The following is a 114271-nucleotide window of genomic DNA, read 5'->3' as shown; positions in this document are numbered from 1 at the left end:
CCGCGCCACCGATCTCGATGACCAGGCCCTTAGTGTGGGCGGTCTTCTCGGCCGCGTACTCCCACCGCTCCGTGTAGCTGCCGCTGGGGATGTCGCCCCTAACGATGACGCCATCGGCCCAGTCGCCATCGCGAGTGATGGCTTCCTCGAGGTCGATGATGATCGGGTCTACATCGACGGGAAGTGTCTCGTCTGCAAAGGAGGCGAGCTTGGCGGTCGCCTGAGCGCCCGGGAAGGTCGGCGGGTGGTCGCGGTCGGCGACGTACCATCCGAGCCCCCAGAGGTCCAGGAGGCGCACGCCGTGCGACGACATGTCCGACTCGGTCAACCGGAAGTAGTTGTCGCCACTGGCGAGCTCGACGCGGTCTGGCTTGCGCGCAAGATAGGCCGTAGCGGCTGCATCGGCTGCGGTCACCGTGCCGTTCCCGAAGACTTCGTCGAGGGTCCAGTTCGCAAGGTCGGCACCCGTGTAGACGGGATGCGCGGCGATCGTCTTCGAGGTCAGGTTGATGCGGTCGAGGATCATCGTCTCGCCGCCTTCTACATCGACGGTGACCGATTCGAGGCGGCGACGGATGCCACGGACGAACATGCGGGCATAGGCTCCGGGGAGCGTGCCGGTGCGAGGTAGCCAGCCGATCGTGTTGCCAGCAAGGTCGAGTTGGGTGATCCGCCAACGGACCTGCCCGCCCGTCGCCGGGTCGACGGTGCGCGGGTCGAGTGCGGCGAGCACGGTCGCTGAGACCGACGAGAGCGTGAGCGTCGCCGCCGTGTAGGCGCGCCGGTCCTTGTCGGACGATGGCGAGATGTCCGTGACGGGCAACGGCTTCCAGCCGCCTGCAGTCCAGTAGTCGGCGACGAACTGGTACTTGACGGAGGTGGGCGACGGGGCAGTCATTCGATCACCTCGCGGTAGGGGATCTCGACGTCCCACGAGCTGTCGGCGTTCTCCCGGATCGACAGCTCCCCGCCTGAGACCGCGAACAGGGTCTGCGCGGCCGTGGCGCCCGCCTTCGTGAAGAGGTACAGGTACGGGCCGGTGAACCACTCCAGCGCGGCGGATGCCGCTGCTGATGTCGTGAAGACGGCGACGAATGTCCCAGCTCGGCCGCGTACGGGCAGGTGCGTGACGCGGGTGACATCCGACTGGAGCAACTCGTGCACGATAGTGCGCGTTGACCGGGACGCGAAGTACGGACCTTTGACGAGTGTGGGCGTGAGATAGTCGATGACGGTGGTGTCGCCATCGGGCTCGGTGAACAGTCGAGTGAACATCAGGGGATCTGCCCTCCACCGCTCACCGTCACGCGCCCGTTCAGGCGGAACGATTTGCCGTCGTTGTGCGAGATGAAGTTGTCGACGGCCCTCTGTGCCTCGTACACCGACGCGCGGGTCTGCAGGACGATGTCGCGGCCATTGAGGTGGTCGATGACGCCGTCCGTGTCGCCCTTGAATCGGGACACGTCAGCGGTCGCCTGGCCGGTCTTCGCGTCGATGAATATCTCGGTGCCGTCCGGGAGGGCGACGACCTTGTTCCCAAGCTCATCGACCGCAACGCCAAGCTCCTTCTCGCGGTCGATGAGCGAGAGAAGAGAGTTGCTCGCGTCGTTGGCCTGCTGTGCGCCAGTCGCCATCGCATCGGTGTGGCGCCTCCAGGCCTCCTCAGCCTTGGTCAGCTCGACCTCTTGCGGGGTGAGCGCGAGCAGCGCGGACCCGTTCGCCTCCGCGGCCTCCTGTGCCGCCTGAGCATCCTTCTCGGTAGCCTCGCGCTTGCGATTCAGCGCGTCCTCTACGACCTGGATTGCACCCGCGTTTCCGGCCATCGCGAGCATCGCATCCGAAACCGTCGTGCCCCAGAGCTCTGCGTTCTCGGTAGCTTCCTTGTACTTGTCCGCGTCGGTGGCGATATCAACGATCGCGGCGGACTGCTGGGCGGCAGTGGCCACGCGCTGACCGGACTCGACGAATCGGTCAGCCCACTCGGATGCGAGCTCAGCGGCCTTCTCTTCCGCCTCGTGAACACTCTCGAATCCGGCAGCGGCGAGTCCGATGCCGGCCGCAGCGGCGATGCCGGCTACAGCCCCGGCAGGACCAAACCCGGCGAACGCGTTCGCCGCAACCTCTTGGAAGGCATCAGCGATCGACTCCGCCGAGCCGTCGAAGGATGCGGCGGCTTCTCGCGCCGTGCTGTTCGCCTCGTCGCGGAACTCGTCAACGCCGTCCTTCGCCTTGTCGAACGCGCGCCGACCCTTGTCGCCGACGTCGTCCATCGAGTCAGCCGTACGATCACTGGCACGCTGCGCATCGCGTAGGGCATCCTCGAGCTTGTCGAGATCGCGAGCGGCGTCGGTGCCCGCGTCAGTGTCGCCGAGCTTCTTCAGCGCCTTCTCTGCGTCTTCCGTGGGCTTGATCAGACCACTCTTGATCTGGTCCTCGAAGCCTCGAGTATCGGCACCGACACCGATCTCATGCACCTTCGCCATCAGCGCTTCCCATCGAGTGCGTCGAACAGGGCTCGACGGGCGGACTGAATCGCAACCGACGTGAGCCGGGGGATTGCCTCACGGGCTGCGCGGTAGACGACGTTGCCGCCACGGCGAGGTGCGCCGAAGACGTTGCCGAGACGACGCTTGTACGTCTTGCCCTTGCGAGAACGCTGGGTGACGACCTTGCCCGGGTTGGCTCCGAACTCCGCACCGAACGCGACCGTCGACACAGCCGCACCGCTAGACATCTTCCCCACGCCGCCCGACCGCAGATAGATGTTCCGGGTGGCGACGCCGACGCGGGCGGTGTTCACTAGGGCACGCTGTTGGATGCGACTGTTCGCGCGACCCCGAGTCTCTTCGAACCAGATCGGTTCCGCGTTCGACCGCATGAACGCGGTGACGTGCTTGCGCGCCTCTGCGGGAACAGCCCGCAATGCAACGAGCACGTCCCGCAGAGGCGAATCGATCAGAAGACTGATCCGCCCCGAAGCCACGGTCAGGCTCCGGCTGGAGCGAACGTCGGCTGACCGTTGATCGGCAGGTTCACCGTTGCCTGGTGGATCGCTGAGGCCGCTCCACCGAACTGACCGGCGAGGACGCGAGCAGTGAAGCTCGCCACCTGTCCGCCGTCGTCCGGCGTGTAGGTGAACGTCTTCGTCTGACCGTGCCACTCGATGAGCTTCTGCGAGAGGCTGGCCGGCGTCTTCCAGTCCTGGTTGTAGCCGACCTGGGCGACCCACGTGTTCGCCCCCGCGAACTGCGTGACGCCGCCACCGATGTCGGTCACGGCTGCGGTGGGTGCAGTGGGGACGAGCGCGCACGAGGTGACTGCAGCGGTGTAGTCGTCACCGTTGACGGTGAGAGAACCGGCTGTTCCGAAGTACGCGGCGTTGGCAATGGTGGGCATGATTACTCCTTGGAGCTGGTGAGGACGATGGTGTGAATGCGCCAGACCCACTGACCGGACTCGAGGCGCTGCTTCTCGGCCGAATCCCAGAAGATGTCGGACTGTGCGTCGAGAACCCGAATGAGCGAGAGCACCAGCACATCGACATCGTCCTCACCCTTGTCTTCTGCTGACATGGGCGAACCGAGCACGATATCGATCGCGGCGGCGACCTGACCCGGGCCGAGAGCCTGGCCGTTCGCGGAGGACTCAAACCGGGTGAACTCGAAGATGATGAGTGGCGACCGATACTCCACGGGCGGCTGCTTGATGAACGCGGAGATATCCCACTCGGATGGCACCTCAGGTGCGAGCCGGGTCTTGAGCTCCGCCCTGACGCTGGCAAGGTCAGAAAACACGAGCGACTCCCGACTGTGGGCGGATGATCTTCTGGATCTCCCGCGAGAGCGGCCGCGGTACGAACGCAAAGCCGTCCGGGCCACTAGAGTCACCGATGATCCGGCCAGCGTTGAACAGGTTCTTGGCCTGCTGGAGCTGGGCGAAGACGTACCGGGAGGGGATTGCCGGGGCGACTTCGCCCAGCGCGGCCACGACGAGGGAGATCGTGGCCGCGGGGTAACCGAGGACGTTGAGGAGCTGCGAGACCTGCTCGGCGGGCGTCTCCGCTTTGGCGTACGCGAGCACGTCACCGCGGGAGACATCGAGGAGCATCTCTAGAACCTCGGGGTCGATGGTGCGCGCGTCGGACCAAGCATCCTCGATGCGAAGGTCCGACGCGCTGTACCACTCCATGATCAGGCTGCCGCAGTACCGATGAAGACCGTGGCCTCGGGGCGGACGACGAAAGTCTCCAGGAAGCCGACCGTCGCTCGGTCGACACCGAACTTCGCGACGTTGAGTGCGTCGATCTGGATGGGCGTGGTGCCCAGTTCGCGGAACTCGATGGCGTTCTTGGAGCCCGCGATGACCTGCGGGTCGGTCGCCTTGGTGCCGATGAAGGCAGACTGCGGAGCCTTGCGGACGGTGATCTTGCCGTCCACGTTGGCCTCGCCCGTGCCGACGCCGACTGCGAGCGAGACGAACTCAGGCAGGAGATCCTTGGGGGTGAAGATGAGCTGCTGCCACAGGACCGGGTTGACGACTGCCCAGGCCGGGTCGTCGTCCGCATCCGAGATCGCCTCGATGGCCTGGATGAGCTGAACCACGCCGGGGTAGTAGGCGGAGTTGGCCGGGGTGCCTGCGGGCAGCGAGCCCGGAGCGACACGACGGGAGAGTGCGGCGCCGTCGTCGCGCGATGCGACGCGGAACATCGTGGCCAGGGCCTCTTCGTCGGTCACCTTCGCATAGGAGTTGGCCACGCCCTTCCAGAAGGACTCGAGGATCTCGGCACCACCAGAGAGGTAGGTCCACTCCGCTGCGACGTCAGCCGCGTATCCGAAGCTGTCGCGGGTGCTCTCACGCTTGGAGGTGGAGGCGGAACCAGTCGGCAGCTCCGTCTTCTCCTGGCCGCGCTTCTGGACCAGGGCGGTGCCCTGGTCCATGCGGAAGCCGGCGCGGCCACCGATCTCGATGGGACCAAAGGTGTGGTTGTTGAGCGGCAGGTACTTGCGGACGTAGTCCTTGCCCTGCCACAGCTTGCCGACCCAGGCGGGCTGAACGACGCCCTCTGCGGGAAGCGCACCCGTTCCGGTCGTCTTGATGTCAGCGAGGGCGAAGAGTGCGCCTTCGTTGTCCTCCACCTGAACGCCCGCCTTCACAGCGGCCATGGCGGAGAAGACGGCGTGAAGGTCCACATCGTCGGTCTTGGTCGCGACGCCAGGCGTCACGAGGGGTGCGGGGGTCTGGCCCGCGGCGGATGCAGTCATGGTCTCCTCCTCGGAGTCCTCAGGGTTGTCCTCGTCCGCGGGCGCGGATTCGGAGTCGGTGATCTTGGTGACGGTGGTCTCTCGCTTCGAGGTCTCGACGCGACGCCACTTGACACCCTCGTCGTCGGTGAACTCGGTGGTGTACTCGGAGCTGCTGGAGGACTCCGGAGCGGAGTATTCGTCGGAGGACGGCACCTCCTCCGCGAACTCGGCATTCACACCAGGAGCAAGCGAGAAGAGGGCTGCGGACTCGAAGGCGCCTTCGGTGCAGACGGCAGCTCCGGTGAGGCGGGAGCGGACGGCCTTGGCTCCGGCGCGCATGAGCGACCCCAGTTCGGCTGACAGCTTCCGCTTCGTCGGGTTGGCCAGGTATGCGTCGCCCTCGTCGGTGTTGAAGATCGCGAACTCCGCGACGACTCCGGCATCAGTGACCTCGAGCGAGGTGGCGCGGCCGATGGGGTTGAAGCGGTCGTGTTCGTCATTGAGGGTCACGGCGCTGGGGTCGCGGGGGACCGATACGGACGCAGCGGAGAACATCACTGGTTCCGTCTTCGAGAGGTTGGGGCGGCTCAGCTCGCCGAACGGGAGCAGAAGACCGCGAACGGTGCGGGTGTCAGGAACGCGGGAGAATAGTCCCGCTTCGGTGGTGGTCATGGCTTTACCTCCGTGGAGGCAGCGGAGTCGCCCGCCTCCGGGTCGATGGACAGCGGGGCGGGTACTGCGAAGGCGGAGGCGTCAGCGCGGACCTCTGCGCCCTCGCCCACCACGTCGTCGGCCGACAGTGCGGCGGCGATCGCGACCGCGTACTCGGCAGAGCCGAAGGTCCACAGCTCTGAGGCCTCGCCGTTGACGTTCTGATACTGAACGTTGCCGCCGCCACCGCCCTCCTTCGTGGCTCCAACAAAGTTGAGCGGGACGCCTGTGTGCATGGCGAGGTCGATGCGGACGGAGTTCTTGGCCTCTTCGAACAGGTCAAGCGAGCCGGATATCCCGCGTTCCTTCACGTCGATGTATGACGGCGTGACGGAGATCGACGAGTTCTTCCGACCCTCTCTGTAGTTCTGGATTAGGGCGCGCGTCTCCTCAAGCTCCATGCCGTCGTAGGAGCTGTCCGTGACGTGCAGCTCTGTGGCGGCGGGCGGACTGTCCAATCGGGCCTGTCGGGCGAGCTCGATCTTCCGGGCCTGCCGGATGGAATCGATGCCGTCGACCAAGAGTCCGGAACTACCCAGCGGCACGACGACCGCCCGCATCCGGTACTGAGCCGGGACCGACTCGTCGATGCTGATGGCCTGGGTGGCACGGTCGATGGACCACAGGTTCCGCGGAATCGTGATCCAGTCGTAGACCAGATCCTCGGTATCCAGCCAGCACCCGAGCACGCCGAAGCCTTCGAAGTACAGCTCCTCGACAAGCTGCTTCACGGCGAGCCACCGAGACATGCCCGGGTAGGAACACGAGCTGACCCAGTAGGGCTGCGTCTCGATGCGAGCTGCGGGGGTGCCCGCTGCGTACTTCTCAAAGCGCAGCTTGGTGACCAATGCCTGATGTGCAGCCAGTGCGCGCCTCACCTCGGGCACCCGACGAGCGACTGGACGATCGACAGCTTCGCCAGGGAGCTGTCCGAAGTAGTCGGACACGATGGCCTGCGCGAGGTGATCACCGGAGTACGGGGACGCGAGCATCGGGGCTGCGGACTGAGTGAGTCGCACACCCCCGGTGAGGAACGAGAAAACTCCCAAAGGCTGATCCAATCTAGGAGAAGCTAGACTGATCTTACCATTCTGCGCAGTCTTACGGGGGTAGGCTGCGCAGAATGCTCAGCCGTAGCGGATTGCACTCGCCAGGTTGGCACCCTCGCGTTCGTCGGAAAGCTTGTACGCCGCCAGGGCGATCGCCTCCAAGCCGGAGATATCCAAATCCTCCTGCCCCTTCGGTCGACCCAGGGACCAACCGGAGCCGTAGTTCCATCCGCGCTTCACCGCCACCTCAGCGGCAGAGGTGAGTTCGGGCTGGTCGAAGTGGCGAAGCTTGCCCTCGTTGAGAATCTTCGTCAGGTTGATCGCCGCGCGCGCGACGTCGGCGGACAGGACCGGGCGCTCGGCCGGCGCGCGGCGAGCCTCGCGGACGCGGCGTACCTCCACCTCCGTGGCGGCGGTCTTCGAGTCGTACACGATGTCGCGCTTGTGCTTGCGTGCGAGGTCGAGGAGCTTCTGCGCGAAGCCCTCCGTGCCCTTCTGATGGTGCAGGAGACCGACGTGCACGGTGTCGCCCGGGCCTGCCCATGCCGCACCGATCGAGGCATAGGTACCGTCCGGGTGCACGAAGGGGACCATGCAGAAGCGCGCTGGTGGCGTCGTGCCTGCCGAGCTGAGCGGCAGCGTCGAGGCCTGCCACTTCGGTTGCGAGAGGAGAGCGGTGTTCGATCCCTCCAAGGCGAAGACGGAGAGGATCTCGGCTGGGAACTTCTTGCGCATGGCCGGAGTGTCCCAGTCCTCACGGATGACCTCGAGCGGCGTCGTCCACCCGATGCCCGGATGCACCCGCTGCACATGCTCGCGAACCTTCGCTCGCGGGTGATCCTCGGACGGCTCCCAATCCTCCAGCTCCTCGGGGTCCACGTCGTCGGGGAGACCGTGCCGAAGGATCGCCGCCCTCGGGTCCGTGAGCGCATCCCACAGGAGCTGACCCGAGCGGAAGGCGCCCGCGGTGCCAGAGAGCACGAACTGCGCCTGGTGGCGCGTGTGCAGCGTCGGGCGGATAGCGGCGACCAGATCCTCACCCAACTCCAACTCCGCCTCACCCGCCTCATCGACCCACGCGACATCGAACGCGTTCGATCGGAAGCCATCACCAGACGGGGCGTACACGTCGAAGCTGGACCCGTTGCGGAACAACAGGCCCTCCGACCCCTTCGACAGGCTGATCTTCACGAACTCCTCGCGGCTCTTGACGTCCGGATACAGACGCTGCAACGGTGCCGCCACGTCCTTCTTGAACCGCTCACCCGCCTTCGCACCGGTCGTCGCCAGCGTCCAGCCCACCAGGTAGTCCTCCCGGAGAGAGCACCGACCGAGAAGCGTGGCCTGCACGGCGGTCGTCTTCGTCGTACGCCGCGGCTCCAAGATGCCGTTGACCTTTCGGCCGACGTTGAGCGTGTCCGCGATCGCGAGCTGGATCGGAGTCGGCCCCACGATCTCCCCGGCATAGTTCCTCCGCTGATCGAGTCGCAGCATCCGAGCGCCCTCGAGGAACTCACGCCGAGACTCCTCGGTCGTGACCATCCCCGTGGAGTGCAGCGGCTCCGGGATCAGCGAGCGACGCTCCAGCCACGTGGCTTCGTTCTGGAGGTCAGCGAGCGTCGGGTGCTTCATGGTCTCTCATCTCGGGGGAAGGGGCGTGAGGTTAGCCGGAGGCGGGGGTTGTGGCGATCTGTGCTAAAAAAACTCAGGCCCACGGGATCGGCTTGAACGTCGCATTCGTGTTGCGCTTGGCGTTGGTGATCGCGGCGCCGAGCTTGCCACCATGTGCACGGTTGCCGACGCACTGGCCCGTCTTGCTGCGGTGCTCGGGTGCAGCGTTGTCGATACCCTCGCCGCCGTTGGGGTCGAGGTGCCCGACGTCGAACACCACCTGGTTCTCCGAGTTGATGGGGAGTAGTCCACCGCACCGCCAGCACCCCACGCTGTCACCGCGTGCGTGGGCTGCTCTGACCTGAGATCGGATCGTGCGCGTGGTGCGGGACCACTCAGGGCTCCTGTGCTTCTGGGTCATGTCATCTCCGATCTGTCGCCCCGCACGAGTGCGCACTCGACGCAGCATCCGATCGCGAGAGACGAGGTCACGTGTTGCGCGAGGTCGGGGTGAGTGCGGGCTAGGACAGGTGCACCGCAGTGGCACTGGTACCGACTGGGCCGTTCGTTGGCTGTCGAGGGATTGTTGGTCATGCTGCTCTGCTCGAATCGTCTGAGTTATCCACAGGGGCTAGTGAGGTGGTTCCGTTGGGCCGTTCTAATTCCTCTTGTCCCTCCTGTGTCTCCTGTACTCCTAGGGGGGACTGTGAACGTCCCCCTACTGGAAGCTCACAGTCCCCCAACCGGGACGCTCGGCGTACCCCTGCGGGAGACGCTCGGCGTCCTCCAACTTTCCGGCGTCGGTACTCGACTGTCCGCACCGACGCCGTCGCATCGAGTACCAATCCGTAGACTGCTCGGCGCCCGTTGCCACCCACGCGTAGCCGTTCGATCGCTCCAAGCTTGACTAGACCGTTCAGCGCAACCTTGACGGCCTTGAACGCCGCGTCTCGCTCAAGCTCGGCGCCCTCGTCCTCCGACGTGTAGTCGGGCACGCGACGTCCGAGGATGAGAGCTGACGCTTCTCTGGAGTCGTAGTAGCGAGGGGGTCGATCTGCGTCGAGGGCGGTGAGGCACATGCCGACCAGCAGCCGGAACTCATTGGGGTTCAAGTGGATGTCGGCGCCGTACGCCAACGCTCGACCGACTAGACCGGCGCCCATCTCATCACCTCCTCGCTTGCTGTCTCTGGACGACGACTCTGGATCAGGTCACTCACCAGCCGCCTCGAGCGGCAGATAAGCGTCTGCCCGCGGGGGTGAGTGCAGCCAGCAGCAGCGGTGTGCGCCGCGGTGTCCACGGTCGAGCCCGCATCGGTTGCCATTGCGCAGTAGTTCGCGGCAGATCAACTCATGGCCTCACTCTCGCTAAGGTTCGCTTCGGTGAGGTTGAGGATGTCGGCGCCCCACCTCGTCGCCATGTAGAGCGCGAGGACGGCCATGACCTCCTCGACCATCTCGGCATCGTCCATCCGGTCTTCGCATCGCAGCAGAGTCATGTCGGTCATCCCTGCGAGGCCGCTGACGTACTGCAGGCTCAGGCCGAGACCTTCGCGGATCTTGCGTAGGTCGACGTTTGGCCGAAGTGTCCATCCGCTGCGGTTGAGTGCGTCTTCGATGCGGTTCGCATCGGAGTAGTCGCGTGCACGTGTCGGCCGAGGCATCCCGCCCCAGAACGGGTTCGATTTCATCCGTCTATCTCCCTCAGGTGATCATCGGTACCGACCGGGCGGCGAAGGGTCCGCTCCTTCGCATTGGTGGTGGCGCACTCGATGCCCATCCACTGGAGATCGTTGGCGAAGGTGGCCACCTGCTCGGGCGTGAGCTCGGTGAGATCCGGCCCGGTCCAGACATTCAAGACCCACCCGAGTTCCGGGTACTTGATGTCCTTGCAGATCTCGATCTCATAGCCGCCGCGCTCGGTCAGCTGGTTCTCCAGCACCTCGAGGGAGTGGTTGACGGCATCGTGTTCGTGGTATTCCTCTCGGCACCGAGGCTCTTCGCACGGGTATCCCCACTCGGAGCCGAACCCGACGAGCATCGCCGCTTCGGACTCCTCCTCGACGATCACGCACGCAGGCTTGACCTCCTTGATGTGATCGATCTGGTAGTTGGGGTATTCGTAGGCCCAGCCCTCATCGCCATCCTTGAAGGTGTGCCGCACCCACCCATCCATGCGGCCGGACATAGCGTCGGCCACGACCCTGTCGAAGTAGCGGAAGTCGTGCTGGACTGAGCCCTCGTTCATGTAGGCAGTGAACCGACGAACGCCGTCGCGACACGTGCGGATGTAGAGGTCACCGGCGCTGCGGAAGGTGTCGCCGTCTGGCGTAACGAAGTCCTCGTCGCGAGGCTTCTTCGAGAGGATGTACCGCACCTCCAGTCGCGAGATGCCTTCCTGCTTAGCGAAGGCGGTTTCCTCGGCGGTGAACGGCGCCCGATTGCGACCGAGGGTTTGGCGATCCTTGACCGGCAGAGCGTCGGGGGTGTGTGTTAAGGTGTTCACGAGTTGATTTCCTTTCGAGGGATCAGAGACCTCGACGCCCTGGCCGGCGTTGGGGTCTTTTTCTTTTGTGGTGGGCATCAGGACGCCTCCGTGAACGCAGCTTCGATGAACTCGTTCAGGTCCGATTCGCGGACCATCCGGCGCCCGCCGACGCGCCCTGACTTGAGCTGAGCGCTCGCGATGAGGTGGCGTACAGCCGTGGGTGATCGATGCAGGCGTTCGGCGACCTCATCGACGGTGAGCAGGCTGATGATGACGGCCTGGGTTGCGATGGTTGACATCAGTGTCCAATCTCTAACAACAGGACGAATGGTCACGTCCCTAATGAATGAGTGTACGACGTTTCTCGCAACCTGACAACAACCCGAGAGCATGTGCGCCAAACGTCCCGTTGTCCTAGGCTGAGCTTCATGCATTGGGAAGATGGATTCCGCGCGAACATGAAGTCGGCCCGTGAGGCGATCGGCATGACTCAGACCGACTTGGCGCATCGGCTGAAAGACATGGGGCTGCCCTTCCATCAGCAGACCGTCCAGCGGGTTGAGACCGGCTTGCGTCCGGTTCGTCTCGACGAAGCGTTCGCAATCGCGATGGTGCTCGGCGTCATCGACATGAAGGACATGGTCGATACGGAGACCTCGGTGACGCTCGAAGCTGTGCGTGGGCACATGCGGCGCCACCGTCGCGACCTCGAGTCCGCTATTCAGGAGTACGAACAGGCAAGGGCATCGTTCGCCGCGCTCATGGATCAGATCCCAGAATCGGAACAGAAGCCGTGGGATGCAGAGATCGCCGAGTCCACGCTAGCCATGACAGCCGAGACCATCGCGCAGGATTGGCGCGAGCGCAATCCTGACTTCGCCGCTGAGGTATTCGAGCGAGCCGAGGGGCGCTGGCAGCAGCTCTACCGCGGTAAATGAGCTGATGGCATCGATCAAGCAGAGGCCCAACGGGGTCTGGCGTGCCCGCTACCGAGATCAGAACGGCAAGGAGCACACCAAGCACGAGAGGACGAAGCGTGCGGCCCAGCGGTGGTTGGACGAGCAGACAGCGGCGATCGTCACCGGTCAGTGGGCAGACCCCGGGGCCGGCCGAGCAACCTGGGATGAGTGGGTAGCTCGCTGGATCGGGATGCAGGTGTGGGCAGACGGCACGGCGACATCCGCGAGGACCGCCGTAGAGTCCGTCCCGTGGCGCCTCAAGGCCATCCGCGACGTGAAGCACGGCGATGTGCAGACGTGGGTGACGAAGGAGTCTGAGCGCGGTCTGGCGGCGTCGACGATCCGTACTCGCCTGAACTACGTGCAGATGGCGTTCCGTGCCGCTGTAGACAACCAGGTGATCTCTCGCAACCCGGCGTCGCGAGTGAAGACGCCGCGCATCCGCAAGCGCGAAGCGACGATGAAGATCCTCACCGCCGAGCAGGTGAACGCAGCCCTCGACGCTGCGGGTGACTTCCGGCCGTTCGTCGCTGCGTGCGTCTTCGCTGGGCTACGGCTCGGTGAAGCCGCTGGGCTGCAGGTCGGTGACGTGAACCGAGAGGTCAACACGATCTCCGTGCGGCGGCAGGTGCAGGGAACGTCGATCCCTACGACGACGATCACCCCGCCGAAGGCAGGCTCCGAGCGCGAAGTCTTCGTGCCGGTCGAGCTCGTCGACATGCTCAATCCCGGACCCGTTCCGTTCCCGGGAACGGAACGGGAAGATGGTTCCGGTTCCCGGGAACCGGAACCATTCCTGTTCCGCACGCCGCTGGGCCACCTATACAACCGCAACAGTGCGGGCGAGGAGTGGCGGCGTATCCGCCGAAAGCTCGGGCTGTCGGAGGACGTGACTATCCACACGCTGCGCCACACGTTCGCATCGAACCTGATCGCCTCGGGCTGCGATGTCGTCACCGTGCAGCGTGCCCTCGGCCACTCTCAGCCGTCGATCACGCTAAACGTCTACAGCCACCTGTGGCCGTCAGCGGAGGACAAGACGCGCTCCGCGACGGCCACATTCATGGGGCTAGTTCTGGGTACTGCGGACTCCTCGCGGACGCCCACCTAGAAACGCCTGATCAGACGGGGTGCTTACCGGTAGTTGATGAACTGCAGGTCGAGATCGAGGTCCGAGCCCTTGAGGAGGGAGATCACGGACTGCAGGTCGTCGCGGCTCTTGGACTGCACGCGCAGCTCGTCGCCCTGGATCTGACTCTTGACTCCCTTGGGGCCCTCATCGCGGATGATCTTGTTGATCTTCTTCGCGTTCTCCGACGAGATGCCGTCCTTGAGCGTCGAGACGATGCGGAACTCCTTGCCGCTTGCGAAGGGGTCGCCCGACTCGAGGCTCTTGAGCGAGATGCCTCGCTTGATGAGCTTGGACTGGAAGACGTCGAGAACGGCCTTCGCGCGCTCCTCGGTGCCGGCGATGATCAGGATCTGCTCACCGCTCCAGGCGATGGAGGAGCCGGTGCCCTTGAAGTCGTAGCGCTGCTCGATCTCCTTGCGCGCCTGGTTCAGAGCGTTCTCGGCCTCCTGGTGATCCACTTTCGAGACGATGTCAAAGGAACTGTCAGCCATGAGGAAAGTGTATCGACACCGCCGTTTTCATGCTTGCTTGGAAGCGCTTCCACCACACCTCACCCGACATTCCGCGATCACAGCTTGATATCGAAGGCAAGTTGCATTGCGATTCCCGTTGATCTCGTTGCATACTGTAAGCGCTTGCAGTCCTGCAGGCCACCAGCACTTCAGAGAGGCACACACCAATGAAGGTGAACAAGAGGGGCATCGTCGCCGCCGGCGTCATCGCGATCGTTTCGACTCTTACGCTTGCCGGTTGCTCGACCGCGACCGATGGCGGCGACTCGGCCGAGGGCGAGAGCAGCGGAACGCTGACCGTCTGGGTCGACGCCGAGCGCGTGGACGCGCTCCAGAGCGCCGCTGACTCCTACGAGGAGAAGACCGGAGTCAAGGTCGAACTCGTGGGCAAGTCCGTCGACGACATGAAGGACGACTTCATCCAGCAGGTGCCGACCGGCAAGGGCCCCGACGTCGTCATGGGCGCGCACGACTGGCTCGGCGAGCTGTCGACCAACGGCGTCGTCGCACCGCTCGAGCTCGGCGACTCATCGGCCGACTACCTGCCTGTCGCACTCCAGGCCGCGACCTACGACGGCACCGTCTACATGCTTCCCTACGCGGTCGAGAACATCGCCGTGCTGCGCAACGCCGACCTGGTCCCCGCTGCGGCGACGAGCTTCGACGACATGGTCTCGAAGGGCACCTTCGTCGTCGAACAGGGCACCGAGGGCAACCCGTACCACCTGTACCCCTTCCAGACGGCGTTCGGTGCTCCGGTCTTCGGCACAGACGACTCGGGCAGCTACGACTCGACCGACCTGCAGCTCGGCAGCGAGGGCGGCTTCGCCTTCGCCGACTGGCTCGCCGCTCAGGGCGCAGCGGGCACGCTGAACACCGACATCGACGGCGAGATCGCCAAGCAGCAGTTCCTCGACGGCACCGCGGCCTTCTGGCTGACCGGCCCGTGGAACGTCGGAGCCGCGACCGAAGCGGGCATCAACGTCGCGATCGACCCGATCCCGAGCCCCACGGGCGAGACCGCGTCGCCGTTCGCCGGCGTCAAGGGCTTCTTCGTGAGCTCCGAGTCGAAGAACAAGGTCGCCGCGAACGACTTCCTCGTGAACTACATCGGCACCGAAGAGGTGCAGCTCGAGCTGTTCAAGGCGGGCAACGTCCTCCCCGCGCTGACGGCCGCTGCCGACTCCGCAGCCTCCGACCCCATCATCGCCGGCTTCCAGGCCGTCGGTGCGGACGCCGTCCCGATGCCCGCGATCCCCGCGATGGGCTCGGTCTGGGAGTTCTGGGGTGTGGCTGAGGCCGCGATCATCAACGGCTCCGACCCGACGACGACGTGGCAGAAGCTCGTCGACGACGTGACCGCAGCAATCAAGTAAAGGCACCCAGCACCATCCCTGCCGGGGCGGACCTCGTCCGCCCCGGCAGCTCGACGACGGGGACGAGATGACAGAACTCGCTGAGCCCACGGCTCCACTGAACAAGCGCCAGCGCCAGGCGGCGAAGATCGCCGAAGCCGCGTCAGGCCCCATCGGCTGGATGCTGCTGAAGATCCTGCTGCTGGCGATCGTCGACGCCATCGCGCTGTACGCGGCGTTCGTCCTCTTCGGCCAGCAGGAGTGGCTGGTGCTCGGCCTGGTCGTGGCCGTCACCGTCCTGGTCAACTACATCTACTTCTCGCGCAAGCGAATTCCCGCGAAGTACCTGACCCCCGGGATCATCTTCCTGATCATCTTCCAGGTGTTCACGCTGCTCTACACGGGGTACATCGGCTTCACCAACTACGGCACCGGGCACAACGGCACCAAGGATCAGGCGATCTCGTCGCTCCTCGCGTCCGCGCAGGAGCGCGTCGAGGACTCGGCGACCTATCCGGTCACGGTCGTCGAGCAGTTCGGCACCTACGGCCTGCTCGTGACCGACCCCGAGTCGGGTGACGCGCTGCTCGGCACCGCTGAGCAGCCCCTGCAAGAGGTCGACGCCGAGTTCGAAGGCGATCAGGCCGTGGCCGTCGAGGGCTGGACCACGCTCCCGCTCGCCAAGGTGTTCACCCTGTCGGAGGAGCTCGAGAAGCTCTCGGTGCCGTTCAGTGAAGACCCCAACGACGGCAGCCTCCGCGCTCCCGACGGACAGAAGGGCTACCTCTACGTCTCGACGCTCGAGTACGACGCCGAGGCCGACACCATCACCGACACGACGTCGGGCGCGGTGTACTCCGACACCGGACAGGGGTCGTTCATCGCCGAGGACGGCGCCGAGCTGCTGCCCGGCTGGCAGACCACAGTCGGGTTCGACAACTTCGTCCGAGCGGTGACCGATGAGAACATCCGCGGTCCGCTCATCTCGGTGACCATCTGGACCTTCGTGTTCGCCCTGCTCTCCGTCGCGACCACGTTCTTCCTCGGACTGCTGCTCGCGCTGGTCTTCAACAACACGCGGATGCGGTTCCGCAACGGCTACCGGATCATCCTGATCCTTCCCTACGCGTTCCCGGCGTTCCTGTCGGCCCTCGTCTGGGCGGGCATGATGAACGAGAGCTTCGGATTCATCAACCAGGTGATCTTCGGGGGAGCGGACATCCCCTGGCTCACCGACCCGAACCTCGCGAAGGTGTCGGTGCTCCTGGTCAACCTGTGGCTGGGCTTCCCCTACATGTTCCTCGTCTGCATGGGGGCCCTTCAGGGCATCCCGGAGGACGTCAACGAGGCGGCGGTGATGGACGGCGCGAACCCGTGGCAGGTCTTCCGCCGCATCAAGCTGCCGCTGCTGCTGGTGACGGTCGCGCCGCTGCTGATCTCGTCCTTCGCGTTCAACTTCAACAACTTCAACCTGATCTACATGCTGACCAAGGGCGGACCGCGATTCGAGGACGTCAGCATCCCCGTCGGGCACACCGACATCCTGATCTCGATGGTCTACAAGGTGGCGTTCACAGGTCAGTCCCGCGACTACGGCCTCGCCTCCGCGTTCACGATCCTGATCTTCATCGTGGTCGCGACGATCTCGATCATCAGCTTCCGCAAGACCAAGGCCCTCGAGGAGCTGAACTGACATGAGCACCACGGATACCGGCACCGCCCGCCCCGTCGCCGTCGCGCAGGACCTCGCGCCTCGTCGCCGCAGCTTCGGCGCGTGGTTCGCAGACACCGGATGGCGCCATGTGGTCGCCATCGTCGTGAGCGCCTTCGCGCTCTTCCCGCTGCTGTACGTCGTCTCGGCGTCGCTCAACCCGAAAGGCACGCTGACCGGCTCGAACCAGCTGTTCTCCGCGTTCGGCTTCGACAGCTACGTGCGCATCCTCAGCGATCCGCAGAACCCCTATGGACTGTGGTTCCTGAACACGCTGGTCATCGCGGTGGTCACCGGTGCGGTCACCGTCTTCATCGGCGCCCTGGCGGCATATGCCTTCTCGCGCATGCGTTTCGCGGGTCGTCGCATCGGCCTCGTCACGATCGTGGTCGTGCAGATGTTCCCGCAGCTGCTCGCCGTGGTGGCGATCTTCCTGCTGATGTCGACGCTGGGGGACTGGTTCCCCGCCATCGGTCTGAACACGCACACGGGTCTGATCCTCGTGTACCTCGGGGGCGCGCTGGGCGTGAACACCTACCTGATGTACGGGTTCTTCAACACCCTCCCGATGGAGCTCGACGAGGCGGCCCGCATCGACGGGGCGGGTCATGCCCGCATCTTCTTCACGATGATCCTGCCTCTGGTCGCGCCGATCCTCGCGGTGGTCGCGCTGCTGTCGTTCATCGGCACGGTCAACGAATACGTGATCGCGAGCGTCATGCTCGTCGACGTCGACCAGCAGACCCTGGTCGTCGGGCTGACGAAGCTCGTCGCGAACCCCCGCTACGCCGACTGGTCGGCGTTCTCGGCCGGCGCCGTGATGGCTGCGATCCCGGTGATGATCCTCTTCCTGTTCCTCCAGCGGTACATCGTCGGCGGGCTGACGGCCGGCGCGACGAAGGGCTGATCGTCCGTCATGGTCGCGTCGTTCCCGGCGTTGCGATCACCGGCGATCCGCCGGCGGGTCGTAGCGTGATGGCATGACGCGTGTCGGAGGGCGGAACGTGGTGATCAGCTGGATCGCCGCAGTGCTGTGCATCGGCGTGGTGGGCGCTCTGATCTGGTTCTCGATGCCGATAGTGCCGGTCGTGGCCTCGTTCGTCGGCGACACCCTCCGCTCCACCCTTCCGTAGCGGTGCCGTCGGGCCCCGTCCGGCGGCCGAGGCGCGCGATCACGGGCTCGGCGACACGTCGGCACGCCTCCGCCGAGGCGCGGGCGGGCGGCGGTAATCTCGCAGAGCACACATCCGATGAGAGGCGCACCCATGAGTGACCCCGAGGTTCCCCAGCCCGAGCGGCCGAAAGACGTCAACGACGTCGTCGACAGCGCGAACGCTGGACTCGACGACGCCGCCGCAGCGAGTGCAGGCGTGCACGGCACGCCCGCGGACCCCACGCACGAGACGTCGGCTCCGGCACCGACCCAGCCCGTCGTCGACCCCGATGTCGCAGCCTTCGAGGCTGCCGAGAACGACCACCCCGGCACCTTCTCCACGCCGGAGCTCAACGACCCGAAGTACCTCGACGACGCAGACGACACGACGAAGTCGTGGAACACGGATGTCGACGCAACCGCCGCGTACACGCCGCCTGCGGCGCACGAGCAGTCGGCACTGGCCGGAGCCGCCTACGCGTCGGCCGACCACACCGAGACCCGGATCGTCCCCTCGGAGCCCGCAGCCGCCGAGCCGGTCGTCGTGCCGGTCCAGCAGCAGCCGATCTTCGTCCAGGCTCCTGAGCCGCCCCGCGAACGCGGCAACCGCGGCACCGCAGGCGCGATCGGTCTGCTGGCGACCATCGCCTTCGCGATCCTCTACCTGGGCGCGACGCTCGGCCTCCGCGCCGTCGCAGGCGACATCACCGGCGAGAACATCGGCGAAGCCGCCCTCGCTCCTCTGACGACCTGGGGCTTCTGGGTTCCTGTGGTGGTGTTCTTCCTCGGATTCTGGCTGCTGGGTGCGTTCATCAACCGCGGGCGCTGGGGACTCTGGGTGGTCTTCGGCATCATCGTCGGTCTCATCGCCTATGGCGGCCACATCCTCGGCGCTCTCTTCGAGGCGCCCTTCTGGCTGCTCACTGCTCGGGAGGGCAGCGAGCTCATCGGCGCGCAGCTCTTCCACCCGCTCGCCATCGCGGCATTCGTGTTCGCCCGTGAGCTGACCATCTGGTTCGGCGCGTGGGTCGCCCGCAGCGGGGCGCGCAAGACCGAGCTCAACGCCGAAGCGCAGCGCGAGTACGAGCGCACGCTCGAGGCCGGCCCGACGCTGGCGAGGTAGTCACGAACATGTCATCACCGAACCCCCGTGGACCCGAGTCCCCGGGGGTTTCGGTCATTCTGGCGCTGGTGCTCGCCACGATCAGCTTCTTCGCCCTCGCCGTGTTCGGTCTCGGCGCGGTGAGCATCGCGACCGACAGCGACATCATCGCGGTGCCTGGCCTCGGTCCGCTGCCCGGTGCGATCGCGATGCTGGGGGCGGTGGTGGCGTTCGCACTGTCGCTCTGGTCTTCGCTGCGGCGGACGCGACCGTCGTTCGTATCGGCACCGGGGGTCGCACTGGCCGCAGCGCTCGCGCACCTCGTCGTCGTGTGGATCGGCGTCGCCGCCGCCAGTGGCGACCTCGTCGTAGCGACGGCCGTCGCGGGCGACCTGGTCCGCGGGGGTGCGAGCGCAGTTCTCCTCGCCGCCGCCGCGATCGCGGCCTGGGGTGGCATCGCCTTGCGCCGCACGCGCGCACAGCATCCGCAGTGGCCCTGGGAGCACGACGAGGACGAGTGACGCCCCGCCGTGATGCGGGAAATCTCCGCGTCCGCCGCGCCCGCGCCGTACGCTCTACGTGTGGAGCGCTCATTGGAGACGCAGGTCGACCAGGCCGTAGAAGCCTGGTTGCGCTGGGTGCCGCGCTGGGAGCCGGCGACCCATCGCGGTCGGGTCGCGCCCTGTCGACGTTGCCTGGGGTCTCCGATCCTGTCTGCGGCGGGTATCGGCGCGAACACGCCGCACGGTGTGCAGCACGGCCTGTCCACGCGGATCAAGACGATCGTCGATCACGCGGTGGCCGAGTACACCGCCAGGAACCTGCCGATGCTGCAGCGCGAGCTCGACCAGCAGGCGGCGCGCAATCGGGCGCGCAGCTACCGTCCGGCTGACGGCCTTGATCCCGAGTTCGACGGGCTGCCGCTCGACCCGGAGCCGGTTCCGGGCGCGCCGTTCCTCTTCACGATCGCCGGGATGGCCGACGAGGCCGTGGCGGATCTGCCGCCGCTGCCCCCGTTGAGCGACGAGGCGAAGGTCGCTCTGCGGCAGGAGGTCGCCCTCGCCGACGAGTACGCGAACATGGTGGGCCGTGAGATCTGCGGCATCCTGCTGCGTCACCGCCTCTACATCCAGGCGGCGATCTCGCAGCACGTCGAGCCCCAGATCGAGGCGCTGCTGGCCGAACTCACCGACTCTCTCGACTCGCCGTTCGACGCAGATCAGTCGTAGCGCCCGCATGCGCCGCGCCCCCGTGCGTCAGGGGCGCTGCCTGCGGATCCGCTGAGAGCCGTGCTTGTCGCTGGCGCTGTCGCGCGTCCGCTGGGTATCGTTTTTCGATAGATACCCATTGGCGATCGATAGGGCAACCCATGCATCCTCGTGTCACTCGCGTTCTCAAGGCGCTGATCATCGTTCTTCTCGCACTCCTGCTGGCGAGCCAGACCCTGGTCATCCCCGAGGTGGCCCGGATCACGGCCCAGCGCAATCCGGACGTCGCGTGGCTCGAGGTCCCCGGCGTCATCGGTGCCGTGCTCTTCCTCGCCCTGATCCAGGTGACGCTCGTATGCATCTGGTTCCTGCTCTCGCTGGTGCAGGACGATCGCATCTTCCGTGTCGAGGCGTTCCGCTACGTCGACATCATCCTCGGCGCTCTCATCGCGGCCGGAGCCGTCATCCTCGCGTCATATCTGGTCATCGTCGCCAGCCGTGCCGTGTCGCTGTCGCTGACACTGCTCGCGGTGCTGGGCATCGTGGTGAGTGCGGCGCTCGCGCTGCTGGTCGTCGTGCTGCGAGGTCTGCTCCGCAAGGCTCTCGAACTCGAGCAGGACATGTCGGAGGTCGTCTGATGCCGATCGTCATCGACCTCGACGTCCAGCTCGCGATCAAGAAGATGAGCGTGCAGGACTTCGCCGATGCGATCGGCATCACCCCGGCCAACGTCGCCGTGCTCAAGAACGGTCGAGCCAAGGCCGTGCGCTTCACGACCCTCGAGGCGATCTGCCGCGTGCTCGAATGCCAGCCCGGGGACATTCTGCGCTGGGTTCCCGATTCCGAGGAGCAGTGATGACCACCATGTCGGCCCCGGGCGCAGAGGCGCCGTCGATCACCTGGGGTGAAGCGGTCGCCCGGCATCTGCTCGACGGGGGGACCTGTCCGGTGTGCCAGTGGACGCTGGACGGCGGATGCTGTGCGCGATGCGGTTCCGACCTTCGTGGCCCGATCGGCATCGAGATCTGGAAGGCGTCGCTCGCGGCTGCCGTCGCGATCCGCGCTCGGGACGAGACCCTCCGTCGCGTCCCTGTCGTTCAGACGGCCATCGCCACGACGCGGGTGACCGTCCCCATGGCAGAGGCGCCGACTCCCGCGACGGCCAAGGCGGCCGGGCCGCCACCGCCCCCGCCTGGCAGAGACGCGCGGAGCGCAGAGGCATCCCCGCAGAGCAGCGCGACTCTGCAGTCCGTCCTGGCGACGGCCGGGGCCGGGCTGTTCGCCGTCGCAGCGATCGTCTTCACCTATTTCAACCCCGATCTCGCGGATCGCGCTCTGCGCAGCGTGATCGTGGGGTTGATCACTCTGCTGTTCCTCGGCGGTGCCTGGCTGCTGTCCCGCCGCGGCCTGCGCTTCTCCGCCGAAGCGGTCGGCGGCCTCGGCCTCGTGTTCGCCGGCCTCGACGTGCACGCGGTCGCCCAACTCGCCGCGCCGGAGATCGACCCCTGGGGCACCGCGTCGGTCGCCACTGCCGTCGCCGCGCTCGCGGTGCTCGGAGTCGGCAGGCGCTTCGGCATCCGGATCTGGCAGTGGACCGCGGTGGTGGCGCTGTCGGTCGCGCCGGCGATGCTCGGCGCCGCCGGCGGCACCCCGCTCTCGGGCGCCGTCGGCGCGATCGGCGTCGCGTTCGCGGGTGCCGCGATCGTCGAGTGGATCAGGCTGCCGCTGGTCGAGCGCACCACTCTCGTCGCCGTGCAGCTGCTCGCCGTCGCCAGCGCACTCCTCCTGCTGGTGAGCCTCGACGGCGATATGACGACGACGCTGTTCACCGCGAGCGGACTGCTCCTCCTCATCGCAGCACACGCCGTGATCGCCGCAAGACGCATGCTCCGACCGCTGTGGGCGTACGCCGCGGGAGCGATTGGGTCCACGGCGCTGGTGCTCGCCGTCTGGGGAGTCCCCGGCATCCGCGAGCTCGACATGACGTGGCACTTCGCCATCGTCCCGGGGGTGGCATCCGTCGCGCTGGTGCTGGTCGGGGTGCTGGCGCCGCTGCCATCTCGCGTGCCACGCGCGTACACCGTCGCGGGGGCCTTGACCGTGTTCGCCGTGCCGTCAGCCGTGCTGCTGATGCTCGCCGGAATCACCGGCGCGACGACCGTGATCGCCTTCCTCCGACAGGGCCCGGTGCTGACCGGCGGGGGCGTCGCGGGGTGGGGAGGCCCGATCGGGCTCGTCGCGGTCAGCGGTGGTCTGGCCGCTTACAGTGCGCTCGCCCGCGGACGCGACGGCGTGCGGTTCTTCGCCGCGACCGCGTCGCGACTCGCGGTCGCCTTCGCCGTCGTCGCGGTGCTCGTGCTCGGCTGCGGCGGTCTGCTCGTGCTGCCGGCGTCCGTCGCCGTGCTGATCGGGATGGTCCTGGCGATCTCGGCGATGCTGCGGTGGATGCCTCACCGGATTGCAGGCAGGGGCATCCGTCCGATCCTGCTCCTCGCCGCTCATCTCGCTCTCGCCGCGGCGGCGATGGTGGCCTGGCGTGAGCCGTCGATCGTCCCGCCGGCCGGGGTGGCGACCCTCCTCGCTGTGGCCGCGCTCGCAGCCGTGCGTCCTGCCCGGTGGCGATTCCTCTACGTCGGCGCCGGCTTCGCCTACGGTCTGGTCCTGGTGGCGACGGCGCTCGCAGAGAGCGGCGTCGACGGCATCGCCCAGCTGTGCCTCACTGCGTCGTCCGGCCTGCTGGTCGCCATAGCGGCCACCCATCTCACGGCGATCGGCGCTCGCTCATGGCAGGCGATCCTCGTCGTCTCGGCGGTGCCGTTCGGAATCGGAGTGCTTCAAGTCCTGATCGAGCGCAGCGGCTGGACCGCGCTCTCGACCGGGCTCATGTCCGTGCTGGCGATGACGTTGCTGCTCACCCGGCGACCGGGGCTCACACTGCTGGTCCGCTCGATGGCGGCCGCGATGCTCGTGCCGACGCTCGCCGTGGTCGTCGTCTGCCTCGGTGCGCAGCTCCTGGCATCGAGCGGATCTCCGATCGTCCTGCCGATCGTGGCTGTCATCGTCGCGCTCGCCCTCGCATCCTCCTCGCTCGTGAGTGATCTGCTCGTCGCCAGAGGCCATCCCGCGCGCACGGTGAGCGCCGCTCGCGCCGCCATCGAGGCCTCGGCGCTGCTCACCGGAGCGATCGCGACGGCGCTGTCTCTCGAACGCGAGGCAGCCGGCCTCGGTACGGCTCTCGTGGTGCTGCTGATCATCGGTCTCGGAGCGGTCGCCGCCGCACTCTTCGCCGCTCGTCGCTATGCGTGGCTGGTCGCCGGGGCCGCATTCACGGGCGCCCTCTGGTGCACCTGGGGCATCGCCGGCGTCGACGTGCTCGAGGCCTACCTCCTGCCGCCCACTCTCGGGGCCGCTCTCGTCGGTCTGCTCCTCACGCTTCGCGGTCGCCGGTCGACGGCGCTGTTCTCCGCAGGGGTCCTCACCGCCGTCGCCCCGCTGCTCGCGGCCGTCGCGTTCGCCGGATCGTCTGCCGATCAGCCTGCTGTCGCGTGGCGGGTCGGCGGGCTTCTCGCCGCGTCGTGGGCACTGCTGGTCTCCGAGATGCTTCTGGGCAGGGTTCGGGCAGGGTCCCGCCTGCACCGACTGGGCGCTCTGCGCGTTCCGATCCTCGCGGCCGCGGCACTCGCGGCGATCGTCGGGCCGCTGCAGGGCGTCCGCCTCGGTCTGGGCTGGGATCTGGCCTCGGTCCACGGGCTGGCCCTCTTCCTGTGCTGCTTCGGGGTGAGCGCCGCCGGAGCCTCGGCTCTGCTGCTCGCCGGCCGCGGGATCAGACGTGCATCGGCCGAGAACTCGGTGCTGCGCACCACGAGGTGGCTCGGCGCACCCGCTGCATTCGCCCTCGCGGTCGGCACCTGGTTCGCGATCGAGCGCGACTGGTTCTCGATCTGGCCGATGTGGATGCTGATGCTCGGCTACCTCGTGGCGACCGTCGTCATCGCACACCGCGTGAGCCGACGCGAGACCACGGCCCCGCCGGTGTGGTTCCTCTTCGCCATCGCATTCGTGACCGCCGTCGTGGCGTGGAGTCCTCGGGATCTGCGCGTCGAATGGTTCTCCCTGCCACTGGGGGCGTTCCTCCTGCTCGCCGGAGCACTCGCCCTGCGACGGCAGCCGTCGGAGTTCGGCGGCGCGCGCCCCACGCTCGACAGCTGGCCGGGCCGCTGGACCGGGTCCTGGGCGCTGCTCGCGCCAGGCATCGTCACGATGATGATCGCGTCGATCGTCTCGACCTTCACCGACCCCCTGACCTGGCGAGCGATCCTCGTGATGGTGCTCGCCCTGATCGCGATCCTCGTGGGCTCTCGCGAACGGCTCGCCGCGCCGTTCCTCCTCGGCCTCGTCGTGCTGCCGGTCGAGAACGTGTTCGTGTTCTCGGTGCAGATCGGGCGGGGAGTGGAGTCGATGCCCTGGTGGATCACTCTCGCGGTGATGGGTGCCGTGCTGCTGATCATCGCGGTCACCGCCGAACGTCGAACGGGGGAGGGGAGCGGCGTGGCCGCGCGCGTCCGGGATCTGCGGTGAGCGCGGCAGGACCGCGGCCGCCATTTGACCACCAGGTTACGTGGCATTACACTTGATCAGGTGTGTGCACGTCTCGACGTGCACGCTGGGCGTCGGCACCATGCCGGTCCGCCCCCACGGCATACCCACCACCACAAAAGGCACGTCGATTCCGGCGTGCCGGTGGGTCACTGATGTGAAACCCATCACGCTGTCACCGTGCAGCATTATGAGGAGAGAACGTGCCAACCATTCAGCAGTTGGTTCGCAAGGGTCGCTCGCCCAAGGTCACCAAGACCAAGGCGCCCGCACTCAAGTCGAACCCGCAGCAGGCCGGGGTCTGCACCCGCGTCTACACCACCACCCCGAAGAAGCCGAACTCGGCGATGCGCAAGGTCGCTCGTGTGAAGCTCCGCAACGGCACCGAGGTGACCGCCTACATCCCGGGTGAGGGTCACAACCTCCAGGAGCACTCCCTGGTGCTCGTCCGCGGTGGTCGTGTCAAGGACCTCCCCGGTGTTCGCTACAAGATCGTCCGTGGCGCCCTGGACACCCAGGCCGTCAAGAACCGTAAGCAGGCTCGCAGCCTCTACGGCGCAAAGAAGGGCTGAGTCCAATGCCTCGTAAGGGTCCCGCCCCCAAGCGTCCCGTCGTCAACGACCCGGTATACGGCGCTCCGATCGTCAGCCAGCTGGTCAACAAGATCCTGGTCGACGGCAAGAAGTCGCTCGCCGAGTCGATCGTCTACAACGCCCTCAAGGGCGTCGAGGCGAAGAACGGTCAGGATGCCGTCGCCACTCTGAAGAAGGCGCTCGACAACGTGCGCCCGACTCTCGAGGTCAAGAGCCGCCGCGTCGGTGGCTCGACCTACCAGGTTCCGGTCGAGGTCAAGCCGCACCGCGCGAACACCCTCGCGCTGCGCTGGCTCGTCAGCTACGCCAAGGGTCGTCGTGAGAAGACGATGACCGAGCGTCTCCAGAACGAGATCCTCGACGCGTCGAACGGTCTCGGCGCAGCGGTCAAGCGCCGCGAGGACACGCACAAGATGGCCGAGTCGAACCGCGCGTTCGCTCACTACCGCTGGTAAACAGCTTCGCCTGCCCCCGGCCACACGCCGGGGGCAGGCACCCCCTCTTCGCAGCAAGACTGCCAAAAAGATAAGGACACTCCTGTGGCACAAGACGTGCTCACCGACCTGAGCAAGGTTCGGAACATCGGCATCATGGCTCACATCGATGCCGGCAAGACCACCACCACCGAGCGCATCCTGTTCTACACGGGCGTCAACCACAAGCTCGGCGAGACCCACGACGGTGCCTCGACCACCGACTGGATGGAGCAGGAGAAGGAGCGCGGCATCACGATCACGTCTGCCGCCGTGACCTGCTACTGGAACAAGAACCAGATCAACATCATCGACACCCCCGGTCACGTGGACTTCACGGTCGAGGTGGAGCGCTCGCTCCGCGTCCTCGACGGTGCCGTCGCAGTGTTCGACGGCAAGGAGGGCGTCGAGCCCCAGTCCGAGACCGTGTGGCGTCAGGCCGACAAGTACAACGTCCCCCGCATCTGCTTCGTCAACAAGATGGACAAGCTCGGCGCGGACTTCTACTTCACCGTCGACACCATCATCAACCGCCTCGGCGCCAAGCCGCTGGTCATCCAGCTGCCCATCGGTGCAGAGAACGACTTCGTCGGCGTCATCGACCTCGTCGAGATGCGTGCCCTCGTCTGGGCCGGCGACTCGAAGGGTGACGTCACCATGGGCGCCTCCTACGAGGTCCAGGAGATCCCGGCCGACCTCAAGGACAAGGCAGACGAGTACCGTCAGCAGCTCCTCGAGACCGTCGCCGAGACCGACGACGCTCTGCTCGAGAAGTTCTTCGGTGGCGAAGAGCTGACCGTCGCCGAGATCAAGGGCGCGATCCGCAAGCTCACCGTGGCTTCCGAGATCTACCCGGTCCTCTGCGGTTCGGCGTTCAAGAACCGTGGCGTGCAGCCGATGCTGGATGCCGTCGTCGACTACCTCCCGAACCCGCTCGACGTGGGCTCGATCGAGGCGCACGACCCCAAGGACTACGACACGATCATCGAGCGTCACCCCGACGCGAAGGACCCGTTCGCGGCCCTCGCGTTCAAGGTCGCCGTGCACCCGTTCTTCGGTCGCCTGACCTACGTGCGCGTCTACTCGGGCCAGCTCGACTCCGGCGCCGCGGTCATCAACTCGACCAAGGGCAAGAAGGAGCGCATCGGGAAGATCTTCCAGATGCACGCCAACAAGGAGATCCCTGTTCCCTCGGTCACCGCGGGCAACATCTACGCCGTCATCGGTCTGAAGGACACCACCACCGGTGACACCCTCACCGACCCGACAGCGCCCGTCGTGCTCGAGTCGATGACGTTCCCCGAGCCCGTCATCGAGGTCGCGATCGAGCCGAAGACCAAGGCCGACCAGGAGAAGCTGGGTGTCGCCATCCAGAAGCTCGCTGAAGAGGACCCGACCTTCCGCACGGAGCTCAACCCCGAGACCGGTCAGACGACCATCAAGGGCATGGGCGAGCTGCACCTCGACATCCTCGTCGACCGCATGAAGCGCGAGTTCAACGTCGAGGCCAACGTCGGCAAGCCGCAGGTGGCGTACCGCGAGACGATCCGCAAGGGCGTCGAGAAGTACGACTACACGCACAAGAAGCAGACCGGTGGATCGGGTCAGTTCGCGAAGATCCAGTTCAACATCGAGCCGCTCGACCTCGACGACGACAAGACGTACGAGTTCGTCAACTCGGTCACGGGTGGTCGCATCCCGCGTGAGTACATCGGCTCGATCGATGCCGGCTTCCAGGACGCGATGAACGTCGGCGTGCTCGCCGGCTACCCGATCGTCGGCGTCAAGGCGACGATCGTCGATGGTGCGGCCCACGACGTCGACTCTTCGGAGATGGCGTTCAAGATCGCAGGATCGATGGGTATGAAGGAAGCTCTTCGCCGGGCGAGCCCGGCGCTCCTCGAGCCGCTGATGGCGGTCGAGGTGCGTACTCCTGAGGAGTACATGGGCGACGTCATCGGCGACCTGAACTCGCGTCGTGGCCAGATCCAGTCGATGGAAGACGCCGCAGGCGTCAAGGTCGTCCGTGCACACGTCCCGCTGTCCGAGATGTTCGGCTACATCGGCGACCTGCGCTCGAAGACCTCGGGCCGCGCGGTCTACTCGATGGAGTTCAACAGCTACGCTGAGGTTCCCCGCGCTGTGGCCGACGAGATCGTCCAGAAGCACCAGGGCGGCGAGTAACACTTTCCTGGGAGCCGGGTTCAGGCTCGGCTCCCAGGTCACCTACAACTTCACATTCCCTCTCTACTAAACTGAGATTCACACCCGTAGAGAACCGGTCGCAAACCAGTGCCCGGCACCCTCTACATGACGTCCTGAGGAGGACCCAGTGGCTAAGGCCAAGTTCGAGCGGACCAAGCCGCACGTCAACATCGGAACCATCGGTCACGTTGACCACGGCAAGACCACGCTCTCCGCAGCGATCTCGAAGGTGCTTGCTGACAAGTTCCCGTCTGACACCAACGTGCAGCGCGACTTCGCTTCCATCGACTCGGCGCCGGAAGAGCGCCAGCGTGGAATCACCATCAACATCTCGCACATCGAGTACGAGACCCCGAAGCGCCACTACGCGCACGTTGACGCCCCCGGCCACGCCGACTACGTCAAGAACATGATCACCGGTGCTGCTCAGATGGACGGCGCGATCCTCGTGGTCGCCGCCACCGACGGCCCGATGGCTCAGACGCGTGAGCACGTGCTGCTCGCCAAGCAGGTCGGCGTGCCGTACCTGCTCGTCGCGCTGAACAAGTCCGACATGGTCGACGACGAGGAGATCCTGGAGCTCGTCGAGCTCGAGGTCTCCGAGCTGCTCGCCTCGCAGGGCTTCGCCGAGGACGCTCCTGTCGTCCGCGTCTCCGCTCTGAAGGCCCTCGAGGGTGACGAGAAGTGGACCCAGTCCATCCTCGACCTCATGGAGGCCGTCGACGAGCACGTTCCGGACCCGGTGCGCGACAAGGACAAGCCGTTCCTGATGCCCGTCGAGGACGTCTTCACGATCACCGGTCGTGGAACCGTCGTCACCGGCCGCGCCGAGCGTGGCACGCTGGCCATCAACTCCGAGGTCGAGATCGTCGGACTCCGTCCGACCGTCAAGACCACGGTCACGGGTATCGAGATGTTCCACAAGCAGCTCGACGAGGCATGGGCCGGCGAGAACTGTGGTCTCCTGCTCCGTGGCACGAAGCGTGAGGACGTCGAGCGCGGTCAGGTCATCGTCAAGCCGGGTTCGGTCACGCCGCACACCGACTTCGCCGGTACCGCGTACATCCTGTCGAAGGATGAGGGTGGGCGTCACAACCCGTTCTACACGAACTACCGCCCGCAGTTCTACTTCCGCACCACCGACGTCACCGGCGTCATCACGCTGCCCGAGGGCACCGAGATGGTCATGCCCGGCGACACCACTGACGTGACGGTCGAGCTGATCCAGCCGATCGCCATGGAAGAGGGCCTCGGCTTCGCCATCCGTGAGGGTGGACGCACCGTCGGCGCCGGTACGGTCACGAAGATCATCAAGTAAGCATCTGCTTTCTCGCTCAGGGGTCGGACCTTCGGGTCCGGCCCCTTTGTCGTACCGGGGCGGTCCGTCCGCGTGCGTGGCGTTCTCGGCTACTTCGCGGCGAGACACGATTCCTGATGGATAGCATGGCCCGAGCGTGCCTGCGGGCATCGCCGTCGCCCGGCCTCGGGCAGGAGAGAGGAACGCGACCATGACCCAGATCCAGGTGGGACCCCCGCCGCCGCGGAGCCATGCGCGGCTGTGGATCTCGACGCTGCTGCTGATCGTGTACTCCGCGTTCGTGCTGCTGGTCACGATGTGGCCGCAGCCTGAGCAGCTCGAGTTCGACAGCATCGCCGGGCGTGTGCTCCGTGCGCTGCACAACCTCGGCGTACCCGAGCGGTTCGGCTACGACGAACTGGAGTTCGTGGCGAACATCGGCATGTTCGTGCCGCTCGGTTTCCTGCTGGGCCTGGCACTCGCACGCAAGGCGTGGTGGGTCGCGATCTTCCTCCTCCCGGCCTTCTCGGGTGCGATCGAGTTCACGCAGGGCATCGCCCTCGACGAGCGCGTCTCGACCGTTCTCGACGTGCTCGCCAACACGGTCGGCGGATACCTGGGTCTGCTGCTCGCGATGATCCTGAGGGCGATGATCCACGCCAGGGATCGCACCATGATCGAACGCGAGCTGTGGGAACGTCGCGCCGCCGCGGCCGAACTGCAACGGCAGAATGCGGCGCGTGCGGCGGCTCGTTCGTCGCAGCCCGCCTACGTCCGGGCGGAGGAGCCCGACCCGGTGACCCGTGTGCTGGACGCGGACTTCTGGGAGACGGGGGACGCGCCCACGGTGCGGATCCCGGTGTGAATGTCGGTTGCGCTGACGGGCGCGACAATGTCACGGTGTTTGTCGCACTGATCTATTGGTCAACACGCGTCACGCCGAACGCGGGACTAGCACGATGGCGTAGGGTGAAACAGTGACGTACCTCAGCCTGATGCGACAGCGGTTCAGTCAGCGAAACCCTGCGATCGATCCAGTGCCATGGGAGCTGGACGACAAGTACACGGCTTACGAATTTGTCTCGTCCTTGGGGTATAAGGTACCTAGATACATTCGTACTGAAACCGTTGGAGCCGCACTGGAAGCGGGGATGCAGCTCGGCGACCGATTCGTCGTCAAGCAGCCTAACCGACATTCTACGAAGGGCGTTTACATCCTCCAGCGCCTGGCTGCGAATCGATTTCTGGAGTTGCTCTCCTTTAAGGAGCTGACTGCGTCGGATATAAAGGCAGACGGGCCGGAGCCGGACTACTGGCTCGCGGAGGAGTGCCTGCCATCCCTCGTGTCGGGAAGGCCTCTTCCTTTTGACTACAAGATCTATGCTTTCCGAGGCCAGGTAAGCCACATTACGCAGATAGATCGCAACGTCCAGCCGCCGCGCGTAGCTGTGTTCGACGGGGCATTTATTCCGCTGGTCCTTGGGTCGCACTACACGATTGACGTCTCTCGCTGGCTTCTCGGGCACCATGTTTTGCCTAAGTATGCTGGCGCAATGCTGGAAATGGCAGCTGCCTTATCGCGCAGCCTTGACACGAGGTTCGTGAAGGTCGACTGCTTTGACGGCCCAGATGGGCCGGTATTTGGTGAATTTACGTTTGCGTCGGGTGGCGACGATGTAGGAATGATCCGCTACGAAGAATCGTTCTTGAATACTCTGAATGGAGCCATCCACGGAGAGGGGATTTCGGCAGTCTCGGGGTTCGATATTGATATTCCGTCTTTCGCGAAATCGCTAGACAGCGAACCCACCATCGCGACGGACCAGGCCGTACTTCGTCTGTTATCCGCCGGTGCAGTCCAAGGTGACCGACGCTACGCACCCGCACTTATCCAACGATTGCGAAGATCTGCGAACCGTCCGGTGTTCGAGCTGGCGGCCAATGTGATCGGAGTGCTGAACGGGGATCACAGCCGTGCCTTCTCGGTGCAAGCGGCCGTTCGGCAGGGGAGCTCATACCTCGTCGGCACATCGAGGCTTGATGAGTTCGAAAACATGGCGCTCGAGTTTCATGACGGCCGCGCCGAAAACAATCCATGGCACCGATCTAGGGCAGCGGAGGTCAGAGTAGCTGCTGGAGACCTCACTCAAGTCGCGGTGTTGCGGGATCTAGCAGCCGATGGCTATGAGCATGCGCGGCGCGTAATGGCTAAGTATGGCGAGGGCAGTCTTTGAAGAGGTGAGTGGGGGATTGTCTTGTTTGGCTCTGACCAGAATCAAGGACTTCTGCTGATGATCTCGCGATGGACGCCCTTGACCGTGCCGACCAGTTTTTGGTGCGGCGACGGAGCCGAACAACGCTGTCGACGTTATTGCGTGCGCACTCAACCAGCTGTTTTGGCGATTTCGCCGGCAGACGCCGACCGCGAAGGTTTGTTCGAGGAAACGTTCGTGCTTCATGGCTAGGCGGGTGCACTGTTTAGAGACAGTCCTTAAGACCCACGCGAAGATCTATGTAGGGGATCTCGCCATAGTGACGGTCGTCGGCAAGACGCCCCGGTTCGTTCGCAATACGCGAGAAGGAGTGAACCTTCCAAGCCGTCGATTCTGGCACCGGCGTTCATGGGATCCTCGCCTCGTTGTCAATCAGGGCTCGATCACTAGTTCCGCTACTCGCGCTTGCGCAACGAATCCAATTCGCGCCGTACGGCGCGCAGCTCAGTTTCGAGTTTGCGTCTCTCGTTCGCGACCTGTCGCAGCTCGAGATGGAGATCGTAGACATCCGTGTCCCTCGCAAAAGCTGCGTCGTTACCGGACGCGGCATCGATGACGAGGTCGGGCGCGTCCGCTACGGGAATGCCGTCGAGCGCCTCGGAAGTGGTGAGATCGACAGGTGTCCCTTTCTGACGCCCGTCGAACAGCACGGCTGTGCCCGACTTCGCGCGCAAGACCGTTCGCGCTTCGAGCGTCTCCGTTCCCGCCTCGGCGGTGAACTTGAGCGGGAGCTCATAGCCGTGCGCGTAGCACAGAGATGTCAGGAGTGAGTAGAGCCGGGTCATCTTGATCGACGGGATGTCCGCGCGAGCGTCCGTGATGGCGGACCTCGCCTTCTCCTTGTCGAAGTAGTCCCAGAGCGGGCTCGATCCGCATTCGTCGATGATCTGAAGGAAGCGCCGCTGCAAGGGGGACTTGAAGAACAGAGCAGATTGCCAGCCGGACGCCGACACGAGCTGGCGGGTGTTCCGCACGGGAGGCACGTGGACGGCGCTGCACCCCGCATTCAGTTCCAATCCGCCGTGCCAACCGTGCTCGGCGAACGGCAGGTCGACCAGATCGAAACGACTCCGCTTCACGATCTCGTAATGGATGCGCTCGTCGTTTCGCCATTCCGGCGGAGCCAGGAAGGAGAGATCGATCAGGTCCGGGTCGTAGAGAGGATGCACGGGGTGGCTCGCCCACAATGCTCCTTGGGAGAACTGTGCGCTCTCCCATGACTGCATGCCCTCGATGCGGAAGACGCCGCCGAGCTGGGCCACGCTGGCGCCGCTGTCGACGTAATAGCGTGCGCGCTCAACCAGTTGTTCCTTGAGGTCTGCGGCAGCGTCCGCCCGCAGGAGATCATTCGGATCGATGTTGGCTCCCGCGAACATCCGCTGAGCGAAATCTTCGGGAGAAGCGTACGGAGTGCTGAACCACTTGTCCCGATACACCTCACCCACGTGACCCTGGAGCAGTACCGCGGGCGAGATGCCCGCGCTGCCTCCGCCATCCCAGATCGGCAGCATTCCGTCGTAGCGGAAGACCGCGCCGAGCCGCTGCCTGAATATGTCTCCCGAGGAGAAGCTCGCCGGCTTCGGAATGTTGTTGGTGAACTCAGCCCCGATCGCCTCGGCGACACTACGGCCCACGACGACATCGGGGTGATCCGGGACACCGTTGGAGAACGCCGCCAGAGTGGCCGGGAGCGGACCGGTCATGGTCGCCAAGGCCGCGATGGCACGAGAATCGCGGCCGCCGGTGAGCGCCAGGTTCACTCTCGCTCCCGTGTCGAACACAGCTCGAAGCGAGCCGGCCATCTCGCCGACCACACGGTCCAATACCGCTTCGGGATCTCGCGCGAGTTCCGCGCGCATCTCGCCGCCGTCTTGACGGTTGAGATAGGAGAGAGGTCGCTCATGGACCAGAACGCCGCTGTCCGTGATTCCGAGCCAGCCACCCTGGGGAACGCGACGAATGCCGCTGACCAGGGTGTCCTCTCCCAAGGGCCAGAATGCGATCGCCTGCCAGGCGAGGCTTCGGTAGTCGAAGTCCAAGTGCGGCATCAGGGCCTGAATCAAACGCGGTCGCGTGGTGACGATGCATGTCCCGTCCCCGGCCTCGTGGTAGAAGAGCGGGACCATCGACAGGGGGTCACTCACGAAGGTCGCGTCACCTCCACCGAAGTGACAGATGCCGTAGTCGCCGACGAGGCGTTCGCGCAGAGTCGGCGAGCCTCCGCCCGTGATCTCGCGGGCGATCGCCTCGGCGGTCAGGAGATGGGCATCGTCCCGGCCACGCCTGATCGCATGGCCCTTGAGCAGGGTCACCGCGCCGTCTAGATCCGTGTGCCTCTGATCGCTCGCGCGATAGAGGTGCGTGGAGCGTGAGAAGTGCATGGCTGCCATGCGTCGGTTCGCTGAGACCAGGAGCTCCGCGCCTTCCGAGCGGTATCCGAGCGCCGCGATCAAGGAAGAGGACCGGTTGTTGAGGATCTGTGCAGCCTGGCCAGTCCGGTCACTGATGAACACATAGTCGCTCATTGTCCAGCCACTCCCAATCCTCTTCGCGCAGGCGCGTCTGCCTTCAGTAGCGTACATGCGCGCGTTCGCGCTGAACTTCTCGGTCTGAGCTGCCAGATGAGACGGCGTGGCGACGGGGCGTGCGTGGACCGAGGCCGCGCGGGGCGTTGCGATATCCTGGCATCGGCTCGTGATCCGCAAAGACAGGTTCTTTCTGCGCGCCGTACTAGGAGGGGTGGGGCTGCCGACATGACAGCACTGGTCGGAGTGATCGACGGGTTCAATGGACGGGGTGTGTTCGGGTGGGCTCGTCGCGACGACGATGACTCGACTCTTCACATCGATATCGAGCTCGACGGCGTGCTCGTCGCGACGAACGTCCCCGCCGACAGGTTCCGGAAGGATCTCGTCTCCGCCGGTGACGCTCACGGCAGGCACGGTTACGTATGGGAACTCCCCGCCTCCGCGACGTTCGGGGAGCGTGTGAAGGTCGCAGTCTTGGCGAACGGATCGGGCGAACTGATCGCAGAGCGAGAGTTCGCAGCGCCTTTCAGCGGCACGCCCTGGCGCGGTGCCATCCGCGAGCCCAAGAACCGGGCGCTGAACGGTTGGGTGAAGCTGAACGGCAAGAACGACCCTGTCGTCGCTGACATCTATCTCGACGAACATCGCGTCGTCGCAGGTCACAGGTGCGACCTCGCAGTTCCGGAACTCGCCACGGGAGCGGGAACAGGATCGTGGGGATTCAGTGTTCCCACCGGCAAGTTCCGCCCCTCGGCGGATTCCGTCGTGGTGTCGCTCCGTGATCCCGCAGACGGGTCGATCATGCTCGAGAGAGAGGTGAGCACTGCCGCCCTCAAAGACTCGTACCGTGGCCGCCTCGAAGTCACCGACGCCGCTGACGTGCGCGGATGGGCCATCAATGAGAACTGGCCGGACGACGTCTTCGATGTCGAAGTGCTTCTCGACGGCCATCCATATCTGACGGTCAAGAACTCGCTGCCGCGAAATGACTTGCGCAAAGCTGGCCTCGCCAACGGCCAGGGCGGAGTGAGATTCATCAATCCGCTGCACCGATGGATCTCCGACGGTGCTGAGCACGCACTCTCGCTGCGGTTCCCCGACCAGACGACGAGCAGCGAGTATCGCTTCAGCGCACGCCCGCGCCAGTCGCAGGGGGGAAGCGTCCGCTTCGAAGAGCCCTCGCGCCGTGGCGTGACCATCATCGTCCCGATCTACAACGCGCCGGACGATGTGGCGATATGCATAGAGCGTCTCCTGGCTCACACCCCTGAATCCGCACGCATCCTGCTGATCGACGACTGCTCACCCGATGCACGGGTGAGGGAAGTGCTTGCTCGCCACCGCGGCGAGACGAGGCTCAGGATCCTCGCAAACGAGACGAACATGGGGTTCACGAGGACCGTGAACCGAGGGATCGTCGAAGCAGGGGACGACGACGTCGTGCTCCTGAACTCGGACGCCCGGGTGACGCCCGGATGGCTCGACGGCATGCTCGCGGCCGCCGCCAACTCGCCTCGGACCGCGACAGTGACCGCCATGTCCGACCGGGCCGGCGCGTTCTCGGCCCCGCGAATCGGGAACGATAATCCGCTGCCTGCCGGCGTCGACGAGATCGAGTATGCGCGTGCGTTCCGCCGGGAATCGGTGCGGGTGTATCCGAGGGTCCCCACCGGCAACGGCTTCTGCATGTGGATCAGCCGACTCTGCATCGAGGAGATCGGGCCGCTCGATTCAGAGGCTTTTCCGCGTGGTTATGGCGAAGAGAACGACTTCTGCATGCGCGCGGGCCGCGCCGGTTGGATCCACGTCATCGATGACAGCACCTATGTCTTCCACGATCGATCGAAGAGCTTCGGCGATACCAAGACCGAACTGCTCGCCGCAGGCCGGGCCGTCGTAGACGCTCGATACCCCGAATACAAGCACGCGATCCGCGTTTTCCGAGAGAGCCCGGAGATCGCGATCGCGCGAAATCGTGCGCACGTCGCGCTGACCGTGGCGTCCAGGAGCGCTGTCGCGCTTCCTCGTGTTCTCTACGTCATCTCGACGACGACGGGTGGGACGCCCCAGACGAATGCGGACCTCATGAACGCGCTCGACGACGCCGTGGAGCCTTGGGTGTTGCGCTGCGATTCGCGGGAGATGACTCTGAGTCGGGTCGTCGACGGCGAGCTTCACGAAGTGTACCGACACGAACTGCATCACGAGCTCGAGCCCATCGGTCACATCTCACCCGAGTACGACAGCGTGGTCGGGTCGTGGCTCAGGCAATGCGATTTCGACATCGTCCATATCAGGCATCTGCTGTGGCACTCGCTGTCGCTGCCGGGCATCGCGAGCCAGCTCGGGATGAAGGTCGTCGTCTCCTTCCACGATTACTACGCCTTGTCTCCCAATCTGAAGTTGATCGACGATCGGGGCACGTACCTGGGTGACGAGTACGTCGGGTCAGGTTCGGTGTACCGCGACTCCGGCTGGCCGGTGCAGCAATACCCGACACCGACAGGCGACTGGCTGCAATGGTGGCAGGACCGTTTCTGGCGGGCGATTCGGATGTGCGACGCATTCGTCACCACGTCGGACAGCGCACGCGACCTGATCCTCTACCACTTTCCCGAGATGGATCCCGAGCGGTTCAGCGTCATCGAACACGGTCGGGACTTCGAAGTCCTCCGCTTCGTCGCCGCTCGCCCGGTATACGGCGAGCCCATCAGAATTCTGGTGCCAGGGGGGATCAACGCGGCGAAGGGCGCGGAGATTCTGCGATCGATGGCGGACGCCGATGCCCAGGGGCAGATCGAGTGGCACATTCTCGGACCGATAAAGGAGAAGTTCGAATCCAAGGGGTCACGCGTCGTCTACCACGGCGCCTACAAGCGTGAGAACTTCGGCAAACTCGTCGAGAAGATCGCGCCCCACGCGGGAGCGGTGCTCTCGATCTGGGACGAAACCTACTGTCATACCGTCACGGAGATGTGGAGCGTCGGCATCCCCGTCTTCGTTCTCGACTTCCCCAACGTCGCGCAGCGCGTGAGACGCTTCAATGCCGGCTGGGTTCTCGACGGCCTGGACGCCCCCTCCCTGCTCACGCAGATGACGGAGGCGCTCTACGATCGTGAGGCACGCGTGGCGGCTCTGCGCGGTGTCCACGATTGGCAGAACGGTTGGGGCATCGCGTGGACGACGAAGCAGATGGCACTGCGGTACCTCGACGTCTACCGCCGGATTCTCGCCGGATCGGAAGGCGATTCGTCTGACACGCTCCGAGTCGGCGTCCTTTCCCGTTCGTCCCGCGACCTCACGCGAGCCCCCGCGTCGACCTATATCCGACTGTGGGAACGCACGCGGAACTCTGTGGCCCGCGATGTGGACTTCGTGCGGGTCACACCAGACGGCGCGATCGCATCTGTGCGGCAGGGCTTGATCGATGGATTGATCGTGCAGCGAGACGCGGTACCCGCCGCAGCCGTCACTGACCTGATCGCGGCACTCAGCGCGGCCGGTGCGGCGCTCGTGATCGAGGAGGACGGCGATCTGATGCCGGCCGACTCCGAAAGCGACGCGCGCCTGAGAGATGTCGCGGACGCACCTGCATCGACGGCGCTGCTGCGCGGCGCGACGGCCTTCTCGGTGTCGACAGAGGCACGCCGTGACCGATTGGCGGATCTGGATGTGCCGGTTGACGTCTTCCCTGTCGCGCTGAGTGATCGGCTGTGGAGCGTGCCGGTCAGTCCGCGGGTGCGAGACGGAAAGGTCCGCGCGCTGTACCTCGGAGACCGGACGCACCGCGCGGATCTCGACGTGGTGCTCCCGGCGCTCGATGCGTTCGCGGCCACCCGCCCCGACTTCGAACTCGTGTTGATCGGCATCACCGCTGAAGATGAGCTGGAAGAGCTGCGAGATGGTCGACCGTGGCTGCAGGGCTTCGAGGTGCCGGAGAGCGCTCGGCAGTTCCCGCAGTCCGTCGAATGGCTGCATGAGTGTGCCGAACGAGTCGACTTCGCGATCGCGCCGCTGGCGGACGCAGGGCTCGGGGCGTCCCGGTCTGACCTCCAGCTCCTCGAACATCTCGCCCTGGGGATGCGTACTGTCGCCAGCGCGGTCGGGCCGTACCGGGAGACCTCGATCCCCGGCGTGACAGCCGTCGCGAACTCGGTCGACACATGGGTCGATGCGCTCCGTCGCACGGCCGCCGAAGTCGAGGCGGAAGGATCGCGTATCGAGGGCCGCGCCTGGCTGGTCGAGAATGGCATGCTCGCGGGTCAGCAGCCCCGGTTCGATCGGTTCCTGCGATCAGCGGTGAATACCGCTAGAACCCCGCACTAGGACGCAATGATCCCGGTGTGATCCCGTCGGCCCCGCTGCACGGGGCCGACGGCGGGTGTGTCCGCCTCCTGGCCGACGCGCCGCTAGTGGGCAGCGACCGTCCGGGCGGCGCCCTGGAGCGCGCTTCGAAGCTCAGCCCAGTGATCGTCGATTCTCCGGAGGGCCGGCTCGATATCGACGGGGGCCAGTGCGGTCTGCCGGCCGCCGGCACTGAGGACCTTCAGGGCCTCGTCCCAGCTCGAGACCAGGCGTTCCTCGGCGTCGAGGTGAGCAAGCAGCCCGCGGAACTTGTACTGGGCGGCGTGGCTGGCGACGATGAGTCCGGGGACTCCGAACGACGCGGCAGTGATGAACCCGTGCATGGATGAGCCGATGTACGCGCACGAGCGAGAGATCACGTAGGCGATGTCCTCTACGGCCTTCGGCGCTGCGAACACGACCGGGTCAGAGTGCATCTGTGCAGCCACCGTCTCGGCGAACTCGTCGTCGCCGTGACACGGACCGATGGCGATGAGGACGATCGTCGCCTGGAGCGTCGCTGAAAGCTCATCGAGACGTCGGGCAAGCGACGCGACGTCGCCGCCCTTGTAGCGGGCATTGATGTGCACGGCTGCGAACCGGGAGTCCAACGTCTCCGTCAGCCGGGTCGGCACGTCCAGGTTCGCAGGCGCGCTCGTGGTGAACATGTCGCGGAGTTCCAGTGCGGAATCCGGGACCACGGCGGCTCCCGGGACCCCGATAGACCGCAGTACCTCTTGGCTGTAGGTGTCGCGGACGGAGAGGTAGTCGGCTCGGGAGGCGAAGCGACGCATCAGAGGTGCGGCCGTCCTGCCCGGCACCTTGGGAACTCCCGGGGCGTTCACCACCAGAGGGATCCGCTGTCTCGTTGCGAGTTGCGTGGCACCGAGCCACAATCGCGGGTAGGCCACGCTTTTCACACTCTTGTAGGTGGCGAGGTTGGTCCCGTTGTCATGGATGATGTTCCCGCCACCGACAACGACGGCGTCGAATTCGGTTCCTGCTCGCTGCACGTCGGCCAGAGAACGGCTGACGGGAACATCCCGATAGATCCGTATGCCGCCTACCGGCGATATATGAACGATCTCATCTGAGATGTCTGCGAGTCGCCATTCCAGAAGACGGGGGAACAGGAGATCGCCGTAGTTGGCGACGTCGAATGTGCCGAAGTGAGCAATTCGCACTAGGTCTCCCAGTCTTCGTGCACGATGCGGGTATTCAGGTCAGAGCAGGCCGAGGCGCCGGAGCCGCTCGTCGAACCGGGCGGGTACTCGACGGGCGCGGAACCTTCGGGTGGTCTTCTGGCCGGCGACGCTGTCACGAACTATACAAGCGAATCGAGAGAGAAGGCGAGTAGTCGTGGACTCGCCTCGCCGGGGTGTCGGGAAGCGTGCCGGCATCCGATGACCGATCCCATTCGGATACCCGGGCTGTGGAGGCGTGGCACGTGCTCTCCCGTCAGCTACGCCGCGACAGCGCCGCGTCGAGAAGCGTACGGGCCCGCGAATCGAAGGAGTGATCCGCGCGGATTCTCGAGGCGATCTGGGCCATTCGCTCGGCCGACGGCATCCAGCTTCGATCGGTGACGAGCTCGCGCATGCGCTCCACCGAGTCCGCGATGACCACCGCGCCTTCGAAGATCTCCAGGCCGTCGATCGCGTCGCTGATGAGCGGTGTTCCGCAGGCCAGGGCATCGAACGTGCGGTTGTTGATGAAGCCCCATTCCGCCATGTCGGCGAAGTGGTCGTTGAGAACGATGTTCGCAGACCTGTAGGCGTGCGGCAGACGATCGGCATTGAGGTAGCCGTCGCGCACATAGCGCTCGGGCGCGAACTTGTGCCAGCCGGGGCCCCAGAGGCCGACCGGAGCTTCGGCCTGCACGGCCATTCCTACGATGGCGCGTCCGAATTCGTGCCCGTGACTTCCTCCGACGAAGATCAGATCATCGGGCTCACTGACCGGGTCCAGGTCGGGCCGGAAGCGTTCAGGCGACGTCGCCTGCAGAAGCGGCTCGATGGTTCGACCGGAGCGCGCCGACATCCATGCTGCCCACTTCTCCGAGGCGGCGTACACGAGGTCGTATCCGCGGACCTCGTCGACAGTCACCAGCTCCGGTCGGCTGATCACCCAGAGGATGTTGACAGCCCCGGGCTGCGGAGGGATCGCATGGCGTCCTCGCAGTGTCAGCACGACGTCGTCGAGGTACGAGGTCGACCGGGTCCAGGCCTCATGCCGATCCGTGACCACCTGCTGCCCCTGAGACCTGAGAGCGCGTGCGAGATCGGACGCGAACGGGATGTCACCCCAGTGATCGCCGCCCCGCGTGCACGGAACGCCGGTCTTGATGGCCCAGCGCAACTGCGTGGGTGAGGTCGCGGATGCGGTCTCCAGACGACGCGACTCTCTCAGCAGCACTGGATTGGCCGACGGCTGCCCAGGGCTGAAGGTGGGCGCGAAGCCGGCGACCGTCATACCCAGAGCGCCGTAGCGGTCTCGGTCGTCGGGTGCGCTCTGTCCGTGCCAACGCTCGAGATAGGTGCGGCGATTCTGCACCTGTCGGCGTTCGCGATAGGCACTGGTGCCCGGCTGATGAACGACGATCGCCTGCGGTTCGCATTCGAATCGAGCCGTGGGCATCTCGCGCTTCGCGCGACGGCAGAAGTCCACATCTTCGAGGCCGTTCGCATACATCGGGTCGAACCCTGAGAGCTCGGCGAAGGTCGCGGCGTCGAAAAGACTGGCGCTGGCGCTGATGGCGGTCAGGTCATCAGTCCGTACGACTGCGGCGTCGTCGATAGTGAGATTCGCGAGTAGCCCGCTCGGCAGGGGCAGCTGGTCGTAGAAGGCATAGCCGGCGTGCTGCACTGTGTAGTCCCTGTTCACCAGGAGGGCTTGAACACCCGCTGCCCCGCGCTCCCGCCGCCTCGTTGACAGGGCCTCGAGCCAACCGTCTCGGGCATCCGCATCAGGGTCGAGGAACGCGACCTGAGCGCCCGTGGTGAGGGAGAATCCGTAGTTGGCCGCGAGGGCGAAGTTGTTGTTCGCCGGGAGGCGGACGTACCGGACTCGCGGTTCGCTCATATAGCGGAGCGTCAGGTGCCGACCGACCGCAGCACGTGAGCCGTTGTCGATGATGACGACCTCGAGATCGTCATCGAAGGAGTGCAGGAGGCGGTCGATGGAGCGAGCGGCGTGCCCTGTCGATCCGGCGACGACAGTCACGAGGCTCGTGCGATCTGCGACGCGGTCCTCGACGGACCGGCGCGTGGCCTCCCAGTCGATGAGGTTGCGCTCAGTGACGACCCACTGCCAGTGCTGTGACTCATTCTGAGTGATGCGCCCGTCGGCACTCTTGTTGTCGTATTCGCATCCGACGAACGGGAGGTATTCGAGTCGTCCCAGCTTCGCCAGTCGAAGGACGAGGTCGTAATCCACCCAGCGGCGCAGCGTGACGTCGAAGACGCCGGTCTCCTGCAGGGCCTGCGCCCGAACCACCAGCACGTTCAAGTCGATGGAATTTGCGAGCTGAAGGTCGATGAGCTGTGCATCGCCGCCGCGATAGGCCACATCGTCGTCGCCGTGCAATCGCAGTCCAGCATGGGACGCGACGACGTCGGGAGCCGCGTCGAGGGCAGCCAACGACAGCTCGAGGAATCTGCGGGTCCAACTGTTGTCACTGTCGAGGAACGCGATGAACTCGCCCCGCGCCTGCTCCAGCCCGGTGTTGCGGCTGGCGCCGACGCCCGCGTGGGGACCTGCGAGAAGGCGCACCCGAGGGTCGGTGCGCACGTACTCTGCGACGACGTCACGCGTGGTGTCGGTCGACCCGTCATCGACGACGATCAATTCGAACTGGTCATGGGTCTGCGCGAGCACGGATTCGATCGCCACCCCCACGAGATCGGCTCGATTCAGAACCGGCATGATCACGGAGACGAGCGCGCGCGAGGGAGCGTTCGCCGAAGTGACGCCCGTGATCCACTGCTGAGTCTCTTTGTGATCCCATGTCTTGCGACGAGGCGGCAGCGCGGCGGCCATCTGGTCCCGGTGGGTCTCTGCGAACTCGATGGCCGCCCTGCGCGCCTCGCCGAAGGTCGGGACGGCGCCCGCGAACCCCTCGGGGACAGGGAGAACCTGGTCGGGGCGGAGACGGGAGAGCAGGTCCAGGGGATCTTCGTCTGTGAGGCGAGGATCGAACAACGGTCCCCAGGCGTGTGTCCGCGCGTGGGGGCTGCGCAGGTAGCTGAGCAACGTCGCCACCCCGTCTCGCGCGCGGGTCGCATTGCGGACGCTCGAGGGGAAGAACTCGATCTCGATCAGCGGGTGCGGAGAAAGCCCCGATCCGATGCCGTGAGCGAGATAGTGCTGCATCGCCTGTCGGGGTGTCTGCCCCTTCAGCTGGACGATCTCGGAGTAGTAGGAATGGTCGAATATCCCGCTCCTGAGCAAGGCGCCCGTGGCGTACACGCGGCGTGCCTCGATGTACTGAGCCCGCGCCGTCTTCTTCAATCCTGCTACCGACACTCGCGATTCCCCCTGATATATGGCGTTTTGTCTGATGCTATTCGATGTCGTCCGCGCTCAGGCGGAGGTGATCGCACGCCGCACACGCTCGGCGGCCGGTCTCAGCCACGGCGCGCGCGCGAGCACAGCCCGCGCCGCCGGGATCGTCTTGCGCGAGAGGCGTCGTGCGAGCGTGCGCCGGCTGCTCGTCGTGGAGTCCTCGCCGCCACTGCGCACATTCGTGCTGCGCGAAGGAGAGCGCGTTGCCGCATGCTGCTCGGCGAACATGATGGACAGGTCCACGATCTGCCGGACATCGGCGAGAGTCGGTTCGGGCGACAGCTCGGACGGCAGCGTGCCGGAGACGAGTCCGCGATACCAGGACGCAAAGTCGTGGGACAGTTCGCGCTCGGCCGCGACCAGCGATGCGTCCGACATGCGTGCGTAGCGGGTCGGATCAGCCGCGATCTCGGCGACACGTCGGGCAAGCGCCTCGGCATCCCCCCACCTCGTCGTCGCGACGCCGCCGTTCTCGCGGGTCACGGCCAACCACGGCAGGTCGTACATCGCGACAGGGAGACCTCGCGACTGTGCCTCAGGGATGGTGAGCGGGTAGCCCTCGATGATGCTGGTGTTCACGAAGAGATCGGCGGAGTCGATCGCCGCGAGGAGCGCGTCGCCACGAAGCGGTCCCACGGCCGTGACTCGGTTGCCCAGTCCTCGTTCCTTGGCCGTTCTGTTCAGCTGCGCGGTAGTCATGTCTCGCCAGTCGGGACCGATGATCCGAAGGCGGAAGTCGACACCCATGCGATCGAGATGCTCGGCCATGTCGATCAGTTCGCTCACCCGTTTGGTGCGTTCCTGCAGTCGCCCCCACCAGACGAGTTCGGCCCGACGGCCCGCAGGTGCGCGCCTAGGCGCGGCCACGATTCCCGCGGCGAGCAGGTTCGAGGACGGCGGATTGGGCAGGTAGGACACACGCGGCATCCCCCGCAGCTTCCAGAATGCGACGTCGAGCGGCGAGAGCACGACGAGATGCGAGAGCAGGGGAAAGTAGCGCGGGGCGGACTCGAGCCGTGCGAGACCGAGCAGCAGCGATCGACCGGCGAAGTTGTGCGACCAGCCGATGGTGGCGACGCCCTCTGCGCGCGCCGCGAGGGCGAAGGCCTGCCATGACGTCGAGTACTGCCACTGGTGATCGATCACGAGATCCACTTCGCGGAGCGCGCACACCTCGGCCCATTGCGCGAGCGCGCCGCCGAGGGTGTCAGTCGACACCTCGGCGAACCCCACCCCTGCCGGAAGGCTGGAGAGGTCGCTCCCCGGCTCACGCGCGACGACCGTGACCCGGAACCCGGACTCCTGCAGCACTCGCGCCTGAGAGATCACGACGCCCGAGATCCCGCCGGTGCGCAGATGGTTCGTTGCGAGCATGATGCTGCGCACCGGCCGAGCTGCGAGGTCGATCGCGTCACCGTGCGCGGCGAGCGTGTCCATCGCCTGGGGCCAGTGCAGCGCGGTGGACTGCACGATGTCGCTGGCGGAGGCCCGCGTGTACAGGTCGGCGAACATCGCACTCCGCAGATCCGAGCGCGTGTGCTCCGCGAGATAGCGCGTGGTGTAGCCGATGATGGCGCGTCGGACGGACGCGTAGCTCGTGAGGACGAGATCGGAGTCCGTGCTGGTGCTGGCGATCTGTCGAACCGCCGGCTCTATCGAATCGATGGATCGGATGGCGCCCGCGTAGAACGATGCTGTGCGGAGATCGCGCACCTTCTGACCGCTCCCACCGCGCCCGAAGTGATAGCGGTACAGACGGTCCGGGATCGACTCGAGGCGCGTGGCCAGCGCTGCGGCGAGGAAGGTGATCGGCAGGTCGTTGACCCTCGGCAGTACGAGATCTGCGGGCATGAGCGCGTAGGCATCGACGAGCAGGCGGGTACGGAACAGGTACCGCCACAGCTGCCCCTGGGCGGGACGATCGAGTGGGAACAGGTTGCGGAGCACATCGCTTCCGGCGAGCGACGAGTGCTTCGGCTGCAGGCGCGACTCGAACCGCCCGCCGGTGCGACCGTCGAGCTGCACGACGTCGACGCCGAACTGCACGAGGTCCGCGCCGGTCGCCGTCGCCTTCTCGACCGCTGCCTCGGCTGCGGTGCCGGCGAGTTCGTCGTCGCCGTCGAGGAACAGCAGGTGGTCCGCCTTCGCCGCGAGGATCCCGGTGCGACGTGCGTGGTACGCCGACGCGTTCTTCTCGTGACGGATCAGCCGAACACGGGGGTCTCTCGCGATGTAGCGTTCGACGATCGCGGCGGTGCCATCTGTCGACGCGTCATCGACGACGATGATCTCGATGGCTGCAAGAGTCTGTCGAACGCAACTGTCGAGTGCGCCGGCGATCACGTCCGCGTCGTTGAAGACGGGGACGACGATGGAGACGAGGGGAGTCGCGGTCATGTGATCTCTCGTTATCGGCGCCGCAGTATGCGTGTGACCTTCGTCGCCGCCGGTCGCAGCCAGGGGGCCGCATCGATGACGCGACGGCCGATGGGGGTAAGCACGCGTTCGATGCGGATTCCGAGAGCCGGCCGCGATGAAGCGGGGAGCGCGGCTGCCCTCGTCGTGGACCGGGACGGTGCGGGACGCGGGGGCGGCGTGCTTCGCTCGGCGAAGAAGACGAGCAGCTCGAGCACCTTGCGTCCGTCCTCGAGCGTCGGCTCTGGGGATAGCTCCGGCGCCAGCTCCCCGCGCAGCAGCTGCGGATAGAGCTGGGAGAAATCATGCGAAGTCGCCTCGACAGCAGCTGCCACCGAGGCGCGGGACATCGCCTCGTACCGCGCCGGATCCACGGCGAGGTCGGCGATCGCCCCGGCGAGAGCCTCGGGATCCTGCTGGGGGGTGGAGATGACTCCGTCGTTGCCCTGGATGAGCGAGAGCCACGGCAGGTCGTACATCGCGATCGGAAGACCGCGCGACTGCGCCTCAGGCAGCGTCAGAGGGTAACCCTCGATGATGCTCGTGTTGACGAAGACATCAGACGAGTCGATCACTTCGAGAAGATCGGCACCGTGCCGGGGGCCGATGGGTTCGACACGCTCCGAGACGCCGCGGGCCTCGGCGAGAGCCAGCAGCCGATCCGCACTCATATCGGCCCAATCAGGACCGACGATCCGCAGGCGGAAGTCGACTCCGAGCCGCTGCAGTGCCGCGGCGACCTCGACGAGCTGCGTGACCTTCTTGGTGTGCTCCTCGAGTCGGCCCCACCAGACGAGCTCCAGTCGCCGGTCGAGCGGCGCCGACTTCGGGCCGCGCACTTCGCCGGCGGCGAGGAGGAACGGCGACGGTGGGTTCGGGAGATAGCTCACGTGACGGATACCCCGCAGCTTCCAGAACGCCACATCCAGCGGCGAGAGCACCACCAGGTGTGCGAGAGCCCGGAGGTGGGTGTGCAACAGCGTCTGCAGGTCGTTTCCGTTGTAGGTGGGCCGCCCGGCGAAGTTGTGCATCCACCCGACGGTCGCCGCCCCCGCGGCGCGGGCAGCCAGTGCGAACGACGGCCAATCTCGGGAGTACAGGACGCGGTGATCGACGACCACATCGACGTCGAAGCGGCGGCAGAGCCGCGCCCACTGCATCACGCGCTGACGTCGGCTGGTGCCGGTCAGCTGCACGAGCGTCACGCCCTCGGGCGCGAGCGACTCGGCGCTCCCCGCGCGGTGTGTGACGATCGTCACCCGATATCCGGCTCCGATCAGGATCCGCGCCTGCGCGAGCAGCACACCGGAGACTCCGCCCGTGGTCAGGACGTTGGTCGTCAACAGCACGCTGTGCACCGGAGTGCGACCGAGTTCGAGGCGTTCCCCCTGAGCGACGAGCGCGGGGATGGTGTCGGGAGCGAACGTCACGGCGGCCGAGATGAGGTCGAGGTCGGTGACGCAGGCACGCAGTTCCTCGTACCCGTGGGCGCGCATCTCCGGCGGCAGCGTGGTGAAGGCGTCAAGCGCTTCCCCGATGGCAGTGAGGTAGCCCGCGGTGTGGCCGTCGAGCAGCGGCTCGGGGTCGGAGCTGTGACGGGCCTGCTCCCGGATGATCGCCTCGATGGCCTGGAACGACGCGATGCGATGCAGCGCTCGATCGAGGCGGTGCTCCGGCTCGGTCTCGACGTTGCGACGGGACGGCCGGTGCAGATACTCGACCGTGCTGACCGCTGCGTACGATGTGGCCGATGCATAGGCGAGCAGCACGGTCGCGCGTTCATCGAGCGGGTGGTCAGGGGTGGTCGCGGCGTATGCCTGTCTGAGCAGCCTCGTCTCGAACAGGTGACGTGAGATGTCCAGTTCCGCCACTGTGTCTCGCGGAACGAGGCTGCGCAGGATGTCGACTCCGTGGAGGGGGCCGGCCGCAACGGTGCGCTTCACACGGTCGCGGGCGCCCTTCGTCGCCGGGAGGGGGAACCCGACGAGCTGCGCACGCGACTCCACTGCGCGGCGGTGAAGGCGCATCGCCGTGCCACGCTGCACTGCGTCTCCAGGTTCGAGCACCAGCACATACGGTGCGCGCGCAGCGTCGATGCCGGCCCGACGCAGCTGCGCGTGAGCGGAATCCGACGGCTCGGTGATGATGACGACGCGTTCGTCGGAGAAGTGGGTCATCGCGCCGGAGCCGGCACCGCCTGCGCGGACGCACACGACCTCGATCCGGGTGAGCGACTGCGCGAGACAGGAGCGGATGCTGCGATCGACGGCGTCCGAGTCTGCGTCCGCAGCGATGATGAAGGAGACCAGGGGAGTCGAGGGCGTCGTCATGGGATCAGGTGGCGGTCAGCGCGCTGCCGCCGCGGCGCGATACACGGCGCGATACTGCGCGCTGATCAGGTTGGGTGCCCGCGATTCGAGGTTGGGTCGGCCGGTGGGGGGATCCGCTCGGAACGAAGCGAGCGTCTTCTCGAGCTCGTCGGCCGTCAACGGGCCGCTGTGACGCCGCACCCAGGAGGGGCCGACCTCTTCGGCCAGGGACCGCGTCTGCTCGGTGTCTTCGACGAGCACCGGCCGGTCCAGGGACAGGGCGAGCATGAGGATGCTCTGGGACTCGTAGACCTCGACTGCTCCGACGATCACGATCTCGGCCTGACTCACCTCGGAGACGCAACTGGCATCGGAGAGGAGTTCGTCACAGAGTGACATCGAGTCGGGGTGGTCCGCGAGGGTTCGCATGTACGCTGCCTCGTGTTCGACTGGCACCTTGCCTGCGACGCGCAGCGTCCACGCGGGAAGGTCTGCGAGGCCGAACACCGTGAGAGCGGCTCGGCATGTCGGATGGAGCGTGGTGACCGCCGTGATCAGCACGCGCCCTGGCACGGACTCCTGCCGAGGAAAGCCGAGGAACCGGTCCCGCATGTGGCTGTGGGCGACGACCTGCGCCGATCGGCCATCCGCCGCAGTCGTGGGGTGCAGAGCGAGCACCGCGGCCGCGGCGCCGTCCACGATGACTTCTGCTCGAGAGTCTGGGCCGTTCGCCTCCTCGCCGCGGAGGGTGCGCACGAGTGCGATGCGTCGGCGCCGCAGAAGCCGGACGAAGCGCTTCGCACGCCTCGTGCGGTCGCGAGCACTGCGGTCTCCGAGGACGCTCGAGATGTCGGTGAGATGGATCACATCCGCCCCACGCGCGCGAAACGGGTCGGTGCGGAACTCCAGCACGACATCCTTCGGCGCCCGCCCCTCCGAGTCGTCGCCGATGAGCTGGTCGACGTAGTCGACCCGATATCGCGGGGGACGCGAGGTGACGAGCACCGTCGGAACGGAAGCCTCGGTCGCGCCCTGTTCAGTCGCTGCCCCGGTCCTGGGAACGGGCACGGAGAACACAGAGCCACCATATAGTGGGGTGCAGTGATTGTGAAACCGACTCAGCATGTCTTCGCCCATCTCAGCGGGCAGGACGACAACCTCGGCGACTCTGCCCTGCGGCTGGCGTATCTCGCCGCACTGCGAGGCCCGGGGCGGCATGTGCACCTGCACCTCGGGGAAGCGACGAGCGACTTCATGGCGGGGTTCGCACCTGCGCCCGATCTCACCATCTACAGCGCGAGAGCGCAGTGGTCAGCTGCCGAAGCCGCGACGGCTCGCCCGGTGCTGGCCTTCAACGCCGGTGAGATCAATCCGCGTACCGGCCACTTTCCCGTTCCGACACGTGCGGCCGAGTGTGCGCGCGCTCTCGACGCGGGCGGGACGGTGATCTTCGCCGGCCTCGGCATCAAGAACGTCGACAAACTGCAGGGTGTCGCCTTCGACCCGGTCATGCGCGAGGCCCCGGTGATGTCGTGGCGGGACCGGGGGTCTCGCGACGGCGCCGGCTTCGGTGATTTCGCGCCGGATTGGGCGTACTCGGAGGGAGCGGCTGTCGACGAGTGGGCGCCGGCTGCCGGGCGGCCGCTCATCGCGGTGACGATGCGCTTCGACCGGGCGTGGCCGGGGGAGGAGTGGCTCGCATCCGTCCGCGCGTTCGCAGCTGCGACGCAGACCCGAATCGTCACCGTGGCGCAGGTGGCGCGTGACGCGCCACGAGCCGTTCACCTCGCGCGCGCTCTCGGCGGCGAGTACGTGATGCCCTCGAGCATGCGGCACGACGTGCTCGACGAATACGTGCGCGCCGTGTACCGGCAGTCGCTCGCCGTCATCAGCGACCGGGCACACGGCCTGATCATCGGCGCGACTGAAGGCGCTCATCCGATCGGCTCGGGAAGCGACCCGAACAAGATCTCCCGCCTGCTGACGGCGGTGGGGCTCGGCGACCTCGTAGGTCGGTACGACCAGTTCGACGACTTCGCCCGTCGATTCGAGACTCAGCTTCCGACGCTCGCACCCGCGGTGGACGCCGCTCGCGTCGATATCGCGGGCCTGACCGCGCGCATCCACGCGGCGATGGATGCTGTGGCGTAACGCCGGACATCACAGGTCAGCGTGCGCCGAGCCATCTCTTCGCGCGGTGCGCGAGCGGCTGCAGGCCGGGCACCCGTCGCAGCGTCGCGCGCCCGAGCGGTGCTGCCGACTGCCAGAGGCGCGTGCCCCACGTCGATGAATCGGCGGATGCGACGGTGCGGCCCTCGGCGCGCTGGGCGAAGAACACCAGCAGACCGAGCAGTTGCCTGGCATCGTCGAGCGTCGGCTGCGGTGAGAACCTCGGCGGGAGCGCACCGGTGACCACCTCGCGGTAGAGCCGTGCGAAGTCGTGCTCACGCGACCGTGACGCAGCATCCGACGAGGCGAGCGACAGCTGCACATAGCGCTCCGGATCCTCGAACGTCTCTGCGAGCCGGGAGGCGAGCCCGCGCCTGTCGCCCTGCGGCACGGCGACGACGCCCCGGTTCTCCTGCACGAGCGTGAGCCAGGGCAGCTCGTACATGAACACCGGCAGGCCTCGAGCCTGTGCCTCGGCGATCGTGAGCTGGTACCCCTCGATGATGCTCGTCGAGATGAAGGCATCCGCCGAGTCGATCGCGGCGACCAGGGCAGCCCCTCGCAGCGGCCCGACGGCCGCGACCGCGTCGCCGACTCCTCGCCGCCGTGCGAGCGCGTTGAGCTTCTTCGCGGTGACGTCGTCCCAGTCGGGGCCGATGATGGTGAGCTCGAACGGCACCCCCAGAGCACGCAGCTGGACGCCCACCTCGACGAGTTCGCGCACCTGCTTGGTCCGCTGCTCGAGCCGCCCCCACCACACCAGTCTCAGCCGGTCGGACGGAGCGGGCTTCGCGCTCCTGCGGTCTGCCGACTCGAGCATCAGCGGCGACGGCGGATTGGGCAGGTAGGCCACGTGCTCGATGCCGCGCAGCCGGAAGTAGGCGACGTCGAGCGGCGACAGCGTCACGAGCTGGGCGAGCGTCGGGCTGCACCGCTCGATGAGTGTCAGCCGGTCGTTCCCGTCGTACACCGGCCGTGCGACGAAGTTGTGCAGCCAGCCGATGGTCGCAGCACCTTCGGCGCGGGCGACGAGCGCGAACTCCGGCCACGTGTCCATGTAGAGCACCTGGTGGTCGATGATGACGTCGACCTCGTGCGCTCGGCAGATCTCGGCCCACTGCGCGAGCTGGGCCGGCAGCGTGCGGGAGGCCAGCTCGATGAACGGGATGCCGGTGGGCAGCGCGCTCGCGTCGCTCCCGCCGTTGCGCGCCACGACGGTCACGCGGTATCCCGCTTCGTGCAGGTAGCGCGCCTGCGAGGTGAGCACCGCCGAGACGCCGCCGGTGCGTATGGTCGACGTGACGAGCAGGATGCTGCGTGCGGGCCGCTCTGGCAGACCCTGCCACGTGGTGTGGAACTTCAGCGCCGTGAGCGTGCCGGGGTAGAACCGCGCGGCCGCATGCACGATGTCCTGACCGTCGGCGACGGTGTGCAGGTGCGCGAGGGCGCTGTCGAGTACCGCATCGTCGCTGTGCTCGACGAGCTGGAAGCACACGTATCCGATGATCGACAGCCGCACCGACTCGTAGGTGTCGCGGACGAGGCCAGGGTCGGCATGAGACGCGGAGAGGGTCTCGACGGCCGGTCCGATCGCATCGACCGAGTCGATCGCCCCGGTGTAGAACCGCGCCCTTTCGACGGAGTCGACGCGGTGCCCGCTGCCGCCGCGTCCGAAGTGATAGCGGTAGAGCTTGTCGGGAACAGCGGTGTAGCTCGTCGCGAGCGCCGCCGCGAGGAAGAGCAGCGGAAGATCGTTGACGCGAGCCAGCGCGAGGTCTTCCGGGACCAGGGAGTAGGCCTCGCGCAGAATGCGCGTGCGGAAGAGGAATCGCCAGAGCTGGCCCTGAGCCGGCTTGCCGACCGGGAAGAGCCCGCTCAGCACCTCGTGGCCGGTCAACGGGCGCTGCGGAGGCTGCAGCCGCACCTCGTAGGGACTGCCGGTGCGGCCGTCCCGCTCGACCACGGTGACGCCGAAACCGACGATGTCGGCATCCGTCGCCTCGGCCTGCGCGACCGCGATCGCCGCGGCATCCGGCGTCAGCTCGTCGTCGCCGTCGAGGAACAGCACACGATCGGCGCTCGCCGCGAGGACGCCGGTGCGGCGCGCCTGGAACGCCGAGAGATTGCGTTCATGGCGCACGACCCGCACGCGCGGGTCGCGTCGCCGGAATCGCTCGAGCACGGCGGCGGTGCCGTCGGTCGACGCGTCGTCGACGCAGACGATCTCGATGTCGACGAGGCTCTGCGCGAGCGCGCTCTCGAGAGCCGTCGCGACAGTCGCGTCGTCACCCGAGACCGGCATGACGATGGTGAGCTGAGGGCGCGGTGTCATCGCGCACGAGTCTATCCGTGGGCCGGGATAGCCTGAGGGCATGAAGATCGCCATCGCAGGGACCGGATATGTCGGCCTGTCCAACGCCGTCATCCTCGCCCAGCATCATGAGGTGTTCGCCGTCGACATCGACCCCGCGAAGGTCGAGATGCTCAGCCGCAGAGTCTCGCCCATCGCCGATGTCGAGCTCGAGGACTACCTCGCCACGCACGAGCTCGACCTCACGGCGACGGTCGATGCCGACTCGGCCTACCGGGATGCCGACTTCGTCGTCGTCGCGACGCCGACGAACTACGACGAGGTCACCAACTACTTCGACACCACGTCGGTCGAGAACGTCATCGACACCGTGCTCGCGGTGAACCCCGACGCCGCGATCGTGATCAAGTCGACCGTGCCGGTCGGGTTCACCGCGCGTATGAAGGCGGAGCATCCGCAGTCGAAGATCGTGTTCTCGCCGGAGTTCCTGCGAGAGGGGCGCGCGCTGCACGACAACCTCTATCCCTCGCGCATCGTCGTCGGCGACCGAGGCCCCGTGGGGGAGCGCTTCGCCGCCCTTCTGCTCGAGGGCGCGATCGCCACCGACGTGCCGGTGCTCCTCACCGAGTCCACCGAGGCCGAGGCGATCAAGCTCTTCGCCAACACCTACCTGGCGTTGCGAGTCGCGTACTTCAACGAGCTCGACACCTACGCGGTGGTGCACGGGCTCGACACGAAGCAGATCATCGAGGGTGTCGGACTCGACCCGCGCATCGGGTCGCACTACAACAACCCCTCCTTCGGCTACGGCGGATACTGCCTGCCGAAAGACACCAAGCAGCTGCTGGCGAACTACTCCGAGGTGCCGCAGAATCTCATCGCGGCGATCGTCGACGCCAACAGCACCCGCAAGGACTTCGTCGCCACGGACATCCTCGCGCGAGAGCCGCGGACCGTCGGTGTCTACCGCCTCGTCATGAAGTCGGGGTCCGACAACTTCCGCGCGTCGTCGATCCAGGGCATCATGAAGCGCATCAAGGCCAAGGGCGTCGAAGTGGTCGTGTACGAGCCGTCGCTCGACGAAGACGAGTTCTTCCACTCGGAGGTCGTGCGCGACCTCGACGAGTTCAAGTCCAGGGCCGATGTCATCATCGCCAATCGCTCGACCGATGCGCTCGACGACGTCGCCCATAAGATCTACACGCGCGACATCTACGGCCGCGACTGAACCGGCGCTCAGACGACGGATAGTCGCTGGGGTAGCATGTTCCGATATGCCGCCCTGGCTCTTGGACGTCTCGCGTCAGGGTAGAGAGAGGTAGAGGAATCCGAATGGGAGCGATCGCTGCGCCCGCGGTTGCCGGTCTGACCGAGGTGGGAACCCGCCCTCGGCTCGGCGGCTATCTGGCAGAGTCATGGCGACTTCGCGCGTTCGCAGTGCGGCTGGCAGGCAGCCGCCTGATCTCGGGTCTGTTGCCGAATCGCCTCGGTGTGCTCTGGATCGTCCTCAAACCGCTCTCGCTCGCGATCACGTACGGCGTGATCTTCCACTTCATCCTCTCGGGCGCCGCCCGGCCCGAGAACTTCGTGCAGTTCCTCATCGTCGGCGTCTTCGTCTTCGAGTTCTTCACAGGCTGCTTCGGCAACGGCTCGAAGGCGATCACCAGCAACAGCAAGCTCGTGCAGAGCTTCGGCTTCCCGCGCGTCCTGCTCCCGCTCTCGGTGATCGTCGAGCAGGCGATGCGGATGATTCCCGTCGTTCTGCTCCTCGGCATCCTTCTGCTCATCCTGGGCGAGCCGATCTCCTGGTCGTGGTTGCTCATCGTCCCGGTCCTCGCGGTCATGGGCGTGTTCAACTTCGGGGTGGCTCTCATCGTCGCTCGGATCTCTGTGCGCACGAGAGATGTGCAGCAGCTGATCCCGATCGTGACCCGTGTGCTGTTCTACGCCAGCGGCATCTTCTTCGACGTCGACGGAGCGCTCGCCGACTATCCGACGCTGCTGACCATCGTGCACCTCAACCCCATCTACGAGTTCATCGCCATCGCACGTGACGTGCTGCTCGATGGGTACACGGCTCCGTTGCTCGTATGGGTCGCTGCTCCGATCTGGGCACTGGTGGTGCTCGTCGGCGGCATCATCTACTTCTGGCAAGCCGAACCGAAGTATGGCCTCAGTGACTGATCTTCTTCTCCCCGGCCAGAAGCCGGCCATCGACGATCACGCGCCCCGAGCGATGATCGTGGCCGACGATGTGCACATCAACTATCGCGTCTACGCATCGGGCAAGCGGATGACCACCCGCGAATCGATGTTCAGCCTGCGCTCGCTCAGAGGGGGACGAGACCTTCAGACCGTCCCCGCGCTGCGAGGAGTGAGCTTCACGGCCTCTGAGGGCGAGTCGATCGGCGTCGTCGGACACAACGGCTCTGGCAAGTCGACGCTCTTCCGGGCGATGACCGGGCTGATTCCGCCTTCGGACGGGCGCATCTTCGCCCGAGAGCGTCCTGTGCTCCTCGGTGTGAACGCGGCTCTCGTACCCGAGCTCTCGGGTGAGAACAACATCCGCCTCGGGCTGTTGGCGATGGGCTTCACACCTGAGGAAGCTGCCGAGCACGTCGACGAGATCGCCGACTTCGCCGAGCTCAACGACTTCATCTACCACCCCATGCGCACGTACTCCTCCGGCATGGCGGCACGGTTGCGATTCGCGATCGCATCGGCGAAAGCGCACTCGATCCTCCTCATCGACGAGGCCCTCGCGGTGGGAGACCGGCGATTCCGGACCAAGAGCGAGAAGCGCATCAACGAGCTGCGTGCCAGCGCCGGTCTCGTGATGATCGTCAGCCACTCCACGAGCTCGCTGAAGGAGACCTGCGAGCGGGTGCTGTGGGTGCATAAGGGCGAGCTCATCGCCGACGGCCCCACCGACGACGTCATCGCCGAATACATCGACTGGACGAAGAACCCGGGGTCCAGCGCCGTGGGTGCGGCCTCCGCGCCCAGGCCCTCGACGAAGAACGCCCCCGTGGCCGTCGGTTTCGATGCCAGTGACGTTGATGACCCGCAGGGTGCTCGGTCGACGAGCGGCGCGCCCGTGGCGGCCGCGATCTCGTCCGATGCCGGAGAGCCGCGCGCTCTCGCCCGGCGCGACAGGCACCGTCGGGCCGAAAGGCGCACGAGGAAGCGCAGCGCACTGCTGATGGTGCTCTCCGGCGTCGCCGTGCTGCTGGCGGTCGCCGCCGGCGCGATCATCGGCACGCTCAGCAGCGTCGCGGCACCGGCCGGAGCCGAACCGTCCACGCGACCGACGCCTCAGCAGTCCACTCCTGCGGCGGACCCCGTGATCAAGAGCTTCACCGCGAATACGGCAACCGTCGAATGTGCCTCCGAGGAGGCCGAAGACGCACAGGTGCTGCTGAGCTGGCAGATCGATGACGCGAAGAGTGTCGCGATCGCAGCGGCCGAGACGCAGGTCGATGCGCTCGAGCTCCCACTCGCTGCAGCCTTGCCGGCGAATCTCACCGACCGAGCCGTTCCCTTCTCCTGCGCGACCGAGGCCGTCGTCTACACGGTGACCGCCGAGAACGAGGATGGCGTGAGAGTAAGCGCCCCCGTAACGGTCACGCGCGTGCTCCCGGTCGAGACCGAAGAACCCGACTACGAGGAGCCCCGGCCCAACCCGCGGCCCTCGCAGCCGAGCGAACCCGAGCCGGTCGCCCCGCCCGCCCCTGAGGTGCCTGTCGAGCCTGAGCCGACCACGCCGCCCACGGAGCCGACGCCCGAGCCCACGACGCCGCCGATCACCGAGCCTCCCGTCTTCGACCCGGGAACCGGCACTACCATCCCGTGAGCGTGCGGGGCGGCCGCACCGCATCCGAGAACAGCTCCCCTCGGGGAAGCGAGGAGATGTACCTCATGCGCCGCCGGGATTCACGATCGTCCAAGGCGTACCGAGCGACCCGAACCTTCGTGTCGCTGACGGGCCCCGCCGGCAACATCGGTGACGCGCTGATCCGCCGCGAGACCCTCGAGTGGTCGATGGGCACGAGCGACGAGCTGGTCGCATACATGGGGGATGCGCCCGATGTGTGGCTGAGGCAACTGGGCCTGCCTGCTGAGGCCATCGTGCTTCGGAACAAGAAATCCGTGCCGCGCTGGCTCCGGCTGCTGCTTCTCGCCCCTCGTCGCCCCGTGCTGGTGTTCGAAGCCGGTGAGATCCCGCTCGACCGAGGCAACGGTCTGCGAGAGCTGGTCTTCCTCGTCGAGACTCTCGTCGTCCGTCTCAAGGGAGGGATCGTCGTCCGTCCGCCGCGCGGTATCCGAGCGCCGTCGCAGCCCGCTCTCGCCATTCATCGCCTGGCAGCTCGTCTCTCGCAGGTGACACTGTGGCGCGACGAGGCGACGCTGAGGACCGCGCGATGCGGTCGGCTCGCTCCGGACATCGGATTCTCCGCCGGCTCGCGCCTCGGACTCCCGTGGGGCGAGCGCCCCGAGCTTCTGGTGAGTCTGCGCGGCGCGCGTCCTCTGCCGGATGCAGACTGGCTCGCTACGGTGCGTGAGGCCGCTGAGCGCGCCGGCCTCTCCATCCGTACCGTCGTCCAGGTGCGGGAGGACGAGAGCCGAGCGCGAGAGCTCGCACAGCTGCTCGGTGGTGAGTTCGAGGCCTGGGGCGACACAGATCCGCTGGCTCAGGAGGAGCGCCTCCGGCAACGCTACGACGCGGCGCAGGTCGTCATCAGCGACCGCATGCATGTGCTCGTGCTCGCCGCTCTGAGCGGGGCGGTTCCGCTCGAACTGGTCCCCGGCCCCACGATGAAGATCACGGAAGCCTTCGCCGCCATCGGACTGCACGGCGTCTCCGTCGACTCGTCTGCGAGCGATCCGACTCGTATGCTCGCTGCGCTTCTGCCGACGCCGGAGCGCGCATCGGAGGTCTCCGAACGCGTGCGTCACGCGGCGGCGACTCTCGAGGGCATCCAGCACGAGATCCGTGACGCCGTGCGCAGGGCGCGAGCATGACCGATGCCACGGGGCGAGCCGGCGCCTCGCCCGCGCGCATCCTGTTCCTCTCGCACAGCCATCCGTTCGGCGCCTTCCGGGTCGGCAGTCACCACTACGCCCGTGTGCTCTCCCAGCGTGGAGCGGACGTCGTGCATCTGAGCTCTCCGATCTCCCTCGTGCATCGGCTGACCGGACGAGTGGACAGACAGCAGCTGGCACGCGTGCCGCGTCGCGCTCGGCGAGACGACGACGGGGTCCTCCAGGTCGTCCCGCGCACGATCCTGCCGGCGCCGGTCGGAGCCCCCAGTGTGGCTCGGATGCTGCAGCGTGAGGGCATCTCCGCAGGATTCGACGCCGTGCTCATCGATCAGCCACTGCTCTGGGACCGCTCCGTGCGATCGCTCTCGGAACGCGTGATCTATCGACCCACCGATCTGTACCCCGGTGGGCTGAAGAACGCGCTGCAGCGGCGCATACTCGCCGAGGTCGACGGTGTCGTCGCCACCTCCGACGAGGTCCTGCGAGGGCTCGGAGCGCTGCACGTCCCCTCGCTCGTGCTGGGCAACGGGGCTGAGGTCGCGCGCTTCGCACAGCCAACTGCCGAGGCTCGTCCCCGTCCGGCGCGGTGCGTCTACGTCGGGGCGCTCGACGATCGCTTCGATTGGGAGCGCGTCGAGGCCTGGGCCCGAGCGCTGCCAGAGGTCGAGTTCGTCGTCGCCGGCCCCGACGGCCGACCGCCGCGGCCCGTGCCGTCGAACGTCGACGTCGTCGGCCCCGTCCCCTACGCCGACGTTCCGGCGTTGCTGCACACGGCGCGCGTCGGCCTCCTGCCGTTGTCCGACAGTCCCCTCAACGCCGGTCGAAGCCCGATGAAGCTCTACGAGTATCTCGCGGCAGGTCTCGCCGTCGTGGCGCGTGAGACGCCCGGCATCCGCGCCTCACCCGATCTCGGCATCGAGGTGTACACCGACGTCAGCGACGCGGATGCCGCGCTGGAGCGCGCCCTGGGGCACCCGTCACCGAATCGTGCCGGTGGACAGGCCGCGTCCTCCGCCTCGTGGGAGCACAAGACCGATTCGCTGGAGGAGTTTCTCCGGTCGGTCCGGCGACGCAGAGCGTAGTCAGTCGAGCAGTCTGGTGATCGTGTCCGAGATGATCGCCGCGGTGCGGTTCCAGTCATAGCCGTCGGGCGGAACGACCCGTCGCTCGGTGGCCACCGCCTCGGTCAGCGCGCTCGCCCACTCCTGCGCATCGTCAGGGGAGGTCACCGCGTGACCGCGATCTTCGACGATCTCCGCGACCGATTCGCACCCGGCCCAGTACACGACGGGCGTTCCGCAGCGAATCGACTCCAATGCGGGAAGACCGAACCCTTCCAGGGTCGAGGGCATCACCGTCGCTGCGGCGCCCCGGTAGAGGTCCGCCAGCTTCTCGTCGTCGACGCCACTCACCCAGCGCACTCTCGTGTCGACGCGCCGGTGCGCCGCCCTGGCGTCGAGGTCGGCGATCTCGCGCTCGGGCACGACGGCGACCAGGCGAACGTCGCGCGCCGAGGCCAGGGCGTCGAGCACGACGTCGAGGTTCTTGTGGGCACGGCCGTTGCCGACGAACAGGACGTAGGGGTCGGACCGCTCCGACGTGCCTGCGCGCGGGTGGAACGCATCCGAGCATCCGTTGCCCGCGTTCACGATCTCGACGTCGTCGTCGTCCACCCATGAACGGAGCGCTCGAGCCGATGTCTCGGAGACCGTCAGCACGACGCCGGCTCTACGGACGACGTTCCTGACCGGGCCGGAGTAGTAGGCGGCGAACTTCCACCGCCCGAGCCCCGGACTGCTCAATTGGATGAGATCGTGCAGGGTGAGCAGCTGCTTTCGAGCGCGCAGGAGCGCGCCATAGCCGGGCGAGTAGACGAGGGCGTCGGGAGCGGTGGCGGCACCCACCGAGCGGAACGCATCGACCGCGGAGAACGGGGTGCCAGCGAGGTGCAGGGGCTTCCAGGGCAGGCTCAGCCGGGGGAGGACCTCTGCGGCATAGCGGCCGATGCCGTGTGCGCCGCGGTATCGGTCATCCACGAGAACGGTCATGCGGTCCTCGCTTCCGACGGGCGTGCGTCGTCGACCGACTCCGCCACCCACTCCCTGATGCGATCCGCGAACACCGCTTCGGAGAACTTCATCGCCTGCGCGCGGCACGCGTCGGGTGAGACACCGGCGGCCACCTCGACGGCTCGGCGCAGCTCGTCGCGCGTCCAGCTCTCGACGAAGGCGCCGGTGGTGCCTTCGACGATGGTCTCGGTCGTGCCGCCCACGGGTGCGGCGATCACCGGTCGACCTGCAGCCATGGCCTCGACCGGGACGATGCCGAAATCCTCGACCGCAGGGAAGACGAGCGCGATGCAGCGCTGCAGCAGCGCGCGGTAGAGCTCCGCTCCCGGCGACCTCACGAAGAAGACCCGACCCGGCGCGCGCTCCTCGGCGAACGAGCGCAGACGATCCTCATCCGGTCCCGCACCCGCGAGCACGACCGGCATGTCGGCGGCGATGCCGGCCTCGATCACGAGATCCAGTCGCTTGTATGGGATGAACCGCGAGAAGCCGAGGAGGAAGGTCTCGGGCAACTGCGCGAGCGCGTCCTGATCCCGTTCGTCCGGTTGCGGTGCGCGGAGGAAGCCGGTCACATCGACGGGAGGGTGGATCACCGTGCTCTCGCGATGCCATGCCTCGGCGATGCGCTTCTGCACGAACACGCTGTTCGCGGCGATCGCGACGGGCTCCTGGGCCCTCCGGCGATCCAGCCCCTTCAGCAGCGTCGCAGCGGCCCTCGCGGCGAACGTGTTGCCGCGCACATCGAGCTCGGGGTTCCAGATGTAGCGTGCCGGGGTGTGTGCGTATACGAGCTTCGGAGCGCTGCGCCCGGCACCCGCGAATCTCGCGTGGTGCGCGAAGAGGTGCGAGCTCGTGAGGATCCACTCCGCATCGACGCGGGGGAGAGTCCGCCAGGCGAGCGGCATCAGCCCGACCGCCGCGGCCTTGCGTCCGCGCAGCGGTGTGCGAGCCAGCCAGGTCTCGCCGTCGACGACGAAGCGGCCCTCGCTGTCGTTCCACAGGCAATAGCGCGCGGCGTCGGGGAACACCTCGCTCAGAGCCTCGAAGACGTTCTCGGAGCCGCCTCTCGGAGCGAGCCATTCGTGCACCAGCACACCGCTCACAGCGTCGACCTCGCACCAGAGGGCACGCGGGCGCGCCATGTCGGTGGAGCCTCTGCACGCATGCGTCGAGTCTAGGGAAGTTCTCGGAGCGCGAGCCGCCGCGGGCTGTCAGCTTCGTCTCGACTTCGACCCGATATGTTGTAAACCGAACATTCGGGGGAAGGGCATGATGGCGCTGCGCGCGACGAAGAAGACGATCATCATCGCGAGCGCGGTCACCGTGCTCCTTGTCGGAGGAGGTGCCGCTGCGGCGATGGTCATCTCCGGGCAGCAGGCGCAGCCTCGCGCCGACGCCTCTCCTGAGGCTTCGCCCGAGCCGGTCGTGACCGAGTCGCCGGCCGTGGTCCCGGTGACGAATGTGGCACGCGCATCGGTCGACGGATGGACACTCGCAGACCGCCGAGTGGTCGGCACGGTTCTGCCCGAAGTCGGCGACGCCGCGCAGGGCGCTGTGTCTCTGCGGGTGGATGCCCCGGCTGATGATGCGGACATCGTCGCCGCGACCGCTCCCGTCGCACTCGCGCCGGACACGGAATACACGCTCACCGCCTCGGTGCGGGTGCTCGCCGAGGAGAAGACCGAGACCGGTGTTCGCCTGACCGCGGGAGGCCAGACCTTCACGCTTCCCGAGCTGGATGCGGAATGGGAGACGATCGAGTTCCCGTTCACCTCGACGGCCGATCAGCCCGCCGCATCGACGTTGGATGTCGTGCTCTCCGGTGCCGTGCGCGGGTTCGGGATCGACGACGTGTCGATCACCGCGGCCGGCACCGACAACCTCGTGCCCAACGGCTCCTTCGAAGCCGTGCAGACTCCGGCGGGCATCGTCAACGACTCACTCGTCATGACGGATGAATCCGCGGTGCTCGCCGTCTCCCTCGCTGAGGGGCCCGTGCAGTGGAGCGCCACATCGACGGCCGGCGGTGAGCCGATCACCGGCGAGTTCGGATCCGCAGGCCCTCTCTCGGCCCTGCCGTTGACCGGCGTGACTCAGGGGCACTACACCGTCGCCGTCAACGACTCCTCCGGGCGGCAGATCCAGACGGACGTCGCAGTGATCGACACCGACGGCTTCTCCGTGAGCCAGGACGGGCGCTTCGGCGTGGGAGCGCACGTCGAGAAGGAGGCCTTCATCGGCACCGGATCTCTGGCGGCCGCGATCGGCTTCGCCGAGGTGCGCAACGACATCTCGTGGGAGCGGAACGAGAAGGTCGCCGGCCAGTACGTGTGGGACGAGAACTATGTGCGCGAGTTCGAGCGCATGCACGCGAACGACGTGAAGCTGCTGGGCCTCGTCGTGTACGGCAACAGGCTCTACGGTGCCAGGAAGGCGCCGGGCAACGAGGCGGCGATCCAGGCATACGGCGCCTATGCGAAGGCCGTCGCCGACCGGTTCGATCTCGTCGGTCTCGAAGTCCTGAACGAGTTCAACCATCGCGAGAACGACACGGCCTGCGGGCCGGCGCCCGCCTGCTACGTGCCGATCGCGCAGGCCGTCCGCGACCACGTCAGCACGGCGTATCCGGACCTCCCCATAGTCACGGGCTCCACCGCCCTCTACGACAGCGAGTGGTTCACCGGGTTCTGGCAGGCCGGCGGCATGGCCGTGACCGACGCGGCGAGCTACCACCCCTACGAGTCGTGGATCAATCGCGACGCCGATCTGATCGCCGGCACGGTGCAGCAGTCCTACGCCGACATGCAGGAGTTCGCGGGGGAGACTCGGCCTGTGTGGGTCACCGAGATGGGATTCCCCACGCATTACGACGGGGTCTCCGTGCTCGAGCAGGGCCAGATGATGGTGCGCAACCAGGCCCTTGCCTTTGCAAACGGCGTGGAGAAGTACTTCTGGTACGACCTCGTCAACGACGCTGCCGACCCCGCCGCGGGGGAGTCGAACTTCGGACTCTACGAGAACTCGCCGCGAGCGGACGTCGTCGCTCTGGCTCCGAAGCCCGGGGCCTTCGCTCAGGCGCTGATGATCACACAGCTGCGCGACAAGGCCTTCGCCTCGGACGAATCCGACGACACGACCACGGTGGAGGTGTTCGGGTCGGAAGGCGACGAGACGCGCATCGCGTGGGCGAAGCAGGGCGAGGTGCAGCGCACCTTCGCCTCCGATGTCCCGCTGACGGTCACCGACATGTCCGGGCAGACGCAGTCGATCGTCCCCGAGGGCGGCGAGGTCACTCTGACCCTCGGCGCGTCTCCGATCTTCATCTCATCGGTAGCGGAGTGAGCGCGGCGAAGACGGTCTCAGGTGTCGCCAGTACAATTCACCAGATCACTCCAGCACGAAAGGCAAGTCGACCATGAGCGCAGGTAGTCAGGATGCGCAGAGCATCGACGAGCAGAAGTCGGGCCGTCAGCGTCGACGACGTCGTGTCTGGGTGATTCTCGCTCTCGTCGTCATAGCGTTCCTCCTCGCGGTGTGCTGGGTCGGGCTCCGCGCCATCACCGTGAAGGACGGGCTGATCCAGAGCCAAGAGCTCATCGGTCAGATCCAGGACGGAGGCGCCGAGGTCGACGAGGTCCTCCCCGAGCTGTCCGAGAGCGCTGCGAGCGCCGGTGCCGCGGCATCCGATCCGGTGTGGTGGGTCATGGAGTGGGTCCCCGTCGTGGGCGACAACCTCAAGGGGGTGCGCCTCGCGGCACAGTCGCTCGACGCGCTCGTCAACGGTGTCGCACTGCCCGTGATGGGCGATGAGGATTCGACCGGATCCATCACGGAGCGGCTCCTCGAGGCCACCGACGATCAGGCGACGCACATCACCGAGCTCGCGGACGGGCTGGAGTCCGTCTCGCAGTCTCCCTTCCTCGTGTCGGTCGTGCGCGAGGGCGTCGACCAGGTCGACGAGGTCATGTCGGCGGCCGCCCCCATGATCGGAGTGCTCCCGACGCTGCTCGGAGGCGAAGGCACGCGCAACTATCTGCTCGTCTTCCAGAACAACGCCGAGACACTCGCCCTCGGAGGCAGTGCTGCCGCGCAGACCCTCGTGCGGGTCGAGAACGGCACGATCTCGATCGGCGCGCAGGGCGACAGCGGCAACTACCAGAACGGCGTCGCGGTCGACGTCGACGTCCCGCCGAGCGCCATCCAGCTGTACACGAGCTACCTCGTCGACCACATCAACACGAGCATGAGTCGCCCCGACTTCCCCACCGCGGCGAAGATCATGCGCGCCTGGTGGCAGCGAGACATCGCTGACGACGAGATCGCCGGGGTGGTCTCGATCGACCCGATGGCACTGTCGCGCATCCTCAAGGCCACTGGTCCGATCGAGCTGGCGTCGGGCGAGGTCCTCTCCGAAGAGAACGCGGTCTCGCTGCTGCTGAGCGAGGTCTACGGACGCTGGGATTCCTACAAGGAACCTGAACTCGTCGATGGATTCTTCGCCGACACCGCCGCGGCAGTGTTCGACCAGATCGCGTCCGGGGACTTCGATCTGAAGGACATGATGTGGGCGATCACGGAGAGCGCGTCGCAGGGCAGCGTGCTCGCCTGGAGTGATGACGCTCAGGTCGCCGCCGCGATCGAAGGCGAAAGGATCAGCGGCGTTCTTCCGACGGACAACTCCGATGCGACGACTGTCGGCATCTATTTCAACAACAGCAACGGCTCGAAGATCGACTACTTCACGGAGACCGCGACGACGGCCACGGCGATCTGCGAGGCGGGCAACACGACGTTCACAGCCACGGGTTCGCTCACGCTGCCGCTGACCCAACGTCAGGCCGAGGCGCTGCCCCGTTATGTGCAGAGCATGACCTTCGGCGCCCGGTTCCGTGACTGGATCTTCATCTACGGTCCTCCGGGAACGACGCTGAGCGACGCCACCTTCAACGGCGACGAGGTGTCGGTCATGCACCGCGACATCGATGACCTCGGCCGACCGGTCGTCGCGTTCGAGGCGTGGTTCGACCCAGGGGACTCGATCGACGTGACGGCGACGTTCGTCGGATCAGACGGCGATTACGGACCGCTCGCGGTGCAGACGAACCCGATGGTGCGGGGAGAGAAGCCCGTCGTCACCGACGACTGCGCCGGCTGAGGTCTATCCCCGGCTCGGCGGCAGCCCGATATACTTGCACGCGTTCTGGCGTCAGCGCAGTCAAGGGGGGTGAGTGTCGTCGTCGTTCAACTCGAGCACGGTGGCTCCAGCGCCGCGCGTGAGCCGAGGAACACCGCCCCGGTGCAGATGAAGAAAGCCCGGCGAGTCGCATGGACTCGGCTCTACGCGAGTCGTCTCTTCTACAACGACGTCGTCGTCGTCCTGCTCGCACTCATCATCGCGGCGATCATCGTGCTTCCGGGGCTGCTGACCGGTGTCTCCTGGCCCGGCGGGCCCCGAGTGTCGTATCTCCTGGTGCTCGCGCTGATCGGCATCCTGTGGTTGATCGCTCTCGACGTGACGGATTCCCGCGACCGTCACACGGTGGGGCACGGGGCGGATGAGTACCGCCGAATCGTCAACGCGTCGGTCGCCGTGTTCGCGGTCACCGTCGCCATCGCGTTCTTCCTCGGCATGGAGCTCTCGCGCGCGCTCGTCGCGGTCGTCTTCCCCCTCGGACTCGTGCTGCTCCTCCTGTCGCGGTGGATGTGCAGGCAGTGGCTGCGTGGGCGGCAGAAGACGGGGCGGTATCTGCACAGGGCGGTGGTGATCGGCGAGCCGTCGAAGGTCGCCCTCGTGGGGCGCGAGATCCGGCGTGCCAAGAGCAGCGGGTACGAGATCCTCGGAGTGATCACCGAGACCACCTCCGCTGCGGACATCTCGGGCTTCGAGGTGCTCGGCGACATCGCGAACGTCGAGAGAGTGCTCGACGAGGTGCGCTTCGATGCGCTGATCATCGTCGGGTCCGATGATCTCGACCCACTGACGATGCGCCGCCTGGGGTATTCGGTGTCCGACCGCGACATCCAGCTCATCATGGCCCCGGTGCTCACGGACATCGCCGGACCTCGCATGCATGCGACGCCCGTCGCCGGTCTGCCTCTCGTGCACGTCGACTTCCCGCGGATGGAAGGTGCCAAGCGCTTCCTCAAGCGGGCCTTCGACATCGTCGGCTCCTCGCTGCTGCTCGTCGTCATGTCGCCGGTCTTCCTGATCGCCGCCATCGCGATCCGTATCGACGGGCCCGGGGGCATCTTCTTCCGTCAGGAACGGATCGGCCGCGGAGGCCGCACCTTCGGCATGCTGAAGTTCCGATCGATGGTGGCTGACGCCGACGACCAGCTGGCGACCCTCCTCGATCTGCAGGGCGATGCAGGAACGCCGCTGTTCAAGATCAACGACGATCCGCGCATCACCAGAGTCGGACGCTTCTTCCGCAGGCACTCCATCGACGAGCTGCCCCAGCTGGTCAACGTGTTCCTCGGGCACATGAGTCTCGTGGGTCCTCGGCCTCAGCGCGCCACGGAAGTCGCGCTCTATGACGACTTCGCGCATCGCCGCCTGCTGGTGAAGCCCGGCATGAGCGGGTTGTGGCAGGTGAGCGGACGCTCCTCGCTGTCATGGGAGGAGACCATCCGCCTCGACCTGTACTACGTCGAGAACTGGTCGCTCATGCAAGACCTCATCATCCTGTTCCGCACCGTCCGCACGGTGGTCGCCCCCGGTGCTACCGCGCACTGAGCGATAGTCGCGAAGATTCCCCGCGACTGTCCGCGTCGCATCCACGGCTGAGGCCAGGCGCTGGGTACATTCAAAATCATGAGATCCCCCCTTGCTCGGTGTGTCGCCGCGAGTGCTCTGGTCGTCTTCCTCGTCGGTGGTGCCTCGGGTTGCGCTGCGCTGCCGAGCGCGTCGAGCCCGGTGCCGACCTCGACGGCCTCGACTCCCGACCCCAGCCCGTCGGCCGCAGACCCCACTCCCGACCCCTCGGTCAGCCCGGAGCCCACGGAGACTCCGTCCGACGGCTTCGGTGGTTTCGAGAGGGGAGAGCTGGCGCAGATCTGCATCGACGCGACGCTCTCGGCATTCCCCGCCGACGTCGCCTTCACCATCGAAGACACCCGCATCGAGAAGCGGTCGGTCACTCCAGAATGGCTCGTGCTGGTTCCGGCGCAGGCCTCCGGGCTCGAGGCGCAGGCCCAGTGCACGATCGGAGGCTCGCCCTCCGCGCCTGAGCTCGGCATGTCGTCGGCATCACTCGAGCCACTCCCGGAGGAGCAGATCGAGAACCTGATCCGCGGCGAGAACGAAGGCGGCGACCGCTAGTGTGCGACGCGGGGGACGCTGAGCCCTCGGCCAGCCGCTCACCACAGCCGCTCCTCTCTCGGCGCGCGATGCTGATCGCCGCGGGCGGGGTCGTCGGGGCTTCCGCCGTGGGGTGGGACCTGTTCTCGCCGGGTCTCAGCGCGACCGCGGCGGGGACCTACCTTCGGCCGTGTGGAGACGTCCGCATCTCGAGCTCCTGGCAAGGGCACAAGAACCGGAATCCGCCCTCGGGCGAGCCGGGCACCGATTATGCGGTGATCACCGGCACGCAGATCCGGGCGGCCGCGAACGGAGTGATCGTCGATCGGAAGGATTCGACGACGACCGCGACCGGACGCTACCTCGCGCTTCGGGCCGACGACGGCAACTACATCCGTTATCTGCACCTGCAGTCGAGCACGGTTCCCCTGGGTGCACGTGTCGCTCGCGGACAGGTGATCGCCTACTCGGGCGCGTCCGGTTTCGGCAGCGATGCCGGTTACGGCCCCCATGTCCACGTCTCCCTCTGGATCGGCGGCACGCCGCTCCAGCTGGGATTCACCAACTCGGTCGACTTCGAGAACTACGTCGAAACCGGTCCCTACCAGCCCCCAGCGGAGGATCCTGTGCCCACCCATAAGTCATCGACACTGTCGTGGAACGCTGTCTTGCCGGAGGGGGCGTGGGCTCGCATACCGGTTGCCCCCGGTGCCTTCTGGCTGGCTGAGAGCAGCGCGACCATCAAGGAGACGGGCGAGCTCTCGCTCTATCTCACGGCGACCGGGGTCACCAAGGGATTCCAGGTCCGCGTCGTGGCACAGACCCTCAATGTCAGCGGAGGGGTTGTGAGCACATCCCCGCAACCGATGCTCGAGGTCCCGGCGACGAAGGCCACCGCAGCGAACTCTCCGACATACGGCCTTTACACGCTGCCGTACTTCCTGTCGGGTCCGCTGCGCCTGTATGCCGATATCCGTGCTCTCAATCCGGGTATCAGGGTGCAGCAGGTCGTGTTCAAGAAGAACTACTGGCAGTCGTAGCCGCACATCCTCCGCTCGAGTGTCGGTGTCGCAGCCGCGGGGGTCGTGTTCGGAGGACGTTCCCGTCCGAACGTCTTCCGCCCGCGACCGGTTGCGTGCAGAATGAACGTGCGTCGGGGATCCGCCGCATCAGAACGGATACAAGGGGGCCCGCAATGGGTATCGATGAGACTGTCAACAAGGGCAAAGATCTGTACGAGCAGAACAAGGACAAGATCGCCGAGGCAGTGAAGAGCGAGCAGGCCGAGGACATCAGCGACAAGGTGCTCGACGGTGTCGCCGACTTCGCCAAGAAGATCGCGCCCGGGGCCGCTGACAAGATCGACGAGATCCGCGACAGCGCCGACAAGGCCGTCGGCAACGAGTAGGACTCTCGCCTGACACCGAGAGCGGCGGCTCCTCCATCGGGGGAGTCGCCGCTCTTCTGCATCCGGCACCAAGTATTCCGCCCCGCGGTATCGCGTTTCACCGCAGCGTCCCCTTAGAATGGATGACGATCGCCTGGGGAACTTGCGATCAGGGATGTCGAAGGGGTTCGACGTCCTGAATTCACGCGGTTCGCCGCGTCAAACTGGGGATAACGATTTTGGGGATCATCGTGCGACGCGCGCACTCTGTGCGCTCAGACGTCATCCCGCCCGCGCGGCGGTCTCTTCGCCGCGCCCTCGGTCGAGGATCCCGGCGTCCCTTCACGCCGGAATCCTCGCGTTCGGTGTGCCCCCTCGCACTGAACGCCCTCCCCAAGCGGGGCGAGGCATGGGGATGCCTCGCCCCGCTCTCACCCTCTCTCTGACGGTCGATCGGGGCGTCGCGACGGCGTCGATCGGACCGCTGACGGATGCGTTCAGGGGATGCACAGCGAATGCGACACGCCCGGGTTTGCGCAAGTGAAATCGGCCGTGGCAGAATAGACAGGTTCGACATTCCGGCGCGCTCAGCGTGGCTGGATCACCATCACGACAGTGCATAGGCGGCGCAGACGCGCAGGGACCTAGGCCGCGGGTGGCAGAACGATCCCGACATCTTCATCACGAGGGCTTCGCCGTGCGCGGCGGAGGTCGGACACCCGCTCGCTGCGAAGCGTGCGGGATGACAGCAGAACAGTGGTGCAGCAGATCGACTCGCGAGAGCCGTCTGAGTGCCGAGGCGCGAACAGCGCCGACGTGCGTCCAATGCCCCTGGGTCACCCGGCCCAGGTCGGTAAGACGCTTAAAGAGAGAGAGCAGACAATGGCGGGACAGAAGATCCGCATTCGCCTGAAGTCGTATGACCACGAGGTCATCGACACGTCCGCACGCAAGATCGTCGACACAGTGACCCGCGCGGGCGCAACGGTCGTCGGCCCCGTGCCCCTGCCGACCGAGAAGAACGTCGTGTGCGTCATCCGGTCGCCCCACAAGTACAAGGACAGCCGCGAGCACTTCGAGATGCGCACCCACAAGCGTCTGATCGACATCGTCGACCCGACGCCGAAGGCTGTCGACTCGCTGATGCGTCTCGACCTGCCTGCCGATGTCAACATCGAGATCAAGCTCTGAGGTCGGACATGGTTGACATCAACTCCAAGATTTCCAAGGGCATGCTGGGCACCAAGCTCGGTATGACCCAGGTCTGGAACGAGAGCGGCAAGCTCGTTCCCGTCACCGTCATCGAGCTCGCCTCGAACGTGGTCACGCAGATCCGTACCCCCGAGAAGGACGGCTACAACGCCGTTCAGATCGCCTACGGCCAGATCGACCCGCGCAAGGTGAACAAGCCCCTGACCGCTCACTTCGAGGCCGCTGGCGTCACGCCGCGTCGTCACGTCACCGAGATCCGCACCGCGGATGCCGGCGACTACTCGCTGGGCCAGGAGCTCACGGTCGACGGCACCTTCGAAGCCGGCCAGCTCGTCGACGTCGTCGGCACGAGCAAGGGCAAGGGCTTCGCCGGTGTCATGAAGCGTCACAACTTCAAGGGCGTCTCGGCTTCGCACGGTTCGCACCGCAACCACCGCAAGCCCGGCTCCATCGGCGCATCGTCGACCCCGAGCCGCGTCTTCAAGGGCATGCGCATGGCCGGCCGTATGGGTGGCGAGCGCGTGACCGTCCTCAACCTCACGGTGCACGCCGTCGACATCGAGAAGGGTCTGCTGCTCGTCAAGGGCGCCGTCCCCGGTGCTCGTGGCCGTATCGTCTACGTCCGCAACGCAGTGAAGGGTGCCTGATCATGGCTGACTCCACTCTCGCGCTTGACGTCCTCAACGCAGACGGCAAGAAGGCTGGCTCGATCGAGCTTCCCGCCGCGCTGTTCGACGCCAAGACGAACATCCCGCTCATCCACCAGGTCGTCGTCGCGCAGCTCGCGGCGGCTCGCCAGGGAACCCACTCGACCAAGCGTCGCGGTGAGGTCTCGGGTGCCGGCCGCAAGCCCTTCAAGCAGAAGGGCACGGGTAACGCCCGTCAGGGCTCGATCCGCGCGCCGCACATGACCGGCGGTGGAATCGTGCACGGCCCCAAGCCGCGCGACTACTCGCAGCGCACCCCCAAGAAGATGATCGCCGCCGCCCTCCTGGGCGCGCTCAGCGACCGCTTCCGCGGTGACCGCATCCACGCCATCGAGTCCTTCGGGATCAACGGCACGCCCTCGACCAAGACCGCGGTGAACTTCCTCACCAACGTCGTCTCGTCGAAGAACGTGCTCGTCGTCATCGAGCGCAACGACGATGTGACGCTGAAGAGCATCCGCAACCTGTCGAACCTGCACGTGCTGACGTTCGACCAGCTCAACGCCTACGACGTGCTCGTCTCCGACGACATCGTCTTCACCCAGGCCGCGCTCGAGGGCTTCATCGCCTCCAAGTCCGGCGCCAACCAGGAGGTCTCCGCATGAGCGAGCAGGCAGCTGTTCTCCAGACGGCCCTGAACAAGGACCCGCGCGACATCATCCTGAAGCCGGTCGTGTCCGAGAAGAGCTACGGTCTCATCGATGAAGGCAAGTACACCTTCCTCGTCGACCCGCGCGCTTCGAAGACCGAGATCAAGCTCGCCATCGAGAAGATCTTCGGCGTCAAGGTCGCTGGGGTCAACACCCTCAACCGCGTCGGCAAGGCTCGTCGCACCCGCTTCGGCGCAGGCAAGCGCAAGGACACCAAGCGTGCCATCGTGACCCTGAAGTCGGGCACCATCGACATCTTCACGGCAATCGGCTGATCCGGGGGATAAGGACAATAATGGCTATTCGCAAGTACAAGCCCACGACCCCGGGCCGTCGCGGCTCGTCGGTGGCTGACTTCGCCGAGATCACCCGATCGACGCCGGAGAAGTCGCTGCTGCGCCCGCTCTCGAAGACCGGTGGTCGCAACAACCAGGGCCGCATCACGACCCGCCACATCGGTGGTGGCCACAAGCGCCAGTACCGTGTCATCGACTTCCGTCGCAATGACAAGGACGGCGTCGACGCCCGTGTCGCTCACATCGAGTACGACCCCAACCGCACGGCGCGCATCGCGCTGCTGCACTACTTCGACGGTGAGAAGCGCTACATCCTCGCGCCGGCGAAGCTGAAGCAGGGCGACGTCATCGAGTCGGGTGCTGGTGCCGACATCAAGCCGGGCAACAACCTCCCGCTGAAGAACATCCCGACGGGTACCGTCATCCACGCGATCGAGCTCCGTCCCGGTGGCGGCGCGAAGATGGCACGTTCGGCCGGTGCATCCGTCCGTCTCGTCGCCAAGGATGGCAACTTCGCCCAGCTGCGTCTGCCCTCGGGCGAGATCCGCAACGTCGATTCGCGCTGCCGCGCGACCATCGGCGAGGTCGGCAACGCCGAGCAGTCGAACATCAACTGGGGCAAGGCCGGCCGCATGCGCTGGAAGGGCGTCCGCCCGACCGTCCGTGGTGTCGCGATGAACCCGGTCGACCACCCGCACGGTGGTGGTGAGGGCAAGACGTCCGGTGGACGTCACCCCGTCTCCCCGTGGGGCCAGGCTGAGGGTCGTACCCGTCACGCCAACAAGGAAAGCGACAAGTACATCGTGCGTCGTCGTAACGCCGGCAAGAAGCGTAAGTAGGAGTAAGAGAAGATGCCTCGCAGTCTTAAGAAGGGCCCCTTCGTCGACGATCACCTGCTTCGCAAGGTGGTCGTGCAGAACGAAGCCGGCACCAAGAACGTCATCAAGACCTGGTCTCGCCGGTCCATGATCATCCCGGCCATGCTGGGTCACACGATCGCGGTCCACGACGGTCGCAAGCACATCCCCGTGTTTGTGTCCGAGACCATGGTCGGCCACAAACTGGGCGAGTTCGCGCCCACCCGCACCTTCCGCGGCCACGAGAAGGACGACAAGAAGGGCCGCCGCCGCTGACGCGGTGGCGATAGAGGAGAGAGAAATGGTGGAGTCCATCGCACGCGTGCGACACATCCGCGTGACCCCTCAGAAGGCTCGTCGTGTCGTCGCGCTCATCAAGGGCAAGCAGGCCCAGGAGGCTCTGGCGATCCTGAAGTTCGCGCAGCAGAGCGCCAGTGAGCCGATCTACAAGCTTGTCGCGTCGGCCATGGCCAACGCGCAGGTCAAGGCGGATCGTGACGGCGAGTACCTCGACGAGCAGGACCTGTACGTGGCTAACGCCTACGTAGACGAGGGCACGACGCTGAAGCGTTTCCGCCCCCGTGCACAGGGTCGCGCTTTCCAGATCAAGAAGCGCACGAGCCACATCACGGTCGTGCTCTCGACGCCTGAGGCGGCTCCGGCCGCTGCAAGCGACAGCAACAAGAAGGCGAGCAAGTAATGGGACAGAAAGTAAACCCGTACGGCTTCCGCCTCGGCATCACCACGGACCACGTGTCGCGTTGGTTCTCGGACTCGACGAAGCCCGGTCAGCGTTACGCCGACTACGTCGCCGAGGACATCAAGATCCGCAACCTGCTGAAGACGCAGCTCGACCGCGCCGGTGTCTCGAACATCGAGATCGAGCGCACCCGTGACCGCGTCCGCGTCGACATCCACACCGCCCGTCCGGGCATCGTGATCGGTCGTCGTGGCGCCGAGGCCGAGCGCATCCGCGGCGACCTCGAGAAGCTCTCGGGCAAGCAGATCCAGCTGAACATCCTCGAGGTCAAGAACCCCGAGGCTGACGCTCAGCTCGTCGCACAGGGCATCGCCGAGCAGCTCTCTGCTCGCGTGGCGTTCCGTCGTGCGATGCGCAAGGGTCTCCAGGGCGCGCAGCGCGCTGGCGCCAAGGGCATCCGCATCCAGGTCTCCGGCCGCCTCGGCGGCGCCGAGATGAGCCGCTCGGAGTTCTACCGCGAGGGTCGTGTGCCGCTGCACACGCTGCGCGCGAACATCGACTACGGCTTCTACGAGGCGAAGACCACCTTCGGCCGCATCGGCGTGAAGGTCTGGATCTACAAGGGTGACCTGACCAACAAGGAGCTTGCTCGCGAGCAGGCCAACGCACCGAAGTCCCGTCGTGACGACCGTGGCGGCGACCGTCGCCGCGCGCCGCGCAACGAGGCCCCTGTCGCAGAAGGAGCGTCTGCCTGATGCTTATTCCCCGCAAGGTCAAGTTCCGTAAGCAGCACCACCCCGGTCGCAGCGGCCAGGCGACTGGTGGCACGAAGGTCTCCTTCGGCGACTACGGGATCCAGGCTCTTACGCCTGCCTACGTGACGAACCGTCAGATCGAGTCCGCTCGTATCGCGGTCACGCGTCACATCAAGCGTGGCGGCAAGGTGTGGATCAACATCTACCCTGACCGTCCCCTCACGAAGAAGCCTGCCGAGACCCGCATGGGTTCCGGTAAGGGTTCCCCCGAGTGGTGGGTCGCCAACGTCAAGCCGGGTCGCGTCCTCTTCGAGGTCTCAGGCGTGAGCGAGGAACTCGCTCGCGAGGCACTGACCCGTGCCATTCACAAGCTGCCTCTCAAGGCACGCATCATCAAGCGCGAGGAGGGCGACGCGTAATGGCGATCGGCACCAAGGAGCTCGCTCCGGCAGAGCTCGACACGTTCGAAGACCAGCGCCTCGTTGAGGAGCTGCGTAAGGCCAAGGAGGAGCTGTTCAACCTCCGTTTCCAGTCGGCCACCGGCCAGCTGGAGAGCCACGGCCGCATCCGCGCCGTCAAGCGCGACATCGCGCGCCTGTACACCGTGATCCGCGAACGTGAGCTGGGCATCCGCGCGACGCCCGCTCCCGTCGAGGCTCCGGCCAAGAAGGCGACCAAGTCGAAGGCGAAGAAGGCGGACTCCGCTGACGACGCCGTGAAGGAAGAGGCTGAGTGATGGCCACCAAGAAGGAAGCTGCCGTCGAGGCTGAGCACGCAGCACACGATGTTCGCGATGCGGATGCCCGTGGGTACCGCAAGTCGCGTCGTGGCTACGTCGTCAGCGACAAGATGGACAAGACCATCGTGGTCGAGGTCGAGGACCGCGTGAAGCACCCGCTTTACGGCAAGGTCATCCGCCGCACCTCGAAGGTCAAGGCGCACGATGAGGCGAACTCCGCCGGCATCGGCGACCTCGTCCTGATCAACGAGACCCGCCCGCTCAGCGCCACGAAGCGCTGGCGTCTGGTTGAGATTCTGGAGAAGGCCAAGTGATCCAGCAGGAATCCCGCCTCAAGGTCGCCGACAACACCGGCGCGAAGGAACTGCTCACCATCCGTGTCCTCGGCGGCTCGCGCCGTCGTTACGCCGGTCTGGGTGACACCATCATCGCGACCGTCAAGGACGCGATCCCGGGCGGAAACGTCAAGAAGGGCGATGTGGTCAAGGCCGTCATCGTCCGTACGGTCAAGTCCACGCGTCGTCCCGACGGCTCGTACATCAAGTTCGACGAGAACGCCGCCGTGATCCTGAAGAACGACGGGGAGCCCCGCGGCACCCGTATCTTCGGACCGGTCGGTCGCGAGCTTCGTGACAAGAAGTTCATGAAGATCGTCTCGCTGGCGCCGGAGGTTATTTAAGTCATGGCGAAGATCAAGAAGGGTGACCTGGTTCAGGTCATCACCGGAGCGACGCAGGAGCGTGGCGGAGATCGCGGCAAGCAGGGCAAGGTCCTCGAGATCCTGGCCGAGAAGAACCGCATCATCGTCGAAGGCGTGAACTACGTCACCAAGCACACGCGCGTCGGTCAGACGCAGCGTGGCACCAAGACGGGCGGCCTCGAGACTGTCGAGGCCTCCATCCACATCTCGAACGTCGCACTCGTCGACCCCTCGACCAAGAAGCCGACCAAGGTCGGCCACCGGGTCGAGGAGCAGACCAAGGACGGCGTCAAGCGCACCGTTCGTGTGCGGTACGCGAAGAAGTCAGGTAAGGACCTCTGATGGCAACCACCGACGCTGCGGTGGCTGGCAAGATCCAGCCCCGCCTGAAGGCGAAGTACAAGGCCGAGATCCAGCAGAAGCTGCAGGATGAGTTCGGCTACACCAACGTGATGCAGATCCCTGGTCTGGTCAAGGTCGTCGTGAACACCGGTGTCGGTGAAGCGGCCCGCGACAGCAAGGTGATCGACGGCGCGATCGACGATCTCACCAAGATCACCGGTCAGAAGCCGCTCGTCACGAAGGCTCGCAAGTCGATCGCGCAGTTCAAGCTGCGCGAGGGCCAGGCCATCGGCGCACACGTCACCCTCCGTGGCGACCGTGCGTGGGAGTTCCTGGACCGTCTCGTCTCGCTCGCTCTGCCCCGCATCCGCGACTTCCGCGGTCTGTCGGGCAAGCAGTTCGACGGGAACGGCAACTACACCTTCGGTCTCCAGGAGCAGAGCGTGTTCCACGAGATCGATCAGGACAAGATCGACCGGGTCCGCGGTTTCGACATCACTGTCGTCACGACCGCGAAGACGGACGATGAAGGTCGCGCACTTCTGCGTCACCTCGGCTTCCCCTTCCGTACGGAAGACGCCAAGGCGTAAGCGGTTTCGGGCGGGGCGCACAGCGCCCCGCCCGATCCCGTACAATTGAAGATTGCGTGTCATCGCAGGCCGTCTGTCGTGTAACGGCAGCCGGAACCTCATGAACAAAGGAAAACAACAATGACAATGACAGACCCGGTCGCAGATCTGCTGACCCGTCTGCGCAACGCGAACTCGGCGCATCACGATTCCGTGACCCTGCCGTCGAGCAAGCTCAAGACGCACATCGCAGAGATCCTCCAGCAGGAGGGCTACATCGCCGGATGGGAGACGTCTGACGCTCGCGTCGGCACGAACCTCACCCTGCAGCTCAAGTACGGTCCCAACCGTGAGCGTTCGATCGCGGGCATCAAGCGCGTGTCGAAGCCCGGCCTCCGCGTCTACGCGAAGTCCACCGAGCTGCCCAGGGTCCTCGGCGGACTCGGCGTGGCCATCCTGTCCACCTCCTCCGGTCTTCTCACCGACCGTCAGGCAGAGCAGAAGGGCGTGGGCGGAGAAGTTCTCGCCTACGTGTGGTAATCGAAAATGTCGCGTATTGGACGACTTCCCATCGACGTTCCCGCGGGCGTGACCATCTCGGTCGACGGCCGTGAGGTCGCGGTGAAGGGCCCCAAGGGTGAGCTCACCCTGACGGTCGCCAAGCCCATCGAGGTCGCGGTCGAGGAGAACCAGGTTCTCGTCACCCGCCCCGACGACGAGCGCGAGTCCCGGTCGCTTCACGGCCTGACCCGCACGCTCATCAACAACAACATCATCGGCGTGACCCAGGGCTACACCAAGGGTCTCGAGGTCGTCGGAACCGGTTACCGCGTGGCGCAGAAGGGCAGCTCGGTCGAGTTCGCCCTCGGCTTCTCGCACCCGGTCCTCATCGACCCGCCCGCCGGTATCACGCTCACGGTCGAGGGCACCAACAAGCTCACGGTCAGTGGTATCGACAAGCAGGCTGTCGGCGAGGCAGCTGCGAACATCCGCAAGATCCGCAAGCCCGAGCCGTACAAGGGCAAGGGTGTGCGTTACGCCGGCGAGATCGTGCGTCGCAAGGCCGGAAAGAGTGGTAAGTAACCATGGCTCTCAAGTCAAAGTCTGACGCCCGCGCGCGTCGTCATGCCCGCCTTCGCAAGAAGGTCGTCGGCACCGAGTCGCGTCCGCGTCTCGTCGTCAACCGTTCGGCTCGCCACGTCTTCGTGCAGCTTGTCGACGACAGCAAGGGTCACACCGTGGCGTCGGCATCGACGCTCGAGACCGACCTGCGTTCGCTCGAGGGTGACAAGACCGCCAAGGCCCGCAAGGTCGGCGAGCTTCTCGCCGAGCGCGCGAAGTCTGCCGGCGTTTCCGAGGCAGTGTTCGACCGTGGCGGCAACCGCTACGCCGGTCGTGTCGCCGCCATCGCCGACGGCGCCCGCGAAGGGGGTCTGGCACTGTGAGTGACAACAAGGAGAACGAAGTGACCGAAGCGGCAGCTGCCACTTCCGAGACTGCCACCGGCACCACGCAGGCAGAGCCGTCTCAGCGCGACAACCGCCGCGGCGGCCGTAGCGACCGCAACCAGGGTGGCCGTGACCGCAACTCCCGCGACCGTGGGGACAACCAGTTCCTCGAGCGCGTGGTCACCATCAACCGCGTCTCGAAGGTCGTGAAGGGTGGTCGTCGCTTCAGCTTCACCGCTCTCGTGGTCGTCGGTGACGGCAACGGTCTGGTGGGCGTCGGCTACGGCAAGGCCCGCGAGGTCCCTCTGGCGATCTCGAAGGGTGTCGAAGAGGCCAAGCGCAACTTCTTCCGCGTTCCGCGCGTCGGCAGCACCATCCCGCACCCCGTGCAGGGTGAGGCCGCAGCAGGCGTCGTCCTGCTTCGTCCGGCCGCCGCCGGTACCGGTGTCATCGCCGGTGGTCCGGTTCGCGCCGTGCTCGAGTGCGCCGGCATCCACGACGTGCTGTCGAAGTCGCTCGGCTCGTCGAACACGATCAACATCGTGCACGCCACGGTGACGGCCCTGAAGATGCTCGAGGAGCCCCGTGCGGTCGCCGCACGTCGTGGCCTCGAGTTCGACCAGGTCGCACCCGCGCGTCTCGTCCGTGCGGAGGCTGACGCCGTCGCCGCACAGAAGGTAGGTGCCTGATGGCTGCGCGCCTGAAGGTCACGCAGGTCAAATCCAAGGTGAGCGAGAAGCAGAACCAGCGTGACACGCTGCGCAGCCTCGGTCTGAAGCGCATCGGTGACAGCACCGTTCGCCCCGACGACGCGCAGACGCGCGGTTACGTCAAGACCGTCGCCCACCTCGTCAAGGTTGAGGAGATCGACTAATGGCTGAGAAGAACGAAGCCGTCGAGGCCGAGAAGGCCCCGAAGAAGGCTGCCGCTCCCAAGGCCGCAGCCGACAAGAAGCCCGCCGCCAAGAAGGCTCCTGCGAAGGCGTCTTCGGCCAAGGCCGACGCCGTCAAGAAGCCCGCTGCGAAGAAGGCTGCGCCGAAGAAGGATGCTCCGGCATCCCGTCCCGGCGTGCTGAAGGTGCACCACCTGCGTCCGGTCCCCGGATCCAACACCGCGAAGACCCGTGTCGGTCGCGGTGAGGGTTCCAAGGGTAAGACCGCGGGTCGCGGCACCAAGGGCACGAGGGCTCGCAACACCGTTCGCGTCGGGTTCGAGGGTGGGCAGATGCCTCTGCACATGCGCACCCCGAAGCTGCGCGGGTTCAAGAACCCGTTCCGCGTCGAGTACCAGGTCGTGAACCTGGAGAAGCTCGCGGAGCTGTACCCCAAGGGTGGCGATGTCACCATCGGCGACCTGGTCGCCAAGGGTGCCGTTCGCAAGAACGAGAAGGTCAAGGTTCTCGGAAACGGCGACATCGCCGTGAAGCTCACCGTAGCGGTCGACAAGGTCTCGGGTTCTGCCGAGCAGAAGATCGTCGCGGCCGGCGGATCCGTCAAGTAACCACTTCATGAGAGGGGTCGGAGATTCTCCGGCCCCTCTTATGGGTTAGCCTGTTCTTTCAGCCGTCCTTCAGGGATCGGCAACCTTTCAGGAGGACGTCCTTGTTTAGCGCCATCGCGCGGATCTTCCGCACGCCCGACCTGCGTCGGAAGATCGGTTTCACCCTCGCCATCATCGCCATCTACCGGCTCGGCTCGAATGTGCCTGCTCCGTTCGTGAACTTCCCGAACGTCGAAGAGTGCCTCGCGCTGAACTCCGGGACAGAGGGACTCCTCGGGCTCGTCAACCTGTTCTCGGGTGGCGCGCTCCTCCAGCTTTCGATCTTCGCGCTCGGTGTCATGCCATACATCACCGCGACGATCATCACGCAGCTCCTCCGTGTGGTCATCCCGCACTTCGAGGCCCTGCACAAGGAAGGCCAGGCCGGCCAGGCCCGTCTGACCCAGTACACGCGCTACCTGACGATCGCGCTGGCGCTGCTGCAGTCGACCACGCTCGTCACGGTGGCCCGCAGCGGTCAGCTCTTCGGCACGACCGACATCGCCGCGTGCCAGAACCTCCTCACCAACGACGTGTGGTGGGCGCAGCTGCTCATGATCATGACGATGACCGCGGGCACCGGCCTGATCATGTGGTTCGCAGAGCTCGTCACCGAGCGCGGCATCGGCAACGGCATGTCGCTCCTCATCTTCACCTCGATCGCCGCCACCTTCCCCGGCGCCATGTGGCTCATCTGGGAGAGCAAGGGCTTCGAGGTCTTCCTCCTGGTGCTCCTCGTCGGAATCATCGTGATGGCGCTCGTCGTCTTCGTGGAGCAGTCGCAGCGGCGCATTCCTGTGCAGTACGCGAAGCGCATGGTCGGTCGCCGCACCTATGGCGGAACGAACACCTACATCCCGATCAAGGTCAACATGGCGGGCGTGATCCCCGTGATCTTCGCCTCGTCGCTGCTGTACATCCCTGCGCTCATCGCGCAGTTCAACACCCCGCAGGACGGCTCCGAGCCAGCCGCATGGGTCACCTGGATCAGCGCGAACTTCACGACCGGCAACAGCCCCATCTACATGGCGGTGTACTTCCTGCTGATCATCGGCTTCACGTACTTCTATGTCGCGATCACCTTCAACCCGGTCGAGGTCGCAGACAACATGAAGAAGTACGGCGGGTTCATCCCCGGCATCCGTGCCGGTCGTCCCACCGCCGAGTACCTCGACTACGTGCTGACCCGCATCACGCTGCCAGGGTCGATCTACCTCGGCCTCATCGCGCTGATCCCGCTGATCGCTCTCGCCACCGTCGGCGCCAACCAGAACTTCCCGTTCGGTGGCGCGTCGATCCTCATCATCGTGGGTGTCGGTCTCGAGACGGTCAAGCAGATCGACGCGCAGCTGCAGCAGCGTCACTACGAAGGGCTCCTCCGATGACTCGATCAGCTCGTCTCCTCATCGTCGGTCCGCAGGGCTCCGGCAAGGGCACCCAGGGTGTCCGCATCGCCGAGTCGTACGGCATCCCGGTCGTCTCGACCGGCGACATCTTCCGCGCGAACATCAAAGAGGGCACGCCGCTCGGCCAGCAGGTCACGGCCGTCCTCGACAAGGGCGACCTCGTTCCCGACGAACTGACCAGCGAGATCGTGCGCGATCGTCTGTCGCAGGACGACGCGGCGAACGGTTTCCTCCTCGACGGCTACCCGCGCAACGCCGCTCAGGTGAAGCACCTCGACGCGTTCCTCGCCGGACGTGGCGAATCTCTCGACGCCGTCATCCTTCTCGACGTTCCGCGCGAGGAGAGCATCGAGCGTCTGAAGCTCCGTGCGGCCGAGCAGGGCCGTTCTGATGACACCGACGAGGCCATCGCGCACCGCCTGGACATCTACGAGCACGAGACGGCTCCGATCCTCGAGGTCTACGGCCCCCGTGGCATCGTCGATCGCATCGACGGCGTCGGCTCGCTCGACGAGATCACCGAGCGCGTCTTCGCGGCGCTCGTGGCTCGCGGCCTGCGCCTCGCGGCCTGAACATCGCGCGATGTTCCGCAAGTCGATCTACAAGAACCCCGCTCAGCTGCGGGCGATGGTCGAGCCGGGCCTCATCACGGCTGCGGCGCTGGACGCCGTCCGGCCGCTGATCCGCCCCGGTGTCACGACCCTCGAGCTCGACGCCGAGGCGAATCGCGTGATCCTGGCGCGCGGCGCGGAATCGAACTTCCAGCTCGTTCGCGGCTACCGCCACACCACGTGCATCTCGGTCAACGAAGAGGTCGTGCACGGCATCCCCGGTGAGCGGATCCTGCAGGCAGGCGACATCGTGTCGATCGACTGCGGTGCGCAGTTCCAGGGATGGAACGGTGACAGCGCGATCACCGTTGTCGTCCCCGACGACACGCGTCCCGAGCTCGTCGCGCAGCGGCAGGAGCTCTCGCGCGTGACGGAGGGCTCGATGTGGGCCGGTATCGCCGCGATGGCGTCCGCTTCCCATCTCGGTGACATCGGCGCCGCCATCCAGGGTTACATCGAGGCCCAGGGCCCGTCAGCGGTCTCGGGCGAGACCTACGGAATCCTTCGCGAGTACGTGGGCCACGGCATCGGTCGCAAGATGCACGAGGCGCCGAGCGTCTTCAACTACCGCACCCCCGACCCCGGCGCAGAGGTCAAGCCCGGTCTCGTGCTGGCGATCGAGCCGATGGTGACCGCCGGAAGCGACGAGACCTTCGTCGAGGACGACGACTGGACCGTCTCGACGGTCGACGGCACCGACGGCTCGCACTGGGAGCACAGCGTCGCCGTGCACTCTGACGGCATCTGGGTTCTCACCGCACCCGACGGGGGAGCAGCGGGCCTCGCGCCATTCGGCGTGACGCCTGTGCCGATCGATCGCCTGATCTGACCGCGCAGCCAGCCTGCACAGGATCTGCGATCCTGCGCGCGATCACAACGCGCACATAGGTTTCTCCGGGCACAATGGGTGTATGGGTGCGCATGCACCCGAAGACTTCAGGCCGGGCCCGCCGCGGGCGGGCCTCGACAGAAACGGAAAGCAATGGCAGCCGCGAAGAGCAACACCAACTGGTTCGTTATCGGCGTCTCGGCGGCAGTGGTGGTCGTGCTCGCCGTGCTCGCCTTCGTCGTCGTGTTCCTGAACAACCAGGCCACCGCGCCGGGCACGGCACCGCAGAGCTCCATCGTCAACGAGGAGACGGGCGCCATCTCGTTCGGAACGGGTGAGGACGAGATCGACACCTACGTCGACTTCATGTGCCCCGTGTGCGGTCAGTTCGAGGACGCCTACGGCGAGCAGCTGCAGGCCGCCGCGGCTGACAACCAGATCACCCTGAACATCCACCCGGTGTCGATCCTCAACCGTCTCTCCACGACAGGGGAGTTCTCGTCGCTGTCGGCGGGCTCGATGTACTGCGTCGCGTCGGAGGCCCCCGACTCGACCCTCGACTACTTCAACCTGCTCTTCGCGAACCAGCCGGAGGAGAACTCCGCCGGGCTCAGCGCCGACGAGCTGAGTGCTCTCGCCGAGCAGGCCGGTGCCGGGGCTGCCGCAGACTGCATCGCGGACGGGACGTACAACAAGTTCGCGGAGTCGCAGACGAAGGCCCACGAGATCTCGGGAACGCCGACCGTGGAGATCAACGGCACCCGCATCGAGAACAGCGAGATCCAGACGGAGTTCGCCAAGATCTTCGGCTGATCTCCTCCATTCGCCTCACGAGAGTTCCGGCATCCTGCTCAGGTTGCCGGAACTCCCGTTGTCGGATAACATAGATCCTTGGTGCCTTGCGCCTTGATTCGGCGTGTCTGAATCGGCAGAAAGCACCGCAATCCAATCACCCACCGCAGATCGACCGGTCTGCAGAAGCGTCAGCGAGGCTATGGCTAAGAAAGACGGTGTCATCGAGATCGAGGGCGTGATCTCCGAGGCTCTGCCCAACGCGATGTTCCGCGTTGAGCTATCCAACGGACACAAGGTCCTTGCAACGATCTCAGGCAAGATGCGGCAGAACTACATCCGCATCATCCCCGAAGACCGCGTGGTCGTGGAGCTCAGCCCCTACGACCTCACCCGTGGACGAATCGTCTACCGCTACCGCTGATCGGTCGAGAAGTAACACCCCAGGCACTCTGCCTGCCCGGTGAAGACAGCGAATAGGAAACATCATGAAGGTCAACCCCAGCGTCAAGCCCATGTGCGATCACTGCAAGGTGATCCGCCGTCACGGCCGCGTCATGGTCATCTGCAAGAGCAACCCGCGCCACAAGCAGCGCCAGGGCTGAGCGCCCGTCGGCGCTGCCGGCGGACTCTTCGGATCTGACTCACAACTCAATACACACAACGGCAGGATCAGATCCCACGCGAGTGGGGGACACCTCGGGGCGGAGGCCCGAGCACCGATCCTGCTCCACACCTCCACAACACCCAGGAGAACCGCATGGCACGTCTTGCCGGCGTTGACATCCCGCGCGATAAGCGCGTGGTGATCGCCCTTACCTACATCTACGGCGTCGGCCGTACCCGCTCGGTCGAGATCCTCAAGGCTACGGAGATCGACGAGAGCATCCGCGTGAAGGACCTCAGCGATGACCAGCTGATCGCCCTCCGCGACTACATCGAAGGCACCTACAAGGTGGAGGGTGACCTGCGCCGCGAGGTCGCCGCAGACATCCGCCGCAAGGTCGAGATCGGCTCCTACGAGGGCGTCCGCCACCGTCGTGGCCTCCCGGTCCGTGGTCAGCGCACCAAGACCAACGCCCGTACCCGCAAGGGCCCGAAGCGCACCGTCGCAGGCAAGAAGAAGGCCCGCTAAGCGCGGCCCCCAGGGACTAGGAGAACACTTTCATGGCTGCACCCAAGGCCGCCGCGCGCAAGCCGCGCCGCAAGGAAAAGAAGAACATCGCGCTGGGCCATGCCCACATCAAGTCGACGTTCAACAACACCATCGTTTCGATCACCGACCCGTCCGGCGCTGTCATCAGCTGGGCATCGTCGGGTGGTGTGGGCTTCAAGGGCTCGCGCAAGTCGACCCCCTACGCCGCTGGTCTGGCCGCCGAGTCGGCTGCCCGTCAGGCGCAGGAGCACGGCGTCAAGAAGGTCGACGTCTTCGTCAAGGGACCGGGCTCTGGTCGCGAGACCGCGATCCGTTCGCTGACGGCCGCCGGCCTCGAGGTCGGCTCGATCCAGGACGTCACCCCGCAGGCGCACAACGGCTGCCGCCCGCCGAAGCGCCGCCGCGTCTGATCCGGCTTGTTGAGCCGCTCGGTCCTTCGGGGCCGAGCGGCTCGACGCCCGCCAGCGCGGGCATCGACTTCCAAAACTCAAAACCTCACCCCACCACATGTCATATAGCGGGCATGTGATCGAAAGGAACACAGAGTGCTTATTGCACAGCGTCCCACACTGACCGAGGAAAAGATCGTCGAGAACCGTAGCCGGTTCATCATCGAGCCTCTGGAGCCCGGCTTCGGATACACGATCGGCAATGCGCTTCGCCGCAGCCTGCTGTCGTCGATCCCCGGCGCCGCGGTCACCAGCGTTCGCATCGACGGCGTGCTGCACGAGTTCAGCACCATCCCCGGCGTGAAGGAGGATGTCACCGAGATCATCCTCAACATCAAGCAGCTCGTGGTCTCGTCGGAGCGCGACGAGCCCATCACGGCTTACCTGCGCAAGACCGGTTCGGGCGAAGTGACCGCCGCTGACATCTCGGCTCCGGCCGGTGTCGAGGTCCAGAACCCCGAGCTCGTCATCGCGACGCTCAACGAGACCGCGAAGTTCGAGCTCGAGCTCACGATCGAGCGTGGCCGCGGCTACGTCTCGGCGACGCAGAACCGCAACGAGTACGCCGAGGCCGGTCAGATCCCGATCGACTCGATCTACTCGCCGGTGCTCAAGGTCAGCTACCGCGTCGACGCCACCCGTGCGGGTGAGCGCACCGACTTCGACAAGCTCGTCCTCGACGTCGAGACCAAGTCCGCCATCAGCCCCCGCGACGCCGTCGCTTCGGCTGCGAAGACGCTCACCGAGCTGTTCGGTCTCGCTCGCGAGCTGAACGTCGAGGCTGAGGGCATCGAGATCGGCCCGGCACCGGTGGAGGCAGTGAACTCCAGCGAGCTGTCGATGCCGATCGAGGACCTCGACCTTTCGGTCCGCTCGTACAACTGCCTGAAGCGTGAGGGCATCAACACTGTTTCCGAGCTCGTCGCCCTGTCGGAGACGCAGCTCATGAACATCCGCAATTTCGGCCAGAAGTCGGTCGACGAGGTGCGCGACAAGCTCATCTCGCTCGGTCTGTCGCTCAAGGATTCGGTGCCCGGTTTCGACGGCGCCCACTTCTACGGCGGCAGCGAAGACGAGTCCTTCTGACCCACCCGGATTGTCATCTGGCAGAGGCCAGCTGACCCGACCTTTCCTGACCAGGAGTGAGATATGCCCAAGCCCACTAAGGGTCCCCGCCTCGGAGGCGGCCCCGCACACGAGCGTCTGCTGCTTGCCAACCTCGCGGCGCAGCTCTTCATCCACAAGTCGATCAAGACGACCGAGACCAAGGCCAAGCGCCTGCGTCCGCTCGCGGAGCGTCTCATCACGCTCGGCAAGCGCGGCGACCTGCACTCGCGTCGTCGTGCGATGACCGTGCTGCGTTCCAACAAGGACGCCGGACACGTGCTCTTCACCGAGATCGCTCCGCTGGTCGCAGACCGTGAGGGTGGCTACACCCGCATCACGAAGGTCGGCAACCGCAAGGGTGACAACGCCCCCATGGCCGTGATCGAGCTCGTTCTCGAGCCCGTCACCCCCAAGGCGAAGTCCACCAAGAAGGCTGCCAAGGCTGAGAAGCCCGCCGAGGTCGTCGAGGAGGCTCCGGCAGAAGAGACCACCGACGCCGGTGCCGAGTCGCAGGCCGAGGGAGAGGCAGCCGAGGCTGCCGCCGAGGACGCCGTCGAGAACAAGTCCGAGTAAGCAGCTCGCTCGTTCGAAGAAGCCCGCCGCCCCGAAAGGGACGGCGGGCTTCTTCATTTCGGAGAGGCTCAGCGTGTGCGCAGATCCTTGCGCAGGATCTTTCCGGATGCCGACTTCGGGATGGCGTCGATGAACTCGACCTGCCGCACCTTCTCGTGAGGGGCGACATGCGCCGCCACGTGGGCCATCACGGCATCCGCATCGAGCTCCGCTCCCTGCTGCACCACGACGAACGCCTTCGGGACCTCTTGCCCGTCGGCGTCGGGCGCGCCGATGACCGCCGCATCGGCGATGGACGGGTGCTCGAGCAGCACCGCCTCGAGGACGGCCGGCGCCACCTGGTAGCCCTTGTACTTGATGAGCTCCTTGAGCCTGTCGACGATGCGGAAGATGCCGTCGTGCGTCACGGTCGCGACGTCGCCGGTGTGCAGCCAGCCGTCGGTGTCGAGCATCTCGGCCGTGGCATCCGGCCTGTTGAGGTAGCCGGCCATGACCTGGGGGCCGCGGATGAGCAGCTCACCCGGAGCGCTGACGCCCTCGGTCGGCGCATCGACGTCGCTGCCGTCCTCCGCGACGAGCCGCGCCTCGGTGCCGGCGAGCAGCAGGCCGACCGAGGAGCGGTCGATGTCCGGGCGGTCGTAGGGGATCGCATGGGTGACCGGGCTCGTCTCCGTCATGCCGTACCCCTGGCACACCGTGCATCCGAGGCGGGTCGCCACCGCTGATGCCAGCGTCCCGTCGAGCGGAGCGGCCCCTGAGAAGATGACCTTGATCGCCGAGGTGTCGTACTGGTCGACGAGCGGATGCTTCGCGAGCGCGACGGCGATGGGCGGTGCGATGAAGACCCAGCTGGTGCGGTGCTCCTGGACGACGCGGAGGAAGTCCGTGAGATCGAACCTGGGCATGGTGACGAGAGCCGCACGCTGGCGCAGCGCGAAGTTCAGCAGCACTGTCATGCCGTAGATGTGGAAGAACGGCAGGACGGCGAGCACGCGGTCGTCGTCGCCGAGCGAGATCGTGGAGCGGCACTGGCTGACGTTGGCTATCAGGTTGCGGTGCGTGAGCATGACGCCCTTGGGCCTGCCGGTCGTGCCCGAGGAATAGGGGAGCACGGCGAGATGCGTCGCCGGGTCGAAGCTCACCTCGGGGGCGGTACGGCCCTCGCCGAGCAGGGCGGGCAGCGACGGATGCCCGTCTGCGCCGTCGAGGACGATCACGTGGTCGTCGTCGAGTCCGACGGCCGCGGCCGCCGCCTTCGCCCCGGCGAGCAGCGGTGAGACGGTGATGAGCCACGTCGCCTCGGCATCCGTCAGCTGATTCGCGATCTCCTCGGGCGTGTAGAGGGAGTTGATCGTGGTCGCCGTCGCCCCCGCGCGAAGGATGCCGTGGAAGACCGTCGCGAACGCGGGGATGTTGGGGCACAGCACGCCCACCTTCGTCCCGACGCCCACTCCGCGTGCAGCGAGTGCGCCGGCGAACAGGTCGATCTGTGCGATCAGCTGGCGATAGGTCGTCGTCGCACCGCTGACGCCGTCGACGATCGCAATCGCGTCGAGGCGGTCCTCCTCGACGTCGCCGAACAGGAAGTCGTGGATCGAGACCTCAGGGATCTCGACATCGGGATAGGAACTGCGCACCATGAGATCTCCTTCGATCCGGGTCATCGACGACGTCGTCTGATGCGATCCAGTGTCGCACAGGAGGAGACCCGGTCCCAGGGGCTTTCGCAGCCGATGAGCACGCAGGCAGCGGTCATGACGGTCCGGTGGCCCGATACCGCGTGCCGGGCCGACCCTTCGTCGAGTAGTCGAGGGTGCGGATCGCGCGCCCTGTGCTCGCGAGGTGTTCGAGGTAGCGCCTGGCGCTGACACGCGAGATGGTCAGATCGTCGCCGATCTCGGTGGCGGAGGCATCGGGGCGAGCTGCGAGGGCCGATGAGATCCGATCGAGGGTCTCGGGGCTCAGCCCCTTGGGGAGCCCGAATCGCTGACGGAAGGCGATGATCGCGTCTGCTGCCTCGACTCGCTGCACCACGTCGTGCAGCTCGGTGTGATCGCGCAGCAGCAGAGTGGCCTCGACATCGGCGCCGTCGACGCGGCTTCCGGTGCTGCGAGCCACCAGGACGTGCGATCCGACGATCACAGGTCGCCCCTCGTTCTCGCCGATCCTGAGCACGTCGAGCAGCTCGTCGTCGAGGACGTCGGCCACGGCGGCGTCATCGAGCTCGCTCGAGTCCTTCTCGAGCAGGCGTGCGGCGGCGTCGTTCGCGAGGGTGATCCGACCGGCGCCGTTGACCGTGATGACGCCCTCGCTGAGCCGATGCAGGGTCGTCTCCTGGTTCTTCACCAGGGCGGCGATCTGATGGGGCTCCAGCCGATAGATGCGTCGTCTGATCACCGAGGTGACCCACGCCGAGCCGAAGACGCCGAGCACGGCGGCCGCGAGCATCGCCGAGATCAGCCAGGTGAGATTGGCGGTGAACTCCTCGTTGAGCTCCGACTCGAGGATGCCGACGGATGCCGTGCCGATGACCACGCCGCCGTCCTCGCGGATCGGCACCTTGACGCGCCAGGACGTGCCCAGCGTGCCGGTCTGGGTGCCCACGTAGATCTCACCGGCGAGCGGCACGGACGGATCCGTCGACACCCTCTCTCCGATGCGGTCGGGATTCGGATGGGAGTAGCGGATGCCGTCGGCATTCGCGACCACCACGTACGCGAGATCCGAGGCCTCGCGGATCACTTCGGCGATCGGCTGGATCGCTGCGGCGGGTTCGAGGTCGTCGAAGGCCTCGAGCACGGGAGGAAGCGCCGCGATCGACTGGGCGACGGCCTGCATCCGATCCTTGTAGGCCTCCCGGAGCGCCTGCTCCTGCAGGGCACCGGCGACGATCCCGGTCGCGAGGGTCACCAAGAACACGATCAGCGCCTGCAGAGCCAGGAGCTGCACCCGGAGCGTCATCCTTGAGGCCACTCGACCATTGTCCTCGCTGCGCGCGTGCGCCGCGACGCGGGGCGACGGGCGATCGCGACCAATACTTTCGGAACGCGACCAATGGTTTCCGAAGCTTGAGCGGCGGCATCCGTCCTCCCAGGGTGGACGAACAGCAACACGAACGCTCAAGGAGGAGCGCACATGAAGAAGTCACGTATCGGCACGGCGGTGGCAGTGGCAGCGGCAACCGCACTCGCACTGACCTCGTGCTCGGGCAGCACCGAACCCGCTGGCGACGACGCTGCGGATGAGGCCGTCACGATCAGCGACGTGAACATCGTCGTCCCCGCAGATCCGGGTGGGGGATGGGACCAGACCGGACGCGCGCTCTCGCAGCTCCTCACGGAGGAGAAGATCGTGGGCTCCGCGCCGGTCACCAACGTCGGCGGCGCCGGCGGCACCGTCGGGCTCGCCCAGCTTGCGAACGAGCAGAACCCGGCCACCCTGATGGTGATGGGCCTCGTGATGGTCGGCGCGGTCGAGACCAACGCCTCGGCCGTCCGCATCGAGGACACGACCGCCATCGCCCGACTGACAGACGAACCGCTGGTCGTGGTCGTCCCGGCGGACTCGGAGTACGACACGCTCGAGGATCTCGTGGAGGACGTCGTCGACAAGGGGCAGGAGGTGACCATCACCGGCGGCTCCGCCGGCGGCGCGGACCACATCCTGGCCGGGCTCATGCTCGAGGAGGCCGGGCTCGACGGCGCCGAGATCGCCGAGAAGCTCAACTACACCCCGAACTCGGGTGGCGGTGAGGCGACCTCTCTGATCCTGGGCGGCAAGGTGGACGCCGGCATCTCGGGCGTCGGCGAGTTCTTGCAGCACATCGACGCGGGCACGATGAAGGCTCTCGCGGTGTCATCGGATGAATCGGTCGAGCAGCTCCCCGAGGTCCCCACGATCACGGATTCCGGTTATGACGTCGTCCTGACGAACTGGCGCGGGGTGATCGCACCCGGAGAGATCGACGATGCGAACCGCGAGGAGCTGACGCGGATCGTCACGGAGCTGCACGATTCGGAGGCCTGGACGGCCGAGCTCGAGACGCGAGGGTGGGCTGATGCGTTCCTCACGGGCGAGGAGTTCGACGAGTTCCTCGACGAGAACATCGAAGAGGTCACCGCGACCCTGCAGAACATCGGTCTGGTCGGCTGACATGATCACCGGGTCCTCCGGGCCCGACGGTGTGCGGATCGGCGAACGCCGATCCGCACGCATCGTCGGCCCCGTGCCAGTGGGTGAACTCGTCTTCGCCCTGCTGATGGTCGCGCTGGGCGTCTTCGCCCTGATCGGCGTCTTCTCCATCCATGTTCCGGTCGGCGCGCAGGTCGGTCCGACCGTGTTCCCGATCTTCGTCGCGATTCTGCTCCTGGGATCCGCGGTAGCCGTGCTCATCGGCATCCTGCGCGGGCAGAGGGGAGTCCCTGAAGACGGGGAGGACGTCGATCAGTCGCTCCCCACCGACTGGGTCACTCTCGTGAAGATCGCCGCATTCCTCGTGGCGCACCTCTTCCTGATCGCACCTCTCGGCTGGGCACCGGCCGCAGCGATCCTGTTCGGCGGTGTCGCCTGGTCGCTCGGCGCGAAGCGCTGGTGGGTGGCTCTCAGCGTCGGGATCGCCCTCGCTCTCGTGGTTCAGGTCGTGTTCGGCGGTCTGCTCGGACTGTCTCTGCCCTGGGGGCCTGCTCTGGCCTGGCTCGGGAGGATGTTCTGATGGACAGCTGGTCTCTGCTCCTCGAGGGGTTCGCGACTGCGCTGCAGCCGCAGTACCTCGTCTTCGCGTTCATCGGCGTGCTCATCGGCACTGCGGTGGGCGTGCTCCCGGGAATCGGCCCCGCCATGACGGTGGCGCTGCTGCTGCCGCTCACCTACACGCTCGAGCCGGCTGCCGCTCTGATCACCTTCGCGGGGATCTACTACGGCGGGATGTACGGCGGCTCGACCACGAGCATCCTGTTGAACACCCCGGGGGAGTCGGCTTCGATCGTCACCGCGATCGAAGGCAACAAGATGGCCAAGATGGGCCGTGGCGCGGCAGCGCTCGCGACCGCCGCCCTCGGGTCGTTCGTCGCCGGCACTCTCGCGACCATCGGCCTCACCCTCCTGGCTCCCGTGCTCGCGCAGTTCGCCGTCAACCTCGGTCCGGCCGACTACGTCGCACTCATCGTCGTCGCCTTCATCACCGTCGGAGCGCTCATGGGCTCGTCGGTTCCTCGCGGCCTCCTCTCGCTCGGGGTGGGGCTGTTCCTGGGTCTCGTCGGAACCGACCGGCTCTCCGGGCAGCAGCGGTACACGCTCGGGCTGCTGCCACTCGCCGACGGCATCGACATCGTGCTGGTGGCGGTCGGACTGTTCGCCGTCGGAGAGACGCTGTACATCGCCGCGCGGCTGCGGCACGGGGCGATCGACGTGATCCCGGTGACGCGCGGATGGCGCAACTGGATGAAGAAGGACGACTGGCGTCGTTCGTGGAAGCCCTGGCTGCGCGGCACTGCGATCGGCTTCCCCATCGGAACGATCCCCGCGGGCGGCGCCGACGTGGCGACCTTCCTCTCGTATGCGACCGAGCGCAAGCTCTCGAAGCACAAGTCCGAGTTCGGACGCGGGGCGATCGAGGGCGTCGCCGGACCGGAGTCCGCGAACAACGCGGCCGCCGCCGGAGTGCTCGTTCCGCTGCTGACGCTCGGACTGCCGACCACAGCGACCGCCGCGATCATCCTCACGGCCTTCCAGTCGTACGGGCTGCAGCCGGGACCGATGCTGTTCACGAGCCAGTCGAACCTGGTGTGGGCGCTGGTGGCGAGCCTCTACATCGGCAACGTCATCCTGCTCGTGCTGAATCTTCCGCTCGTGGGCATGTGGGTGAAGCTCCTGCAGATCCCGCGGCCGTACCTCTACGCGGGGATCCTCGTGTTCGCGGCGTTCGGCGCCTATGCGCTGAACTACTCGGTGGTCGACATCCTCATCCTGACGATCATCGGGGTGCTCGGGTTCTTCATGAGACGGTACGGGTTCCCGGTCGCTCCGCTCGTGGTCGGCATGATCCTCGGACCGATGGGTGAGGCGCAGCTGAGGCGCGCCCTCCAGCTCAGCCAGGGAGACCTGACGACGCTCGTCGCGCAGCCGTTCGCGGCGACCGCCTACGCGCTGCTGGCACTCCTGATCGTCGGCGGCCTGTGGCTGCGTCGTCGTCAGCGCCGCTACGAGCAGGCGCTGACCGAATCGATCTCGGTGCCGATCAAGGCCGACTCCGAGGTCTGAGGGAAGAACGGAGGGGGAGCCTGAGAGTAGGCTGATCCGGTGAGTGATGCAGAGACCCTGAGCAGAGGGCCTCGCGCCTACACGGCATTCGTCGGCATCGGCCTGATCGCAGGACTCCTCTCCGGCCTCTTCGGCGTCGGCGGCGGCACGGTGATCGTTCCGCTGCTCGTGCTCTTCCTGCACTTCAACCAGCGGCTCGGCGCCGGCACATCGCTCGCGGCGATCGTGCCGACCGCGACGGTCGGCGTCGTCTCCTACGCGATCAACGGGTCGGTCGCCTGGATCCCCGCGCTGATCCTCGCAGCGGGCTCCGTGGTCGGCGCGCAGATCGGCACTCGGATGCTGCCGAAGATCTCGCAGACCGTGCTGCGCTGGTTCTTCGTCGGCTTCCTCGTGGTCGTCATCGTGAGCCTGTTCCTGGTCGTCCCCTCGCGCGACGCGGAGTTCGAGCTGCAGCTGCTCAACGGACTCGCTCTCCTGGTCGTGGGCGTCGCCACGGGCATCCTCGCAGGGCTCATCGGGGTGGGCGGCGGAGTGATCGTCGTGCCGATCCTGATGCTCGCATTCGGCACGAGCGACCTCGTGGCCAAGGGCACATCGCTGCTCATGATGATCCCGACCGCGATCTCAGGCACGATCGGCAACCTGCGCAACCACAACGTCGATCTCCTCGCAGCGGCGATCGTCGGAGTGTCCGCCTGCACGACCACCGCGCTCGGCGCATGGCTGGCCACGCTGATCGACCCGCAGGTGGGGAACATGCTGTTCGCGGCATACCTCGTGGTCATCGCGGTGCAGATGGCGATGAAGGCGATCAAGGGGCGCAAGAAGAAGGACTGACGGTTGCCGTGCGCCCGCAGATGAAGCGATCTTCATCTGCGGCTCATCGTGGCATCATCATCGACCGGCATCATGGTGGCATGACCGACCTACGACGCCTCCTGATACCGGGTGCCTTGATCGCCGTGCCGGTGATCTTCGCGGCAGGCAGCATCGCCCTCGCGCAGATGCCCCCGGCGCCGCAGATCCCCACGAAGCCCGTCGTGGTGCAGCTGGCGCCCACTGCCGAGCCGAGCGTCCCTGCCGCACCGCAGCCGACGACACCCGTCGTCCCTGACCCGGCACCCGCCCCTGCCCCCGTGCCGGAGCCCGCTCCGGCACCCGCTCCGCAGGTCGGCGATGACGATGACGATGACGGCGGCGACGATGATGACTGACGCGCCCACCCTGCCGATCGACATCGTCGCCCAGCCGGAGCCGCAGCCGGCCCGACCGGACGAGACCTCCTCCCACGTGTCTCGCGGCGGTGCGCCTCTGCGCACGCTGCGTCCGCGCACGCTGCCGGCACGGTGGCGGATCACGCTGTGGATCGTCCTCAGCACCCTGATCACGCTCATCGCAGTAGGGGTCATGGGGCGGAGCATCTTCCTCGCGAGCGTCGAGCAGGCAGCCAACTCCGAGATCGAGCAGGAGGCCGCCGAATTCTCGCGTTTCGCCGAGGACACGGCGGCCGGGGCCCATTCCTCTGCCGAGGCGATGCTCACGGAGTACCTGGCCCGCCAGTCGGCGCACGAGGACGAGGTGGTGATCGCGGCCGTCGACGGACAGGTGATCGCGATCGCGAACGGCCGTGCGGATGCCGCGGATGCCGCGGACGCCACCGACGCCCCGGAGGCCATCGACCTGTCAACGGTCGCAGGTGGCGAGATGCTCGTGAGTCGTCTGCTCAACACGGAGGCATCCTCGGGCGCGCTGGAGTCGTCCGACACGGGACCCCTTCGGTGGGGGCGGCTGGACTTCACGGTCGGCGAGCAGCAGGGAGCAGTCCTGATCCTTCAGTACACGCAGGATTCTCGCGCGCAGGTCGATGACGCCTTCGTGACGATCGCCTGGGTGGCGTTGATCGGTGTGCTGCTCAGCTCCGGCGTCGCATGGCTCGTGGCCGGTCAGATCCTGGCTCCGGTCCGTGAGGTGTATCGGGTGGCGCGAGACATCGGAGAGCACGATCTCACTGCCCGCGTGCCGGTGGACGGCACCGACGACATCGCTGCGGTGGCGACGACCTTCAACCAGATGCTCGACCGGCTCGAGTCGGTGCACGCCACGCAGCAGCGCTTCGTCGATGACGCGGGGCACGAGCTGCGCACACCGATCACGATCGTCCGCGGCCAGCTCGAGCTGCTCAGCGAGGACCCCGAGGAGCGTGCGGAGACGCTGCGGCTGGTGAGCGGAGAGCTCGATCGGATGAGCCGGATCGTCACCGACCTTCTCGTGCTGGCTCGGGCCGAGCAGCACGACTTCGTGCGGGTGGCGCAGTGCGAGGTCTCGATGCTGACTCTCGACATCGAGGCGAAGGCCCAGGCTCTGGGCGATCGTCGCTGGCAGCTCATGGAGATCGCGGAAGGCTCTGCGGAGCTCGATCCGCAGCGGATCACGCAGGCGGTGCTGCAGTTGACCGCGAACGCGGTGCAGGTGACCTCCGACGGGGACCGGATCGAGCTCGGCTCCCGGTTCGACGGCGAGGGTGCGGAGCGGCGCCTGCGCCTGTGGGTGCGCGACAGCGGTCCCGGTGTCGCGGCAGTCGACGCGGAGCGCATCTTCGAGCGATTCGCCAGAGGAGACACCACCGGTGTTCGCCGCGGCTCGGGTCTCGGACTCGCGATCGTGCGGGCGATCGCCGACGGCCACGGCGGCTCAGCCTGGGTCGACAGCGTACTGGGAGAAGGGGCGATGTTCGGCATCGACGTACCCGCGCCCGTGACGGCCGGCGTTGCGGACCCGTCGGATGAGAGGAAGCACTGACATGCGGAACATCCTGATCGCCGAGGACGACCCTCACATCACCTCGTTCGTACGCCGAGGACTCCGTGCCGCGGGATACGACACCGCGGAAGCCGCGGACGGCCACACCGCGCTTCTGATGGCGCGCAGCGGCACGTTCGACCTCGTGCTGCTCGACATCGGCCTCGGCGGCATGGACGGGTTCGACGTGCTCGCCAATCTTCGGGGTGAAGGGGTCACGACGCCGGTGATCATTCTCACGGCACGGGATTCCGTCATCGACACCGTGCGCGGACTCGAGAGCGGCGCGAACGACTACGTGACGAAGCCGTTCCAGTTCGCCGAGCTCGCCGCCCGGGTGCGGTTGCGCATCGGCGATGGCGAGGGGCGTGCGACGGGCCCTGTGCTCGCGCACGGCGACGTCCGCGTCGACGTGCGAGCGCGCAGCGTCACGGTCGCCGGGGCGATGCGCGAGCTCACCTCCCGCGAGTTCTCGCTGCTCGAGGTATTCCTGCAGAACGCGGGGCAGGTGCTGTCGCGCGACCAGCTGATCGGGCACGTATGGGGCATGGACTTCGACCCCGCCTCGAACGTGGTCGACGTCTACGTCCGCGCCCTGCGCAGCAAGATCGGCTCGGAGCGCATCGAGACGGTTCGCGGGGCGGGGTACCGATTCCGATGAGCACTCCCGCCGACGGCATCCCCCCGATCGCCGAGCACGCACGCTTCGCCACCGTGCCCCCGCACCGCACAGGCGTGCTTCCGCCCGCGCACCGGAGCGCGTCCCCCTTCTCCGCCGGACGTGCGACCCGCCCACGGGCGGCAACGGTCGGACGCCGGCTCGTGCTGCGTCTCGTGGTCGCGGCCGCGATCGTCGTGGCAGGCATCGTGATGGCACTCGCTTCGGCTGCCCCCGCATCTTCAGGCGGCCCGACCCTGCCGATCGCGGTGACCATCACGGTCTTCCTGCTCGCCGTGTGGGCCTGGGCGGCCACCCCTCTCGACGACACGCTCGTCGCGTTCCTCGCCGCGGTCGCGCTCATCGTCACCGGCATCCTCCCGGCGAGCACGTTCTTCGCGTCACTCGGAGACGAGACGATCTGGCTGCTGATCGGGGCGTTCGTGATCGCCGCAGGAGTATCGTCTTCGGGGCTCGCCCTGCGCGGTGCCGCGCACCTGCTCCGCTTCGCCCGCGGGCCCCGCAGCCTCTTCCACCTGACGACCGTGGCGCTCACGCTCACCGCATTCGCCGTGCCCGCGACCTCGGGGCGCGCCGCGCTCGCCGTTCCGGTGTTCACCGCGGTATCCGATGTCCTGCCCGGCCGTGAACGCGTCGTCAGGGCGCTTGCGCTGCTGATGCCGACGGTGGTGCTGCTGTCCGCCGTCGGCTCCCTGCTCGGTGCCGGAGCGCACATCATCACCGACCAGCTGCTTCGCGCCGCGGGCGAGCCGGGGTTCACCTTTCTCGGGTGGCTGTGGCTCGGCCTCCCGCTCGCCATCGTGTCGTCGCACCTCGCGTGCGAGATCATCCTGTGGCGCTTCACCCGCCGCACCGACCGAGCCGGCACGCCGTTGCGTCTGAGCCCCGCCGACCTGGCCCGTTCCGCCTCGACCGCTGTGACCGGTCCCCTCAGCGCGGTCGAGCGCAGGGCGGCGATCCTGCTCGGAGCGGTCGTAACCCTCTGGGCGACCGAGCCGTTGCACCAGCTCTCCCCGGCCCTCGTCGCGCTGCTCGGTGCGGTCGCGGCCGTCTCCCCGGGGATCGGCTGCACGACCTTCCCGGCCGCCGTCAAGCGCGTGCCCTGGTCGCTGCTCCTCTTCCTCGCGGCGACCCTCGCGCTGGCGTCCGCGCTCACCGGCACCGGCGCCGCGACCTGGCTGAGCACCACCGCACTCGCCCCGATGAGCGGCCTCGGCTCCGCGAGCGCGGTGGTGTTCGTGCTCGTCGTGATCGCTGTGTCGACCGCCGCGCACCTGCTGATCCCGTCACGGTCGGCGAGGTCGGCCGCGATCATCCCGGTCGTGATCTCCGTGGCCCCCGCGCTGGGCGTCGATCCGATGGCGGCGGCGTTCGCGTCGACTGCCGCAGCGGGCTTCTGCCACACTCTCCCCAGCTCGGCCAAACCGGTCGCGATGTTCGCCGATCCCGAGGTCGTGCCGCACAGCTTCACCCCGCGCGACCTGCGACGTCTCTCGGTGATCCTCGCACCGGCGATGTTCGTGCTCGTCGCCGTCTTCGCACTGTGGATCTGGCCGTCGATGGGTCTGCCGCTGCTGCGCTGACCCTCGCCGCACTCCCCAGCCATCCCCCCTTCCGCGTGCACCGCCGGTGCACCGGTGATCGTCGTGCCCACACGGGCAGAACTCGCCCCGAGGGGCGCAGAAGGAGAAGACATGTCCATTCACATTCCGCAGCGCATCCTGATCGCACCGAGCGGCTTCAAGGAGAGTCTGAGCGCCGAGGCGGTCGCACAGGCGATCGCATCCGGTGTGCGCCGGGTCATACCCGGTGTGCAGGTCGACGAGTTCCCGGTGCCCGACGGCGGAGAGGGAACGGCCGCGGCGCTCGCCGCGGCCACCGGCGGCGACCTCGTGCCGCGCGTCGTGACGGGGCCGGTCGGCTCACCGGTGCACGCGCACTGGGCCCGGCTCGGCGGCCACGCGGCGGGAACCGCCGTCGTCGAGATGGCTTCCGCGGCGGGGCTGCGGCTGGTGCCGCGCGACCGTCGAGACCCTGGCGAGACCACGACCCGCGGGGTCGGCGAGCTGATCGCCGCCGCCCTCGACGACGGTGCCGAGCGGATCATCGTCGGCTGTGGCGACTCCGGAACGAGCGACGGAGGCGCGGGGGCGCTCGAGGCCCTGGGTGCGCGGATCCTCCGTTCCGACGGCGCAACGATCCTGGCCGGAGGGCGGCACCTCGGTGAGGCGGTCGAGCTGGATCTCTCCGGGCTGCACCCGCGCATCGGCGAGGTCGAGATCGTCCTCGCCTGCAACATCCACAACGTGCTGTGCGGGCCGCGCGGCGTTGCGCGAGTCTTCGGGCCGCAGAAGGGCGCGACCCCCGCACAGGTCGAGCACCTCGCGGCGGCGCTCGACACCTGGGCGGGACTGCTCGAGGAGCAGAGCCCGTTCGGTGCCGGGATGGACGTCCGCACGGGCGGTGGCACCGGCGCGTCCGGCGGTCTGGGCGCAGGGCTCGCGGCCGTGCTCGGAGCTCGTCTCGCACCGCGCTTCGAGGTGCTGCTCGACAGCGGCCTGCTGCCGAACGCGGTCGACGAGCTGATGGCGGTCGCCGATCTCGTCATCACCGCAGAAGGTGCCATCGACTTCCAGACGCCGCGAGGAAAGGTGCCGGCGGAGATCGCGATGCGTGCCCGTGTCGCCGGAGTGCCGGTCCTCGGAATCGCCGGCTCTCTGGGGGAGGGGGCGCCCTCCGTGCACGACATCGGCATCGATGCGATCGCGTCGATCATCACCGTGCCCATGCCGCTGGCGCAGGCAGTGGAGCAGGGCGAGGCGCTGCTGCGCGATGCAGCCGAGCGGAGCATGCGGATGGTGCTTCTCGGGTCGGCCATGTCGGCGAGAGGCGCCTGAACGCCGACCGCAGTGCCACCCCTCGGTAGGATCGAGGGGTGGCAGTGAACCAAGATCTGGTCGGCCGGGAGTTCCCGCCGACGTCCCCCTACCTCGTCGGCCGCGAGAAGGTGCGCGAGTTCGCGCGCGCGGTCTTCGCCGACGCCCCGCAGCACACCGATGTCGAGGCTGCGCGTGCGGCCGGTTTCGCCGATGTCGTGGCGCCGCCGACCTTCGCGATGGTCATCCAAGACCTCACGCTGCAGCAGCTGCTGGCCGAACCCGACTCGGGCATCGTGCTGGCGCGCACGATCCACGCCGAGCAGAAGTTCGCCTACTCCCGCCCGATCGTGGCGGGGGACGAGCTCACCGGCCGGTTGCGCGTGACCGCGATCCGCATGATGGGCGGCAACGCCATGATCACCAGCGCGGCCGAGATCACGGATGCCGCCGGCGAGCACGTCGTCACCGCCACCAGCGTGCTGCTGGTCGGCGCCGAAGAAGGAGCAGAGTGATGCCGTTCGCTGTCGGAGACGTCGTCGCAGAGCGCACGGTGCACATCACCCGCGAGTCGCTGGTGCGATACGCCGGAGCGTCCGGTGACTTCAACCCGATCCACTACCGTGACGACGTCGCCGCCGAGGTGGGCCTGCCGGGCGTCCTCGCACACGGAATGCTCACGATGGGCATCGCATCGTCGGTGGTGGTCGCAGCTCTCGAACCGGGCACGCGCATCCTCGACTACGGCGTGCGGTTCACCAAGCCCGTCGTGGTCGACCCCGCTGACGGAGCCGACCTGCACGTCGTCGCCACCGTCGGCGCCGCCGACGAGGAATCGACTCGCATCGATCTCAAGGTCACCTTCGGCGAGACGACTGTCCTCGTCAAGGCGCAGCTGCGCGTCGCCGCCTGATGGGCGACGACGTGGTGCACGAGGTCGAGCCGCTCAGGCTCGCGAATCTCACGACCCTCCGAACGGGTGGTGCGCCCGAGCGGATGCTCGAGGCGTCGACGACCGACGAATTGATCGGTGCGCTCACCGACGTGTGGTCACGCGGTGACGAGTGGTTCGTCCTCGGTGGCGGCTCCAACCTGTTCATCGGGGACGACTCGTTCGAGGGAACCGTCATCCGCATCCTCACCCGCGGAATCGAAGAGCTTCCGTCGCCGCATGCCGGACGCATCCGGCTTCGCGCGCAGGCCGGGCACGGCTGGGACGATCTCGTCGCCTACGCCGTCGAGCGCGGGTATGCCGGACTCGAGGCGATGAGCGGCATCCCGGGCACCGTCGGCGCCTCGCCGGTGCAGAACATCGGCGCATACGGTCAGGAGATCCAGGAGACCCTGGTCGAGGTCGAGCTGATCGACGAGGCGACGGGCGAGGTGTCGGTCGTCCCGGCATCAGAGCTCGGTCTCGGGTTCCGCACCTCGGTGCTCAAGCATCACTACGGCAGCGTGCCGCAGCGCCGCGCCGTCATCCTGTCGGTCACCGTCGATCTTCTCGTCGCCGAAGAGCGCGTCGTGCGCGGTGAGCAGCTGCGCAGGGCGCTGGGCCTCGATTCGGACGCCCCTGTGCCGCTCAGCTGGGTGCGCGAGAGGATCCTCGCGACGCGTGCCTCGAAGGGGATGCTGCTCGACGAGAACGACCCTGACACGCACGGCGTCGGCTCGTTCTTCCAGAATGCGATCGTGCCCGAGGTCGTCGCCCGTGCCCTGCCGCCCGAGTGCCCGCGGTGGCCCGTGACCCCCGACCTCGATACCGTCACCGTGATTCCGCTCGCCTCCTACGACGGGTATGTGCCTGCCGCGAAGCCGGAGGCGCCCGATGTGAAGGTGAGCGCCGCCTGGCTGATCGAGCAGGCCGGAATCCGCAAGGGGTTCAAGCTGCCGAGGTCGCGTGCATCGGTCTCGACCAAGCACGCCCTCGCCCTCACCAACCGTGGCGGCGCGACGGCAGCCGAGGTGTCGGAGCTCGCCCGCTTCATCCAGAGCCGTGTGCACGCCGAGTTCGGTCTCGTGCTGCAGCCGGAGCCCGTGCTGCTCGGCGTCGAACTCTGACATCGCCGGGCTCCGCCGAGCATCACGCCCGACTGACAACGTGGCCCGTTCGCCGTACACTCGCGGCATGAGCGGACTGATCCCCTACCTGCTGTTCCCGGGCAACGCGGCCGAGGCATTGGAGCACTACCGTTCCGTCTTCGGGGGGACGCTCGAGCTCCTCGACTACGCCGGAGCAGGACGCCATGACGGGCCGGCGGATGCGATCGCGCACGGACAGCTCAGTGGGCCGGTCGAGCTGGCGGGAGCAGACGCCGGCGCCGATGACGATGCGGTGCAGATGAGTGGGATGTTCCTCTCCCTGCTCGGCACCGCGGATGCGACGACGCTGACGAGCTGGTTCGATCAGCTGGTCGCGGACGGACGTGTGATCGATGCCCTGCAGAAGCGCCCGTGGGGGGACTATGACGGAACGGTCATCGATCGCTACGGCATCCGCTGGCTGATCGGATTCCACGACGAGGCGTGACGCCGGCCGGGCATGCTCACGCCCCCCTGCGCGACGACGCCCCACCCCGTTGCCGTCTGACCGATCGGGTGGACGGCGGGGTGAGGCGTCGGCGATGAAGGTCAGGCGAACAGGCGCTGCAGCCGCTGGACGCCCTCGAGGAGCTGGTCGTCGCCGAGCGCGTACGACATGCGGATGTAGCCCGAAGGGCCGAAGGCCTCGCCGGGAACCACTGCGACCTCCGCCTTCTCGAGGATGAAGTCCGCGAGTTCGAGCGAGGTGGTCGGTGTGACTCCGCCCCAGGTGCGACCGAGCAGGCCTTGCACGTCGGGGTAGACGTAGAAGGCGCCGAGCGGGTTGGGCACGACGAGCCCGTCGATCTTCGACAGCTCCGACACGATCAGTCGGCGACGACGGTCGAACGCCTCGCGGAACTGCTCGGCCTCGGTCTGCGGGCCGTTGAGGGCGGCGATGGCGGCCCGCTGCGCGATGTTGTTCACGTTGCTCGACAGGTGCGACTGGAGGTTGGCGGCGACCTTGATGGCATCCACCGGTCCGACCATCCAGCCCACACGCCAGCCGGTCATCGCATAGGTCTTCGCGACGCCGTTGACCAGGATGGTCTGGCCGGCCACCTCGGGGACGGCCTCGACGATCGAGGTCGCCTTGATGCCCTCGTAGGTGAGGTTCTGATAGATCTCGTCGGAGATCACCCAGATGCCGTGCTCGAGCGCCCATTCGCCGATGGCCTCGGTCTCCTCGGCCGTGTACACGGAGCCTGTGGGGTTCGAGGGCGAGACGAACACGAGCGCGGTCGTGCGCTCGGTGCGGGCGGCCTCGAGCTGTTCGACCGTGACCTTGTAATCCTGGTCGGCGCCGGCGAACACCTCGACCGGGGTGCCGTCGGCGAGGCGGATCGCCTCGGGGTACGTGGTCCAGTACGGGGCGGGGAGCAGCACCTCGTCGCCCGGGTTGACCACGGCCTGGAACGCCTGGTACACCGACTGCTTGCCGCCGTTGGTGACGATCACCTGGCTCGGCGAGACCTCGAGTCCCGAGTCCCGCAGCGTCTTCGCCGCGATCGCCTCACGCAGCGCCGGGAGTCCGGGAGCCGGGGTGTATCGGTAGCTCGCCGGGTCGGCGAGCGCCTCGGCCGCTGCGTCCACGATGAACTGCGGAGTCGCGAAGTCGGGCTCGCCCGCGGCATACGAGATGACGGGCTTGCCTTCGGCCTTGAGGGCCTTCGCCTTCGCGTCGACCTTGAGGGTCGCGGATTCGGCGATGGCTGAGAGCTTGCGAGAGAGAGGAGCGCGTTCGGTCACGACTACGAGCGTACCCGGGTGGGGCGCGTCGATGACGGGTCGGATGCCATCAAGATTCACGGTTCTTTCGGGCTGGTCGCAGGTTCTGCAGACGCCCCGGTTGCCGCGGTGGTGCGCCGCCGTCGCTGCACGAGGAAGAACGCGACGATCGCGACAGCGAGACACGGGACGCCGAACGGCAGGGTGGCGCGGAACTCCTCGGTCAGTGCGGTCGAGATCGCGATCGCGAGCATGAGGACGGCGCCGACGACCGCCCCGGGGCGGGCGCCCCAGACGGAGTACTTCGGCTTCTCGCCGCGAGCGGCGAGAGCACGGCGGAAGGCCACGTGCGTCACGAAGATCATGAACCAGGTGAAGAGGGCTCCGAACATCGAGATGGCGAACATCATCGTGAACGCGTCTGCCGGGTTGAGCACGTAGATCACGGTGGCGACGGCGATGCCGCCGGTCGAGAGGAGGAGCGCGTTCAACGGTGCCCCGTTCTTGGCGACCGTGCCGAACATCCGGGGGGCTTCGCCGGCGCGTGACAGCGAGAACATCATCCGGGTCGAGATGTACAGCTGGCTGTTCATGGCCGACAGTGCGGCGATGATCACCACGAAGTTCAGCACGGAGTCGGCGAAGGGTATGCCGATGACCTGCATGACCGTCACGAACGGGCTCGATCCGGAAAGGATCTCGGAGACCGGTGCGATGGAGACGATCAGGGAGAGCGTGAGGATGTAGAAGATCAGCAGGCGGAACGCCGTGACCTTGAAAGCCTTCTTGACCGCCTTCTCGGGTTCGGCGGCCTCGCCGGCCGCGACGGCGATCATCTCGATGCTGAGGTAGCTGAAGATCGAGACGATCACGGCGAACCACATGCCGCTCAGGCCGTTCGGCATGAAGCCGCCTTCGGCACCCCAGTTGTGCACGCCGCGCCGCTGGTCGCCCGAGAAGAAGACCAGCCAGCCCGCGACCAAGATGAATGCGAGGATCGCGAACACCTTGATCGCGGAGAACCAGTACTCGAGCGTGCCGAAGCTCTTGACGTTCATCGCATTCACGAGGATCAGCGCACCGCCGAACAGCACCACCCAGATCCACGGGGGGATGCCGGGGAACCAGAGCTGCATGTACTCGCCCACCGCCGTCACCTCGGTGCCGACCGCGAGCACGATGCACCCCCAGTACATGTATCTGACCAGAAACCCGGCCAGCGGTCCGATGTAGTGCTCGGCGTAGGCGCCGAAGGAGCCGGAGGTCGGGTGCTGCACTGTCATCTCGGCGAGGCCGCCCATGAGCAGCAGCGCGATCATGCCACCGATCAGGTAGCTCAGGATCACACTGGGCCCGGCGAAGCCGATCGCGAATCTGCTCCCCAGGAACAGGCCGGTGCCGATCGCCCCGCCGAGTGCGATCATTCCCAGCTGCCGTGCGGTGAGCGACTTCTGCAGACCGATCTCTCGGGTCTGGATGTCGGAGAATTCAGCCATGGTCGTCCTTCAGCGTCGTTGCATGCGGATCAGGATGCGCGGTGGAGGCGATGTTCGGCCAGAGCGCGTCGAGAGTATTGCAAGGATTCGATCTCGATGGCACAGTCGTGAAGATGATTCGAGATGAGTTGAGATTCTCGAACAGGATTCGACTACAGCGGCAAAGGCAGGAAACGATGACTCTCGCGCTCACTGACGCCGACCGGAGGATCCTTCGGGAGCTCGCGCAGGATGGACGACTGTCGAACAAGGAGCTCGCGGCCCGAGCCGGGATCGCTCCGTCGACCTGTCACGGGCGGGTGCGCATGCTGGAGGAAGCGGGAGTGATCCGCGGCTACCGCGCGGACGTCGATCCGCAGGCCGCGGGGGCAGCGATCAGCGCGCTGATCTCGGTGGCCGTGCTCAACCATGCGCGGAGCCAGGTCACCGAGATCGTACCCGTCATGCGGGCGATCCCCGGGGTGCAGCAGGTGTTCCTTCTCGGCGGCGAGCGCGACATCGTGATCCACGTGGCGATGGCCGACGTGCCGGCCCTGCGCGAGTTCATCAGGGTGCACATCGGCTCGCATCCCGATCTCGGCCAATCGCAGACGCAGCTCATCTTCGAGCATGCGATCGGCGCGGTGCCGGCGTGATCAGCCTCGGCTCGGAGGTGCCCGGTGCCCGGTACGCTGAGGTCACATGACGGCGGACGAGGATGCGGTGGACACAGACGACCTGATTCCCGAGGCCGTCGTCCGGCCGCAGCATCTCATCGTGACGGTGTTCGGGCGCTATGTCCGTGCTCACGGAGGCGAGATCCGCATCGCGGCGCTGATCGAGATGATGTCGGCGCTGGGCGTCGAGGCGGGTGTCGTGCGCTCATCCGTCTCGCGGTTGAAACAGCGCGGCATCCTCGTGAGCGAAGGCGGAGGCGCCTACCGACTTTCGTCATCGCTGGAGGATGTGTTCGCGGCCGGCGACCGTCGCATCTTCGAGTCGCGTCGCGCGGAGTCGGGTGATCGGTGGCTGCTCGCCTCGTTCAGCGTGCCCGAGAGCGAGCGTCCGCTGCGGCATCAACTGCGCAAGCTCCTGCAGCGGCTGGGTTTCGGACAGGTGACCGGTGGTCTCTGGATCGCGCCTGGGCTGATCGCGGAGGAAGCCGAGACCGCGCTCGCCGGCTCGGGCCTGGACGGCTTCGTCGAACTGTTCCTCGGTTCACGTCTCTCGAGAGATCCGCTCGAGGGGGCAGTGCGCGAGTGGTGGGATCTCGAGGCGATGGAGCCGCTGTATCGCGGGTTCATCGAGACGTTCAGCGGCCTGAGCGGGGAGACCGACGAGCGACTCGCCTTCGCGGGGCACGTCCGGGCGATCACCCAGTGGCGACGCCTCGTGTACCTCGACCCCGGGTTGCCGCTGAGTCTCCTTCCGGAGGGGTGGGTGGGTGTCGAGGCGGCGAGTGTCTTCGACGAGCTGCATGCCGCCCTCGAGCCTGCCGCCGAGCGCTTCGTCAGCTCCGTGATGGACTGACGCTTCATATCGCTGTCGCACTTGCGTGACGGTCGTCACATATGTGACACTTCTTCGACACGGAGCGAAGGAGCTTGCATGACCGAGCAGGAACTGCACTGGGAGCGCATCCCTCAGGTGACCCGCAGCGGCGAAGAAGACACGCAGACGATGTCGTCGGGCGGCTGCATCCGGGTCTCCGGTGTCGGGCCCCAGCACACCGAGGCCACGAAGATCTGGTTCGGTCAGGTGTCGAACGACCCGGGGTACCGATCGCTGCCGCACCATCACGGCGAAGCCGAGACTGGCGGATACGTCCTGCGTGGTCGGGCGCGCATCTACTTCGGCGAGGGATACCGTGAGCACCTCGACATGGCGGCGGGCGACTGGGTCTTCGTGCCGCCGTTCATGCCGCACGTCGAAGCCAACATGTCGGTGACCGACGAGCTGGTGTGGCTCACGACGCGCACACCCGACAACATCGTCGTGAATCTCGACGACGTCGATGATTCGACGCTCGACGGCTTCCGTCGCTTATGAGCACGTCAGACGCCTTCCACCGGGCGATCGGCCTGATCGAGGTCGAGACCGCTCACGCCGAGCGGGCATTCGAGGCCCAGCCGCAGCCGGTGCCCTGGCCCAAGGCCTACGGCGGAGACATGGTTGCACAGAGCGTCGCGGCGGCTCTCCGCACGGTCGACGGGGACCGGTCTCTTCAGTCGGTGCACAGCACGTTCATCCGCGGTGTCGACGTCACGGAGCCGGTGCACTACGAAGTCGAGATCATCCGCGACGGCCGAGGGTTCTCGACGCGGCATGTGCGCGGGCACCAGCACGGCCGGCTCGCCTTCATGGGAACCATGTCGTTTCACGTCCCCGAGGCGTTTCCGGAGCACGGCCCTCTCATGCCGGATGCGCCGATGCCGGAGCTGCTGCGCTCTTCCGCCGAGGTGCTCTCCGGTCTTTCGGGCGGCGACGTCGAGTACTGGTCTCACGGACGCAGTTTCGATATGCGTCACGTTCCCGGTGCCGTGTATGTCGAGGTGGAGGGCGAGCGCACCGCACACCAGGCGGTCTGGGTGCGCGCGTTCGATCGGCTCGATGACGACCCGCGCACGCACCAGCTGGCGATCGCCTATGTCTGCGACTACACGATCCTCGAACCCGTGCTGCGCGTGCTCGGTCTGCCGTGGCGCGCCGAGGGACTGGTGACAGCGAGCCTCGATCACGCGATGTGGTTCCACGCTGCTGCTCGCGCCGACGAATGGCTGCTCTATGCGCAGGAGAGCGCAGCGATCTCCGACGGCCGCGGCCTCGGGCTCGGACGCTTCTTCACCCGCGATGGACGGCTCGTCGCCACCGTCGCGCAGGAGGGGATGATCCGCCCGGGTCGTCCGCTCTGACTCCTACACAACCTCGCCCCCGAAGGGACCAGCAATGACGCTTTCCCCCACTGCGCACGTCGACACGTTCACACGTGACGCGCTGCCGCCGACCGACCTGTGGCCGACCCTGGAGTTCACCATCCCGGACGTCCGGTACCCCGAACGGCTGAACGCCGCAGTCGAGCTCCTCGACCGCACGATCGACCGTTTCGGGCCCGATCGGGCGGCGATCCTGCTCGCAGACAGATCGTCGTGGAGCTATGGCGAACTCCGACGGCGGGCCGATCAGTTCGCTCAGGTCCTCGTCGAAGACCACGGCCTCGTGCCCGGCAACCGGGTGCTGCTGCGCATGCTCAACGGCCCGTGGACGGTCGCATGCTGGCTCGGGGCGCTCAAGGCAGGAATGGTCGTCGTCACGACCATGGTGGCGTGGCGTGCCCGAGAGCTGCGCCCGATTGCGGAGCGCGTACGACCGGGTGTCGCGGTGGTCGACCATCGCGGCCTGGGCGATGCCGAGACGGCGTTCGCAGGCCTGGGCGAGAGACCCGCCGTGATCGTGGCCGGCGGAGATCCGGACTCGTTGGTGATCGCATGCGATGCGAAGCCCGGGGGCTTCGTCGCCGTCGACACGGCGGCCGACGACGTCGCGCTCCTCGGCGCGACCAGCGGCACAACCGGTGTGCCGAAGATCACCATGCACTTCCACCGTGACATCCTCGCGAACGCCGACACGTTCGGCCGACATGTGCTGCACCTCGCATCCGACGATGTGAGCGCCAGCACGGCGCCGCTGGCGTTCACCTTCGGGCTCGGCGGGAACGTGGTGTTCCCCCTGCGGACCGGCGGTGCGATGGTGCTGGTCGAGCGGGCGACTCCTGTCGAGTTGGCGAAGCTCATCGAGCCGCTCGGCATCACCGTGCTCTACACCGCACCCACGGGTTACCGCAGCATCATCAAAGAAGGGCTGGCCGGCGAGCTGAAGCGGCTGCGCATCGGCATCGCCGCGGGAGAGCACCTCACGATCTCCACCTTCGACGCGGTCGAGGCCGCCAGCGGACTCCGACTGATCAATGGCATCGGAGCGACCGAGATGCTGCACGTGTTCATCTCGGCATCCGGAGACGACATCCGGTCAGGCGCGACGGGCCGGGTCGTTCCCGGCTACCGTGCGGCCATCCTCGACGAGGACGGCCGAGAGCTCGGAGCGGGCGAGCCGGGTCGACTCGGGGTGATCGGGCCCACCGGATGCCGCTACCTCGACGACGAGCGTCAGAGCGTCTATGTGCACGACGGGTGGAACATCACGGGCGACACGTTCGTGCGGGACGAAGACGGATACTTCACCTTCCAGGCACGAAACGACTCGATGATCGTGACCGCCGGGTACAACGTCGGGGCACCGGAGGTCGAGGAGGTCATCCTCGGCCACGAGGATGTGCTCGAATGCGCGGTCGTCGGCTGCGAGGATCCCGAACGGGGGATGATCGTCGCCGCGTTCGTCGTGCCCCGTGAGGGGGTCGCCGGGTCGGACGCGCTCACGGCGAGCATTCTCGATCACGTCAAGGCCCGTCTTGCGGTGTACAAGTGCCCCCGACGCGTCGACTACCTCACCGCGCTTCCCCGTAATCCCAGCGGCAAGGTGCAGCACTTCATCCTTCGCGAACGGGCGGCCGCTTCGGCCGACGTCGCCGTCACAGAAACCCGAGGAGCCTGACATGCGCGCAGCCGTCATCGGCGGAGGCCCCGCGGGGCTCTACTTCGCCGCTCTCATGAAGCAGCTCGATCCCACCCACGAGATCACGGTCTGGGAGCGCAACGCCCCAGACGACACGTTCGGATTCGGGGTGGTGTTCAGCGATGAGACCCTCGGTGGGATCGAGAACGCCGACCCGGTGATCGCACAGCGGATGAGCGAGCAGTTCGCGCGCTGGACCGACATCGACGTCGTATTCGGAGGCGAGACCCACACCATCGGCGGCCAGGGGTTCGCTGCGATGGGGCGGAAAGAGCTGCTGCAGCTGCTGCAGCAGCGCTGCCTCGAGCTGGGGGTCACGATCCTCTTCCGCACTCCGGCGCCCGGCGCCGCGGAACTCATGGAGGAGTACGACCTCGTGCTCGGCGCCGACGGCATCAACTCCTTCGTGCGAGGACAGTTCGCGTCCGAGTTCGGTCCCGACCTCGATCGCCGTGTCTCGAAGTACATGTGGCTCGGCACCGATCGGGTGTTCGAGGCGTTCACATTCGCCGTGCTGAACACGCCACACGGTGCCATGCAGCTGCACGGATACCCGTACTCGGATGAACGAAGCACCTTCCTCATCGAGATGCACGAGGATGTGTGGCGAGCGGCGGGGCTCGACGCGACTGAGCACGAGGTCTTCCCTCCCGGCGTCAGCGACGAGCGTTCGGTCGCGAAGCTCCGCGAGCTCTTCGCCGAGGTGCTCGACGGCCACGAGGTGCTCACCAACAACTCGAAGTGGCTGAACTTCACGACGGTCCGCAATGAGCACTGGCACCACGAGAACCTGGTGATCCTCGGGGACGCGGCGCACACAGCGCACTTCTCGATCGGATCCGGCACGAAGCTCGCCATGGAGGACGCCCTCGCGCTCGCCGCATGCGTGCACGAGCATGCCTCACTCGACGCGGCGCTCGACGCCTACGAGACCGAGCGCCGCCCGGTCGTCGCGTCGACCCAGCGCGCAGCGCAGGCATCGCTCGAATGGTTCGAGCAGATCGGTCAGTACGCCGGTCAGGAGCCCCTGCAGTTCGCTTTCAACCTGCTGACGCGCAGTCGAAGGATCACACTCGAGAACCTGGCGATGCGCGATCCCGAGTTCGCCGCGGAGATCGTCCGCGGCGCACCGCTGCCCAGCCGCGTCGACGCAGAACCGGCGATGTTCCGGCCGCATCGCATCGGTCGACTCGAGCTGAAGAACCGCATCGTCGTGTCGCCGATGGACATGTACTCGTCGGTCGAGGGGGTTCCGGGGGACTTCCACCTCGTGCACCTCGGCTCAAAGGCGATGGGCGGGGCGGGACTCGTCATGACCGAGATGGTGTGCGTGTCGTCGGAGGGGCGGATCACACCGGGATGCGCGGGGCTCTACTCCGATGAGCAGAGCCGCGCGTGGCAGCACATCGTTCGATACGTGCACGGCAACTCTTCGGCGATGATCGGGGTGCAGATCGGTCACTCCGGCCGCAAGGGCTCCACCAGGCGCATGTGGGACGGGATCGACAAGCCCCTCGAGCAGGGCAACTGGGACCTGGTCGCACCGTCTGCGTTGCCCTATGGGGCGGAGAATCAGGTCCCGCAGGAGATCGATCGCGAGACCATGACGGCGATTCGCGAAGAGTTCGTCGCTGCGACCCGTCGCGCCGCCGCTGCGGGATTCGATCTCGCCGAGCTGCACGCCGCACACGGATACCTCATCTCCTCGTTCCTGTCGCCGGTCTCGAATCAGCGGGCCGACGAATACGGCGGTCCGCTCGAGAATCGGCTGAGATACCCGCTCGAGGTCTTCGATGCGATGCGCGCCGTGTGGCCGGAGGAGCTGCCCCTGACGGTTCGGCTGTCGGCCGAGGACTGGATCGACGGGGGGAACACGGTCGATGACGCCGTCGAGATCGCACGTGCCTTCATCGCCCACGGCGCTGCGGCGATCGACGTGTCCTCCGGGCAGATCGCGAGGCACGAGACGCCGCGGTACGGTCGCAGCTATCAGACACCCTTCGCCGACGCGATCCGCAACCGGGTTGCGGCGGCGGCGGGCGTCAGCGTGATCGCGGTCGGCGCCATCTCGAGCTACGACGACGTCAATTCGATCCTGCTCGCGGGCCGCGCCGACCTCGTCGCCCTCGGTCGAACCCATCTGTGGGATCCGCAGTGGACCCTGCATGCGGCTGCGGATCAGGGTTACCGCGGGGCGGGAGCGGAGTGGGTGGCGCAGTTCCGCGCCGGCTCGCGCAAGCCGCCGTCGTCGCGCACCGATGCGGTGCGACCCCGCCTCGCGCTCGTCAGAGATGCGAAGCGAGACGTCGCGGAGTCGAACCACCGTCGTTGGGTGCCGGCACCCACGTCGGTCGACGCTCTCTCGCGCTGACACAGCGTCGACCGACGCGCACATCGACTGACACATCGACAGACACACAGACACTAAGGAGACCGCACATGTCGCGGCAGATCATCAATCCCGAGTCGCTCGTGAAGCCGAGCGGATTCGCCCACGGCGTCCGGGCCGGAGAGTTCGTCTATCTCGGCGGCCAGACCGCGATGGACGCCGACGGGCACATCGTCGACGGAGGCATCGTGGAGCAGTTCGTCCAGGCGTTCTCCAACGTGCTCACCACACTCGCCGCGGCCGGAGGCGCACCGCGAGATCTGGTCGACGTCACCATCTACCTCACCGATGTCGACGACTATCAGCGCAACGGTCGCGAGATCGGGCGCCGTTGGCGGGAGCTGGCCGGCACAGAGTACCCGGCGATGGCGGGCATCGGGGTCACGCGGCTGTGGCAGCCCGAGGCGCTCATCGAGATCCAGGGCGTGGCACACCTGTCGGCATCGCAGGAGAGCTGATGAGACTCGCCACGGTGCGTCTGCCCGACGGCACGCGCGCCGCAGTCGGAGACGACGCCGGATGGGTGGTGCTCGACGAGGCCGATGCGCAGGACCTGATCAGCATGCCAGCCTGGCGGACGCGCGCAGAGGCAGCGCTGCGGCACCCGGCCAGAGTCGAGGTCCAGGCGCACGAGTTCGCGAACCCGGTGCCGCGCCCCTCGAAGGTGTTCTGCTGCGGATTGAACTACCGTGATCACATCGTCGAGACCGGGCGCCCTGTGCCCGAGTTCCCGACCCTGTTCGCCAAGTTCGCGGACACCTTGACGGGCGCTGAGGACGACATCGTCGTGCGCAACACCGACAAGCTCGACTGGGAGGCGGAGCTCGCCGTCGTCATCGGCGCCGAAGTGCATCGGGGCGACCGTGAGCAGGCCAGGGCCGCGATCCTCGGATATGCGGTGTCGAACGACATCTCGATGCGCGACTGGCAGCAGCGCACGCTGCAATGGCTGCAGGGCAAGGCGTTCGATGCGACGACGCCGGTGGGCCCGTGGGTGGTCACCGCGGACGAAGTGGACCCTCGCGACGGGCTGCGCATCACCTGCGCGGTGAACGGCGAGCTGGTGCAGGACGCGGACACATCCGAGCTCGTGTTCGATGCCGCCGACCTGGTCGCCTATGTGTCGCAGATCACGGTGCTGCGGCCAGGGGACATCGTGCTCACCGGCACGCCCGGAGGAGTCGCGCTGGGGATGCCGGAGCCGCGGTGGCTTCGCGACGGCGATGTGGTCACGACCGAGATCGAGGGGATCGGCGCGCTGCGCAACACCATCCGGTTCGACGACGAGCCGTAGCGGAGCGCATCCGACACACAGAGAAGGCCGGGGAGTCGATCCCCGGCCTTTTCTGCGCTGTATGCGGTGTCGGTCAGGCGGTCGGGATGCCGTGAGCCTTCGCCACGGCGTCCAGCGTGATGCGCCCGCCCTCGACGTTGAGGCCCTTCGCGAGCGCGGCGTCGTCTGCCGCCGCGCGCTCCCAGCCCTTGCCCGCGATGGCGGAGACGTAGGGGAGGGTGGCGTTGGTCAGCGCCCGTGTGGCCGTCTCGGGCACAGCGCCGGGCATGTTCGCGACGCAGTAGTAGATCGAGTCGTGCACGGCGAAGGTGGGGTCGTCATGTGTCGTGGGACGCGAGCCCTCGAAGCATCCGCCCTGGTCGATCGCGATGTCGACGAGCACCGAGCCGGTCTTCATGCCGGCGACCATGTCGTCCGTGACGAGCTTCGGTGCTGCGGCACCGGGGATCAACACGGATCCGATCACCAGATCGGCCGTAGCGAGCTCCTCGGCGATGTCGTAGCGACTCGACGCGCGGGTCTGGAGAGCGCCGCCGTAGCGGTGCTCGAGCTCGCGAAGCCGTGGCAGGGAGATGTCGATCACGGTCACCTGGGATCCGAGTCCTAGCGCGTTCGCAGCCGCGTGCTCGCCGGCGACACCGCCGCCGATCACGACCGTCTTCGCTCGCGGTGCTCCGGCGATGCCGCCCATCAGCACGCCTCGTCCCCCCGCGGATCGCATGAGGGAGTATGAGCCCATCGTCACCGAAAGGCGACCTGCGATCTCGCTCATGGGCACCAGGAGAGGCAGGCTGCGGTCGGGCAGCTGCACCGTCTCATAGGCGACGGCGGTGGTTCCCGCGTCGACGAGCGCAGTCGTCAGGGCCCGGTCTGCGGCGAGGTGCAGATACGTGAAGAGGGTGAGGTCGGATCGCAGGAAGCCGTACTCCTGAGCGATCGGCTCCTTCACCTTGATGAGAAGCTCTGCCTCGCCCCACGTCTCCTCGGCCGTCTCGACGATCTCGGCGCCGGCGATCCGGTAGGCCTCATCGGAGATGCCCGAACCGACGCCCGCTCCGGACTGCACGAGCACGCGGTGGCCCTCGTGGACCAGACGGTCGGCGCCCGCGGGGGTGAGCGCGGTGCGGTTCTCGTTGTTCTTGACCTCGGTCGGCACGCCGATCTTCATCGATCCTCCAAATGACGGTTGCGTGAGTGCATCTCAGAATCGCAGAAACGTCGATCATTCGACAGAAAGACTGAACAACATTCGCCCATCGAGTGAATCCTGCATAATCGTTCGCATGGAGACGTCACCCGAAGCCCCTCAGTCGAACACCCTTCGGGCGCCGGCCCTCGACGCGATCGATGCGAGGATCGTACAGCTGCTGAGCGCCGACGGGCGGATGACGAACGCCGAGCTCGCAGGCCATCTCGGAGTGGCACCCTCGACGGCACACGCGCGCCTGCGCGCGCTCGTCGATCGGGGGGTCATCAGCGGCTTCCACGCGAGCGTCGACGAGCGGAAGCTGGGCGCGGGCCTGCAAGCCGTCATCGGTGTGACCCTGCGCCCGAGCGGGCGCCGGGAGAGCATCGTCGAGTTCGCCGATCGGGTGCGGGCGCTGCCGCAGGTGATCCAGGTCTTCTTCCTCGGCGGAGACGACGACTTCCTGCTGCACATCGCCGTCGCGGACTCCTCCGAGATGCGGGAGTTCGTGCTCGAGCACCTGTCGGCGCAGAGCAGCGTGGCTTCGACGAGGACCAGCATCGTGTTCGACTACCACCGCAATTCGGTCGCCGCGTCGTTCCGCTGACGCGCGTGACGGCTGGTGGCGCGCCGCTGTCGAGGCCGCACGCAACGTATATTGCATGGCTCCTGGCGCGAACCTAGGGTGAGGGCGGGGACGGAGCAGCCGATGCGCACGCGGCGGGCTTCCGCTGGGGGTTGCGATGGGGCGAATGATCGACGACGCGGAGTTGGCCGGCTGGCTCGCCCGGCTCTCGGGCGGACTGTGGTCGTCATCGATCGGAGGCGCCGAGGCGTTCGCATTTCCCTCGTGGTTCTCCGAGCAGATCATTCGCCTCGACGGTCGAATCGGCATGCTGCAGCTGTCGAACTTCGGCGCGATGAAGGCCCACGATCCGGATGCGTTCGAGGCGGCGCTGCTTCGCAGATCCATCGGCTCGACCATGCTCTACAGCACCCTCGAGACGGCGCACACCGTGAGCTACGAGCGAGCGATCGCCGAGGGTGAGGACATCATCATCGTCGGGATGGTGCAGCAAGGCAGGCAGCGCCTGAACACCGCGGCGGGGGTGCAGGCCATGGGCGTCGGGCGCGTCGGCTTCATGTCGAGCCTGGGCCCATCGGCCGTCGAGCAGTTCGGGGTCACCAACTCGACCGGGGTCGTCGTTCCCGTGGCCGCCCTCCCCGGCTATCGGCACGTCCTCGCTCGAGGGGCCGACATGTTCCCGGACACCCCCCTCACCCGGGCAGCGGGAGCCTCACTCGCGCGGATGCTGTTCGAGTGGGCGCAG

113 protein-coding genes (2 of these 113 only partly in view) are annotated in these 114271 nt (G+C 66.6%); 84 read left to right on the top strand and 29 right to left on the bottom strand.

Annotated features, from left to right (window positions below; translation table 11 throughout):
* From ACIP5T_RS17260 to ACIP5T_RS17195, 14 genes are all read right to left on the bottom strand, one after another.
* Positions 1-898, bottom strand: the 5' portion of a protein-coding gene (locus tag ACIP5T_RS17260; RefSeq protein ID WP_400866159.1) for a hypothetical protein. It extends 374 nt beyond the left edge of the window; only the first 898 of its 1272 coding nucleotides appear in the window; the start codon lies at positions 896-898; the stop codon falls past the left edge of the window.
* Positions 895-1275, bottom strand: a complete 381-nt coding sequence (locus ACIP5T_RS17255) for a hypothetical protein (protein WP_400866157.1) — start codon at positions 1273-1275, stop codon at positions 895-897. The genes ACIP5T_RS17260 and ACIP5T_RS17255 overlap by 4 nt, the downstream gene beginning before the upstream one ends.
* Complete coding sequence (locus ACIP5T_RS17250) at positions 1275-2483, bottom strand: hypothetical protein (protein WP_400866154.1); 1209 nt, start codon at positions 2481-2483, stop codon at positions 1275-1277. Before ACIP5T_RS17250 ends, ACIP5T_RS17255 begins: the two co-directional genes overlap by 1 nt.
* Positions 2483-2800, bottom strand: a complete 318-nt coding sequence (locus tag ACIP5T_RS17245; protein ID WP_400866153.1) for a hypothetical protein — start codon at positions 2798-2800, stop codon at positions 2483-2485. Before ACIP5T_RS17245 ends, ACIP5T_RS17250 begins: the two co-directional genes overlap by 1 nt.
* Before the next feature lie 185 nt (positions 2801-2985).
* Entirely contained in the window at positions 2986-3396 is a 411-nt protein-coding gene (locus ACIP5T_RS17240; RefSeq protein WP_400866150.1) for a hypothetical protein, read from the bottom strand.
* Positions 3397-3398: 2 nt separating this feature from the next.
* Positions 3399-3794 (bottom strand): hypothetical protein, encoded by a 396-nt coding sequence (locus ACIP5T_RS17235; protein WP_400866148.1) that lies wholly within the window; start codon positions 3792-3794, stop codon positions 3399-3401.
* Positions 3784-4188, bottom strand: a complete 405-nt coding sequence (locus tag ACIP5T_RS17230; RefSeq protein WP_400866145.1) for a hypothetical protein — start codon at positions 4186-4188, stop codon at positions 3784-3786. The genes ACIP5T_RS17235 and ACIP5T_RS17230 overlap by 11 nt, the downstream gene beginning before the upstream one ends.
* 2 nt (positions 4189-4190) lie before the next feature.
* A complete protein-coding gene (locus ACIP5T_RS17225; RefSeq protein WP_400866142.1) occupies positions 4191-5915 on the bottom strand; it encodes a hypothetical protein in 1725 nt (574 codons plus the stop codon).
* Positions 5912-6685 carry a hypothetical protein gene (locus ACIP5T_RS17220; RefSeq protein WP_400866139.1) on the bottom strand — a complete coding sequence of 258 codons (774 nt, stop codon included), beginning with the start codon at positions 6683-6685 and terminating at the stop codon, positions 5912-5914. The genes ACIP5T_RS17225 and ACIP5T_RS17220 overlap by 4 nt, the downstream gene beginning before the upstream one ends.
* 396 nt (positions 6686-7081) lie before the next feature.
* Positions 7082-8635 carry a hypothetical protein gene (locus ACIP5T_RS17215; protein WP_400866136.1) on the bottom strand — a complete coding sequence of 518 codons (1554 nt, stop codon included), beginning with the start codon at positions 8633-8635 and terminating at the stop codon, positions 7082-7084.
* 73 nt (positions 8636-8708) lie between these two features.
* The gene (locus tag ACIP5T_RS17210) at positions 8709-9035 is read right to left on the bottom strand and encodes a hypothetical protein (RefSeq protein ID WP_400866133.1); all 327 of its coding nucleotides are present in this window, start codon (positions 9033-9035) and stop codon (positions 8709-8711) included.
* 924 nt (positions 9036-9959) lie between these two features.
* Complete coding sequence (locus ACIP5T_RS17205) at positions 9960-10304, bottom strand: hypothetical protein (RefSeq protein ID WP_400866131.1); 345 nt, start codon at positions 10302-10304, stop codon at positions 9960-9962.
* The gene (locus ACIP5T_RS17200) at positions 10301-11197 is read right to left on the bottom strand and encodes a hypothetical protein (protein ID WP_400866128.1); all 897 of its coding nucleotides are present in this window, start codon (positions 11195-11197) and stop codon (positions 10301-10303) included. Before ACIP5T_RS17200 ends, ACIP5T_RS17205 begins: the two co-directional genes overlap by 4 nt.
* Positions 11197-11400 carry a helix-turn-helix domain-containing protein gene (locus ACIP5T_RS17195; protein WP_400866126.1) on the bottom strand — a complete coding sequence of 68 codons (204 nt, stop codon included), beginning with the start codon at positions 11398-11400 and terminating at the stop codon, positions 11197-11199. The genes ACIP5T_RS17200 and ACIP5T_RS17195 overlap by 1 nt, the downstream gene beginning before the upstream one ends.
* Positions 11401-11529: 129 nt before the next feature.
* Between ACIP5T_RS17195 and ACIP5T_RS17190 the strand changes: the two genes are divergently transcribed.
* Together ACIP5T_RS17190 and ACIP5T_RS17185 are read left to right on the top strand one after the other, a co-directional pair.
* Positions 11530-12039: a helix-turn-helix transcriptional regulator gene (locus ACIP5T_RS17190; protein WP_400866124.1), complete on the top strand. Its 510-nt coding sequence runs from the start codon at positions 11530-11532 to the stop codon at positions 12037-12039.
* 4 nt (positions 12040-12043) lie between these two features.
* Positions 12044-13171 (top strand): tyrosine-type recombinase/integrase, encoded by a 1128-nt coding sequence (locus tag ACIP5T_RS17185; protein WP_400866121.1) that lies wholly within the window; start codon positions 12044-12046, stop codon positions 13169-13171.
* 23 nt (positions 13172-13194) lie between these two features.
* On the opposite strand, the gene ACIP5T_RS17180 is transcribed toward ACIP5T_RS17185, so the two are convergent.
* Entirely contained in the window at positions 13195-13683 is a 489-nt protein-coding gene (locus ACIP5T_RS17180) for a YajQ family cyclic di-GMP-binding protein (RefSeq protein ID WP_042538692.1), read from the bottom strand.
* A gap of 188 nt (positions 13684-13871) precedes the next feature.
* On the opposite strand from ACIP5T_RS17180, the gene ACIP5T_RS17175 reads away from it, so the two are divergent.
* The 16 genes from ACIP5T_RS17175 to ACIP5T_RS17100 all read left to right on the top strand — a co-directional run bounded on the left by ACIP5T_RS17175 (position 13872) and on the right by ACIP5T_RS17100 (position 31631).
* A complete protein-coding gene (locus tag ACIP5T_RS17175) occupies positions 13872-15080 on the top strand; it encodes an extracellular solute-binding protein (RefSeq protein ID WP_400866118.1) in 1209 nt (402 codons plus the stop codon).
* 67 nt (positions 15081-15147) lie between these two features.
* Positions 15148-16752 (top strand): ABC transporter permease subunit, encoded by a 1605-nt coding sequence (locus ACIP5T_RS17170; RefSeq protein ID WP_400866116.1) that lies wholly within the window; start codon positions 15148-15150, stop codon positions 16750-16752.
* Between the two features lies 1 nt (position 16753).
* Positions 16754-17677: a sugar ABC transporter permease gene (locus ACIP5T_RS17165; RefSeq protein ID WP_400866113.1), complete on the top strand. Its 924-nt coding sequence runs from the start codon at positions 16754-16756 to the stop codon at positions 17675-17677.
* Between the two features lie 73 nt (positions 17678-17750).
* Positions 17751-17903: a hypothetical protein gene (locus ACIP5T_RS17160; RefSeq protein WP_400866110.1), complete on the top strand. Its 153-nt coding sequence runs from the start codon at positions 17751-17753 to the stop codon at positions 17901-17903.
* Between the two features lie 132 nt (positions 17904-18035).
* Entirely contained in the window at positions 18036-19046 is a 1011-nt protein-coding gene (locus tag ACIP5T_RS17155; RefSeq protein WP_400866107.1) for an ABC transporter, read from the top strand.
* A gap of 8 nt (positions 19047-19054) precedes the next feature.
* Complete coding sequence (locus tag ACIP5T_RS17150; protein ID WP_400866105.1) at positions 19055-19546, top strand: hypothetical protein; 492 nt, start codon at positions 19055-19057, stop codon at positions 19544-19546.
* 60 nt (positions 19547-19606) lie between these two features.
* Positions 19607-20254, top strand: coding sequence for a spermidine/putrescine ABC transporter substrate-binding protein (locus ACIP5T_RS17145; protein WP_400866103.1), 648 nt, complete (start codon positions 19607-19609; stop codon positions 20252-20254).
* 140 nt (positions 20255-20394) lie between these two features.
* Complete coding sequence (locus ACIP5T_RS17140) at positions 20395-20871, top strand: DUF2975 domain-containing protein (protein WP_400866101.1); 477 nt, start codon at positions 20395-20397, stop codon at positions 20869-20871.
* Positions 20871-21089, top strand: a complete 219-nt coding sequence (locus ACIP5T_RS17135; protein WP_140037917.1) for a helix-turn-helix transcriptional regulator — start codon at positions 20871-20873, stop codon at positions 21087-21089. The genes ACIP5T_RS17140 and ACIP5T_RS17135 overlap by 1 nt, the downstream gene beginning before the upstream one ends.
* Positions 21089-24811, top strand: coding sequence for an SCO7613 C-terminal domain-containing membrane protein (locus tag ACIP5T_RS17130; protein ID WP_400866098.1), 3723 nt, complete (start codon positions 21089-21091; stop codon positions 24809-24811). The genes ACIP5T_RS17135 and ACIP5T_RS17130 overlap by 1 nt, the downstream gene beginning before the upstream one ends.
* Positions 24812-25032: 221 nt before the next feature.
* The gene (gene rpsL / locus ACIP5T_RS17125) at positions 25033-25401 is read left to right on the top strand and encodes a 30S ribosomal protein S12 (RefSeq protein ID WP_042538704.1); all 369 of its coding nucleotides are present in this window, start codon (positions 25033-25035) and stop codon (positions 25399-25401) included.
* A 5-nt stretch (positions 25402-25406) separates the two neighbouring features.
* Positions 25407-25877, top strand: coding sequence for a 30S ribosomal protein S7 (gene rpsG, locus ACIP5T_RS17120; protein ID WP_042538706.1), 471 nt, complete (start codon positions 25407-25409; stop codon positions 25875-25877).
* Positions 25878-25961: 84 nt separating this feature from the next.
* Entirely contained in the window at positions 25962-28079 is a 2118-nt protein-coding gene (gene fusA, locus ACIP5T_RS17115; RefSeq protein ID WP_400866095.1) for an elongation factor G, read from the top strand.
* Positions 28080-28227: 148 nt separating this feature from the next.
* Positions 28228-29418, top strand: a complete 1191-nt coding sequence (gene tuf / locus ACIP5T_RS17110; protein ID WP_116635678.1) for an elongation factor Tu — start codon at positions 28228-28230, stop codon at positions 29416-29418.
* Between the two features lie 190 nt (positions 29419-29608).
* Complete coding sequence (locus ACIP5T_RS17105; protein ID WP_400866093.1) at positions 29609-30262, top strand: VanZ family protein; 654 nt, start codon at positions 29609-29611, stop codon at positions 30260-30262.
* Between the two features lie 112 nt (positions 30263-30374).
* Positions 30375-31631, top strand: coding sequence for an ATP-grasp fold amidoligase family protein (locus tag ACIP5T_RS17100; protein WP_400866091.1), 1257 nt, complete (start codon positions 30375-30377; stop codon positions 31629-31631).
* Positions 31632-32065: 434 nt separating this feature from the next.
* Here ACIP5T_RS17100 and ACIP5T_RS17095 read toward each other — a convergent pair whose 3' ends face one another.
* Positions 32066-34195, bottom strand: coding sequence for a hypothetical protein (locus ACIP5T_RS17095; protein ID WP_400866089.1), 2130 nt, complete (start codon positions 34193-34195; stop codon positions 32066-32068).
* A 228-nt stretch (positions 34196-34423) separates the two neighbouring features.
* Here ACIP5T_RS17095 and ACIP5T_RS17090 point away from each other — a divergent pair, with 228 nt between their 5' ends.
* Positions 34424-38524, top strand: a complete 4101-nt coding sequence (locus tag ACIP5T_RS17090; RefSeq protein ID WP_400866086.1) for a glycosyltransferase — start codon at positions 34424-34426, stop codon at positions 38522-38524.
* An 83-nt stretch (positions 38525-38607) separates the two neighbouring features.
* On the opposite strand, the gene ACIP5T_RS17085 is transcribed toward ACIP5T_RS17090, so the two are convergent.
* The 5 genes from ACIP5T_RS17085 to ACIP5T_RS17065 all read right to left on the bottom strand — a co-directional run bounded on the left by ACIP5T_RS17085 (position 38608) and on the right by ACIP5T_RS17065 (position 48906).
* Positions 38608-39726: a polysaccharide pyruvyl transferase family protein gene (locus ACIP5T_RS17085; RefSeq protein WP_400866084.1), complete on the bottom strand. Its 1119-nt coding sequence runs from the start codon at positions 39724-39726 to the stop codon at positions 38608-38610.
* 274 nt (positions 39727-40000) lie between these two features.
* Complete coding sequence (locus ACIP5T_RS17080; RefSeq protein WP_400866081.1) at positions 40001-43066, bottom strand: glycosyltransferase; 3066 nt, start codon at positions 43064-43066, stop codon at positions 40001-40003.
* A gap of 57 nt (positions 43067-43123) precedes the next feature.
* On the bottom strand, positions 43124-45502 hold the full coding sequence (locus ACIP5T_RS17075) for a glycosyltransferase (protein ID WP_400866078.1): 2379 nt from the start codon (positions 45500-45502) through the stop codon (positions 43124-43126).
* A gap of 11 nt (positions 45503-45513) precedes the next feature.
* Positions 45514-47850, bottom strand: coding sequence for a glycosyltransferase family 4 protein (locus ACIP5T_RS17070; protein ID WP_400866075.1), 2337 nt, complete (start codon positions 47848-47850; stop codon positions 45514-45516).
* A 15-nt stretch (positions 47851-47865) separates the two neighbouring features.
* Positions 47866-48906 carry a hypothetical protein gene (locus ACIP5T_RS17065; protein WP_400866072.1) on the bottom strand — a complete coding sequence of 347 codons (1041 nt, stop codon included), beginning with the start codon at positions 48904-48906 and terminating at the stop codon, positions 47866-47868.
* Positions 48907-48930: 24 nt separating this feature from the next.
* On the opposite strand from ACIP5T_RS17065, the gene ACIP5T_RS17060 reads away from it, so the two are divergent.
* Positions 48931-49980, top strand: a complete 1050-nt coding sequence (locus tag ACIP5T_RS17060) for a hypothetical protein (RefSeq protein ID WP_400866070.1) — start codon at positions 48931-48933, stop codon at positions 49978-49980.
* A gap of 16 nt (positions 49981-49996) precedes the next feature.
* Here ACIP5T_RS17060 and ACIP5T_RS17055 read toward each other — a convergent pair whose 3' ends face one another.
* On the bottom strand, positions 49997-52330 hold the full coding sequence (locus ACIP5T_RS17055; protein ID WP_400866067.1) for a glycosyltransferase: 2334 nt from the start codon (positions 52328-52330) through the stop codon (positions 49997-49999).
* A gap of 40 nt (positions 52331-52370) precedes the next feature.
* On the opposite strand from ACIP5T_RS17055, the gene ACIP5T_RS17050 reads away from it, so the two are divergent.
* From ACIP5T_RS17050 to ACIP5T_RS17030, 5 genes are all read left to right on the top strand, one after another.
* Entirely contained in the window at positions 52371-53537 is a 1167-nt protein-coding gene (locus ACIP5T_RS17050) for a nucleotide sugar dehydrogenase (protein ID WP_400866064.1), read from the top strand.
* 104 nt (positions 53538-53641) lie between these two features.
* Positions 53642-54493 (top strand): ABC transporter permease, encoded by an 852-nt coding sequence (locus ACIP5T_RS17045; protein ID WP_053097495.1) that lies wholly within the window; start codon positions 53642-53644, stop codon positions 54491-54493.
* Positions 54486-56162, top strand: a complete 1677-nt coding sequence (locus ACIP5T_RS17040; RefSeq protein ID WP_400866061.1) for an ABC transporter ATP-binding protein — start codon at positions 54486-54488, stop codon at positions 56160-56162. The genes ACIP5T_RS17045 and ACIP5T_RS17040 overlap by 8 nt, the downstream gene beginning before the upstream one ends.
* Positions 56159-57331: a hypothetical protein gene (locus ACIP5T_RS17035; protein WP_400866058.1), complete on the top strand. Its 1173-nt coding sequence runs from the start codon at positions 56159-56161 to the stop codon at positions 57329-57331. Before ACIP5T_RS17040 ends, ACIP5T_RS17035 begins: the two co-directional genes overlap by 4 nt.
* Positions 57328-58434, top strand: coding sequence for a glycosyltransferase (locus ACIP5T_RS17030; RefSeq protein ID WP_400866055.1), 1107 nt, complete (start codon positions 57328-57330; stop codon positions 58432-58434). Before ACIP5T_RS17035 ends, ACIP5T_RS17030 begins: the two co-directional genes overlap by 4 nt.
* Here the strand turns inward: ACIP5T_RS17030 and ACIP5T_RS17025 are convergent, their stop codons facing one another.
* A complete protein-coding gene (locus ACIP5T_RS17025; protein WP_400866052.1) occupies positions 58435-59400 on the bottom strand; it encodes a glycosyltransferase family 4 protein in 966 nt (321 codons plus the stop codon).
* Positions 59397-60563, bottom strand: a complete 1167-nt coding sequence (locus tag ACIP5T_RS17020) for a glycosyltransferase (RefSeq protein WP_400866049.1) — start codon at positions 60561-60563, stop codon at positions 59397-59399. The genes ACIP5T_RS17025 and ACIP5T_RS17020 overlap by 4 nt, the downstream gene beginning before the upstream one ends.
* Before the next feature lie 127 nt (positions 60564-60690).
* On the opposite strand from ACIP5T_RS17020, the gene ACIP5T_RS17015 reads away from it, so the two are divergent.
* The 36 genes from ACIP5T_RS17015 to rplQ all read left to right on the top strand — a co-directional run bounded on the left by ACIP5T_RS17015 (position 60691) and on the right by rplQ (position 85545).
* Positions 60691-62763: a hypothetical protein gene (locus ACIP5T_RS17015; RefSeq protein ID WP_400866046.1), complete on the top strand. Its 2073-nt coding sequence runs from the start codon at positions 60691-60693 to the stop codon at positions 62761-62763.
* A gap of 73 nt (positions 62764-62836) precedes the next feature.
* The gene (locus ACIP5T_RS17010; RefSeq protein ID WP_400866043.1) at positions 62837-64576 is read left to right on the top strand and encodes a DUF4012 domain-containing protein; all 1740 of its coding nucleotides are present in this window, start codon (positions 62837-62839) and stop codon (positions 64574-64576) included.
* A 69-nt stretch (positions 64577-64645) separates the two neighbouring features.
* Positions 64646-66157 carry a sugar transferase gene (locus ACIP5T_RS17005; RefSeq protein ID WP_400866040.1) on the top strand — a complete coding sequence of 504 codons (1512 nt, stop codon included), beginning with the start codon at positions 64646-64648 and terminating at the stop codon, positions 66155-66157.
* 78 nt (positions 66158-66235) lie between these two features.
* The gene (locus tag ACIP5T_RS17000) at positions 66236-66742 is read left to right on the top strand and encodes a hypothetical protein (RefSeq protein WP_400866037.1); all 507 of its coding nucleotides are present in this window, start codon (positions 66236-66238) and stop codon (positions 66740-66742) included.
* A 68-nt stretch (positions 66743-66810) separates the two neighbouring features.
* Positions 66811-67761, top strand: a complete 951-nt coding sequence (locus ACIP5T_RS16995) for a M23 family metallopeptidase (RefSeq protein WP_400866034.1) — start codon at positions 66811-66813, stop codon at positions 67759-67761.
* Positions 67762-67916: 155 nt separating this feature from the next.
* A complete protein-coding gene (locus ACIP5T_RS16990; protein WP_053099214.1) occupies positions 67917-68129 on the top strand; it encodes a hypothetical protein in 213 nt (70 codons plus the stop codon).
* A gap of 861 nt (positions 68130-68990) precedes the next feature.
* A complete protein-coding gene (gene rpsJ / locus ACIP5T_RS16985) occupies positions 68991-69299 on the top strand; it encodes a 30S ribosomal protein S10 (RefSeq protein WP_017201594.1) in 309 nt (102 codons plus the stop codon).
* An 8-nt stretch (positions 69300-69307) separates the two neighbouring features.
* Positions 69308-69967 carry a 50S ribosomal protein L3 gene (gene rplC, locus ACIP5T_RS16980; protein WP_056312872.1) on the top strand — a complete coding sequence of 220 codons (660 nt, stop codon included), beginning with the start codon at positions 69308-69310 and terminating at the stop codon, positions 69965-69967.
* A 2-nt stretch (positions 69968-69969) separates the two neighbouring features.
* Positions 69970-70632 carry a 50S ribosomal protein L4 gene (rplD, locus tag ACIP5T_RS16975; protein WP_140037894.1) on the top strand — a complete coding sequence of 221 codons (663 nt, stop codon included), beginning with the start codon at positions 69970-69972 and terminating at the stop codon, positions 70630-70632.
* A complete protein-coding gene (rplW, locus tag ACIP5T_RS16970) occupies positions 70629-70952 on the top strand; it encodes a 50S ribosomal protein L23 (protein WP_042538754.1) in 324 nt (107 codons plus the stop codon). The genes rplD and rplW overlap by 4 nt, the downstream gene beginning before the upstream one ends.
* Positions 70953-70972: 20 nt before the next feature.
* Complete coding sequence (gene rplB / locus ACIP5T_RS16965; protein ID WP_042538755.1) at positions 70973-71812, top strand: 50S ribosomal protein L2; 840 nt, start codon at positions 70973-70975, stop codon at positions 71810-71812.
* A 12-nt stretch (positions 71813-71824) separates the two neighbouring features.
* On the top strand, positions 71825-72106 hold the full coding sequence (gene rpsS, locus ACIP5T_RS16960) for a 30S ribosomal protein S19 (protein ID WP_017829205.1): 282 nt from the start codon (positions 71825-71827) through the stop codon (positions 72104-72106).
* Positions 72107-72131: 25 nt separating this feature from the next.
* Positions 72132-72530, top strand: a complete 399-nt coding sequence (rplV, locus tag ACIP5T_RS16955) for a 50S ribosomal protein L22 (RefSeq protein ID WP_042538756.1) — start codon at positions 72132-72134, stop codon at positions 72528-72530.
* On the top strand, positions 72530-73285 hold the full coding sequence (gene rpsC, locus ACIP5T_RS16950) for a 30S ribosomal protein S3 (RefSeq protein WP_042538759.1): 756 nt from the start codon (positions 72530-72532) through the stop codon (positions 73283-73285). The genes rplV and rpsC overlap by 1 nt, the downstream gene beginning before the upstream one ends.
* Positions 73285-73704 carry a 50S ribosomal protein L16 gene (gene rplP, locus ACIP5T_RS16945; RefSeq protein ID WP_042538761.1) on the top strand — a complete coding sequence of 140 codons (420 nt, stop codon included), beginning with the start codon at positions 73285-73287 and terminating at the stop codon, positions 73702-73704. The genes rpsC and rplP overlap by 1 nt, the downstream gene beginning before the upstream one ends.
* Positions 73704-74021, top strand: a complete 318-nt coding sequence (gene rpmC, locus ACIP5T_RS16940; RefSeq protein WP_017829202.1) for a 50S ribosomal protein L29 — start codon at positions 73704-73706, stop codon at positions 74019-74021. The genes rplP and rpmC overlap by 1 nt, the downstream gene beginning before the upstream one ends.
* Complete coding sequence (rpsQ, locus tag ACIP5T_RS16935; protein ID WP_045264643.1) at positions 74021-74338, top strand: 30S ribosomal protein S17; 318 nt, start codon at positions 74021-74023, stop codon at positions 74336-74338. Before rpmC ends, rpsQ begins: the two co-directional genes overlap by 1 nt.
* Positions 74335-74703, top strand: a complete 369-nt coding sequence (gene rplN, locus ACIP5T_RS16930) for a 50S ribosomal protein L14 (RefSeq protein WP_042538766.1) — start codon at positions 74335-74337, stop codon at positions 74701-74703. The genes rpsQ and rplN overlap by 4 nt, the downstream gene beginning before the upstream one ends.
* Positions 74704-74706: 3 nt before the next feature.
* The gene (gene rplX, locus ACIP5T_RS16925) at positions 74707-75066 is read left to right on the top strand and encodes a 50S ribosomal protein L24 (protein WP_140037892.1); all 360 of its coding nucleotides are present in this window, start codon (positions 74707-74709) and stop codon (positions 75064-75066) included.
* Positions 75066-75656, top strand: coding sequence for a 50S ribosomal protein L5 (gene rplE, locus ACIP5T_RS16920; RefSeq protein ID WP_042538772.1), 591 nt, complete (start codon positions 75066-75068; stop codon positions 75654-75656). The genes rplX and rplE overlap by 1 nt, the downstream gene beginning before the upstream one ends.
* A 120-nt stretch (positions 75657-75776) precedes the next feature.
* Positions 75777-76175, top strand: a complete 399-nt coding sequence (gene rpsH / locus ACIP5T_RS16915; RefSeq protein WP_140037891.1) for a 30S ribosomal protein S8 — start codon at positions 75777-75779, stop codon at positions 76173-76175.
* A gap of 6 nt (positions 76176-76181) precedes the next feature.
* Positions 76182-76718: a 50S ribosomal protein L6 gene (gene rplF / locus ACIP5T_RS16910; RefSeq protein WP_042538776.1), complete on the top strand. Its 537-nt coding sequence runs from the start codon at positions 76182-76184 to the stop codon at positions 76716-76718.
* Positions 76719-76720: 2 nt separating this feature from the next.
* Positions 76721-77080, top strand: a complete 360-nt coding sequence (rplR, locus tag ACIP5T_RS16905; protein WP_042538778.1) for a 50S ribosomal protein L18 — start codon at positions 76721-76723, stop codon at positions 77078-77080.
* Positions 77077-77772, top strand: a complete 696-nt coding sequence (gene rpsE / locus ACIP5T_RS16900) for a 30S ribosomal protein S5 (RefSeq protein ID WP_400866030.1) — start codon at positions 77077-77079, stop codon at positions 77770-77772. Before rplR ends, rpsE begins: the two co-directional genes overlap by 4 nt.
* Positions 77772-77957 carry a 50S ribosomal protein L30 gene (gene rpmD, locus ACIP5T_RS16895; RefSeq protein WP_042538783.1) on the top strand — a complete coding sequence of 62 codons (186 nt, stop codon included), beginning with the start codon at positions 77772-77774 and terminating at the stop codon, positions 77955-77957. The genes rpsE and rpmD overlap by 1 nt, the downstream gene beginning before the upstream one ends.
* Positions 77957-78583: a 50S ribosomal protein L15 gene (gene rplO / locus ACIP5T_RS16890; RefSeq protein ID WP_311259485.1), complete on the top strand. Its 627-nt coding sequence runs from the start codon at positions 77957-77959 to the stop codon at positions 78581-78583. The genes rpmD and rplO overlap by 1 nt, the downstream gene beginning before the upstream one ends.
* A 101-nt stretch (positions 78584-78684) precedes the next feature.
* On the top strand, positions 78685-80007 hold the full coding sequence (gene secY, locus ACIP5T_RS16885) for a preprotein translocase subunit SecY (protein WP_140037887.1): 1323 nt from the start codon (positions 78685-78687) through the stop codon (positions 80005-80007).
* Positions 80004-80600, top strand: a complete 597-nt coding sequence (locus tag ACIP5T_RS16880) for an adenylate kinase (protein ID WP_400866026.1) — start codon at positions 80004-80006, stop codon at positions 80598-80600. The genes secY and ACIP5T_RS16880 overlap by 4 nt, the downstream gene beginning before the upstream one ends.
* Before the next feature lie 10 nt (positions 80601-80610).
* Positions 80611-81468 carry a type I methionyl aminopeptidase gene (gene map, locus ACIP5T_RS16875; RefSeq protein WP_400866023.1) on the top strand — a complete coding sequence of 286 codons (858 nt, stop codon included), beginning with the start codon at positions 80611-80613 and terminating at the stop codon, positions 81466-81468.
* 153 nt (positions 81469-81621) lie between these two features.
* The gene (locus tag ACIP5T_RS16870) at positions 81622-82281 is read left to right on the top strand and encodes a DsbA family protein (protein ID WP_400866020.1); all 660 of its coding nucleotides are present in this window, start codon (positions 81622-81624) and stop codon (positions 82279-82281) included.
* 181 nt (positions 82282-82462) lie between these two features.
* Positions 82463-82684 carry a translation initiation factor IF-1 gene (gene infA / locus ACIP5T_RS16865; RefSeq protein WP_017201569.1) on the top strand — a complete coding sequence of 74 codons (222 nt, stop codon included), beginning with the start codon at positions 82463-82465 and terminating at the stop codon, positions 82682-82684.
* 64 nt (positions 82685-82748) lie between these two features.
* The gene (rpmJ, locus tag ACIP5T_RS16860) at positions 82749-82865 is read left to right on the top strand and encodes a 50S ribosomal protein L36 (protein ID WP_033106073.1); all 117 of its coding nucleotides are present in this window, start codon (positions 82749-82751) and stop codon (positions 82863-82865) included.
* Between the two features lie 155 nt (positions 82866-83020).
* Positions 83021-83395, top strand: coding sequence for a 30S ribosomal protein S13 (rpsM, locus tag ACIP5T_RS16855; RefSeq protein WP_042538794.1), 375 nt, complete (start codon positions 83021-83023; stop codon positions 83393-83395).
* A gap of 32 nt (positions 83396-83427) precedes the next feature.
* Positions 83428-83826 (top strand): 30S ribosomal protein S11, encoded by a 399-nt coding sequence (gene rpsK / locus ACIP5T_RS16850; RefSeq protein ID WP_042538796.1) that lies wholly within the window; start codon positions 83428-83430, stop codon positions 83824-83826.
* Positions 83827-83961: 135 nt separating this feature from the next.
* Positions 83962-84951 (top strand): DNA-directed RNA polymerase subunit alpha, encoded by a 990-nt coding sequence (locus ACIP5T_RS16845; protein ID WP_042538798.1) that lies wholly within the window; start codon positions 83962-83964, stop codon positions 84949-84951.
* 63 nt (positions 84952-85014) lie between these two features.
* On the top strand, positions 85015-85545 hold the full coding sequence (rplQ, locus tag ACIP5T_RS16840) for a 50S ribosomal protein L17 (RefSeq protein WP_400866015.1): 531 nt from the start codon (positions 85015-85017) through the stop codon (positions 85543-85545).
* 68 nt (positions 85546-85613) lie between these two features.
* On the opposite strand, the gene ACIP5T_RS16835 is transcribed toward rplQ, so the two are convergent.
* Both ACIP5T_RS16835 and ACIP5T_RS16830 read right to left on the bottom strand, forming a co-directional pair.
* Positions 85614-87185, bottom strand: a complete 1572-nt coding sequence (locus ACIP5T_RS16835; protein ID WP_400866012.1) for an AMP-binding protein — start codon at positions 87183-87185, stop codon at positions 85614-85616.
* Positions 87186-87297: 112 nt separating this feature from the next.
* Complete coding sequence (locus ACIP5T_RS16830; RefSeq protein WP_400866009.1) at positions 87298-88518, bottom strand: hypothetical protein; 1221 nt, start codon at positions 88516-88518, stop codon at positions 87298-87300.
* Between the two features lie 162 nt (positions 88519-88680).
* On the opposite strand from ACIP5T_RS16830, the gene ACIP5T_RS16825 reads away from it, so the two are divergent.
* From ACIP5T_RS16825 to ACIP5T_RS16765, 13 genes are all read left to right on the top strand, one after another.
* Positions 88681-89697: a Bug family tripartite tricarboxylate transporter substrate binding protein gene (locus ACIP5T_RS16825; protein WP_400866006.1), complete on the top strand. Its 1017-nt coding sequence runs from the start codon at positions 88681-88683 to the stop codon at positions 89695-89697.
* Position 89698: 1 nt separating this feature from the next.
* The gene (locus ACIP5T_RS16820; RefSeq protein WP_400866003.1) at positions 89699-90256 is read left to right on the top strand and encodes a tripartite tricarboxylate transporter TctB family protein; all 558 of its coding nucleotides are present in this window, start codon (positions 89699-89701) and stop codon (positions 90254-90256) included.
* Entirely contained in the window at positions 90256-91803 is a 1548-nt protein-coding gene (locus tag ACIP5T_RS16815) for a tripartite tricarboxylate transporter permease (protein WP_400866000.1), read from the top strand. Before ACIP5T_RS16820 ends, ACIP5T_RS16815 begins: the two co-directional genes overlap by 1 nt.
* 39 nt (positions 91804-91842) lie before the next feature.
* On the top strand, positions 91843-92643 hold the full coding sequence (locus tag ACIP5T_RS16810) for a sulfite exporter TauE/SafE family protein (protein ID WP_400865997.1): 801 nt from the start codon (positions 91843-91845) through the stop codon (positions 92641-92643).
* 80 nt (positions 92644-92723) lie between these two features.
* Positions 92724-93020, top strand: a complete 297-nt coding sequence (locus ACIP5T_RS16805; RefSeq protein ID WP_400865994.1) for a hypothetical protein — start codon at positions 92724-92726, stop codon at positions 93018-93020.
* On the top strand, positions 93013-94605 hold the full coding sequence (locus ACIP5T_RS16800) for a sensor histidine kinase (protein WP_400865991.1): 1593 nt from the start codon (positions 93013-93015) through the stop codon (positions 94603-94605). Before ACIP5T_RS16805 ends, ACIP5T_RS16800 begins: the two co-directional genes overlap by 8 nt.
* A gap of 1 nt (position 94606) precedes the next feature.
* Positions 94607-95266 carry a response regulator transcription factor gene (locus tag ACIP5T_RS16795; RefSeq protein WP_400865988.1) on the top strand — a complete coding sequence of 220 codons (660 nt, stop codon included), beginning with the start codon at positions 94607-94609 and terminating at the stop codon, positions 95264-95266.
* Entirely contained in the window at positions 95263-96867 is a 1605-nt protein-coding gene (locus tag ACIP5T_RS16790) for an SLC13 family permease (protein ID WP_400865985.1), read from the top strand. Before ACIP5T_RS16795 ends, ACIP5T_RS16790 begins: the two co-directional genes overlap by 4 nt.
* Before the next feature lie 111 nt (positions 96868-96978).
* Positions 96979-98181, top strand: coding sequence for a glycerate kinase (locus tag ACIP5T_RS16785; RefSeq protein ID WP_400865982.1), 1203 nt, complete (start codon positions 96979-96981; stop codon positions 98179-98181).
* A gap of 38 nt (positions 98182-98219) precedes the next feature.
* Positions 98220-98675 (top strand): MaoC family dehydratase N-terminal domain-containing protein, encoded by a 456-nt coding sequence (locus ACIP5T_RS16780; protein WP_311259493.1) that lies wholly within the window; start codon positions 98220-98222, stop codon positions 98673-98675.
* A complete protein-coding gene (locus ACIP5T_RS16775; RefSeq protein ID WP_400865978.1) occupies positions 98675-99073 on the top strand; it encodes a MaoC/PaaZ C-terminal domain-containing protein in 399 nt (132 codons plus the stop codon). The genes ACIP5T_RS16780 and ACIP5T_RS16775 overlap by 1 nt, the downstream gene beginning before the upstream one ends.
* On the top strand, positions 99073-100218 hold the full coding sequence (locus ACIP5T_RS16770; RefSeq protein WP_400865975.1) for a UDP-N-acetylmuramate dehydrogenase: 1146 nt from the start codon (positions 99073-99075) through the stop codon (positions 100216-100218). Before ACIP5T_RS16775 ends, ACIP5T_RS16770 begins: the two co-directional genes overlap by 1 nt.
* Before the next feature lie 67 nt (positions 100219-100285).
* On the top strand, positions 100286-100687 hold the full coding sequence (locus tag ACIP5T_RS16765; RefSeq protein ID WP_400865971.1) for a VOC family protein: 402 nt from the start codon (positions 100286-100288) through the stop codon (positions 100685-100687).
* Between the two features lie 101 nt (positions 100688-100788).
* Here ACIP5T_RS16765 and ACIP5T_RS16760 read toward each other — a convergent pair whose 3' ends face one another.
* Together ACIP5T_RS16760 and ACIP5T_RS16755 are read right to left on the bottom strand one after the other, a co-directional pair.
* Positions 100789-101988 (bottom strand): pyridoxal phosphate-dependent aminotransferase, encoded by a 1200-nt coding sequence (locus ACIP5T_RS16760; protein ID WP_400865968.1) that lies wholly within the window; start codon positions 101986-101988, stop codon positions 100789-100791.
* A gap of 56 nt (positions 101989-102044) precedes the next feature.
* Positions 102045-103463 (bottom strand): amino acid permease, encoded by a 1419-nt coding sequence (locus tag ACIP5T_RS16755; protein WP_400865965.1) that lies wholly within the window; start codon positions 103461-103463, stop codon positions 102045-102047.
* 176 nt (positions 103464-103639) lie between these two features.
* On the opposite strand from ACIP5T_RS16755, the gene ACIP5T_RS16750 reads away from it, so the two are divergent.
* The 8 genes from ACIP5T_RS16750 (at position 103640) to ACIP5T_RS16715 (ending at position 111754) form a co-directional block, all read left to right on the top strand.
* A complete protein-coding gene (locus tag ACIP5T_RS16750; protein WP_400865962.1) occupies positions 103640-104098 on the top strand; it encodes an Lrp/AsnC family transcriptional regulator in 459 nt (152 codons plus the stop codon).
* A gap of 46 nt (positions 104099-104144) precedes the next feature.
* Positions 104145-104972, top strand: coding sequence for a PaaX family transcriptional regulator C-terminal domain-containing protein (locus ACIP5T_RS16745; protein WP_400865959.1), 828 nt, complete (start codon positions 104145-104147; stop codon positions 104970-104972).
* A 78-nt stretch (positions 104973-105050) separates the two neighbouring features.
* Positions 105051-105491 (top strand): cupin domain-containing protein, encoded by a 441-nt coding sequence (locus ACIP5T_RS16740; protein ID WP_400865956.1) that lies wholly within the window; start codon positions 105051-105053, stop codon positions 105489-105491.
* Positions 105488-106354 carry an acyl-CoA thioesterase gene (locus tag ACIP5T_RS16735; protein ID WP_400865953.1) on the top strand — a complete coding sequence of 289 codons (867 nt, stop codon included), beginning with the start codon at positions 105488-105490 and terminating at the stop codon, positions 106352-106354. The genes ACIP5T_RS16740 and ACIP5T_RS16735 overlap by 4 nt, the downstream gene beginning before the upstream one ends.
* A gap of 34 nt (positions 106355-106388) precedes the next feature.
* A complete protein-coding gene (locus ACIP5T_RS16730; protein ID WP_400865950.1) occupies positions 106389-108050 on the top strand; it encodes an AMP-binding protein in 1662 nt (553 codons plus the stop codon).
* Between the two features lies 1 nt (position 108051).
* Positions 108052-110442: a bifunctional salicylyl-CoA 5-hydroxylase/oxidoreductase gene (locus ACIP5T_RS16725; protein ID WP_400865947.1), complete on the top strand. Its 2391-nt coding sequence runs from the start codon at positions 108052-108054 to the stop codon at positions 110440-110442.
* A gap of 68 nt (positions 110443-110510) precedes the next feature.
* On the top strand, positions 110511-110918 hold the full coding sequence (locus tag ACIP5T_RS16720) for a RidA family protein (RefSeq protein WP_400865945.1): 408 nt from the start codon (positions 110511-110513) through the stop codon (positions 110916-110918).
* Complete coding sequence (locus ACIP5T_RS16715) at positions 110918-111754, top strand: fumarylacetoacetate hydrolase family protein (RefSeq protein WP_400865942.1); 837 nt, start codon at positions 110918-110920, stop codon at positions 111752-111754. Before ACIP5T_RS16720 ends, ACIP5T_RS16715 begins: the two co-directional genes overlap by 1 nt.
* 73 nt (positions 111755-111827) lie before the next feature.
* Here ACIP5T_RS16715 and ald read toward each other — a convergent pair whose 3' ends face one another.
* The gene (gene ald, locus ACIP5T_RS16710; protein ID WP_400865939.1) at positions 111828-112922 is read right to left on the bottom strand and encodes an alanine dehydrogenase; all 1095 of its coding nucleotides are present in this window, start codon (positions 112920-112922) and stop codon (positions 111828-111830) included.
* Positions 112923-113037: 115 nt separating this feature from the next.
* Here ald and ACIP5T_RS16705 point away from each other — a divergent pair, with 115 nt between their 5' ends.
* Together ACIP5T_RS16705 and ACIP5T_RS16700 are read left to right on the top strand one after the other, a co-directional pair.
* Positions 113038-113547, top strand: coding sequence for an Lrp/AsnC family transcriptional regulator (locus ACIP5T_RS16705; RefSeq protein WP_400865936.1), 510 nt, complete (start codon positions 113038-113040; stop codon positions 113545-113547).
* Between the two features lie 145 nt (positions 113548-113692).
* On the top strand, positions 113693-114271 hold the 5' portion of the coding sequence (locus tag ACIP5T_RS16700; RefSeq protein ID WP_400865933.1) for a helix-turn-helix domain-containing protein. The gene runs 492 nt beyond the window's last position; the window shows 579 of its 1071 coding nt (coding positions 1-579); its start codon is at positions 113693-113695; the stop codon falls past the right edge of the window.

It is taken from the genome of Microbacterium sp. NPDC088619 (assembly GCF_044752825.1).
GTDB lineage: Bacteria > Actinomycetota > Actinomycetes > Actinomycetales > Microbacteriaceae > Microbacterium.
This window is presented reverse-complemented; position numbering and strand designations above follow the sequence as displayed.

Coding starts and splice junctions, on each gene's coding strand:
- ACIP5T_RS17240 (WP_400866150.1), bottom strand. CDS start 3,396: ATGCCCACCATTGCCAACGCCGCGTACTTCGGAACAGCCGGTTCTCTC.
- ACIP5T_RS17075 (WP_400866078.1), bottom strand. CDS start 45,502: ATGACCGCGACTCCCCTCGTCTCCATCGTCGTCCCCGTCTTCAACGAC.
- ACIP5T_RS17205 (WP_400866131.1), bottom strand. CDS start 10,304: ATGAAATCGAACCCGTTCTGGGGCGGGATGCCTCGGCCGACACGTGCA.
- ACIP5T_RS16715 (WP_400865942.1), top strand. CDS start 110,918: ATGAGACTCGCCACGGTGCGTCTGCCCGACGGCACGCGCGCCGCAGTC.
- ACIP5T_RS17230 (WP_400866145.1), bottom strand. CDS start 4,188: ATGGAGTGGTACAGCGCGTCGGACCTTCGCATCGAGGATGCTTGGTCC.
- ACIP5T_RS17135 (WP_140037917.1), top strand. CDS start 20,871: ATGCCGATCGTCATCGACCTCGACGTCCAGCTCGCGATCAAGAAGATG.
- ACIP5T_RS16800 (WP_400865991.1), top strand. CDS start 93,013: ATGACTGACGCGCCCACCCTGCCGATCGACATCGTCGCCCAGCCGGAG.
- ACIP5T_RS16825 (WP_400866006.1), top strand. CDS start 88,681: ATGAAGAAGTCACGTATCGGCACGGCGGTGGCAGTGGCAGCGGCAACC.
- rpmJ (WP_033106073.1), top strand. CDS start 82,749: ATGAAGGTCAACCCCAGCGTCAAGCCCATGTGCGATCACTGCAAGGTG.
- ACIP5T_RS16795 (WP_400865988.1), top strand. CDS start 94,607: ATGCGGAACATCCTGATCGCCGAGGACGACCCTCACATCACCTCGTTC.
- ACIP5T_RS17190 (WP_400866124.1), top strand. CDS start 11,530: ATGCATTGGGAAGATGGATTCCGCGCGAACATGAAGTCGGCCCGTGAG.
- rplD (WP_140037894.1), top strand. CDS start 69,970: ATGGCTGACTCCACTCTCGCGCTTGACGTCCTCAACGCAGACGGCAAG.
- ACIP5T_RS17165 (WP_400866113.1), top strand. CDS start 16,754: ATGAGCACCACGGATACCGGCACCGCCCGCCCCGTCGCCGTCGCGCAG.
- ACIP5T_RS17160 (WP_400866110.1), top strand. CDS start 17,751: ATGACGCGTGTCGGAGGGCGGAACGTGGTGATCAGCTGGATCGCCGCA.
- ACIP5T_RS17000 (WP_400866037.1), top strand. CDS start 66,236: ATGAGATCCCCCCTTGCTCGGTGTGTCGCCGCGAGTGCTCTGGTCGTC.
- rpsQ (WP_045264643.1), top strand. CDS start 74,021: ATGGCCACCAAGAAGGAAGCTGCCGTCGAGGCTGAGCACGCAGCACAC.
- ACIP5T_RS16820 (WP_400866003.1), top strand. CDS start 89,699: ATGATCACCGGGTCCTCCGGGCCCGACGGTGTGCGGATCGGCGAACGC.
- ACIP5T_RS17195 (WP_400866126.1), bottom strand. CDS start 11,400: ATGTCAACCATCGCAACCCAGGCCGTCATCATCAGCCTGCTCACCGTC.
- rpsJ (WP_017201594.1), top strand. CDS start 68,991: ATGGCGGGACAGAAGATCCGCATTCGCCTGAAGTCGTATGACCACGAG.
- rplW (WP_042538754.1), top strand. CDS start 70,629: ATGAGCGAGCAGGCAGCTGTTCTCCAGACGGCCCTGAACAAGGACCCG.
- map (WP_400866023.1), top strand. CDS start 80,611: ATGTTCCGCAAGTCGATCTACAAGAACCCCGCTCAGCTGCGGGCGATG.
- ACIP5T_RS17025 (WP_400866052.1), bottom strand. CDS start 59,400: ATGACCGTTCTCGTGGATGACCGATACCGCGGCGCACACGGCATCGGC.
- ACIP5T_RS16805 (WP_400865994.1), top strand. CDS start 92,724: ATGACCGACCTACGACGCCTCCTGATACCGGGTGCCTTGATCGCCGTG.
- ACIP5T_RS16765 (WP_400865971.1), top strand. CDS start 100,286: ATGAGCGGACTGATCCCCTACCTGCTGTTCCCGGGCAACGCGGCCGAG.
- rplF (WP_042538776.1), top strand. CDS start 76,182: ATGTCGCGTATTGGACGACTTCCCATCGACGTTCCCGCGGGCGTGACC.
- ACIP5T_RS16705 (WP_400865936.1), top strand. CDS start 113,038: ATGGAGACGTCACCCGAAGCCCCTCAGTCGAACACCCTTCGGGCGCCG.
- ACIP5T_RS16880 (WP_400866026.1), top strand. CDS start 80,004: ATGACTCGATCAGCTCGTCTCCTCATCGTCGGTCCGCAGGGCTCCGGC.
- ACIP5T_RS16725 (WP_400865947.1), top strand. CDS start 108,052: ATGCGCGCAGCCGTCATCGGCGGAGGCCCCGCGGGGCTCTACTTCGCC.
- rpsK (WP_042538796.1), top strand. CDS start 83,428: ATGGCTGCACCCAAGGCCGCCGCGCGCAAGCCGCGCCGCAAGGAAAAG.
- ACIP5T_RS17070 (WP_400866075.1), bottom strand. CDS start 47,850: ATGACGACGCCCTCGACTCCCCTGGTCTCCTTCATCATCGCTGCGGAC.
- ACIP5T_RS16720 (WP_400865945.1), top strand. CDS start 110,511: ATGTCGCGGCAGATCATCAATCCCGAGTCGCTCGTGAAGCCGAGCGGA.
- ACIP5T_RS17155 (WP_400866107.1), top strand. CDS start 18,036: ATGAGTGACCCCGAGGTTCCCCAGCCCGAGCGGCCGAAAGACGTCAAC.
- ACIP5T_RS16745 (WP_400865959.1), top strand. CDS start 104,145: ATGACGGCGGACGAGGATGCGGTGGACACAGACGACCTGATTCCCGAG.
- rplX (WP_140037892.1), top strand. CDS start 74,707: ATGGCGAAGATCAAGAAGGGTGACCTGGTTCAGGTCATCACCGGAGCG.
- ACIP5T_RS17050 (WP_400866064.1), top strand. CDS start 52,371: ATGAAGATCGCCATCGCAGGGACCGGATATGTCGGCCTGTCCAACGCC.
- ACIP5T_RS17200 (WP_400866128.1), bottom strand. CDS start 11,197: ATGCCCACCACAAAAGAAAAAGACCCCAACGCCGGCCAGGGCGTCGAG.
- ACIP5T_RS16835 (WP_400866012.1), bottom strand. CDS start 87,185: ATGGTGCGCAGTTCCTATCCCGATGTCGAGATCCCTGAGGTCTCGATC.
- ACIP5T_RS17055 (WP_400866067.1), bottom strand. CDS start 52,330: ATGACACCGCGCCCTCAGCTCACCATCGTCATGCCGGTCTCGGGTGAC.
- rplV (WP_042538756.1), top strand. CDS start 72,132: ATGGTGGAGTCCATCGCACGCGTGCGACACATCCGCGTGACCCCTCAG.
- ACIP5T_RS16770 (WP_400865975.1), top strand. CDS start 99,073: ATGGGCGACGACGTGGTGCACGAGGTCGAGCCGCTCAGGCTCGCGAAT.
- ACIP5T_RS17180 (WP_042538692.1), bottom strand. CDS start 13,683: ATGGCTGACAGTTCCTTTGACATCGTCTCGAAAGTGGATCACCAGGAG.
- ACIP5T_RS16750 (WP_400865962.1), top strand. CDS start 103,640: ATGACTCTCGCGCTCACTGACGCCGACCGGAGGATCCTTCGGGAGCTC.
- ACIP5T_RS17020 (WP_400866049.1), bottom strand. CDS start 60,563: ATGGCGCGCCCGCGTGCCCTCTGGTGCGAGGTCGACGCTGTGAGCGGT.
- rplO (WP_311259485.1), top strand. CDS start 77,957: ATGGCTGAGAAGAACGAAGCCGTCGAGGCCGAGAAGGCCCCGAAGAAG.
- ACIP5T_RS16995 (WP_400866034.1), top strand. CDS start 66,811: ATGCTGATCGCCGCGGGCGGGGTCGTCGGGGCTTCCGCCGTGGGGTGG.
- ACIP5T_RS17150 (WP_400866105.1), top strand. CDS start 19,055: ATGTCATCACCGAACCCCCGTGGACCCGAGTCCCCGGGGGTTTCGGTC.
- ACIP5T_RS16790 (WP_400865985.1), top strand. CDS start 95,263: ATGAGCACTCCCGCCGACGGCATCCCCCCGATCGCCGAGCACGCACGC.
- ACIP5T_RS16815 (WP_400866000.1), top strand. CDS start 90,256: ATGGACAGCTGGTCTCTGCTCCTCGAGGGGTTCGCGACTGCGCTGCAG.
- ACIP5T_RS17140 (WP_400866101.1), top strand. CDS start 20,395: ATGCATCCTCGTGTCACTCGCGTTCTCAAGGCGCTGATCATCGTTCTT.
- rpsH (WP_140037891.1), top strand. CDS start 75,777: ATGACAATGACAGACCCGGTCGCAGATCTGCTGACCCGTCTGCGCAAC.
- ald (WP_400865939.1), bottom strand. CDS start 112,922: ATGAAGATCGGCGTGCCGACCGAGGTCAAGAACAACGAGAACCGCACC.
- ACIP5T_RS17105 (WP_400866093.1), top strand. CDS start 29,609: ATGACCCAGATCCAGGTGGGACCCCCGCCGCCGCGGAGCCATGCGCGG.
- ACIP5T_RS17250 (WP_400866154.1), bottom strand. CDS start 2,483: ATGGCGAAGGTGCATGAGATCGGTGTCGGTGCCGATACTCGAGGCTTC.
- rplE (WP_042538772.1), top strand. CDS start 75,066: ATGGCAACCACCGACGCTGCGGTGGCTGGCAAGATCCAGCCCCGCCTG.
- ACIP5T_RS16785 (WP_400865982.1), top strand. CDS start 96,979: ATGTCCATTCACATTCCGCAGCGCATCCTGATCGCACCGAGCGGCTTC.
- ACIP5T_RS16755 (WP_400865965.1), bottom strand. CDS start 103,463: ATGGCTGAATTCTCCGACATCCAGACCCGAGAGATCGGTCTGCAGAAG.
- rpsG (WP_042538706.1), top strand. CDS start 25,407: ATGCCTCGTAAGGGTCCCGCCCCCAAGCGTCCCGTCGTCAACGACCCG.
- ACIP5T_RS16870 (WP_400866020.1), top strand. CDS start 81,622: ATGGCAGCCGCGAAGAGCAACACCAACTGGTTCGTTATCGGCGTCTCG.
- ACIP5T_RS17095 (WP_400866089.1), bottom strand. CDS start 34,195: ATGAGCGACTATGTGTTCATCAGTGACCGGACTGGCCAGGCTGCACAG.
- ACIP5T_RS17130 (WP_400866098.1), top strand. CDS start 21,089: ATGACCACCATGTCGGCCCCGGGCGCAGAGGCGCCGTCGATCACCTGG.
- ACIP5T_RS16735 (WP_400865953.1), top strand. CDS start 105,488: ATGAGCACGTCAGACGCCTTCCACCGGGCGATCGGCCTGATCGAGGTC.
- ACIP5T_RS17090 (WP_400866086.1), top strand. CDS start 34,424: ATGACAGCACTGGTCGGAGTGATCGACGGGTTCAATGGACGGGGTGTG.
- ACIP5T_RS17210 (WP_400866133.1), bottom strand. CDS start 9,035: ATGACCCAGAAGCACAGGAGCCCTGAGTGGTCCCGCACCACGCGCACG.
- ACIP5T_RS17170 (WP_400866116.1), top strand. CDS start 15,148: ATGACAGAACTCGCTGAGCCCACGGCTCCACTGAACAAGCGCCAGCGC.
- rpsS (WP_017829205.1), top strand. CDS start 71,825: ATGCCTCGCAGTCTTAAGAAGGGCCCCTTCGTCGACGATCACCTGCTT.
- rplC (WP_056312872.1), top strand. CDS start 69,308: ATGGTTGACATCAACTCCAAGATTTCCAAGGGCATGCTGGGCACCAAG.
- ACIP5T_RS16740 (WP_400865956.1), top strand. CDS start 105,051: ATGACCGAGCAGGAACTGCACTGGGAGCGCATCCCTCAGGTGACCCGC.
- ACIP5T_RS17045 (WP_053097495.1), top strand. CDS start 53,642: ATGGGAGCGATCGCTGCGCCCGCGGTTGCCGGTCTGACCGAGGTGGGA.
- rpsC (WP_042538759.1), top strand. CDS start 72,530: ATGGGACAGAAAGTAAACCCGTACGGCTTCCGCCTCGGCATCACCACG.
- ACIP5T_RS17225 (WP_400866142.1), bottom strand. CDS start 5,915: ATGACCACCACCGAAGCGGGACTATTCTCCCGCGTTCCTGACACCCGC.
- rpsM (WP_042538794.1), top strand. CDS start 83,021: ATGGCACGTCTTGCCGGCGTTGACATCCCGCGCGATAAGCGCGTGGTG.
- rpmC (WP_017829202.1), top strand. CDS start 73,704: ATGGCGATCGGCACCAAGGAGCTCGCTCCGGCAGAGCTCGACACGTTC.
- ACIP5T_RS17185 (WP_400866121.1), top strand. CDS start 12,044: ATGGCATCGATCAAGCAGAGGCCCAACGGGGTCTGGCGTGCCCGCTAC.
- rplQ (WP_400866015.1), top strand. CDS start 85,015: ATGCCCAAGCCCACTAAGGGTCCCCGCCTCGGAGGCGGCCCCGCACAC.
- rplP (WP_042538761.1), top strand. CDS start 73,285: ATGCTTATTCCCCGCAAGGTCAAGTTCCGTAAGCAGCACCACCCCGGT.
- ACIP5T_RS17175 (WP_400866118.1), top strand. CDS start 13,872: ATGAAGGTGAACAAGAGGGGCATCGTCGCCGCCGGCGTCATCGCGATC.
- ACIP5T_RS17015 (WP_400866046.1), top strand. CDS start 60,691: ATGATGGCGCTGCGCGCGACGAAGAAGACGATCATCATCGCGAGCGCG.
- ACIP5T_RS17030 (WP_400866055.1), top strand. CDS start 57,328: ATGACCGATGCCACGGGGCGAGCCGGCGCCTCGCCCGCGCGCATCCTG.
- ACIP5T_RS16775 (WP_400865978.1), top strand. CDS start 98,675: ATGCCGTTCGCTGTCGGAGACGTCGTCGCAGAGCGCACGGTGCACATC.
- ACIP5T_RS16990 (WP_053099214.1), top strand. CDS start 67,917: ATGGGTATCGATGAGACTGTCAACAAGGGCAAAGATCTGTACGAGCAG.
- ACIP5T_RS17215 (WP_400866136.1), bottom strand. CDS start 8,635: ATGAAGCACCCGACGCTCGCTGACCTCCAGAACGAAGCCACGTGGCTG.
- infA (WP_017201569.1), top strand. CDS start 82,463: ATGGCTAAGAAAGACGGTGTCATCGAGATCGAGGGCGTGATCTCCGAG.
- rpmD (WP_042538783.1), top strand. CDS start 77,772: ATGGCTGCGCGCCTGAAGGTCACGCAGGTCAAATCCAAGGTGAGCGAG.
- ACIP5T_RS17255 (WP_400866157.1), bottom strand. CDS start 1,275: ATGTTCACTCGACTGTTCACCGAGCCCGATGGCGACACCACCGTCATC.
- rplB (WP_042538755.1), top strand. CDS start 70,973: ATGGCTATTCGCAAGTACAAGCCCACGACCCCGGGCCGTCGCGGCTCG.
- rplR (WP_042538778.1), top strand. CDS start 76,721: ATGGCTCTCAAGTCAAAGTCTGACGCCCGCGCGCGTCGTCATGCCCGC.
- ACIP5T_RS17010 (WP_400866043.1), top strand. CDS start 62,837: ATGAGCGCAGGTAGTCAGGATGCGCAGAGCATCGACGAGCAGAAGTCG.
- ACIP5T_RS16730 (WP_400865950.1), top strand. CDS start 106,389: ATGACGCTTTCCCCCACTGCGCACGTCGACACGTTCACACGTGACGCG.